This window comes from Chitinophaga filiformis, assembly GCF_023100805.1.
Lineage (GTDB): Bacteria > Bacteroidota > Bacteroidia > Chitinophagales > Chitinophagaceae > Chitinophaga > Chitinophaga filiformis_B.
Window position 1 is genome coordinate 576715 of the sequence record NZ_CP095855.1, and the last position, 115343, is coordinate 692057.

Consider the following 115343-nt stretch of genomic DNA (forward strand, 5'->3'; position numbering starts at 1 on the left):
TCTCCAGTTCCATACCGGTAGCAGCACGGCTTTTACGGCTGAAATAATTCGCGAGGCCTATACCCCAGGAAGGGTGGATCAAAGAGAACAATGCGCGGCATACCGGGTTGCGGAATACTTTCTTTAACATTTTATAACCATGATCGCCTGGTCCGAGACCATCACCATGACCGATGTAGAAGCGTTTGCCGCCTATATTGTAAGTTTTAGGTTCATAGTGCACGGGAATATCCAGTTCGTCCTTAAAATAACCATCCATCCACATATCATGGTTACCGATGAAAACGGAGATATCTATTCCCTTATCCCTCAGTTCAGCCAGTTTCCCCAGCAAGCGTGTATATCCTTTAGGGATCACTTCCTTATATTCAAACCAGAAATCGAAAATATCACCTACCAGGAAGATATGTGCTGCATCCTTTGAGGCAGCATCCAGCCACCTAACAATATGCTTCTCCCTTTCTCTGCTGGCAGTAGGATTGGGCACACCCAAATGAAAATCTGATGCGAAATAAACACGTTTGCCCTCCGGAAGAGGAATGGAATAGTCCACGGTGGACAGTCCATGCTCCATAGATGATTACATTTTTCCGGTCTGTAAAAAGGAGATACAGCCCGTAGATGATTAAGCGATTTGCACTGCGAAGTAATAAATAACTATTTAACTAAACAACTAAAACGGGAAACCTATCAGATGGAGGGCCCCGGATATTGTTGGAAGAACGTTATTCCCAGCCTGGAAGCAATAACGGCATTATTCCCTGACTGGCGCGAAACAAACAGCGTTGCAGCAGCCACTATCCACATGTCTGTCATGAAAACAGACCTGCAGTTTAAGGCTTCCTTATCCCTGACTCAAGATAAGCAGCCTCAATATCGGTCAGATCGGCTTTGACGGGATCGCTATAGCCGTTGTACAGGAAGATCTCCCAGGCATATTTGGGATGGTTGAGATTGATATACAATACCTCACCATTGCCCCTTATGAATTGTAATTGCGTGGCACTGGTACTGACAATCTTTACACCTTTACCCGCCAGGTAAGTGCTGTCTTCCAGGAGTGTATTGTTATTCACAGTCTGCAGGGATGGAAAGCTCTTTTCACCAAAAGCCGCTTTTAAAGATCGCAGTTTATCTCCTGCCGGTCTGAAAATTACCGCAGTTGGTCCTTTTACGATCAATGTATTAATAGTATCAATGGTATTACGGGACTGCTCGGAAGCTTGTCCGCATGAAGCCAGCAAAACGGCGGAAAAAAGAAAGAGAAACAACCTGGTCATAGCGAGCCGGTATAACTTGATCATTTAAAAGAACAGCGCATGATGAGGATCACGCGCTGTTCGAATATGCTTAACAATTAATAATTCATTCATCTACCAGGAACACATACACCTCGCGGGGTCCATGTATGCCTACTACCAGTGTTTTTTCAATGTCTGCGGTACGACTGGGACCGGATGCAAAGTGTATCGACGATGGCAGCTCTCCCTGGTATTTTTCTTTCAGGCGAGCTATCGCATCTTTCAGATCGAACACCAGCTGGTGCGTATAAGCTATCACAATATGTACCGGTGTATATACCGGCAATGCCCTGCCGGACGGCTGCGCTGCACTCAGCACCAGGGTACCTGTGCGTGCTACCAGCAGCTCACAATCTGTGATCGCAGCAGCTGCTGTATGCATATCTCCTTTGTTAATAAAGGGAAACTGTTGCAACTGGAATGCCTTCATCAGAGACGGCGTCTGGCAATGTACATCCTCCCACTCACGGGAAGCCACCAAAGCCAGCAGATTATCCAACAACTCATTCCTGCTGGTGCAGAAGATGAACTTACCCTGTAAACGGGCAAACTCTTCTGCGAATTTCATCTCCAGGCCGTCATGCTCTTTCATAAAAACGGAACTGTTGCCCTCCGAATTCGGGAAGGGCAACTGCACCGATTGACTTAATGCATTTCTTACTCTTTTAAGAATATTTTCCTTGGCAGGAGATATTTTCATATCAACTTACGCATTAGCAGGAGTGGCAGGAGTAGGAGACGGATTGATGATATCTGTCGGATGTACGCCATCTGTGGTCATACCTTCCTTGTTTGCGATATGCTCACGGTGTACATCCCATGGACGTTTACCGATCAGTCTTTCCAGGTCTGCCTGGTATAATACTTCTTTTTTCAGCAGTTCCTGCGCCAGCGCTTTCACATTTTCCAGTTTCTCGGTCAGCAGGTTTTTGGTACGGATATATGCTTTTTCGATCAACAGGCGAACTTCCTCATCGATCATTTTAGCTGTTTCTTCGGAATAAGGTTTGGTAAATGCCTGATCGCTGTTTGGATCGTAGAAGGACACGTTACCTACTTTATCGTTCATACCATACACCGTTACCATTGCATAAGCCATACGGGTGATCACCTGCAGGTCATTCTGCGCACCGGTAGATACCTTACCAAAAACGATGTCTTCCACTGCACGGCCGCCAAGGGTCATACAGATATCATCCAATAGCTGTTCGGTATTATAGAGGTATTGTTCTTTCGGCAGATATTGTGCATAACCTAACGCGGCTACACCACGGGGAACGATTGTAACTTTCACCAGCGGATTAGCATGCTCCAGGTACCAGCCACAGATAGCGTGACCAGCTTCATGGTAAGCGATCACTTCTTTCTCTTCAGGAGAAATGATCTTGTTTTTCTTTTCCAGACCACCAATTACCCTGTCAACCGCATCGTTAAAGTCTTCCATTTCTACTTCCGTTTTGCCTTTACGGGCAGCGATCAGTGCTGCTTCGTTACATACGTTGGCAATATCGGCGCCGGCGAAGCCGGGTGTCATGGAAGCCAGTTTTTTAATATCCAGGTTTGGAGAAGTCTTGATCGGTTTCAGGTGTACGTCAAAGATGGACTCACGACCTGACAGATCCGGTTTGTCGATGGAGATCTGACGGTCGAAACGGCCCGGACGCAGTAACGCGCTATCCAGTACATCCGGACGGTTGGTAGCCGCCAGAATGATAATACCGCTATCAGTACCGAAACCATCCATTTCCACCAGTAACTGGTTCAGGGTGTTTTCACGTTCATCATTGCTCATCATTACATTCTTTCCTCTTGCACGGCCGATCGCGTCTATTTCGTCGATAAAGATGATACAAGGCGCTTTTTCACGGGCCTGCTTGAACAGGTCACGCACACGGCTTGCACCTACACCCACAAACAATTCAACGAAATCAGAACCGGACATGGAGAAGAATGGAACCTGGGCTTCACCTGCCATTGCTTTTGCCAGCAAGGTCTTACCGGTACCCGGAGGGCCTACCAGCAGGGCGCCCTTAGGGATCTTACCACCCAGCGCAGTGTATTTCTTTGGATTTTTGAGGAAATCAACGATTTCCATCACTTCTACTTTCGCCTCATCCAGACCAGCCACATCACTGAAAGTGATATTTACGCGGGTTCCTTTGTCGAAAAGGGTTGCTTTGGATTTACCAATGTTGAAGATGCCTCCCGGACCGCCACTGCCACCGGCAGGACCGCCCATTTTACGCATCAGCAATATCCACAGTCCAATCAGTAACACTAATGGTAACAGTAACTGGATAAATGGTTCGAACCAGCCTTGTCTGTCCTCATAGATCACTTTCACCTGGTCTTCCAGTGGTGTATTTGCCTGGGCCTTGTCCATATCAGCCTTGAAGCTTTCCTCGCTACCTATGCTGAAACGGAAATGAGGTCCCTGATTAGCGGCGCCGAAACGGCCTTTGGATACTTTATCGAATTTATCCTCGTTCAGTCTTTCCTTCTTGATGTAAACCTCTACCGATTTTTTATTCACCACTACCAGCTTGTCTACATCACCTGGTTTCAGATAGTTCACCAGGAATTCCTGGAAACTTAGCTCTTTAGGCTGGGCACCGAAGTTAAAAAAGTTCATTGCCAGCAAGGCTACCCCGATAAAGGCATAAACCCAGTATATATTGAACTTTGGTCCTTTCTTTGGCGATTTGTCTCCCTTGTTGAAGTTGTTGCCTCTTTCCATAATCTTACGATCCTTTTTTAAGGATGTCGGTAATAGTTAAAAGTTATTAGTTTGTATCATTATGCTCCATTCGTTCTGCATCACTCCACATGTCCTCCAGACCATAGAACTGTCTGGTTTCAGGTTGGAATACATGCACCACTACATTCACATAATCTACCAGTATCCATTGTTGTGCGGTAAATCCCTCGTGCTTGTAAGGTTGCTCGCCGATATGCTGCGACACTTGGTCTTCCACGAAGTCGGCTATAGCCCTCACCTGTGTATTGGAGTTAGCCTCACATATAACAAAGAAATCAGCCACAGCTTCAGGAATCTGGCGCAGATCCAGGGAAACAATATTCTCTCCCTTTTTCTCCTGGATGGCCTTGATGATGGTGGAAAAAATCTCGCTTTCTCTACTCAAGCGCGTTAACGCTTTCTTTCTCGTACTCAGAACGGTTAAGGGTGCCAATAAAATCTCTTTTGGTTAAAAATAGTCTTTAATTGTCAAAATTACTAAAGAAGGAGCAAATAAACGCCGGAAGATGATATTGTTACAATATGTAATAATCCATGATGTGCAGGACTTTAACGCCTATAAATCATACACTTGTCTAATACCCTCGCTCCGCTGCCGGCGCCTGTCCGAATGTTAAGAAAAAGATAAAATGATTTACTTTGCTGCGTCAAAACAAATCAGAAAAGAATTTTCCCGTGATCGGACAGCCATTATACATTTTAGACACAGTAGACAGCACCAATAACTATGCCATGGAGCAGGTAAATACAGGGCAGGTGACACCCGGTACAGCCTGGTTCGCTTTGGAGCAAACTGCAGGAAAAGGACAACGCGGCAAGCAGTGGTTCTCCCCTCCGGGAGAAAACATTATACTGACTATTGCCCTGCAACCCGGCATGCTGCCACTTTCCAGGCAGTTCATGCTAAGCGCGGCAGTAGCACTCGGTGTTTACGACTGGTTCAGCAAATACGCCGGTGATGAAACCGCTATCAAATGGAGCAATGATATTTACTGGCGTGACAGAAAGGCAGGAGGTATCCTGATAGAAAACGTATTACGTGGCAACACATGGCAATATGCCATTACAGGCATGGGCATCAACCTTAACCAGACCGCTTTCCCCTCACATCTGCCCAACCCGGTATCCCTGAAGCAGATCACCGGCAAAACCTGGGACGCAATTGAGCTGACACGCGATCTCTGCGCCTGCCTGGAAGAAAGGCTGAAGCTGCTTCATCCTGCTCATTACGACAGCCTGCTGGAGGCCTACAAAAGTAAACTCTTCCGCTTCGGACAATCCGGCACCTATCGTATGAATGGCGAATACTTTGAGGGCATCATCCGTGACGTGCTCCCCGATGGTAAATTATGCCTGGAGAAAGACGGGGAAGTCCTGCAGCTGGGCTTTGGCGAGCTTGAGTTCATCATTGTGAAATGACCTGTGGCCAGGCTCTGAATGCAGCCTGCTCTTCCAGCTGCCACTGCCTTAATTTTTTCGGAAAAACAGGCGAAATTCCTTTTACTAGGTAAATCCCGGTGCCATATTCCCGTGCCAGCGGGTGACTGATCTGTCCGGTTTTAACATAGCCGGACGCATATTTACGGACATACTCCCCCGGCTCGTCTCCAACTATGATCAGGTAATGCAGTGTATCCGTATTGGGAAACCAGAATATATAGTCAGCGTTAAAAGTAACGGCACAACTGACTTTTCCGCCCGCGTAGTAATTGATAGCTCCTGCCTGACCATAATTGTCGCAAAGGATCAGCGTGTTCTTCCGTTCACTTACGGGCACTGTTTCGTAAGCCTGTACAGTTAATCCAGCCAGCTCCCGCCAACCAAGCATATCTGCAAAGTCCTGCGGCATGGAATGCAGCTTTCCATCCTCCCATTTTGTGAGTACCTCCCGTTGCCCCGGCGTCATAGACCGTTCCAATTGATGAGGTTCCATCACCGGAAATATCATCCTGAAAAATATCAGTGTTGGCGTCATGATCAATGGCAGGCATAACCACTTCAGCCAGCCATACAGCGTCGAGGGCCTGGAAAAAAGCCGTTCCCAATAAACACTTCCAAGGGCAATCAACACAGGATAGAGTCCCAGCGCATAGTAAGCCTTCGCCTTCAGGTAGACAAATAACACCATTACGAACAGGAATGTCCATCCAATAAAACGGTAAGGCTTAAAAGGTGCATACCTCGCAAATCCAACCAGGGCGGCTCCCCACACCAGCGTTCCCAACAGGAAAAACAACAGTTGCTCTACTACGAAACCCAACCGGTCTACATTCACCAGCTGTGTGCTGGCCAGCTCTTTCATATGATGGATAACAGGCAGGCCATTCATGATCTGCCAGATCACATTGGGCAATGCCATTAGCAAGGCTATCAGCAAGCCGCCATACAGATATCTGTTCAGCAGGATCTTTCGTTGGGATGAAAGCAGTAAGGCTGGTAATAAACCCGCTGCCAGGAACAGGATATTGTATTTATTCAGGAATGCAATTCCAAAGGTAGCGCCCAGCCACAATAATATGGGCGATGCACCAGTCCTTATATAAAGCACTAACAGGTAAAAGACCACTGTCCAGCTCAATATATCGAAGCTGTTAGGCTGATACAACATATTGACCCTCGACATGGAAGAGCAGATAAATACCACTGCCGCAAGCAGCTGGGCATACCATCCGCCATTCAGTAATTCCACCAGTTTCCAGACGATCAGCATCGTCAGGGCACCAAACAGCGCGGGAAAGAACCTCACCCAGAATACGCCGCCCCCCAGCCATTTAATAAGCAGGGAAAGGAATGCTGTAAATGGAGGAACTGACAGGTAACCCGCCGCCAGGTGATTGGCCTGATCAAGATGCAGGAACTCATCCCTGTGAAGGTCATAAGCCGGGTGAATGATAAGAAAATGGAATACCAGTTTGAACAACAGAACCAGTAATAGCAACAGGTAAAAGCGTCTGGGCATTGAAAGCACTGAGATATCAGATTAAAAAAAGAAGGATTACATGTTATCATCGCTACAGCTCATAGGTAAGGGTATGATAACATGTAATCCGTTATAATATCATCTTGTACTGCAAATAGATAGTTGGTTAAATAGGCAGTTCATCAAAAAGACCAGTTGATGAGAACAAGATTTTGGTTGATAAAGGTTAGCTCCAAGTTGTGAAATATTTGTTAATTTATCAAATCAAAAAATGCAACTTTGATACAAACCGTCTCTGTCAGCTGCCCTTAAAACCATCTAACCTGCCATATCTCCGCACATCATGCCATCTCCCACATGTGCTTACATTAGCATATGGTTAGCATTCCTCTTTTTGTAACTTTACTACATGCCCTCCGTAAACAGCAAGAATAACAGTTCTGTTCATCGTAAGAAGCTGAAAATCAGCGATGACATGTCACAGGTAAGTGTTGGCCAGGAGAACCCGCCCAAGGTACCGACAAAGAGTGCCTTTTCCATTCATTCCCGTTCAACCAACCCTTGCCGGGAATATATCTCCGCCAGCAGAAGGGATTACTATAAAATTTCCCTTATCACCAAAGGTGGAGGTATACTGACACTGGGAGACCGTACCTATGTGATTAAGGCGCCTGCTATGGTGTTCATCAATCCACTGGAGCCAAAAACCTGGCAGCCGGAAGGCGAGCAGGATGGCTACTACTGCATGTTTACGGAACATCTTTTTGAAACAGAGCGACGCTATCGCGATGAATTGCTGCATTATCCGCTGTTCCAGACCGGCGCCAATTGTGTACTCAATTTGACAGAACAACAGGGAGAAGACCTGCTGGACCTGTTTAAACGGCTATGCAAAGAGAATAAGGAAGGAGATGCCTACCGGCTGGAGGCGATCACTATTTACCTGCAGTTACTGTTACTGGAGTCAAAAAGAATAGGGGTGGGTGAATTTGTGCCTCAGCGAACGCTCACTACAGCACAGTTATTGGCAGAACGCTTTATAGATACCCTGGAAAAGCAATTTCCCATTACTTCAGAACAGGAGCAGGTACATTTGAAAACAGCCAGCGATTTCGCGCTGAAACTCAATGTTCATCCCAATCACCTGAATGCAACAATAAAAAGGGTTACAGGACGTACCACCAGCGAGCATATCCGCCAGCGCATCCTGCTGGAAGCAAGATTACTGCTGCTGCATACCGAGTGGCCTATTGCTATCATTGCGCATTGCCTGGGATTTGAGGAACCTGCGAGTTTTTCTCACTTCTTCAAAAGCCAGACAGGACATACGCCGCATACGTTCAGAACACTGTAAAAGAACATTGTACCCTATTTACTAAACGACACTTCACTATACAAAAACAGCTCCTCACGGAGCTGTTTTAAATTTAAGATATCATACGCCGGCCAGGTCTGTCTTTGTCCTGCGCCTTCTTTATTTCGCTTTATATCCCCAGTCCTGCAGCCATTTCACCACTTTCTCTTTATAGTCTCCCTGTATCAGGATCTGACCGTCTTTTGCACTACCACCCGTACCACACTTTGTTTTCAGTTCCTTTCCCAGTTTTTCCAGGTCTTCTGTCTTACCGATAAATCCATCTACCAAAGTCACCACCTTACCTGCGCGTTGTTTGGTGTCCAGTTTCACCCTTAGTTGCTGTTGGGCAGGAGGCAGGGTATCTGTTTCTTCCGGTTCATTGCTTTCCTGCCTGAAATCAGGATCAGTGGAGTAGACGATACCGCCGGTGTTCGTTTTCTTCTTTGACATAACAGTAATTTTAGGTTCGGTTAACGATTACCTGCAAAGCGGCAGGATGGATCCGGAAGGCGACTTTGCCATCTTCCTTGAGTGGCACTGCGTCTCCATCCACCTGCAGATGTTGCAGTTCTTTGCTTTTTACAACAATTGTTTCCCCTGTATAATGTTGCATATAACGGGTCTTATCAATATTGCCCAGCAATGAGTATAGTCCGATCGGGATAAGTCCAAGGAATTTGATTGGAGGTACCACACAAAGGTCCAGCTTACCATCAAATACGTTTGCCGTAGGAGCCAGCTTGAATTCGTAGCCAAACTGGTTGCCATTTGCCACCGTCAGCAGGAAAGCCCTTTCCTGCAGGCTTTTGCCATCAACGTCTATTTCATACGAAGGTCCTTTGTAACTATTAAAGCTCTTAATGACCAGCTTTGCATATCCCCACAGACCACGTTTGGTCTTATGACGGAACTGATCGGCAACGAGCGCGTCAAACCCCACACCGGCATTACTCAGGAACAGGTATTCATTGGCATATCCTACGTCAATTGCCTGGCGCCTGCCATCGGCAATCACTTCCAGTGCACGGGATACTTTCAACGGTATCTTCAGGGCTCTTGCCAGGCCATTACCGCTTCCCAGGGGGATAATTGCCAGGGCGGTATCGCTTCCCACCAGTCCCTGCGCTATTTCATTTATAGAGCCATCGCCCCCCACAGCTACTACAGTGTCCGTTCCGTTGGCCACAGCGGCTTTCGCCAGGTCGGTGCCATGCCCCAGGTATTCCAGGTGCGTTATCTCCACAGAAAAAGCTTTCGGAGTTAAATACCTCCTGATAATACCCTCCAGGCGTTTCTCTCTGTCTGTGCCTGCCTTCCGGTTTATGATGAATAGAATCTTTCTCAACGTTAGGGATATTGTATTTGATTAGATTGCTTTTAAACTTAGATCAAGACTTACTGCATGGTGGATCACCGCTCCTGCAGAAACATAGTCAACACCTGTTTTGGCATATTCCTCCAGGGTAGTCAGATTGATACCACCGGACGCTTCTGTTTCATAACGCCCATCTATCAGGGCCAATGCCTCCCTGATCTGCGCAGGTGAGAAATTATCCAGCATGATACGATGCACCTGTCCCACAGCCAGCACCTCTTTTACATCGTCCAGATTACGGGTCTCCACTTCTATCTGTAAAGGCAGTTGTTTGCGATGCAGGTAAGCCACCGTTTTAGTGACAGCGGCCGTAATGCCGCCAGCGAAATCAATATGATTGTCTTTCAGCATCACCATGTCATACAGTCCCATACGATGATTTACACCTCCACCGATGCGTACCGCTTCTTTTTCCAGCAGGCGGAAGTTAGGAGTTGTTTTGCGTGTATCGAGCAGGCGGGTATGATATCCTTTCAGTATATCGACGTACTGACGCGTCAGCGTAGCAATGCCACTCATTCGCTGCATGCAGTTCAGCACAAGGCGTTCTCCCATCAGCAGGGTGTGCACGGAGGCCTCCACCTCAAATGCCGCTTCTCCTGCCTTCATACTATCACCATCCTTTTTGAATGGCTTAAACACGGACGATGCATCGAGCCGGTGGAAGATAGCTTCTGCCACTTCCATTCCCGCCAGTATCCCGTCTTCTTTGATCTTCAGTCTGGCGCCGCCCCTTGCTTCTGCGGGAATGCATGCTAAAGTGGAATGATCGCCATTTCCTATGTCTTCGGCCAATGCGCTGCGAATAAGATCTGTAAATGCTGGTTCCTGTAACATACTATCGGTTTGAAAGAACGAAAGTAAGTGAATTTCAGAAAGGACGCCGGAACAGACTTTCTGTAATATAAAAAAGTCCGGGCCAGGCCGGACTTTCGCTTATAATATTAACAATAGTTTATTTATTTGTTCTCGAAGCGTAATTCATTCAGCACCATCGAGCCACCTTTCTTCTGGAGAAAGAAAGAGGTACGGTAAGCACCTCCGGTAGTGCCCACATTTGCGATACCTACTCTTGAACCGCCTGCGCTTTCTACCTGGTGAATCAGTTCAAATGATTTCACCTGATTTTTTGAAAAGAAATCTTTCAGGATAATTTCTGCCTGTGCCTTGCTGTAAGAGTTGGATTTACCTGCCATGCTGATTTCTACAGTGTTATCGAGGTAGCGGGATAGTGCGCTCGCATCGCCTTGTTTAATAGCACTCACTACATCTTCAAAGGGGCCTGCTGCAGTAGGTTTTAAGGTAGCGGCTGACAGTGTAAGTGCAGTGATAATGACGCCAAACAACACAACTCCAAGCACATACATTAACTTTTTCATCGTCAGTATTTTATTAAGTAGTAAAGTTTTCATCATTGTAGTGAAATGGGCTAAAACTATGCCAATTTGCAGGAGAGCTTTTAAAATACAATTATCGTTGTATTGTACAGTGATTAATTAATGCGAATATATTAATATATATTTTTAGAATAAAACCTAACTGCAATAAAGTTCTTTCACTGCTGTATGATTTTTGGCGCCATTTCAATAAGTTTGATGCGTATTCATGGATGCTTCATAACTTTAGCCTCCTTTACAGAACAAGAAAATTACAACCGGAAATATGGAAAAGAAAAGAGCCATTCTCGTTATCATGGATGGATGGGGGCAAGGACAGGTTCCTGCCGCTGACGCTATAGCACATGCTAAGACTCCTTTTGTAAGCAGTCTGTATTCTAAATACCCGCACAGCACCCTCGTTACCTGCGGCGAAGAAGTAGGTTTACCGGAAGGCCAGATGGGTAACTCCGAAGTAGGTCACCTGAACCTCGGCGCAGGACGTATTGTATACCAGGAACTGCAACGTATCAATGTGGCCATCCGCAGTGGCGAACTGGCTGCCAACAGCGTATTGCAGGAAACTTTCAACTATGCCAGGGAAAATGACAAGGCCCTGCACCTTATGGGGCTTGTCAGTGATGGTGGTGTACACTCTCACATCAATCACCTGAAAGCACTGACACAGATAGCAAAAGATAAAGGACTGACCAAAGTGTTCATTCACGCCTTTACTGACGGCCGTGATACAGATCCCAAGGGTGGCCTGGGTTACATGGAAGACCTGGTAGCGCACCTGAAACAAACCACCGGTCAGGTGGCCAGCATCACCGGCCGTTATTATGCTATGGACCGCGACAAGCGCTGGGAACGTGTAAAACTGGCTTACGATGCACTGGTACACGGTACCGGCACCCCTACACAGGACGTAATTACCGCCATCAAAACTTCCTACGCAGAAGGCGTTACTGATGAATTCATCAAGCCTATCGTAGTAACAGATGCACAGCAGAAACCTATCACCACCATTCAGCCAGGCGATGCAGTGCTCTGCTTCAACTTCCGTACAGACCGTTGCCGCGAGATCACCCAGGTGCTTACCCAGCAGTCTTTCCCTGACTTCGGTATGGAACCGCTCCCGCTGCACTACACTACTATGACCGAATATGACAAGACCTACAAAGGTGTTCATGTGATATTCGAAAATGATAACCTGGCGAATACACTGGGAGAAGTACTGGAAGCAAACAACCGCAGCCAGATCCGTATAGCAGAAACAGAGAAATATCCGCACGTATCTTTCTTCTTCTCCGGCGGACGTGAAAAAGAATTTAAAGGTGAACGCCGTCTTATCGTTGCCTCTCCAAAAGTGGCTACCTACGACCTGCAACCTGAAATGAGCGCTTACGAGGTGACCAACACCATCGTTCCGGAAATAGAAAGCAAATCAGCCGACTTTATCTGCCTCAACTTCGCTAACGCCGACATGGTAGGTCATACCGGTATCTGGGAAGCTGCCATCAAAGCAGTAGAAACAGTAGATGCCTGTGTGAACAAAGTGGTAACTGCTGCCCTGGCAAATGATTATACCGTATTCCTTACGGCTGACCACGGTAATGCTGATTTTATGATCAACAATGACGGTACGCCAAATACAGCTCATACCACTAACCTGGTGCCTTATTTTATTATCAGCAATGATTTTAAAGGAGCAGTAAAACCTGGTAAACTGGGAGACGTGGCGCCTACCATCCTCACACTGATGGGCCTTCCTATTCCAAAGGAAATGACAGGTAGCGTACTGATCTAAGTGTATATATAACTGCTTTTGAAAGCTGTCTGCCGCAGGTGGACAGCTTTCTTATTTTATATTATTTCTATCCTGTAACTATTCCCCGAGATAATACGTTTTACGTTTTTTAGTGCTCTCGACAGATTTGCTCATGCATCAGATGCGCCGTTTTTACGGCGCATTAACTTTTTATGTGAATCCCCTTACTTTCAGTATAGGGCACATCGATCAGCTCTATACCGCTTCCCAGCCTCCCAATCCACTGCAGCCGGCCGGCATGGTCTATCAGCCTTTTGTCTACTTTTAGTACGTTGCCTTCACGTATCATATACACGCAGCTTTGAACGTTCTTCCCTAAATTTGCAGGATGGATCATCGTTTTTCATGGACATTGGTGGCTGTTGTTGCCTTCACCGTTTCCTGCACAGGAGACAGGGCCGGCCAGGGTAAAGGGCATACGTACAGGGATCTTAAAGGTTATTTTCAGGAAGAACTGAATAATATAAATACACATAAGCCCGCCTTACAGAAGACCATCGTCATGAACGGCCAGCGCGACAGCCTGACCATTACCAAACCCGATTCAGCACAATTACAACACCTACTGGCGCCCTTCCTGGAAGTGGACCTGAACAAGCCATCCCTGCAGGGGGCGTACGACACTATTCTGCTGGCAGACCAGTTCACCGGTACACATTCCCTCATGTACAAGGCCAGAAATGCGGCCACCGTACCGCAGGAAGTGATCATGGATATTGACAACCAGCAACATATTACGAACGTGCAGATGAATAAACACGTTCAGAACCTGGTATACGAATACCAGCAAAACCTGGTGTACCAGCACGACAAGCATATCCGTATTGTGACCTGGCAGAAGATCGCGTTTCTGCCCGCCAGGGAACTGGATGTGAAGGTTCTGCTCAGGCACCCCTAACAGATCTTCTTTAGAACATGACAGCAGCGGAGTTTCAACAGATATCACATACCATACCCCTTCAACCTGGTATTTATAAATATTACAGCGAAGCAGGTGAACTGCTTTACGTGGGAAAAGCCAAAAGCCTGCGTAAAAGGGTTAGCTCGTATTTTGTTAAGAATCACGATAACTATAAAACACGCCGGCTGGTAGAAACAATCCATCACATTGAATTTACCATTGTCGGATCCGAACAGGATGCCTTCCTCCTGGAGAATTCACTGATCAAACAGTTCCAGCCCAGGTTTAATATTAACCTGAAGGATGACAAGACCTATCCTTACATCGTTATAAAACATGAATCATATCCCCGCGTATTCCTGACCCGTAATGTTATCAAAGACGGTTCCGAATACCTGGGGCCATTCACCTCTGTCGGTCGCGTACGCGAACTGCTGGAAGTGATCCGTTACAACATCCCCCTGCGTACCTGCAACCTGAACCTCTCCCCGCAAAACGTCAACAAAGGGAAATACAAAGTATGCCTTGAATACCATCTTGGCAACTGTAAAGGCCCCTGTGAAGGATTGCAGACAGAAGAAGACTACCGGGAGGGACTACAACAGGTAAAGAACATTCTCAAGGGCAATCTCAGTCCTGTTTTACAGCTGTTTCGCAACCAGATGCAGGAGCATGCCATGAACATGGAATTTGAAAAAGCAGAGATCGTAAGGAAGAAGATAGAAAGCCTGCAGGCATACCAGGCAAAATCAACCATCGTAAATACCCGTATAGGCAATGTGGATGTCTTTTCTATTATCAGCGAAGGCAACTACGCCTACGTGAATTACCTCCGCGTATTGAACGGTACTATCGCAGATACCAAAACGGTAACACTGGAGAAAAAACTGGAAGAGGATGATGTGGAAGTGCTGACCTATGCGGTCAGCTACCTGCGCGATGCTTTTCAGAGCCTCAGCAGGGAGATCATTGTGCCTATTGAAATAGAATACCCCGAAGAACATATCACCGTATCAGTACCGAAAGGAGGGGACAAAAAGAAGCTGCTGGAACTCTCTGAAAAGAACGTGAACTATTTCAGGGAAGAACTGTACCGCAAAAAGATCCTGCACCTGGAAGGCAAGAGCGATATGGAAAGAAAGAAGGTGTTGTACCAGTTACAGGCCGACCTCGAGCTACAGGAACTGCCCGTACACATTGAGTGTTTCGATAACTCCAATTTCCAGGGAAGCTACCCGGTGTCTGCCTGCGTGGTATTCAAAGACGGCGTAGCTTCAAAGAAAGATTATCGCCATTTCAATATTAAAACGGTACAGGGCATTAACGACTTTGCTTCCATGAAAGAGGTGGTATACCGCCGTTACAGCCGTCTGCTGGCAGAGCAGCAGCCATTGCCCCAGCTGGTTATCATAGACGGTGGTAAGGGGCAGCTTGGATCGGCCATGGAAAGTATACGCGAGCTGGACCTCATTGGCAGTATGACGGTAGTAGGCCTGGCGAAGAATGAGGAGGAGATCTTTTTTCCCGGCGATAAAGAAAGTATCAAATTACCCTATGATAGCGAAAGCCTGAAGCTCATCCGCCGGGTGCGTGACGAGGTACACCGTTTTGGCATCACGTTCCACCGCCAGAAGCGCAGCAAAGGCACCTTTAAGAACGAATTGGAAGGTATCAAAGGCATCGGAGAGAATACTGCCACCCAGCTCCTGAAAACCTTCCGTTCCGTTGCAAAAATAAAGCTCCTTTCGGAGGAGGACCTGGTAAAGGAAATAGGAGCAGCCAAGGCAAGGCTGGTCTATGCCCATTTCCATCCTGCTACCGGCGAAACAGATGCGCCACCGGTACCATAAGAATATTATTTCTGGTTTGTGCCTCTTTTAAAGCCTCCGAAGGACACGATATCTATAGGTATGCTGTGTCTTACACAGTGGATTCCTTCAGCCTGTCAGCACAGCTTATTGCGCCTTCGCCCTGAGCGCCTGGGCCATGTGACGGCGTTCGTGCGCTATAACAAAGCGGAACGTATCTCCCAGTGAAAACTTCAGCCAGTTACCCAGGGTAGTTGGGATTTTCAGCTTTTGGAGGTTGACAGATTGCGCCTGGTCAAGCAGCGCCTTTGTTTTCTGTTGCCATGCTATGAACTCCGACACTACCTTGTCCGCATCCAGGTTGGACATGGGGCGATAGGCTTTCGGAGCCTGCATACGCATACCCGGTTGGCCATCTGTTTTAGGCTCCATCATCTTCGTAAAATAATTTCCCAGCCATCCACTTTTGAAAGTAGCAGCCGGTGCGGGTGGAAGGCTACCGGTCAAGGCAGATTGAATTGCTTTTTCCATAGCAGGTACATAAAAACGGGAATAGGCATTCAGATGATCCAGGCATTGGGCTACGCTCCATTTTTCCGGAGCTGGCTGCCGCAACAGCACTTCTTTCGGTGCCGGCACAAATTGTTCGTTGGCGGTTTTCAACAGATCGTCTAGTTGCAGGTGAAGTTCTTTCAATAGAACAGGGGTCTCAAATTTCGCAGACATATACAGATGATTAATTGGCCACAAAAGTAACAGGGAAAAGGGAAAAACAAAAAGGGAGCCTGTTCAACAGACTCCCTTTCAGTTTCTTTATACTGCGAGCAGATTAATACTGCCACATATCCTGTTCTTTGTTAAAGATCTTATCCTTGATCGCCTGACCTTCCAGGAGACGCATGGTACCATCTTTAATGTAATCCTTGATCTCGCGGTTGTAAGTGTTGTTTTCCTTGATCACAAAGCTGGAGAAGAAACGCATTTCGAAAAGGTCTTCCCAACTCATGGTAGCAGCGTCATTATTCTGGTTGTACACATCGTATCTGGCCAGTACAGGACGCAGATCAGGATAATATAGCCAGAACAGCGGGATAGCTGCACGGAAGGAACCATCTTCGTTCATACGGGATACCATTGGTGCAATACCGAGGATACGTACTTTCAGCGCAGATGCTTCTTTATCGAACACCCAGATTTCTTTGATCTTGTACTGAACTACAGTACGTGGGTCAAACTCATCGCGGGTAGTTACCATTTTCTCTTCACCGGTTACAGGGTCGATACTACGTACAGTCTTTTCTTCACCGCTCAGTTTAGTCTGAATATCGGCATAAGGAAGTACAGTAGTGAACCTGTCGTCGATAGCACTGAATGCTTCAACTTCCTTGTTCTTAATCGCGTTCAGCAGGATGTTAATGAACAGCTGGTTAGTACCTGATTCATCCTCAACATTGTACTGGAAAGGAAGGTTCATCTTTTCGCGGGTGTCAATCACCTGCCATATCTTCTTTTCCCAGAATTCGTCATCTGAGCGGATATGATCGTAAGCGATAGGCACACGGTCTTTGATGAAGTTCTTTTCAGAAATGCCATCCGTACGCAGGGATTTGCGTGGGGTATCTACCGGGATACCAATACCATCCGGGCGGAGAGAAGCCCCATCTGCTGCGGTTGGAGCTGGCGGTGGCGGTGTAGCAACACTGTTTCCGGTAGCGGGATTTACAACTGAAGCATCCTGTGTTGGTGTAGCTGTTTGTTCAGCTCCCGGAGTACGACGTGTAGTTCCTCCGCCGCGACGGCGTTGTGCGTTGGCCTCTGTTGCCAGTACTACTACCAACAGGAGGGAACACCAACCAATTCTGTTAAGGATGACTGCTCGCATAGAAAATAATATTAGTTAATCTTGAAATTGACGTTAGGCATATCTCTTACCCTTCCATCCGGACCTTTAATGCGGATGTTATCGAAGTATACGATATCACCTGCTCTCAGGGAACGGATCACCGGCATTACGCTGCTTGGGAAGTAAGCGGAGTTTGCATCAGCTTCTGCGTAGTCTTTACCTTTTGCGTCGATACCGATACGATAGCTAACAACATCGTATTTAACACCTTCGAAAAGGAAGTCTTCCAGGTCAGCACGCAGACCGCCCTGAACTTTGAACTCAGCAGCTTTCATGAAAGGACCTCTGCTCAAACCCACTTTCATTACCGGGTCAGGAATGTATTTGATACGGAATTCTTTTGAACCCAGTGTTTTTACTTTACCATCGATATCAGCGCTAACACTGATCATCGCAGTACCTGGTTTGCTTACTACGACAGCATACTTACCAGCACCCGTCTTCGTCATGTTACCGTTGTTGATACCTGCAGATACTTTTTCAGCAGGAACACCACCGGCAGAGATGGAGATCGGGTTCGACAAACCAATGTACAGTACGTTCATTTTGTCGGCAGAGATAGAAGTTGTAGAAGCACCTACACTGTAAGCTTCATTGAAGTCATATGATTCAACATCACCATTTGGCTTCTTCAGCGTAATTTTACCAGAGATGTTCTTTTCACCGATACCAGATACTGGCATAGTAAAAGTACCAAGACCTTCTTTAGCCTCGATGCTCTGGCCATTAACTACGATCTCTGGATTAACAGTGCTGCTGTAAGCACCAACTGCGATCTGGGCAGTCAGTGTCTGACCTTCCATGAGATTTTTAGAGTTCAGAGATACGAATGGTCTGATTTTATCGAACTTAAAATCATCTTCACCGATCTTACTGAACAGGTAGTCAACTAATCTTGACTCAGAGTTCTTGATGTCATTCTGGAATTTACTCAGAATGGTTACAGCTGCGATGGTAGGCACCATGTTGAAATGGTAAGAAGTCCAGGTCTTATTTTTAGGACCATGTTCGTTACCATGTGATTTACCGATTTCGACACGCAGTGGTAAACTTTTTTCGAATTCTGCTTTTGCTTTCGGATCTTTTGCATCAACGAAAGACAACAGCTTGCTGCGTAAATCAGTCAGGCGTTTTTCGAGTTCAGGACCTTTCTTCTGGTTTTCCATTACACGTGTAGGGGCGTCCAGGTTGTCCTTACTTTTAATATCACCGTATTCGTTCAAGCCACCGCTTTCTCTGATGATAGTTGCTTTCAGTGTATCGAGGTATACATACATTTCAGCAGAGATAGCTTTCACTTGTTCAGCCTTTTCTTTCAGTGGCCCTACCTTCGCAGGATCGGTAGCCATCTGTTTTCCAAACTGATCGTAAGTGATTGAGTTTTTGCTTGTGATCGAAATATTTGAGTTTTCTATTGAATCGTTAACTATATTAAATGCGTTCAATATCTCAGCAGAGACGTTCAATGCCAGCATGGCCGTCAAGACCAGGTACATGATATTGATCATCTTTTGCCTGGGATCTTTAGGTAGTGCCATAGTTTGTTCTCAGGTTTGAATGATTGTTTCTTGTTAATTCAAATTAAACTATAGTCGTACCTTATCTCGCACTGTGCATAGCGCTGAGCATGTTACCGTAAACGGTGTTCAGGCTAGTCAGGTTATGAGCCAGTTTAGAGATCTGATCCTGTGTTTTGCGCGCATCGTCTACGCTGCTGGTCATTGCCTGGGATACATTCAGCAGATTGCTATAGAAGTTGTTCATAGCTTTCAGGTGATTGTTAGTATCCTGCAGTTCCAGTTCGTAGATAGCATTCAGGGAAGCCAGGTTTTTGGTCATACCCTGCATCTGCTCGTGGAAGCTTCTTGTAGATTCAGAAGCACTGTTGAAAGAAGATACAGCTGAAGCAGCAGTAGTATAAGCGTGAGCTACATTACCGATAGCGCTGGCAGCTTCTCTTGTTTTTTGTGTGTAATCGCCTGTAGCGGCAACTACGTCACTGATATCCCGCATTTTATCTACAGTGGAACCTAATTTCTGGAAGTTTTCGCTCAGACGCTGCAGACTAACCGGAGTGATGTCAGCTTCTTCCAGCATTTTATCCAGACCAGCCAGCGCAGGGCTACCACCGGCTACTACTGCTACCTGAGCAGCACCGTCGTGACCACCACTATCTGGTACGAATGCATAAACGAAGAAGATAAGCGCTTCTGTGCTCAAACCAACGATCAGGGCGATATCCGCGCCTGGCCAGTGTTGCAGTTTGAACAACGCTCCGATAATTACTACTGATGCTGCGACACAAACAAAGAAATTAAGCCATTTCGATGTAGTAGGATTCATAGCCATAGGTCAAAATTTACTGGTTAAAGTGTTAAAGGTTAAATTGTTATGGAATAGTTGTTGCTCAACGATGATTTGCAGTTTCCCAATGTACATCATACGGTTTCTCATATCAACATTTTTAAGTTTGATTATCTCACACATGCCCGTCCCAAAGGCATACAGGAATAATGATCCTGTCTCTTCGATACTGCCTGTTTTCTCGCTCATCTATCCGTAATGGCTGTTACTATAGTTCTTACCTGTGACCAAAATCGTTTTTAGAACGGCTCAGGAATGCGATCGTACATCTGAAACCAATGTAAGATTTAGCACTATCCTGGTATTCGTAGGAACGTGTACCTGTCTGGAGGAAATACCCGATATCTTTCCAGGAACCACCTCTTACAGCTTTACGTTTCATTTTTGGAACCGCGCTATCCGGGATGTCCATACGGAGGTATGGGTTCATATCAGATGTGAAAGAGTACGCGTTCTCATAATAAATGTCCTGTGTCCACTCAGCTACGTTCCCTGACATGTTATATAAACCGTAGTCGTTTGGCCAGTAAGCATCCGCTCTTACAGTGTAGAAACCACCGTCTTCAGGATAGTTACCACGACCTGGTTTAAAGTTAGCCAGCAAGCAACCTTTCTTGTTACGCAGGTAATAACCACCCCATGGGTAAGGAGATTGCTCTCTGCCGCCACGTGCTGCATATTCCCACTGCGCTTCTGAAGGAAGTTGGAATTTATCTTCAGTGAATAATTTCTTAGAGATACGGTAGTCTTCCCAGAACTTACTACGCCATTCTGCGAAGGCGTTAGCCTGGTGCCAGGTCACACCCACTACCGGATAGTTATCGAACGCAGGGTGCCAGAAGTACATCCTCGTCATCGGCTCATTGTAAGCGTAAGAGAAGTCGCGGATCCAGCACAGTGTGTCAGGATAGATAGCAACGTCTTTCTTAACAATGAACTTAGAACGGGACTTGTTTGCGTTCTCACGCAGTTTGGCCTGTTCCCAGTTGAAGGTCTCTGCATGGTAAACCAATTTACGCACGTCGAATTCCTTACGTCCATACAGACGGTCTTCAGGTGCATAGGTCATACCCTCCAGTTTCTCCATGGTGGATTTATCCCTGTAATTGATTTTCTTCTTCCAATCGATATAATCCTCACCACCATCGTTCTTTACGTCACCCAGCATAATGTGGGCAATAGAATCTGTCACCCACTGTACGAACTGCCTGTACTCGTTATTTGTGATCTCCGTAGCATCCATATAGAAACCGGAGATGGAAATAGACTTGTTACGGGCGGTGTACGCGTAGTTCAAATCCTCATCGCTGGGACCCATGTGAAAAGTTCCGGAAGGAACATAAACCATTCCATAGGGCACTGGCGGGAAATACTTAGGTCTGGGACTTACGCCGATCAGCTGTCCTTGCGCGTTTTTGGGGGTTTTACTACCACCGCAGCTGGCGAGCAGGCTAACCAGCAATACTGCTAACAGACCACTTGAAAAATTAAGCTTCATAAGGGTAGCTTTCATTGAAAATCATTTATTTCGTAGGCGACGCAGTTTACATTGGCCACAATGCTACTGAGGGTGTCGCTATGTTCTGAAACATGGCCGAAGGTCCTGCCGGTCTGTCCGGTCTGACCGTTAACCAACGAGCCATTCACACACAATGACTCTAAAGTTGTTAAGGGCAACTTCAGAAATTTAGCGGTTGTTCTACTTGTTGGTTTCACTTTTAAATTCATTCCCTTTGGAAGGTATTTTTCTTCAAAGTCAGCACTCTACCCCTCTGCTCGTCTCTCTCCACTCTTAAGTAAGATAACAAATGTAACGATTAATTTTAATCCGTAGTTAGTTTTCATCCAACTTTTTCATGCCCCCTGAGAGAAGCGTGACGTTTAAATTAAACGTGCTTTTTAACATTTTATTATATCTTCCAAAATCATTTTTCCGTGCGCTTTTTACACAGATATGGTCATGCAAGATACATAAATATTATTTTAAATTAATTATTTCCTCTATATAATTAACTGGCTTAATACAATGATAATGCTCGCAGACATATATAAGCGTCTCTCCTGGCCGTTCCCGCTGCTCTAACAGCGGAATTCCCGGCTTGTCAGTTGTAGCTCCCAATATTACTTTAAACGGAATATAATGCCTGTTAGTATCCTGCATCCGGGATTTATAATCATTTCCTACCACCGCTATCTCTTTTATTCCCTTTACCAGCTCTAATAACAGCCCTGCCCATACGCCAAATGAGGTGGAATACCTTACCGCCATCTGGGATTGCCCTGCCAGCATAGCTATGCCCCGCTCTGACCATTGCTTTTTGTCATAAACGATTGATAGATAGATCAGGTTTGCTGCCATTACAGCATTGCCACTGGGCGTGGCACCATCATAAACTTCCTTTTTACGTACTATAACATCGGTTTGGCCGGCTTCCGTATAATAGAAATAGATGTCCCCTTCATCTGAAAAATTCGCAATGACATACTCCGTCAGTTCCCGGGCTTTTTCCAGCCACTCGGCATCTCCCGTTACTTCCTGCAAAGCGATCAAAGCACGTACCAGCCACGCATAATCATCCAGAAACGCCGGATATTTTGCTACGCCGGCTTTAAATGTATGAAAAAAAGACTGTTTATCAATCTGTTGCAGATTTTTCAGGCAAAAATTCATGGCACTTACCCCCATCTCCCGGTACTTATCTACACCAAGTGCGGCATATGCCCTACAACAGGCGTGTATCATCAGCGCATTCCAACCCAGTATGATCTTGTCATCCAGCCCGGGTCTGATCCGCTTCGACCGCTCTGCCATCAGCTTCTCCCTGCTTATGGCCAGGCTCCTTTCCAGCGCCTCCTCTGTTATCCCGTTCTCTGCTGCAAAGACCGCCGCCGGCCTGGTGATCCATAAAATATTGGTTTCCTCCCAGTTACCTTCTTCCGTTACATCGTAAAATGCGCAGAATAAAGCCGCATCCGGGCCAAGTACCGCTTCGATTTCTGCCCGGCTCCAGGTATAGAACTTTCCTTCCACCCCTTCAGAATCCGCATCAAGCGCACTATAAAATCCGCCGCCGGCATCCGTCATCTCCCTTTCCACAAACCCCAGCGTATCTGCTATCGTCTTTGCATACAACTCATTACCCGTCAACTGGTATGCCTCACTCAACACGTCTACCAGCAATGCATTGTCATACAGCATCTTTTCAAAATGGGGCGCCAGCCATTTGGCATCCGTGCTGTAACGGGCAAATCCGCCCCCCAGCTGGTCGTAAATACCGCCCCGGATCATTTTGTCCAGCGATAACAGTGCCTGCTGCAGCGCCTGTGGCTCGTTAAAACTATGATGATACCTCAGCAGGTACTGAATGATAAAAGTCCCCGGAAACTTGGGCGCATTACCAAAGCCTCCCCATACCTTGTCTCCCTGTTGCATCATATTGCTGAAGATCGTGTTGCACTGTTCTCTCGTAAACAACTCTTCCTTCGGCACCAGTTGCAGATCAAGAGGCTTCTCACCAAACCGCGACGCCTGTGTGAGGTGCTCCCGCATATTCTCCGCCTGGGTTTCCAGGTCTTCCCTCCGTTCTCTGAAAGCCTGCGACAATGCCAGCAACACCTCCTTCCAGGAGGGACGGTTGAATGCCTTCACCGGTGGGAAATAAGTCCCCCCGTAAAAGGGCAGTTTGTCGGGCGTCAGGAACACGTTCAGCGGCCAGCCGCCGGAACCCGTCATTGCCTGTACCGCATCCATATAGATATGGTCCAGATCCGGACGTTCTTCCCTGTCTATCTTGATATTAATGAAAAGCTCGTTCATGATACGGGCAGTTTCTGCATCTTCGAAACTCTCCCGCTCCATAACATGACACCAGTGGCAGGCGGCATATCCGATACTGACTAAAATAGGTTTGTCTTCTGCTTTGGCCTTTTGCAGCGCTTCCTCTCCCCATGGATACCAATCTACCGGGTTGTGCGAATGCTGCAGCAGGTAAGGACTGGTTTCTTTCGCTAGTCTGTTCACAGTTATGGTTATTCTGTTGTTTTTCTACAGTATTCTGGTTTGCCGTATTTTCCCTGATCCCCTCTTATTACCTCAAATATAACAAAGGGACAGCGTTTGCTGTCCCTTTACTCAATTATTTTTCCGGTAATTTTCGTGTTATTTTTTGTTGATCGTGGCCAGGTACTGCTCCAGCGCCGCTACCATGGATGGCGCCTGCGGGGTAGGAGCTTTTACGTCCAGCCTCAGACCGGCCTCCTCAACAGCCGCTGAAGTAGTAGGACCGAAAGAACCGATACGGGTACCATTCTGCTCGAACTTCGGTACGTTCTCGAACAGGGATTTTACGCCGTAAGGACTGAAGAAGACGATCATATCGTATTCAGTACCTTCCAGTAATTCCTTCACGTCGTTGGAAACTGTTTTGTACAAAGTAGCAGTTGCGTATTCACATTTATTGGCTTTCAACCATTCTTCAATGTCCTTACGCTGGCTATCAGAGCTGGGGAACAGGAACTTTTCATTGTCGCGGTGCTTGTTCATCACTTCCAGCAGGCTTTTGGTAGACCCGTCGGCACCATAGAATACTTTACGTTTCCGGTATAGGATGAATTTCTGCAAATACAAGGCAATAGCTTCTGTGATACAGAAGTACTTACAGTCCTGGGACACCTTGATTTTCATTTCCTCACAGATCCTGAAAAAATGGTCTACAGCGTTCCGGCTGGTAAAAATAACAGCCGTAAAATTCTGTATGTCAATCTTTTGTTTCCTGAAGTCTTTTGCGGACAGTCCCTCCACCCTTATAAACGGATAAAAATCCAATTTAACATTGAATTTTTTCGCTAGTTCAAAGTATGGTGATTTTTCTGTTTCAGGCTTAGGTTGGGAAATTAGAATTGACTGAATGTGTTTTGCTTGCAAATCTTTTTTTGGCCCGCCTTTAATCATACGTTTTTTTGCTCTTGTGTTAACAATAGGCAGTTTTAAAATCAGAGACCACCAGTTAACGCGACCAGCAACACCTTAGTTATTATTAAAACCGGCGCTACTTCGAATGCGCAAAGGTAAAGAAAAAAATGCAATCTGCTGAAAGATAAGTATTGTTTTACCACTGAATACGACCTGATATAGCGGTATGCCACCAATAAAACAATAAAGAATATAGAGATATACATAAAGGCTTTTGCCAATTCCGGTGTACAAAAAGCCAGGATCACCAGGAACGGTACCAGCAAAATGCCCAAAACCTTATTGATCAGGTACAAAATGAAGATATAGGCGTCTGCCAGCTCGCTACTGCCGAATAACCAGCCACAGAAACGCAGCATCAGGTATTTTACCCCATATACAACGGCCACCAGTACGATCAGACCAGGTATCGCCATCCAGGCAGTATTGCTGGTAATATATTGCTGGCGGTACATCAACAGGTAAAGATATAATGCCAGGCTGATCACGAAATAGCTGTTCAGCAGGAAATTGGGGAAAGGCGACTGTGATAACTGGTCCTTCAGCTGGCGCTGGCTCAGCGTAGGATTCATAAATGCCCGGAACAGGTCAGAGAAATACTTCAGATAGCTCAGGCGGATGATGCCGAGTAATAACACAACGCCCGTCATCACATACACCAGCCAGTCAAGATCTTCATACACCCTTAGCTTGTTCACATCCAGGCGGGAAGGCTTATTGGCCTTCAAAAACACATTCTTTACCGTCAGATCTTTCAGGAACAGATCATAGGCCGTTTCCTGTTTTGAAGGTACGACAGCCTGCTGCTGTACGCTGTCAGCGGCAACCGCTGCAGTAGCTGGAGTAACCGTAGCCGGAGCTGCGGGCACAGCAGGATTATTGGCCGCCGGTGCTACCGGAGCCGCAGGTCTAACTGCGCTCTCAGGTATAATGGCGCCTGTACTGTCTTTTCTGACCACCGGCACTTTCTTTTTCACCGGCCTGGCAGCCGTATCCCGGGGAGCGTTCTGCACTTTTGCAGGTGCATGCTGCACTGCCGGCTCCTGCCGTACAGTACTATCAGTCTGAGCCGCCAAACGTAAACAGGGTATAATGAACAGGAACAATAACCAGTTTCGCACCAGGAAATATTTTAAATGCCGTGTAAAGTTGTGGGCAAAGATATAAAAATTGTCCATCCTCAATAGCTCGTATGCTATAATAACCATATACTTATTTAAGCATACGCAGCAATTCCCCACGCACTCATCCGGGCATAGACACTTATCTGCTGTTCCTCTGGTCCATCACCTGGCTTCAGCCCATCCCTGCCAGGCATTGCTACAGGAATGGTGGACGAAGCCCTTCGGATATTATTTCTGCTTTATTAACGCCGTATCTCATGATTTTGATATATCCGCCTCACACGGCCGTCATGCCTCAGACACCCGGAAGGATATACCTCACTATTAGCGTACCTTTGCCGCTGCTTTCATGGGAATCCTGGCTACCAGGGAATAATTCCAATTCATCGAACAACAAAGACATGGCAGGTATCTATCTACATATTCCTTTTTGCAAACAAGCTTGTTACTACTGCAATTTTCATTTTTCCACCTCTCTTGCACAGCAACCAGCCCTGATAAAACAAATGCTGCGGGAAGCAGCGCTGCAAAAGGACTACCTGGCCGGTCAGACGGTTACCAGCATCTACTTTGGCGGCGGAACGCCCAGTCTTCTTAAAAAGGAAGACCTGCAGCAATTGCTGGACACACTGTACAATACTTTCGAAATATCCCCTGAAGCCGAGATCACCCTGGAGGCCAATCCTGATGACCTTACTCCTCCAAAGCTGGGAGAGCTCCGTAGTACCGGCATTAACCGGTTGAGTATAGGAGTACAGTCCTTCCACGAGGAAGACCTCCGCTGGATGAACCGGGCGCACGATAGTCAACAGGCCTTACAATGCATCCGGGACGCTCAGACCGCAGGATTCAATAATCTGACCATTGACCTGATCTATGGTGGCCCTACACTGACCGATGAAGGTTGGGCTACTAATGTTCAACAAGCCATTGATCTCGGCGTACAACACCTTTCCTGTTATGCCCTTACAGTAGAACCCGGTACTGCTTTGGACCAGTTCATCCGCAAAAAGAAAGTAGCCGCCGTGGACACCGACAAGGCGGCCCGGCACTTCGAGCTGCTGATGCAGTGGATGGCCAAAGCCGGCTACGAACATTACGAAATTTCCAATTTTGCCCTCCCCGGCTGGCATTCACGGCATAACAGCAGCTACTGGCAGTCCCAGCCTTACCTTGGTTTAGGCCCTTCTGCCCACTCATTCAACGGCCATTCCCGCCAGTGGAACATCGCCAACAATGCCCTTTATATCAAAAGCATGGAGCAGGACATTATTCCCTTCGAGATTGAAGAACTGACCCCATCCATGATGCTGAATGAATACATTATGACCACCCTCCGCACTTCCCAGGGTTGCCTGCTGCCTGTGGTGGCGGAACGCTTTGGGGTTGAGAAACGCGACACCCTGCTGAACATGGCCCGTCCCTTTATAGATAAAGGCTGGATGATATTTAGAGAGGAGGCGCTGGTACTGACCCCGGAAGGCAGATTATTTGCAGATGGAATTGCTTCCGACCTGTTTTTCTAATATCTGATATATTGTTGCTATTCGGTGGAGATTCGGTGGAGGCTATATCCTACAGGCGCTCTACTATAGCATTTTAGGCACTGTTCTATAGCGAACGCTATAGAATAGTAGGTGAAATGTAGGCCTATAGCGCCTATAGGTAGGAAGCGGTAGGATAGTCGAAGTGAATCTCCACTATAGCCGATACGGGGACACCCGCACTCAGGGGGGCACAAAAAAGCCATAGCACCCGCAGGTACTATGGCTCAAATTATCTTGACGAGTTTCTCTTACTTCACACCAAACTTATACACACAAGTAGACTTGTAGGTCTCGCCCGGCTTCAGCACTACTGAAGGGAAGCTTGGCTGGTTAGGAGAATCGGGGTAATGCTGTGTTTCCAGGCAGAAAGCTCCGCGGTGAACGTAGGTTTTACCTTCCTTACCCTTATCGGTACCATCCAGGAAGTTACCGCCATAGAACTGCACACCAGGCTCTGTTGTCCATACCTCCAGGAAACGGCCACTCTGTGGCTCCTGTACGGTAGCGGCCAGCGACAGTTCCTTGCCTTTCTTGTTCAATACATAGTTGTGGTCGTAGCCTTTACCGAATTTCAGCTGTTCGAAGTCAGCATCTACTCTGTCCCCGATCCTGGTAGGAGTGGTAAAGTCCATTGGAGTACCTTTTACCGGCTCCAGCTTCCCGGTAGGGATCAGTGTACTGTCAACCGGGGTGAATTTATCTGCATTGATGTACATCACGTGGTCGTTGATGTCTCCGTTGCCGGCACCATGCAGGTTAAAGAATGAGTGATTGGTCAGGTTTACTACGGTAGGCTTATCGGTAGTAGCGGTATAATCGATCTTCACCTCGTTACTGTCTGTCAGCTGGTAGGTAAGCGTGATATCGAGATTGCCGGGATAACCTTCTTCGCCATCTTTTGACAGGTAATGCAGCTTCAGAGTGTGATCATCAGGCTGCTCAGCATCCCATACTACGTCGTTGAAACCTTTTTTACCGCCGTGCAGGTGGTTTACGCCATTGTTTGTAGCCAGGCTGTATTCTTTGCCATCCACTTTAAACTTGCCTTTGGCAATACGGTTACCGTAACGTCCAACGATACCGCCATAATATCTTTCCTTGGTGTTCACATACTGGTCGATGTTGTCATAGCCCAGTTCCACATCGGCCAGTTGTCCCTGTTTATCAGGAGCCAGCAGGCTAACGATCTTGGCGCCATAGTTTGTGATGGCTACCTGGAGGTTTCCTTTTTTCAGGTGATATAATTTCACCTGTTTGCCATCAACCATTTTGTCGAATGCAGCATCTGATATCTGTCCTGCTGAAACAGTGTCTTGATTCGTACTCATACTATCTACTGAATTATTATTGGTTTTTGCACCAGACTGGCAGGCGCTTATGCTCACCGCGGCTGCCACTGTTAGAAGTGGAATAATGTTTTTCATATTTGGAAGTTATAAGGGTACAATATACGCTTTTCATATTAAAACTGATAGTATTGTACTAATGTAAAACGCTGATCTCCACAAAAAATGCAGCGATCAGCGTTCTATTATAGTATTTTATCTGTTGCCAGATATTCTTACCAGCCCAGCAGGTAAGCAAATATCAATGGCGCTACAATTGTAGCATCAGATTCGACGATGAATTTCGGTGTATTGATGTCCAGTTTACCCCAGGTGATCTTCTCGTTAGGCACCGCTCCGGAATAAGAACCGTAAGAAGTAGTAGAGTCAGAGATCTGGCAGAAATAGCTCCAGAAAGGCACATCATGCCATTCCAGGTCCTGGTACATCATTGGCACCACGCAGATGGGGAAGTCGCCCGCTATACCGCCACCGATCTGGAAGAAGCCTACACCCTTACCAGCGGAATTGTTCCGGTACCAGTCAGCCAGCCATACCATGTATTCGATACCGCTCTTCATGGTAGAGGCTTTCAGTTCGCCCTTGATGATATAGGAAGCGAAGATGTTACCCATGGTGCTATCTTCCCATCCTGGTACTACGATCGGAATATTACGTTCAGCAGCAGCGATCATCCAGCTGTTTTTCGGATCGATCTCGTAGTGTTCTTTCATAGCGCCGCTCAGCAGCAGCTTGTACATGTACTCGTGCGGGAAATAGCGTTCGCCTTTATCATCCGCCTCTTTCCAGATCTTATGAATATGTTCCTGTATACGGCGGAAAGCTTCTTCTTCCGGTATGCAGGTATCTGTTACCCTGTTAAAGCCATCCTGCAGCAGATCCCACTCTTCCTGGGGGCTCAGGTCACGGTAATGAGGAACCCTCTTGTAATGTGTATGTGCTACGAGGTTCATGATATCCTCTTCCAGGTTAGCCCCGGTACAGGAGATAATGTCTACTTTTCCCTGGCGGATCATTTCCGCGAAAGAAATACCCAGCTCGGCGGTACTCATAGCACCAGCAAGGGATACCAGCATTTTACCGCCCTCCAGTAAATGTGTTTCATATCCCTTGGCAGCATCCACCAGTGCAGCCGCGTTAAAGTGGCGGTAGTGGTGCTGGATAAATTGAGAAATAGGCCCTTTATTCATGTCCGTTTATAAGTTTAAAATCCAATAGAGAACGGCAAAGGTAAGGAATTAAAAAAAATAGCCCATAATAGCTGCCGCTACTATGGACTATACTGACTATGGACTTTCAACTGATGAACTGATGTCTAAACTTTCTTCATGTTCTGGTAAACACTCAGGTCGCCGTTAGCTCCTGACTTGATCACTTTCCATGTTTTTTCACCTTCCAGTGTTACATAATAAACGGTTGAGCCTTCACTGTCAAATTCTACTACCCAGCGGATCTTGTCCTTAGGATAACGTTTTGCCAGTTTGTTGGATACAGCCAGCGGCAGGTACTGCTCGTCAATATAACGGCGGGTAGCCAGCAGGTTACCATCCCCGTCAAAGTAAGCAGTTACGCTGCGTGCGTTCAGACTGAACTTAGCCATAAACGTCTTGTTGTCTTCACTGTACCATTTAACATCTGAAGCACCGGCAAACTCTTTGTTAAGCGCCTGTTTCAGTTTGGTAGTGGCTTCCATTTCCTTGGTGCCAGCAAAGGCAAATTGTGTTGAGAAGAAAAGTACTGCAGCAAATACGAGCAGCATTCTTCTGAACCGGTTACCTTGCAACCGGTTGGCATCCACAGATGCATTGATGTTGTTGATTGAATTGATACGAGGTTTCATGGCGGAAACTTTTTTGGTTTGTTTTTGTGATGTAAATGTACATGTAATAGAAGGTGCAGGTCAAATGCTTTGTTATAAGTGGATACGCTAGATTAATTGGCTAAAGCCACTTATATCGCCGGCATACTGAACTTACTTCCTCTTTCCACATACTTCCTTTGCCATGCACATGTTGCGCTGAAAGCCCGATTGTTGCAAAGGTCTCCGTTAAGCTTTTGTTAAACTGGACGGAAATTCAGGATCATTGACGAATGGAATTCATTGCAGTTCTCTTGTCCCTTTACCAATGGTTAACGATCGTTGTTCACTGTTTCACTTCGGGTTGTTATCAACATGACGATACAAATGTCAGCACATTTTTCTTTGCCGGCAATCACCATATATGGTATAAAAACTCACCTAAAGCGGTGATTTAACAAATTGATTGACAGTCTTAACACACACGTAACATACAAGCTGTATAAGCATCGCGGCAGGCAAAATACAGTAGCTGCAAAAGTTGTTCTATCTTCAGTGTATGAACTACCTGGCCCACGCATATCTTTCCTTTCACGATCAGTCCCTTATAGTGGGCAATATGATTGCCGACTATGTAAAAGGCAAGCAATGGCAGGAATATGCCCCGGACATACAGCAGGGCATACAGCTACACAGGGCCATTGATAACTTTACGGATACACATCCCGTTACAATGGCCGCCAGGGAATACTTCCAGCCCTCATGCGGCAGGTATAGCGCCGTGTTCATCGACATTGTATACGATCATTTCCTGGCCACAGATCCTGCTATCTTTACTGATGTAACCTTGTCTGCTTTTTCAAAGGAGATATATGCTGCTTTAGCCGGTCATCATGCAATACTACCGCCTGTATTCCAGCAGGTGTTTCACCATATGCGGCAACATGACTGGTTGTATGGATACAAGTTTATGGACGGTATTTACAGGAGCTTCAGCGGTATTGTACACAGGGCCAAATACCTTGAAGTAACGGCAGATGCTCCTTTTGCTGTACTGCAGGAACATTATGACACACTTGCTGCCCATTACCGTACATTCTTTCCCGAATTGACAGCCTTCGTTAAAACTTACCCGCATTAAATCGTAGGTTTGCACTATTATTCTTAACATCTGAATTGATAGCCAACAATGAAAAATTTAGTACGAGTAATGCTGCTTATCGCCATAGCAGGCCTCACCAGTCTTTCAAGCTATGCGCAGGACAAAAAGATGCCCCCTTTAGATGCCAGCCCTATGGACATGGCATATTATCCTGTAATGTATCCCTACGTAGTGAAAGTAAAAGGAGAACCCGGATCACTGGTAGCACGTGTTATTTACAGCCGTCCACAGAAAAAAGGCAGAAAGATCTTTGGTGAACTGGAATCTTATGGCGAGATCTATCGCCTCGGGGCCAACGAAGCCACAGAGATAGAGTTTTTCCGTCCTGTTGTAATCGGTGGCAAAACCATTCCTAAAGGCCGTTATACGCTTTACGCGCAGCTTTCGGAACAGAAATGGACAATGATCGTTAACCGTGAAACAGACATCTGGGGCGCGTTTAAATACGATCAGCACAAAGATGTAGTGAGAACAGATGTGCCGGTTGCTAAACTGACCACGCCTGTAGAACCGTTCACCATCGTTTTCGAGAAAGCAGATTATGGCGCTAACCTGGTAGTAGCATGGGATACAACCAGCGTGAGCCTGCCTATTAAATTCTCCGAAAAAGCACCTGTAGCCGTTGCAAAGGCTGACAAGAAGAAATAACCAGTTATTATGATCATCAGCTGTGAACGGCAGATCAACATGTGAACGGGAGAATGCCTCACCCCCATTACAATAAAGAAGTTTACACCACAGAAAGAATAAAAGATTAAAAAGCGAAGAGGGAATAGCAAGCTATTCCCTCTTCGCTTTTTAATTAAGTAAGAAAAAGGCGGTAAGATTACCGCCCACGAATTTTAACCATATCCTATGAAAAACCTTTTCAAATGTAGGGCGAATTACTGCGCGGAAACTACGGTTTCGGCTGAGTGAACAAATTTTGTTCGTGAATGTTGCATTTTCTTCCGTGAAGGACCTTTTGAAAGCGATTTCGGACAAAAACCAGTACAGTAGGGCGTATTTATACTTCAGCCTGGTCTTGCGTAAAACTACTTATTTAGCTTTTTCATCATCTGATAAGCTATCTTATTGGCTGTCTTCAAGATAGCATTCACAGCACAGGCCATACGCTGAACTTTTACCCTTTATTCGCCGCAATGCCGGAATTAGTACCTTTGGAACTTTCAGACTAACAGATCATCTCATAACAAATATTTCAGGCATGAAGCTCGGAACTAAACTCATACACGCAGGCGTAAGCCCGGATCCATCAACCGGGGCCATCATGACCCCTATCTTTCAGACATCCACTTATGTACAAAGCGCCCCCGGCCAGCATAAAGGCTATGAATACGCCCGTACACAAAACCCCACCCGCGATGCGTTGCAGGATGCCCTGGCTGCCATCGAGAATGGTAAATACGGCATCTCATTCGGTAGTGGCCTGGCCGCGACCGATGCAGTGCTAAAGCTGCTCAACCCGGGCGATGAGGTTATTGCCTCCAACGACCTGTATGGCGGCACTTACCGAATTTTCACCAAAGTATTTGAGCGCTACGGCATTAAATTCCATTTTATAGGTATGCAGGAGGCAGAGAACATCCGGAAGTATGTCAACGCCAACACAAAGCTGATCTGGATAGAAACGCCTACCAACCCGCTGCTGAACATCATCGACATTGCTGCCAGCGCCAGGATAGCGCAGGAACATAATATCCTGCTTTGCGTAGACAATACCTTTGCTTCTCCTTATCTTCAGAATCCGCTGGACCTGGGTGCACATATTGTTGTACACAGCGCTACCAAATACCTGGGCGGTCACAGCGATGTGGTACACGGCGCCATTGTTGTAAAAGATGAAGCGCTGGCCAAACAGCTCTATTTCATACAGAACAGCTGCGGAGCAGTACCCGGGCCGCAGGACTGCTTCCTGGTATTGCGCGGATTAAAAACGCTGCACGTACGTATGCAGCGGCATTGTGAAAACGGCGCCGCTGTAGCCAATTTCCTTCGTCAGCATCCCAAAGTTGCCAAAGTATACTGGTGTGGCTTTGAGGATCATCCTAATCATCATATTGCCAAACAGCAAATGAGGGGTTTTGGTGGCATGATCTCCTTCACGCTTAAAGATGACAGTCAGGAGGCTGCCTTTAAAGTGCTGAGCGGTACCCATCTGTTCTCGCTGGCCGAATCGCTCGGCGGCGTGGAATCGCTGATAGGACACCCTGCCAGTATGACCCATGCGTCCATACCAAGAGAAGACCGTATTGCCAATGGCCTGGTAGATTCCCTCATCCGCCTCAGCGTAGGTATCGAAGATGCCGAAGATCTAATTGCCGACCTCGGGAAAGCCATCGGATAATCATAGTTACTTTCCGGAATCAGGACAGTAAAGTTTGAGGGTGTATGTATACCCAATGCATCCTCAAACTTACATCCTGCCAAAAGAACCGGTCATCCTGCTCAAGACTACTCACAAATACTCACTATCAGTACTCTATAAAAGATAAACCCTTATCTATATAAATTCCTGTAGTGTGAACATCTTTCCTTATTTTTCGGACTGCCGGCGTACCGCACTCCGGAGTCATCAGCACTAAACCGAGCATACCATTATGAAATTCCAGCAACTGAAGACTTTTTTAGACGCAAAAGCGGAACACTATAATACCCCGGAGTTTATTCCCGGCGATCCTATATGCATCCCGCACAGGTTTACGAAACTTCAGGACATTGAAATTTCCGGTTTGTTTGCCGCCATTCTTGCCTGGGGCAACCGTACCACTATTATTAATAAGTGTACGGAGCTGATGAAACTGATGGATGACGCCCCTTACGACTTCATCGTCAACCATAAACCCAAAGAGCGGATGAAACTACTCCAGTTCTGCCACCGGACATTTAACGGAGTAGACCTGATGTATTTTGTAGAATTTCTCCAGGGATATTATACAGACATCACTTCCCTTGAATTTGCCTTCAGCGGACATATCACCCCGGATGACGAAACTATTGAAAATGCCCTCCGCGGCTTTCACCACATGTTCTTCCTGCCGGAACACCCGGAAAGGACCCGGAAGCATATTTCAACGCCTGCGAGAAATTCCGCCTGTAAAAGATTGAATATGTACCTTCGCTGGATGGTCAGGAAAGATGAAAATGGCGTGGATTTTGGACTATGGCAGCATATTCAGCCATCTCAGCTGGTATGCCCGATGGATGTGCATGTTGGAAGAGTGGCCACCAGGCTGGGATTGATCCCTGCTGCAAAATCAGATTGGAAAACAGCGCTTGAACTTACCAGGCAACTCAGGCAACTGGACCCGCTGGACCCTGCCAAATATGATTTTGCCCTTTTCGGCCTGGGTGTAATTGAAAAGTATGTATAATAAATATAGCGTAATGATGAAGCGATTTTTGGTGTCAATGGCGATGGGAGCAGTACTGGCTCTTCCTGTAAAAGCCCAGTCAGATGAACAAAGAGATTATGTAGACCTTGGCTACAGCTTTCAGAAGGGACAACAGTTTGAACTGAAACAGGAGAGCCGCAGTGAAACATATACTACTGTGGATGATATAATGCAACGCGTAACCCGCGACTTCAACAACACCATTAGTATTGATATTGACGACGTCGTTCCCGGCCATGCCTACCTTACCTTCCGGTATAAAGAGCTCAAATTCAATTTCAACGCACGCAACCAGAACATTCTCGTTGACGCTAATGTGCCGAATGATAAAGAACCTTTCCAGGCTGCCCTGAAAAGTATACTGGACCATCCTTTTACTGTAGATATTTCTTCTACCGGTTTCATTAACAAGATCACAGGACTAGATGAGTTGCTCGATAAAGCTTCCGCTACCTTCACCAAACTGAAAGAGGATGAGCAGGAAGCCTATAAGAAGCTCATGAAAGACCAGTTTGGGACCAATGCCTTCCGCTCATGGCTGGAACAGCTCCTGGTAATATACCCGGTGCGCAGCATTAAAACCGGTACCCGCTGGGAAGAGAATGTACCGATCCGCACAGGCCTGGTTGGTAGTATTGACCTGTACTGGAACCTGCAGACCTGGGATGCCAAAACAGCGAAGATCAACGGTACCGGCAAAGTCTCTACTAATAAAGTGGAAACCTTCACCCTTGAAGATGGTATACAGGCTACTGCCGAGATCAGCGGAGACATCATGAGCAACTATCTCATAGATCGTAGTACCGGCTTACCCAGCATCTGTGCACAGAATACGGAGATGAACGGTACTTACACCTATAAGGCTAATAAGGCTAAACGGATCAAGAAAGACATCAAGGTGCCGGTGAAGATCGTGACCAATGCCTCTTACAAGATCAAACAAATGAAATAACATAGAAAAGGTCCCGTCTGAGACGGGACCTTTTTATTCATCGTCGTGTATGATACAATTACTTCCGGAAACTACCTTACAGCTATCAGCAGATGCCGCCCTGCAAACTGCTCCGGGCATTACTTATGATCAACTAGAGGCATTGCTGGCTGAAAAACTGGAGTTGCTGATCAGCACAGACTTTCAACAATTTGTACTACTCCTGTATAAAGTGGATGTTTCCGAGTTGAAGATCCGCAGGATACTGGAGTCAGACCTTACTCCCGGGGTATATAGAAAGATAGCCGCATTGCTGATAGAAAGACAACAGGAAAAGATCCTTGCCCGTAAAACTTATAGCCAGCCACCACCGGATGATGGTGAAGAAAAGTGGTGAACGGGACTATTGTTTGTTGAACATCAGTTCCCTTACTTTCTCCTTGTCTTCTTTCTCCTTTTCAAGGTCAAAGCTTGTCCCGAAAATATGATCCCATATGCTGGAACTTACTCCAAATCCCTTCTCATCACCTTTATAATGATGCAGATGATGGTTACGCCATAATGGTTTCAGGAATTTAGCCGGTGGGTTCCAGGCATGGATAGCATAGTGCATACTGCCATAGATCAGGTAGCCCAGTATGAAGCCAGGGAAAAACATGAAAGTGTACTCTCTCAGGAAAAGATACTGTGTGCCGAAAATAATGGAAGCCAGGATCAGGCTGGGCACAGGGGGCATAAATAATCTTTGTTTATCACGGGGGTATTCATGGTGGTTACCGTGCATTACGTAGATGATCCTTTTCACCCGGGGACTGTCGCTACTGAAATGGAACAGGTAGCGGTGCATAATGTATTCAAACAAGGTCCAGAAAAACATCGCTCCCAGGAAAACCGTTATTACGCGGGCAATACTAAAATCCAATGTAGTATTGCTGTAGTATAACATGTAACTGATAATAGGCACATACATGGCCCAGATCACAAGGGGATGTGTTTTGGTGAGCATCTCTAAATACCTGCTTTCAAATAATCGCGCCTGTCCCTTGTTCTTAATCTTATCAAACTTCATAACTCCTTTATTTAATGCAAATAAGTGCTTAAACGAATGATGCGTCGTTTCCTAACCTCTGGTCTTTAGCCGAAAAGCTTCCCGCGAATATTATGCCGATCTTATGCGCAACGGGGATATGTCAGTATAAATTATTCAGTATATGGGGCTGGGTTACTGTCAGCTATATCAACAACTTATTGGATTCCAAAAGATGATAAACAATACGGCTGACAAATTCTTCCATCAAATTTATTACACTTACCTCTTATATATGCAGATGCAATAATTGATATTACGATATGTTCATGAAATAGTACTTCAGCATCAGTGTAGTATTTGCTATAAGAACCCTTTGCACTGTAATGATACTTCTATTTGCCGAATTTAAAGAAATTATCTGTCCATCAGTACCGGCAGTATCTGTGAAGGCGAAGGCACAGCCACAGGCGCCTGTAGCCTGTAGGGCCGTAACAATAACAGGATAAGTTGCGCAAATTTGCGCAAGCCGCTTAATGACTGGGCGCATGATTGAACTGGCTTTCCTGCAGCACCATATCATATTGCATTTACTTACAGCGATCTCATTTTACCTATATTTACAGATCATACAACCAGAACCAAGACTTTATGAAACTTGTTACTTACCTCAGGGACGAGGTTGACCAGCTGGCCATACTCATAGGCGATCAACTGTACAACACCCAGGACCTGGATCCTCAATTGCCCGGCAACATGCAGCATTTCCTCCTCATGTGGGAAGAAGTTATAGGCATTGCCCGTGAAGCAGAAGCACAGCTAAAAGCAGGTAAAACTGTTGGTAAGGCCAGCCCGGTACCGTACCAGTCGGTAGACATACTTGCCCCGGTACCCTTCCCAACGTCCTGCCGTGATGGTTATGCTTTCCGTCAACACGTAGCGGCTGCACGCCGGAACCGCCGTGTAGAAATGATCCCGGAATTCGATCAGTACCCCATCTTTTATTTTACCAATCACAATGCCATACAGGGCCCCGGCGACATTTACTGTATGCCGGACCATTTCGATAAACTGGACTTTGAACTGGAGGCTGCCATCGTGATCTGTAAACCTGGCCGTAATGTACCGGCTGCCGAAGCAGACAATTACATTGCCGGCTTCATGATCATGAACGACATGAGCGCACGTACGCTTCAGATGGAGGAAATGAAACTCAATCTTGGTCCCGCTAAAGGAAAAGACTTCAGTACCGTAATAGGGCCTATGCTGGTCACCCCCGATGAACTGGAACACCTGCTCATTCCACCCCGGCCAGGCCATACCGGCAAAAATTACAACCTGAAAATGACCTGCCGTGTCAATGGAGTGCAGGTAAGTGAAGGCAACATGGGCGACATGGACTGGACCTTCGCTGAGATCATCGAACGTTGCGCATACGGCGCCAATATCCTTCCGGGCGATGTAATAGGCAGTGGCACCGTAGGAACCGGCTGTTTCCTGGAATTGAACGGCACCGGCAAACTCAATGATCCAAACTATAAGGAACAATGGCTGAAGCCCGGTGATGTAGTGGAAATGACGATAGACGGCCTGGGCACACTTAAAAATACCATTGTGGAAGAAGATTCTACTTTCTCCATTCTGCGACTAAAAAAATAAACACCATTACATGCAGATCATTCCAGGGCAGATCAAAACGGCACAACTGCATAACTATCTACAGGGCGCTATCGCTCCCAGGCCTATCTGTTTTGCCAGTACGGTAGATAAGGACGGACGCCCAAACCTTTCTCCCTTCAGCTTTTTTAACCTGTTTGGCAGTAACCCTGCCACACTTATATTTTCCCCCTCCCGCAGGGTACGCGACAATACCACCAAACATACCCTGGAAAATGTGCTTGAAACCAGGGAAGTAGTGATCAACGTGGTCACCTACGCAATGGTACAGCAAGCATCCCTTTCCAGCTGCGAATATCCCAAAGGAGTTAACGAATTTGAGAAGGCCGGCTTCACACCGCTGCCTTCCGAAAAAGTGAAACCTTTCCGCGTGAAGGAAAGTCCTGTGCAGTTTGAGTGTATTGTAAGGGAAATATTGCCCCAGGGACAGGAAGGAGGCGCCGGTAACCTGGTGATCTGCGAGCCCGTGCTGATCCACATCAACGAGGCCGTCCTAAATGAAAATGGGGCCATTGACCCGCACAAGATAGACCTGGTTGCCAGGATGGGAGGGGATTATTACTGCAGGGCATCAGGCGCAGCCGTATTCGAAGTGGCCAAACCATTGACAGAACTGGGCATAGGAATAGACGCCCTGCCACCAGCCATCCGGCAAAGCAACATCCTGACGGGCAATAACCTGGGCCAGCTGGCTAATGTGCAGCAACAGCCCACTGTAGATCCGGCTTTTGACGACGATCACCTGAAGAATATCATCCAGTATTACAGCATTACGCCCGACGAGATGGAGAAAGAACTGCACCGGCATGCACAACGCCTGCTGGAGCAGGGACGGGTACAGGATGCATGGCAGGTATTACTGGCAGGAACCATATAAAGAATACGCATAAAATAAAAAACGCCTCGTGTCGCAATACACGAGGCGTTTTCTACTATCTACCTCTGGGATGATGTAATAATTATTTGCTGAACACCTTCTTTAACAGGTCGGTTGTTCTTGCAGCAGGATTGGCACGAATATTCGCTTCTTCCTTGGCAATCTGGTCAAACAGTGCATTCACCGCCATACCGGTTACGTAGTCCTGCAGGTCAGGATTTACCTTATTGAAGGTAGTAGGCAGTTTGTTGTATGTAGTCACAATATCTCCATAGTACTTTGTAGCACTGGTGCTGTCCAGGGAGCCTTTCACCACAGGAGAGAATGCCGCTTTCAGCTTGTCAGTGGTCTTGCCTTTAAAATATTCAGTGGCTGCATTGTTACCGCCGGAAACCAGTTTCAGTGCGTCCGTGATACTCATTTCCTTGATAGCATCTACAAAAATGGGAGCAGCATATCCAACTGCTGATTCAGCAGCACGGTTAATGGACAGGATCGCTTTGTCCACCTGGCTGCCCAAACCTACAGAACGGAGGGTATTACCGATCTTCACAGCATCAGGAGGCAATAAGAGCTTATATATTTCACTACCGAAAAAGCCATCTTTTTTGTTCAGGGAAGCAATACCGTTGGCCACGCCTTTTGACAGGGCTTCTTTAATGGCATTACCTGCTTCTGATTGGGTAACATTGCCGGAACCGGTTGTTTTGGATACAGCAGAATTAGCAGCATCTCCCAGTTTTTTCAGCAACTGGGCCTGGGATGCTGGCAGTAAGGCTACACTGGATAATAACAATAGACATAGTTTCTTGTACATAGACTGATGTTGTGGTTTAATATGCAAAATAGTAACAATATTTAAGATCCGTAGATCTAAAGTTAGAACAAAAAGATCCCCTGAGGTTTAACGTAAGGACGAGTGGCAATATGGCCGGTTATTCGTGTATGGCCAGCAAGGGAATATGTGTATGGAATGCCAGCTGAGCAGTACGGCTTCGCTTAAAGATCCCTTCAAACAGCCCATGTTTTCGGGGAATCGTTAAGATCAGGTCTGCTTTCTCCTTGTCTGCAAATTCCATAATACCATGTACTACATTGCTGTCGTCCACAAAATGATACTTCGGATGGTATCCTTCCAGTAAACTATCCAGCAACAGGCTGGCCTGCGGCGTATCCTTACCGAGTCCTTTCCCTTCCTTATCGATATTGAGTACATGCAGTTCTGCTCCAAAAACGTCCAGCAAGCGTTTCAGCGGATAAACCGGGGTATGGGTGCCTATCTTTTTGAAATCGCAGGCAAAAACGACCTTCCTGACGGGCTTGAAAGTGGCCATGGAAGGCACGATCAGTACCGGGCAGCTGGTATGCTTCACCACATCTATTGTATTGGAACCGATCAGGATCTCTTCCAGCTGGCTACCGCCGGTAGTACCCATAACAACCAGGTCTGCATTTTCCTCTTTGCTCAGGCTATCGATGTTGGCCGCCAGTAGTGTATTGTCCGCCCGGTAGTCCAGCACCGTACCTTCCGGCAATTCTGGCAGGAGGTCCTGTTTCATACGTTCCAGGCCTTCCATGCTGGCGGTCTTTAGCTCATTGGGATCCACCATGGGAATAGAGGTAGGAACGTCCGGAATAGGTACGATCAGTTCATATGCATGATAGAGCACGATCCGGGTGGTGCCCATCTGCTGCGCCAGGCCCAGCGCGTAGCGCGCCGCGTTATAGGCAGTGGCGGAAAAATCTGTAGGTACAATGATGGTTTTCATCCTTTTGTTGTTTTAGAAGCTGGTGAATGCCGAAAGGGGGCTTATGTGTAATGAAAATTTGGTGCCAATTCCACGTTTCGTTCATTTCCCCCTTAAATCGATTATTTTTGCACTCCATTATTGTAATCAGTACTACATGACACCATTATCTGAGCAAGAGATCATACGCAGGGAGAAACTGCAGGAACTGGAGAAACTGGGCATCAACCCTTATCCGGCGGAAGAATATCCCGTAAATAATACGGCTGCCAATATCAAGGCCCTGTATACGGAAGAAACCAAAGACCAGTTCCAGGACGTATGCCTGGCCGGCCGTATCATGACAGTGCGCGACATGGGTAAGGCCGCTTTCGTGAAGATCCAGGACCATACCACACAGATTCAGCTGTATATCCGTCGTGATGATATCAGTAACGGTGAGGACAAGACAATGTTCGATACCGTTTTCAAAAAACTGCTCGACCTGGGAGATATCATTGGTGTAAAAGGCTATGCCTTCATCACCAAAACCGGGGAATTATCTATACATGTGACGAAACTGGATATCCTGGCAAAATCCATCCGTCCTTTACCGGTAGTCCGCGAAAAGGAAGGAGAGGTATTCGATGCAGTGACTGACCCTGAGTTCAAATACCGTCAACGTTATGTAGACCTGATCGTGAACCCACAGGTGAAGGATGTGTTCATCAAACGTACCCTGATCCTGAAAACCATCCGCGATTTCTACAACGAAATGGGCTACCTGGAAGTGGAAACACCGATCCTGCAGCCTATTCCCGGTGGTGCAGCGGCCCGTCCGTTCACGACGCACCACAATGCGCTGGATATCCCGTTGTACCTGCGTATTGCCAATGAACTGTATCTCAAACGCCTCATCGTCGGTGGTTTTGAAGGTGTATACGAATTTGCGAAGGACTTCCGCAATGAGGGTATGGACCGTACCCACAATCCGGAATTCACCGTAATGGAAATGTACGCCGCTTATAAAGACTATGAGTGGATGATGCGCACCACAGAAACCCTGCTGGAAAAGATCGCTATTGCCCTCCACGGAACCACAGAAGTACAGGTGGGCGAGAAAACCATCAACTTCAAAGCGCCTTTCCGCAGGATCAGCATGTACGACGCTATCCTTGAACATACCGGCATCGACGTGTCTGCCATGGACGAAGAACAGCTGCGCGCTACCTGCAACCAGCTGGGCATCCATGTAAAACCTAGCATGGGTAAGGGCAAACTGATAGATGAGATCTTCGGTGAGAAATGTGAGGCATACTACGTACAGCCTACCTTCATCATCGACTATCCGGTGGAAATGAGCCCGCTTACCAAGAAACACCGTAGCAAACCAGGACTGGTAGAACGTTTTGAGCTCATGGTGAATGGTAAGGAGCTGGCTAACGCCTATAGTGAGCTGAATGACCCGATCGATCAGCGTGCACGCTTCGAAGAGCAGCTACAGCTGATGGAGCGCGGGGATGATGAAGCGATGTACATCGACTACGATTTCCTCCGCGCCCTGGAATATGGTATGCCGCCTACTTCCGGTATCGGTATCGGAATTGACCGCCTTACCATGATCATGACCAATCAGCCTTCCATCCAGGATGTGCTGTTCTTCCCGCAGATGAAACCGGAGAAGATGGCGTAGTGTTTCTTTTCCCTTCGGAAAGATCTGAGCCGGATTACCCCGCTCCCTATTATATTTAAACGGGTGTATCATGAGTAGTGATACGCCCGTTTTGTTTGTATTTATCCCCGGATTAACATCATTTCGTCCGGATTGCACCATTCATACGGGTTGTATTATTCATTCCCGGGGTTTGCATTATTCATTGGCAGGGTTGCATTATTTCATCCCGGGGTTGCACCCCGGGCTACAAACACACGGCACCTGACGGAGCCGATTGACGTGGATTATTACGTCATGCGTTCGGAATTATATCAATTGTTTCCCGGACTATTCCGTTTCCCATGGGGTTCAGCTATTTCCCGTCCCAGGGTTGTATCATTCATCCCCGGGGTTGCACACCGGGCTACAAACACACGGCACCTGACGGAGCCGATTGGCGCGAATGACTACGTCATGCGTTCGGAATTATATCAATCGTTTCCCGGTCTATTCCGTTTCCCATGGGGTTCAGCTATTTCCCGTCCCCGGGTTGCATCATTCATCCCGGGGTTGCACCTCGGGCTACAAACACACGGCACCTGACGGAGCCGATTGACGTAGATGACCACGTCATGCGTTCGGAATTGTGCCTATTGTTTTGCGGGCCACTTCGTCTTATACGGGATTCAGCATTTACATATTCATAACTATTTCGCCCCTACATTTGTTAAAAAGCCAAAACCGTATGAAAACTATTGTTCCTACCAGGGTTGCCATCATCATCTACGCTGTTGTCATGGGACTTTTTGGTATCATCCATTTTGTACACGCCAATATCATGGCTGGCGCTGTTCCCATCCCGGGTGGCAGGACCTGGATCTATATTACCGGCCTGGCACTCATACTCGCATCGATCTCCTTTATCATCAACGTAGCTGTAAAACTGGCGGGATACCTGCTGGCATTTTTCCTGCTTATCGTTATTGTGCTTGTGCACATTCCTCATGCCACGGAAGACCTGCCATCACTCACAATGATGCTGAAAGATGTGGCCCTGATGGCGGCGGCCATTATGGTAGCCAATACCGGAAAATAGGGTCTTTGATCCGCCTATCGTAATTTCGGGCTGACCATTTCTTTATTTAATTATTTTAGCTCTTTTTACAAGGAAACTTTACAACAAGAGCTAAAAACATGCATACAACACGTTACGGGTCAGCCTGTTTAATAGCGCTGAGCATTCTTAGTCTCAGGCTGCAGGCACAGGACAAAAAAGACCTGTCATTCCGCCAGATCTTCAAAGGAGAGGCAACCGGCCTTTATCAACCACTACCCGCCATCAGAGGATGGGCTGATGACTCACATTACATCGAATACCGCACCGCAGGCGGCGCCTCCAAAGCATGGAAAGTAGATGCAGCTACCGGCAAGGCGGAACCTTATGCTACCCCTCCCGAAGGAGCCACCGTACAGGTGCGTGACCATGACATCATCTACACTTCCCCTGAGGGCACCGAAACACAACTCACCAGCGATACAGCCCAGGAAAGGAATCCCACACTTTCTCCGGATGGAAAATATGTTGCTTTTACCCGCGCCAATGACCTCTATAGCATTGAGATCGCTACCAAAAAGGAGATCCGCTATACCACAGACGGCTCTGATGTGGTATACAATGGCTGGGCGTCCTGGGTCTATTACGAAGAGATCCTTGGCCGCGCCTCCAGGTATCGCGCTTTCTGGTGGAGCCCTGACAGCCGTTACCTGGCCTACATGCATTTTGATGACTCCAAAGTGCCGGTATTCCCTATCTACAGCGAAAAAGGACAACATGGCTACCTGGAAAACACCCGCTATCCTAAAGCCGGCGATACCAACCCTGCCGTGAAGATCGGTACCGTACCCGTGACAGGTGGCAAGACCTTATGGGCCGACTTCAATGAGAAAGATGACCAGTACTTTGGCGCACCTTTCTTTACTCCGGAAGGACGCCTATGGGTACAATGGATGAACCGCGAACAGGACAACCTGAAAATCTATGAGATCAATCCCGATAACGGCCAAAAGAAAGAGATCTATAGTGAAAAGCAATCTACCTGGATTGACTGGTACGACAACATTCCCTTTCTGACAGGCGGCAAAGGTTTTATCCTGAAAAGTGATAAAAGTGGCTGGGCACATCTTTACTGGCACAACATGGATGGTAGTCTGAACAAACAGCTCACTTCCGGCAACTGGACGGTAAAAGACATCTCCGCCATTGATAATAAACAAGGCATCATCTACTTCACTGCACGCAAAGAGGCATCCCCACGTACAGACCTGTACCAGGTGAACCTGAAAACAGCTGCCATCACACGTCTTTCCTTCGGCGATTATTTCCATGCCGTAGATGTGAGCCCTAAAGGCAGCTATTTCGTTACCACTTATTCCAACCTGGCCACTCCGCCAAGGATGGCACTGCTGAACAATAAAGGCAAAGTGCTGCGTGAACTGGGCGATGCCAAGGGCGCCCAATTCGGTGAATACAATCTCGCCCAGACCAAACTGCAATACTATAAGACCCGCGACGGCCTTGAACTGCCAATGACCATTACCATGCCATTACACATGCAGCCAGGTAAAAAATACCCTGTCCTGATCAGCATTTATGGCGGCCCTGATGCGGGTACTGTATACGACAACTGGAAAATGCCACTCAGTACCCAATGGTGGGCAGAGCAGGGCGTCATCCAGGTGGCGATCGATAACCGCAGTTCCGGTCAGTTAGGTAAAATGGGGATGAACTACATTCACCGCCAACTGGGGAAACATGAAATTGAGGACTATATGGATGCCGCTAAATGGTTAAGGGCACAGTCCTGGACAGATACTACCAAGGTCTGCATAACGGGAGGTAGCTTCGGTGGCTACATGACCTGCATGGCGCTGACCTACGGTGCAGATGTCTTCACGCATGGTATGGCTAACTTCGCCGTGACTGACTGGCAATTATATGACAGCCATTATACCGAGCGCTATATGGATACGCCCCAGGAGAATCCTGAAGGCTACCGTATTACTTCTCCAATTACATATGCCGACCGCTATAAAGGCCTTATCCGTATCGTACATGGCACTATGGACGATAATGTGCATATGCAGAACAGTATTCAGCTGGTAGATAAGCTGGAGAATCTCGGGAAGCATTTTGAGTTCATGGTGTATCCGGGGGAAAGGCATGGCTGGCGGAACAGCATCAAGAACAGGCATAGCGACAATGAAATGTATCGTTTCATTTATTCCTATTTGCTGGAGCGTCCTTTTCCGAAGGAATTTGAGCTGTAATCTTTCTTTTGATATTTCAGGCCGGTTAGCTTTCTGCTGACCGGCTTTTTCTTATCTGCAGGCTTGTGCTTAGCTGTAACAAAGCCCGATAGTTGGGCATTTATTATCAGATTAATTTGCTCTTTAGACCGCGTTTTGTCTTGTTTGCTTTCGCTCCGGCTTCAGGCAGAGCCCTCCGCTATTCGGCGTTCCTACTAAATATAGCCGGCGATCTGTTCTGTTGCTTCCAAAAGGACGTTCCACAAGTACACCAAGCAACCATCAGCCAATAACCCACAGCATTCAAATGGATGCCATAAAACGCGGACACACAATAAACCACCACCAGCAGCCAGGAAAGTTTGCAGGTGGAGATCCCTGGCCTAGTTATTTGAAGCATGCTGATGCGACCTCAAAGGGGTTTAATAAGCAAATTATTGCTCAATACGCCCTATACCAGCCAAATAGTAAGGATGCTTCAAAGAACTCAGCCAGGGGTCCCACCTGCGAACCTTTCCGATAAGCAACCAAACAAACAACCGTAGCCCCTGTAAGATGGACGCCAGGCATACAGGCTGAACATTTCAGTCGTCCAGGCAACCATTAGCCAATGCCCGAAGCACAAAAGCCAGGCAAGAAAGCCAATGAGAACATTACATCCGTGAACGTATGGATTTCCCGGTTTATCGTATCAGATAGTATACGTGAAATAAGTCGTTATCTCGGGTGAACGTATCAATTTCCCGGGTAAACGCGAAAGCAAAAGGGGATGTCATGAGCCCGGCAATATTTTGAATGTAAAGTAAGTAAGATGGGATAAACCGCTACTGGTGGAGGATCTGGCGTAAGAGACGGAAACTTCTGGAAAAAGAAACGGGGCTGCAAGACTACAGCCCCGAAAAATTTTAACCATATCTTTATTGAAAAACCTGTACCAAAGGTGCGCGTATTTTGCATACCCTCAAAGGCTATTCTAGTGAATGCTATATTTTACTTGGGGAACGTATCGAAACCGAAGGTGAACGTATAAGGATAAGTAGGGAAAAAAATCCCCATTTTCAGGTAATTTTTATGAGCAGCGAATTGAAGGATTGAACAACCTAAAGGAAAAGGGGGCTAAACCATTGACCTGATACTAAAATAGAAGGGCGGTAAGAATACCGCCCTTGTAATAATTTTAACCATATCCTATGAAAAACCTGAGCCAAAGATATAGCAGGGTTCCATGTGTTTATGCCCTATTTCCGTGAACGTTATAAAATAGTTCGTAAAACAGCATGTTTGGATAGGTCAGCAATCATATACTAAATATTATCATATTAAATTAATAATCAATTGTATAAATTATTTATTCAATAGTGAATATGCTATCAACAAGTTATCTTTTTAGCCAATTTTGAGCCCGTTAGCCACCGTTCTATCAGGCTGAAGCAGAACAATCTCCTTGTCCGTTCCAACAACTCCCAATACCAAGCACTCTGAAAAGAAGTTCGCGATCTGCTTAACCGGGAAATTCACTACCGCCACCACTTGCTTACCTATCAGCTCATCCCGCTGGTATAACTTCGTAATCTGTGCGGAAGATCGTCTGATGCCTAAATCAGGTCCGAAATCAATGGTCAGCTGATATGCAGGATTCTTTGCCCGTGGAAAATCGGCCGCTTCAGTGATTGTACCTACCCTGATCTCTACTTTCTCAAAATCCGCCCAGGTGATTGTGTCCATATTCATCGTCTATAAACTGAAAATAATAAAAAAATAGTAGTAATCAAACTAATACGATAATTTTTTAACCCATACTTCTCCAGTAACCTTTGTAATACATTTCCCTGATAACTATCATTAAACCAATATTTAACAAATTCTGCTGTTTTAAAGCCGCAATATGTCTGCAATAAAGGTCGGGAGTCAAATAATCTTTAACGCTTATATAAAGAAAAAAGCTGCTATCTGAACATACTTAATGGCATGGTTCTTGCGTTTTTATAGAGACAAAATTTTAGGTTAAAAATAGGTTAAAGCGAAACGGCCCGACATTGCACATGCGATGTCGGGCCGTTCTCGTTGTAGCCGGATAAACCGGATATTGTTACTGCGTCATAGTGCTGTCCTGTATAGTGAACGGACCACTTGGATGCAGAATAGTATAGTCACTGAAATCCTGGTTAGACTCCAACCCGGTACCATAAAGCGTGTCTGTAGCCGTACTGATACGTACCGGCTTGTTAGACAGGAACTTCTGCAGTTTTGAATCCCAGTTCAACTCCTGGCAATCCAGTCTTTCTCCCTTTTTATTGATCACCACCACATGATCTCTCAGGAAGATGTTGGCGTCATTTTCAAAATATTTCCCATACCTGGCAGTGAGGGTACTTTCCACGTCGAGGCTGTCGTTGTAGAACAGCACCTTAAGTCCCTTACTAAACTCAACATACACAGGAGGTTTCAGGTGCCTGAGCATCACCGGCGCCGTCAGTTTCGCTTTTACACGTCCCGTCTGGCTATACATGGATTCTATATCTTTTCCCTCTTCAACAGCTGTCGTGCTCTTATCGAGATTCATGATGGCATTCATATCGTTCTCACAGGAAACCATCGCCAGAAGAGAAAAAACAAACGCTATACGCGCTATAACTCTGTTCATATTAATGATTGATAGAGGCCTAACAGGCATTTTTCGGCCCCAAATGTAGATAATCCCCGGCAAACCAGAACCGGAAAGACGGGGAACCCTCAGACATCGCCGGCAGTCAGGTTCCGAAAATGCCCGTTCAGTTTCACCCTGTCTTTCAACCGTTCCATCTCGGCCATTAAAGGGATGACTTTCAGGAGATGACGTTTCAGGTATTCCAGGCGCTGAAGTTCCTGGAAGAGGTGAAGCACCTCATATTCCTCGTGCAGCGACAAACCCGCATGATGCGCAATATCATAGGCAATCAGCTCTTCGTCAGCCTTCTTAAATGTCTTATTGATCTGCAGAATGTGATGCAGTTCCCGCAAGGCCTGCAAAACCTGCGCATGTAGCCGGCCATTACTGTTAAAATGATTCTCAGGGTAGGAAACAATGGCTCCTGTGAACATTTTATCAGGAATACTTCTGATCACTTCGAGGATTCTGAATACCTTAATGCCACGTGTTACCACATCCATCTCTCCGTTATCATATGTCTTCTCTAGCCTTACGATCTCCACCAGTGTACCATACTCCACCATCTTTTTATCGATCACTGCGGGAATACCAAAGGGTTTATTTTCAGCAATACAATCCCTGATCAGCTGTTTATATCTTGGCTCAAAGATATGCAGGTTCAGCTGCTCGTCCGGGTAAACTACAACGCCAAGGGGAAATATTGGAATAAAATTCGTCATATAGCCTAAATTATAGAATTAGTCGTTACCAATGAAATATATAAGGATGTTCTCTATATTTGCCCGATAGGCTGACAGCAACCCGGCAGGACGGTAAGGGGCTCAGCTTCAAATCTAAATGTTATCCATGCGGCAAATATTGTTTGATTGCGAGAAGATGAAATATGCCAATACCGGGCTCTTTGAATATTGCAAACAGTTTGGTAAAGCGCTGCTTCGTAACAAAGCTGAAGATGAAAATGTCGTGTTTTATGTACCGGCCAACCGCAAAGGATTTTTTGGTCAGCAGGAACAGTATATTATCAACAGGAAACTACATCGCTGGCTGATGCCTTCTTTCCCACAGTTGAATATCTGGCATACCTCTTTTCAGTCTTCACATTTTCGCCCTTCCAATAAAAATACCAGGCATGTACTGACCATACACGATCTCAACGTTATTCACCAACAAACGATCTCTCCCGTCAAAAGAGATGCCGTATTGAAGAAGATTCAACGGAATATAGACCGTGCAGATCATATTGTCACCATCTCCCGGTTTGTACTTGAAGATGTAAAACAACACCTTGATCTGCACAACAAACCTGCCAGTGTAATATATAACGGCGGCACGCTGGAGGCCTTTCCTGATTTTGATAGTCCTGTATACCGGCCTCAACGTCCTTTTATTTTTACGATCGGTAGTATAGATGCTAAAAAGAACTTTCATGTGCTCCCGCCCTTGCTACAGGATAACGACTATGAACTGATCATCGCAGGTCCCGTTTTTGACGAAACTTATAAAGAGAAGATAATAGCCGCTGCACAGCAATACGGCGTAGCTGACCGGGTGAAGGTGCTGGGAAGCATCCCGAGCCAGGATAGATACTGGTATTACCACCATTGCACAGCATTTGCATTTCCATCGCTTGCGGAAGGCTTCGGCCTGCCTGTTGTAGATGCTATGAGTGAAGGCAAACCCTGCTTTCTCTCCGATAAGACCAGCCTGCCAGAAGTAGGAGGTCCCCTGTGTTATTATTTTCACGACTTTGCAGCGCCATATATGCAGCAGGTGTTTAAAGACGGAATGCAGCATTTCAATGACACAAATCCTGTTACCGCTATGAAGGAAAGGGCGGACTCCATGACTTTTGATCATGCAGTAAAAAATTACTTACAGGTTTATCGTAGTCTGTACTAACTTATCCTACTTTTATATATGCATCGTATCGGTTTAGACTTCGAGAAATTAAAATATCCGCATAATGGTCTGTACACCTTCTGTATACAGCTTGGCCAGCGCCTGCTGCAACTGAAGGCAGACGACGAACAACTGTGCTATTATCTGCCTGCCGGTTTCAATGAGTTTAAAGGCGATTTTAAAAAGATGCCTTACAAATGGTATCACCGATACGCTTTCAACCCGTCCGAAATGGATATCTGGCATGCAGTACATCAGACAGGTAATGTGTGGCCGCGTAAGCAGGCAAAGAAGACCATTCTTACTATCCATGACCTTAACTTTCTTTTTGAACCTAACAAAAGTAAAGCAGAGAAAAGCAGGTCACTGCAAGCTATACAACGCCAGGCAGATGAAACAGATCGTATCGTAGCCATCTCTCAATTCACGCTGAATACTATACAGGAATATATCAAGGTGCCTAAAAGTAAATGCAGCATCATCTACCAGGGTTCTGAAATAAAAGAATTCACAGGCTTTGATGCACCGCAATACAGGCCCGCTGTTCCATTCTTGTTCTCCATCGGTATGATACTGCCGAAAAAGAATTTTCATGTATTGCCCAGGCTGCTGGAGCATAATGATTACGAATTACTGATAGCAGGAAAGACACAGGGAGATTACTTCAGGAAGATAGAAGAGGAGGCTGCAAAATATGGTGTAAGCTCCCGTGTTAAGTTGCTCGGTAGCATCAGCGATGAGGAGAAATACTGGTACTATAAAAATTGTAAAGCCTTTATGTTCCCCTCTGTAGCAGAAGGATTTGGCGCGCCTGTTGTAGAAGCGATGCATTTCGGCAAGCCTGTTTTCCTCTCAGACAAAACCAGCTTACCAGAAATAGGCGGAGATGCCGCATATTATTTTAAGCAGTTCGACAATGAACATATGCAACAGGTATTAGAGCAGGGATTGACGCATTATGCATCAAACAACCCCGCTGGCGCCATACAGCAACATGCTCAGAAATTCAGTTGGGACACTAACGCAAGAGAGTATATGAAATTATACAGAAGCCTGTATTAAAAATACATCGGCCGGGAATCAGTAAAAGGGAAACATGATTAGCCCCTTTACTGATTCCTGGTTTAGATAATCTTATAATTCCTGTAATCGAATAAACGTTTACCCGTCTTCTTTTCTATCCAATACAGGATACGATCTTTAAAAGAGAATTTCTTCCGGCTGATATCATGTGTGAACTGCCAGTTCTTCTTTCTGATCCGCTCTTTCATCACTTCAGGATGTGTGCCTTTGAAAGGCGCCAGCGAGTCTACTTCACCATAGTCAAATTGTGCTATAGGCACGCGGCTGCTGACCTGTTCTTCATTAGCACCATGGTATAAGTGAAACGAGTTGTTCAGTTTTTTTGCCTGTATTTCCGGGTCTTTCACCCATCCGTAATGATACATACTTGCATTTACACGCTTTACATGCAATTTCTCTCCTTCCTTTCTAAACCCTTGCGCATCGCGGTAAGAGGAGATACGCTTATCGTTGCGGATCACTCTGATCTCATGCTGATACCAGGTACGTGAATCGCCGATATAGTCATAGCTGCCAAAGAAGTGTACATACTTAAACAACAATCCTTCTACACGCTTGTCACCCAGGTATTCCTGCATGGCCGCACGAATAGCAGGATAATCCTGTTCATGCACTACCTCATCTGCCTGTATATAGAACGCCCAGTCAGCATCAGGGCTGACATGTGCAAATGCTTTGTCTGTCTCTACGGCAAGGATGCGACCTCCTTCCTTTAACGAATCGTCCCATACCGAGTGGGTGATCTTAATTTTAGGAGAGCCGATGGATTGGATCAGTTCCAGGGTACCATCATCACAATTACCCACGCTGACAATCACTTCATCGCACAAAGGCAGAATGGAGCTGATTGCTGCGATCACCGGATAATCATACTTTACCGCATTTCGAACAAAAGTGAACCCCGATACTTTCATATGAGAGATATAATGGTTGCGAAGATATATAATCAATAATGAATTACGTAATTTAGATGCATGCATCAGCCCCTCTTATCTTCCTTACTGAACAAAGACCTCAAGGCCCTTGCAAGAAGTATTTCACTTGTTGAAAACGAGGTTACCGGCTATCAACAGTTGCTGGAAGCACTTCCGGCAAGCAGTAATACCCGGGTAATAGGAATTACCGGCCCTCCGGGGGCAGGGAAAAGCACACTCGTGAATGCGCTGATTACATTCCTCCTGGGCCAGGACAAAAGGATCGCGATCATTGCCGTTGATCCCTCTTCACCTTTCAACTACGGCGCTTTACTGGGCGACCGCATCCGCATGGGGCAACATTTTAACAACCAGCAGGTATTCATCCGTTCCATGGCCAGCAGAGGCGCATTGGGAGGCCTCAGCCCGAAGATCATCGAGGTAAGCGACCTGGTAAAGGCTGCCGGGTTCGACTATCTCTTTATTGAGACGGTGGGCGTAGGGCAGAGTGAAGTGGAAATTGCCGGCATTGCCGACACAACGGTGGTAGTAGTAGTGCCTGAAGCTGGAGATGAGATACAAACTATGAAGGCAGGGCTTATGGAAATAGCTGACATCTTCGTGGTGAATAAAGCGGACAGGGATAATGCAGACGAATTTGTGAAAAATCTCAGGTTGCTGGCCCACAGCCGGCATAAAGAAGACTGGGAGATCCCTGTACTTAAAACTATCGCAACAAGAGAAGAAGGATTGGCTTCACTGGTAAATGCGATTACCGGCCACCAGCAACAGGTACAAAGTAACCGTCAGCATCATGCCTTACTACTGGCAGAAAAAGCCTACCAGTTATTACAACACAGGCGAATGAAAGATGTTAACCGCCGTGCGCTGCAGCAGCAGATATTGCAACAGATGACTACCGGTGTATTCAACCTATACCGGTTTGTGAATACTTACTAGCCTTTAAGATTACGTATCTTTGCAGTGTGTTAAGATATCCTACATATCAAATCTCCATCGCTTATGCTGTATTCCACTATGCAGCGGGAAATGACGAATCCTGGATAAAAGGCAGGAGCATGCTGTAACATCATTCAGCGGCACTACACCTGCGGCTGCCCGATGAACATGACAGCAGACATCTCACAACAACACCATTACCATAATAAAACGTAAACGCATATTCCGGATTGCAAGGTTGCTGATAAAGCATTATAGACGGAATGATTATTTCATTGCTATTATGCGGTGGAATGAATCGTAGTACAAAGAAGCGATCTCCGGGAGGCAATCATCCAAACGGGATACATGCAATTTTAAATCATTTAAAACTCATTCATCATGGCCTGGATATTCCTGATTATCGGTGGTTTATTTGAAATCGGCTTTACCATCTCTCTAAAATATTCCGAGAACTTTACACGGCTCTGGCCATCTGTTGGCTTCTTTGCCTGCATCTCTCTCAGCTTTTTATTCCTGAACAAGGCCATTACCAGCGGGCTACCTATCGGCACATCCTATGCTGTCTGGACGGGCATTGGCGCTGCCGGCACCGCTATTGCAGGGATTCTGCTCTTTAAAGAGCCAGCAGCCTTCTGGCGCTTGTTTTTCCTGTTTATGCTGATAGCATCAATTATAGGTTTGAAGGTATTTGCGGACTAATACAGCAAGCCTCAGGAGATTTTTTCGGGTAGCACAGCCGGCTGTGCTACCTTCTTTTTTGCCAGCAGGAATACTACCAGGTAGGCAGCAGTACATCCACAGATAACCGGCAACAGTGCATTCATGATATGGGTAGTTTCTATGGCGAAAAAGACAGCGGCAGGCAAGACCCTGTTTCCTCCGGCAAACATTGCCGTCATTCCCACTAAAGCTGCCAGTGCAAAATTCAGATGTACGGCGGGGAACATGAATTGCAGCAGGAAGGTAACAAACAGGCCCAATGCGCCTCCGGATACCAATAATGGCGCAATCGTTCCTCCGGGAATACCACTTCCCACAGCAATGCTCATCAGCACTAATTTTCCTGCTGCCATCACCACCAGGAACTGAAGAGTTACCTGCCCCAGCAACAAACTGTCGATATGCTCATAACCCGCCCCAAGGACCTCCGGAGCGAAATACCCCAGCAGACCGGTGATAAAGGCGCCTGCCACAGGCCACCACAATTTATCAAATGGCAATTTCTGAAACAGGTTAGCCATTCCGTTGATCATCTTTTTCGCCAGTGCGGCCACCAATCCAACCAGTAAGCCGGTAGCAGTATATCCCAGTAATGCAGGCACACCTGCCTTCGCGACTTCGGGCATCATAAACACCGGATCGCTGCCTGTCAGCCAGTAATGCAGGAGCATTCCTGTGCCCCCACCCAGTACAACGGTCGTAATGCCTATCCAGCTCAATTCCACTATCAATAATTCTATAATGAGGGCGATGGCCGCCAATGGGCTGCCAAAAAGAAAAGCTATACCACCTGACATAGCAGCCGCGGCCAATATCTGTTTCTCCCGGGCACGGCCTTTCCGAACCTGACCTGCCACCCCAAGAGGCAGGTCTGCCACAGCACCTTCCAATCCCAGTGGAATACCTGCATTAACGGAAAGGATACTCTGTACAGGTTTGAATAATTGCCTTGTTTTGTCACCTGCGTAACGCAGGAAAACAGATATGACGAGGAGAGCAATTACAGGTACCAGCAGTACCATCGGGTCATGCTCATCCAGATCGCGGGTCATACCGGGCAATCCACAATAAGTCTGCAGCGCCTGCATTGCCATGATAAGCCCTTTCGTGATCATAGCAGCCGCTGTTGCTACTATCACTGACAAACCAAGCAATATGGCCGCAATTCTTCCAGAGATATGGTTCGCAGTGATTGTTGCTTCCATATTTGCAGGAGCCGTTACCGGGATGCCTCCTCTGATAAATAATTGGAAAATGCCTTTCATGCCGTCGGTTTAAACGCTCAATTTACATATTCCCCCTGAGGAACAACTGCTGTATAATTATTGCACAACTATGTTAATTGGAAGTTAATGTATGGAAGCAGAGGATCAATAGTTTATTTTTAAAATTAATTTATTAATAAGTGGTATAAAAAAGATTAGTATTATTCTTCCGGCAACCGCTTATCCGTTTTAGCACTGGTAAATAAGATGTTAAATATTTCCCCAGTTTTTTACCGTTGCTACTTTTGTATCCTACCTGATCCATTACTTGATTCACTATATTCTATGACCTTAAACTGAATGCACTACTATGGAGGTTGCTATCTTTGACACCTACGTAAAACGTCGCGAGGGCGGTTATATGCACTTCGACATCATCGTATCCGCCGATACCAATTATGAGAATGTGCTCACATTTGGCAATGCATATCTCAAGTCTAAATCAATTGAAAAGCAATCTGTTTCTTCCAGGGACTGCCGGTTCTGCCATGTACAGGAAATGATTCCTATCTGGGAACAGAACATCCGGCAACAGGGCTACCACATTTATGAGATGGAAGGCTGCAGATAACAAACAGTCTCAAACCGTATCCCAATAAGAACATGAAAGGAGGTCTGGCATAAAACCAGACCTCCTTCTTATTTTGATATCTTTATCGGAATCTAAAATGATGCGTTATTCCTCACGGTTACTTCTCCAGTGTCTGAACACCATTATACCGATGATCACCAGTGGTGTAGCAGCCAGCATCAGGATACCATTATTCAGGCCTTTTGCGGGCCCTTCTCCCAGCTGCTGTGCTGTTTTCGTACAAAGCGAGCACTGCGCCATGGCCTGTACACCGAAACACAACATTATCACCAATAACTGAACAATCTTTTTCATACAGTAAATTTAAGCATTCCTGTCATTTCCTGTTATCATCTCTCAATAGTAGGGAGATATCATCACATAAACGATCACACCGGTGATAGCCACATAAAACCAAATCGGCCAGGTGATACGCGCTATCTTCTTATGCTTTACAAAGTCTGACTGGAATCCGCGCAGCAGCGTAAACAGTACCAATGGTACAATAACAATCGCCAGCAGGATATGCGTCAGCAGAATAAAATAGTAAACATACGCGCTACCACCTACCAACGCTTTCTCTGCAGCATCTACCACATGGTCGTGGTTATTATCGCCATACTTTGTACTCTCAGTAAAGAAGTGGTAAGTAACATAAGAAACAAGGAATAATGCCGACAGCGCTACCGCTATCAGGTTGGTTGTCTTATGCGCTTTGATATGCCCTCTGCGGATAAAATACAGGCTGGCCAGCAGCAACACTGCTGTAGCCGAGTTTAATATCGCATGGAACAGGGGAAGTATCTGTACATTGAAGCCGAGTTCAATATTCGGGCGTGGCAGGTAGAATAAAATTGCCACCACCACGGGTATTACTATTGAGACAATAGCAATCGGCAGGTTAAGATTTTTACTCTTGATATCCATAGCTGTGATTGGGGGCGTTGTGGTACCCCACATAAACTATTCTGTTTTTGAAAAAAGCCGTTTCAGTAACCCCGGCCTGTGCTTGTCTTTTTCCAAATGCAGTACTGCAATGTCATTCGCACATCTGCGTACAGCATTAGAATCCAATCCATCGTAATATCCGCGGATATGGTGATCTTTATCCAGCAACACCAGCTTTTCGGTATGAATGAAATCATCCGGTCCACCGTCACCCTGGGTCACACTCACAAATACCTCGTTCCTCGCCCAGTCATAAATGTCTTTCTTCGCACCAGTTACCAGCCACCAGTTATCAGGGTTGATATCATGTTTTACGCCATACATGCGTAACTGCTCAGATGAATCCCTTTCAGGATCTACTGTCAGCGATATCATCTGTAATAAAGTGTCGTTCTTGATGTAAGCCTGTTGTATCTTTTCCAGGTTCGCCATCATTTTCGGGCATATGCTGGGGCAGGAAGTGAAGAAGAAGTTGACCAGTATGACCTTGCCGGGTAGGTCTTTCAGGCCTACCTGCTGGCCCATCTGGTTAGTGAAGCTGAAATCTTTTACCACATGGAATGTGGTATCATATGTGGCAGTGCCGTTCTTTGTTATTGTGTCTACCTTTTCAGGTATGTAGTAGCGGGGGATAGGTACAACATCCTTACTGTAATGATCTACTATCAGGTATCCCGTCAATGGCACCAATACTGCCAGCATCAATCCTATAAGTCCTCTCCTGGTAATGGCCTGAAGTTTTAAATGGTCAGATAAAATTTACGCTTTACAAATACTGCTATATGAATAGAGCAGCACCTGTAAAGCGTAATATATAAAGTTGTTTTAGTGATGTGCCGGCTCGTTGGTAATATGCGTAGCTGGAGCTGCAGGCGTACCCGGAGCCAGGTTCTTGCGCATATTTTTCCATGAATCACCATCTGCCAGGAAGGCAATGATGAACCATACGAACAGTAACAAAGGCATCAGGATGGTCATTACCAGGTTCCTGATCTCATGACGTAAGTGCATGAACTCAGCTACGATAAAGAACGCCTTTACGAGCGTCAACGTCACGAATATACCATTCAGCGCCCATCTTGCCATGAAGTCGTATTCCAGGTAAAGGAATGCCAGACCTACTTCAAATACGGTGATCGCTAATAATATCCAGAACGTCTTCCAGATCGATTTGGTAGAAGAATCATGTGCATGCTCCTCGTGCGCTACTCCTGTATGTGTATGTTCCATTAGTTTTTTCTTTTTAAAATTCCAGATTACAAATACTTACCGGCCTCAGATCAGAGCAGGTAGAAACAGGTGAATACGAATACCCATACCAGATCTACAAAGTGCCAGTATAAACCAACCTTCTCAACCATTTCGTAGTGGCCTCTTTCTTCGTAAGTACCTTTCAGCACATTAGCCAGGATGATAATGTTCAGCACCACACCCGAAGTTACGTGCAAACCGTGGAAACCTGTGATGGTGAAGAAGAAGTTGGTGAAGTTAGTAGAAGCAACAGTTCCGTCAGCATTCAGGAAAGGGTTGCGGCCCCACCATGCACCTGCTTCGTGTAAGTGCGTCCATTCCCATGCCTGACAGGACAGGAAAGCAATACCGCCCAGGATAGTCCATGACATCCATTTCACTACAGCCTTACGGTCTCTCATGTGGCCAGCGTGTACAGCCAATACCATTGTTACAGAGCTCATGATCAGGATGAAGGTCATCAAGCTCACAAATACCAGTGGCAGATCTGTGTGTCCCATTCCAGGGAACGCGTGGAACACCTCATTGGGATCAGGCCAGGAAGTGCTCATGAAGCGGATCGTACCGTATGATATCAGCAATGCTCCAAAAGTAAAAGCATCTGACATCAGGAAGTACCACATCATCAACTTTCCGTAGCTCACATTAAAAGGAGAATGTCCCCCGGACCACCATTTTTTCTTCGCTGTAACTGCTGTATCCATTGTTTGTTTTGTAATTAATTTTTAGAAAGTTTATCTGGCAACACTCAGAAATATCAACAGGTAAATCCATAACCCATCCACGAAATGCCAATATGTGGCTGCTACTTCTATCGGAACCGCACTATAAGTGCGTACCCTGGTACGGAAGGCCCTGCCAAACATGATCAGCAGTGCTACAACACCACCCAGCACGTGTAACAGGTGTACACTTACTATGACATAAATGAAGGATACTGATGCCGGTCCGTTTAGAGGAAGCCCCATATCATTCATTTGTTTGAAACCAACCCACTGACACACGGCAAACGCTACTCCCAGAATTGCGGTTAGCGTGATCAGCTGTTTGTACCGCTGCATATTCCTGTTACGGAACTGCTTTACCGCCATCTGTATGGTTGCACTGCTGGTCAGAATAACAGCAGTGGAGATCCAGAAGATAAACGGTAGCTGGAAGGTGAACCAGTTTGCCTGCGCACGCTTTACTACATAAGCACTCGTAAACCCGATGAACATCATGGTAATGCTACCCATAGCTATCCATAGGGAATATTTATGCGGATGTATTTTTTTTCGTTGTAAGCTCATTGCGTCCATCTCTCCTTGTTTCAAAAATTGACTATCCGATCTTATCAAAGAGTAATGCAAACTCCATGACCATCAGATAAATATATGAACCAAACATCAGCTTTCTGGCAGCCGGTACATCACATTTTCTGTAGAGGTTAAACGCCCGGTACAGGAAGAATAATGTTACCAGTAATACCACGATCGCAGAAACCGGGCCACTGATATGCAGATAATAAGGTAATAAACCTGCAGGTATCAATAACAGTGTGTAAAGCACTGCCTGTAATGCGATCAGCTTGTTAGGTTCTCCGCCGGCAGGTAACAGTTTGAAACCAGCCCTTGTGTAGTCTTTATACCCAATCCAGGCGATGGCCCAGAAATGCGGGAACTGCCACAGGAACTGGATAGCAAATAATGCCCATCCGCCTTCACCTATTGCATTGGCACCTCCGGCCCATCCGATGAGCAGGGGTAATGCACCTGGTACAGCTCCCACCAGCACAGCCAGTGAGTTCCATTTCTTCCAGGGTGTATATACGAATCCGTACAACACCAGGGACAACAGGCTCAGTCCTGCACACAGCAGGTTGAAACCCAGGGCCAGGATCACCAGTCCGGATGCACCTGTCACAATAGCCAATATGATAGCTTCTGTATCAGACATCCGGCCGGCAGGTAAAGGGCGTACGGCTGTACGCGCCATTAGCTTATCCGTTTCTTTCTCCAGCAGCTGGTTAATAGTGTTGGCAGAGCCGGACACCAGTAAGCCACCGGCAAATAAAGTAAGAACTTTTATCAGATTGAACCCGATTCCCGGCACCAGCAGATATCCCACAACACTTGAAAACACAACCATGATGGTGAGATTAAACTTCATTAACTGAGAGTAATCCTTCACCTTACTGGCTACTGCATACGATGTCGACAATTTTATCGAGTTTTCTCTTATCATTTCTTCAGCTCATTCCTACAGACAATCAGCCTGTAGTTTGCCCAAAAATTCAACTAATTAATGACCTTCTTTCTCTTCCTCTGGTGACAATGGTACAGTCTGCGGTACGAAATCCTTACCGTTCTTGCTGTAGTCATATGCCCAACGGTATACTTCAGGAATTTCACCGATCCAGTTACCGTGACCAGGGTTGATTGGCGTAGTCCATTCCAGTGTAGTAGCGCTCCATGGGTTAGTAGAAGTAACTTTTCTACCCTTGAAGATGCTATAGAAGAAGTTGGCTACGAACAGCAGCTGTGCAGCAAATACCAGGATCACTACTATGCTGATGAAGTGGTTCAGATCAGTAAACTGTTTGAATGATTCCCAGCTGGAGTAGTCATAGTACCTTCTTGGCATACCCGCCATACCTTCATAGTGCATAGGCCAGAAGATCAGGTAAGCGCCGATCAGGGTGATCCAGAAGTGAATATAAGCCACTGTGCTGTTCAGGTAACGACCAAACATCTTAGGGAACCAGTGGTATACACCGGCGAATGTACCGAAGAACGCAGATACACCCATTACGATGTGGAAGTGCGCAATTACGAAGTATGTATCGTGCAGGTGAATATCGATAGAGGAGTTACCCAGCCAGATACCGGTCAGACCACCAGAGATGAATGTGCTTACGAAACCGATAGCGAACAGCATACCAGGCGTAAAGCGCAGGTTACCTTTCCAGATAGTGGTCAGCCAGTTGAACACCTTGATGGCAGATGGTACGGCGATCAATAACGTTAACAGTACGAAGAAAGCACCCAGGAACGGATTCAGACCCGTTACGAACATATGGTGCGCCCATACCAGGAACGCCAGGATAACGATCGCGAACATAGAACCCACCATCGCGAGGTAACCGAAGATCGGCTTGCGGGAGTTAACCGCCAGGATCTCAGATACCATACCCATTGCAGGCAGGATAATAATATATACCTCAGGGTGACCGAGGAACCAGAACAAGTGCTGATACAGGATAGCGCTACCACCTTCGTTAGGCAGTGCTTTACCGGCAACGAACAGCTCGCTCAGGTAGAAGCTGGTACCTGCGTGACGGTCAAACAGCAGCAGGATAAAACCAGATAATAATACAGGGAAGGAAAGTACACCCAGTACGGCAGTGAAGAAGAAGCTCCAGATAGTCAGCGGCATCTTCGTCATGGTCATACCTTTAGTACGCATATTCAGGATAGTGGAAATATAGTTCAGACCACCCAGCAGCTGCGAAACAACGAACAGTGCCATACTGATCAGCCATAAGTCCATACCTATTTTAGAACCGATTGAAGCATCTCCCAGTGCACTCAGTGGAGGATAAGCTGTCCAACCACCGGAAGCAGGACCTGTCTGCACAAACAGGGAAGCCATCATCACCACACTGGCGAGGAAGAATGCCCAGTAGCTCATACAGTTCATCAGGGGAGAAGCCATATCGCGGGCGCCTACCTGCAGAGGAATCAGCAGGTTGGAGAAAGTACCGCTCAAGCCGGCTGTTAATACAAAGAATACCAATATGGTACCATGCATGGTTACCAATGCATAGTAAGCTTCAGGAGTAATACGTCCACCTTTAGCCCAGTGACCCAGGATGCTTTCCAGCCAGGGGAAAGTAGCATCCGGGAAACCCAGTTGCAAACGGAACAGTACAGAGAAGAAAGCACCTATGATAGCCCAGATGATACCGGTGATCAGAAACTGCTTGGCAATTGTTTTGTGGTCCAGGCTGAAAACGTACTTCGAAATGAAGTTGCCCTCATGATGATGGTCATGATCATCGTGCCCGTGATCATGCGCATGTGCGCCATGAATTAGCTCCTGACTGTGCAATGTTGCTTCGTTACTCATAATCGGTTCTATTTATATAAAACTGTCATCGGGGAGTACCGCTACCAGTTTATCTTATAATTTTAAAAATACCTGCGTCTATTAATATTAATCCTCTTCGGCTAAACAAAATTAGTGTTTAGCTTCATTTACCGCCACTACTTTTTCCTGGTGTGCAGAATCCGCAGCCGGAGCCGGAGTTGCGGCCGGAGCAGCCGGAGCCGGATGAGCCACTGCAAACTGAGCTACCTGTTTTGCAGCCCATGCATCGTACTCAGCCTGTGTTTCTACCACGATATTTGCCTTCATTGAGTAGTGACCGGCACCACACATCTGATCACAGGAGATCTCATAAACGAAATCAGGATTACCCGTGATGTTCTTCATTTCTGCAGTGGTCTTGGTCGGTGTAAACCACAATGTAGTAGGAATACCCGGAACAGCATCCATCTTCAGACGGAAGTGAGACAGACCAACGTCATGTATCACATCGCGGGAACCAATGATCAGTTTTACAGGCTTGTTAACTACCAGGTGCATTTCTGTAGCCATGTAGTCATCCTTATTCAGCTGATCTTCCCAATCCTGACCTACAGGATTGTTGGCATCATTGATATTCTTAAAGTCTTTACGACCCAACTGACCATCTTTACCTGGGTAACGGATCAGCCAGTTGAACTGCTTACCTGTAATTTCCACCACCATTGCATCTTTTGGCGCGTCGGAAGTGATACGGAACCAGTGTCTTAAACCGAAAGCTACCAGGATAGTGAGCGCAATGGCCGGAATAACCGTCCATATTAACTCCAGTTTATTGTTATGAGGGAAGTAAAACGCCTGACGTCCTTCTTTCTCCTGGTATTTAAATGCGAACCAGAACAATAATATCTGGGTGATCACGAATACGATACCGGTAATGATCAAGGTAGTCTTGATCATATCATCAATACCCTTACCCTGCTCAGAAGCAGCTTCCATAACAATCTTACCTTTCAGGGCATCGTTACAGTAATACACACCTATCAGGCCCAGTACCAGGAAGCCTATCAACAGGGAACCATTTACACGGTTGGCTTGCTGACGCGTTTTCTTTTCTCCCTTCAATATGGACACATACTCGCTGGCCTTCGCAATCTGGAAGATGACTACGAATATGAGCACAACAACTAAGACTGCTAAATATCCTGACATTGCTATTTGAAATAATTAAGTTATCTAATGCTTTTCGTTATTACCTGTCACATCCGGTATTTTACACCGGAATCTCCATTACATGCCCGATGATCAGGTGTGGTGTACAATACTTTCTTTGAGATAAGGATGATTTTTTGGCACCAATGCTGCTTTTGTCAGATTGTTTGTTGCCAGGAATATGATCAGACCAACGAAACCTACGGCCAGACCAGCTTCGTACCAAGGGAACACCAGGTGTCCGTAAGTACCGGGGCCTACCATCTGCCAGAAGTCCAGCCAGTGACCGAAAATGATCACGATAGAGATGAACACCATAGAAGAATAGTTACGTTTGGTATCGCGTTTCATCAGATATAATAACGGTGTGATGAAATTGATAAGCAGGTTCAGGAAGAAGATAGGTCTCCATTCGCCCCATACACGTGGTTTGAAGTATACAGTTTCTTCAGGCATGTTTGCATACCAGATCAGCATATACTGGGAGAACCAGAGGTAAGTCCAGAAGATACTGAAAGCGAAAGCGAATTTACCCAGGTCATGCAGGTGCTCTTCATTCACCATCGGCAGGTAACCATTACGTTTCAGGTAAACCAGGAATAAAATGATCAATGCAATACCAGATACCCAGGTGCTTGCGAAAGTATACCAGCTATACATGGTAGAGTACCAGTGCGCATCAATGCTCATCAGTATCAGCCATGGAGAAGTAGATCCAACGCTCAGTGCATAGATCACGATAAATCCACCGCACCATACTGTATTTCTCCAGATGATACGACGGCCTGTTGCTGCGCTCAGGTCCCATCCATCTTCTTCGATGGACATGTTACGCAGTTTTATTGTAAAGAATATCCAGGCACCGATTGTTACCAGCATAAAACCTGTGAACATTCCTTTATTTAAGAACGCTGATTTCCAGGTTAATATCGCATCATGTTCAACGTGCTCTTTATTTACCCAGTGGTAGATGTGCTCTTTACCACCGAACACGATCAGCATGAGTACAATGAACAGGATACCACCTAATACAGGCAGCGCCATTGAAATAGCTTCCGGAACGCGGCGGAAACCAATCTGCCAGCCGCCATGCGCCAGGGTAGTAGCTCCAATAAAGAAGGTACTTGCCAGGACTATCAGCGCAAAGAATGAACTGTTCTGGAGGAGGCCAGCCCAGAAACGTGTAGAGCCATGCTCACCATGAAATGCAAAAATTCCGATCAACAAAGTCAGCAAGCCAATACCCATTAACACGAAGCTGGTCGTTTTTAATCTTGCCGGTACTACAAATTGGTCCTTCATTACTGTATATTAAAATACTTGATTGAATGCTAGTTTATCTTATTTAGTCGCTGATGAATCCTTCGCTGCTGGTGCTTCTGCCGCCGGTGCAGCAGGGGTAACCTGAGTTGCACTACCAGCCAGTACTTCCGCTTCATGAGCGCCATTGTTCTGGACACTGCGGATGTACGCAGCTACTTTCCAGCGCTGTTCCCTGTCCAGCTGACTGGCGTAACTACCCATAGCATTGAAACCATAAGTCATTACGTGGAACAGACGTCCCTGTGTGTATTCAGCCTTAGGACCACTACCCAGGTTTGCCGGTGCAGCTACATAAGGACCATTACCGCCATTGTAAAGCGGACCATTACCGTCCAGCTTTGAACCGTGGCAGATCGCACAGTAGATATTAAATAAACGTTTTCCTTCCTCCAGATCCGCTTTTGTGAGAATCAGTGGATTTTTTACTGCATTAGCCAGAGCGGTATCTGCCGCTTTCAGATGGTAAGGCAGCAGCTCTCCTCTTTTTACTGTTCCTTCTACCGGCTTCATTGTAGAAAGACGCTCACTATAGAACTCGTAAGCACGGGATTCAAACATATCCGGCATATAATGTGAGCCGGGTTTTCTGTTGTTCTTTCCGCATGCCGATAACAAAGCTCCACTTACCAAAGCAGCCGCGATCAATATGTTGGAAGTCCTTTTCATCTGTATATTATAATTCAAGCTTATGTTCTGTGTGCTCCTCCCGGGGAAATGCTTCTCCGGAAAGTTTTAATTTCTGAGTTTATGCATTAACAGCTTCTACCCGTTTGGTTTCAAACAGGCGGTCTTCACGGTCGAAACGACCATACCACCAACCTGCTTCCGCACGCTGCTCATTGATCTGCTGTCCGCCAATACTTGCGAGGAAGCTTTTCAGCTCTTCAGTATTGGTCTTGGAAGTCACTTCGATCGCCATTACAAACAGATCGTCTGTCTGACGCGGATGGAAGATATGCTTCTTTACAAAAGGAGCCAGCTGACACAGGTAGCAGAATGTGAGCACCATACCTACTGCAGAGAACAATACTGTCAACTCGAAAGTGATAGGAATGAACGCCGGCAGCGGAAAGTGAGGTTTACCACCTATATTCATAGGCCAGTCAGAGTTAAATACCCAGCTCATGCAGGATAATGCCGTAGTAGTACCGGTGATACCGTATATGAAGCCGGCAGTGTGCAGGCTGGTTTCCCGCAGACCCAATGCGTGGTCAAGACCATGCACCGGAAATGGTGTGTACACATCGTGAATCTTGTAACCTGCAGTTCTTACTTTTTTCACTGCCGGAAACAATACCGCCTCATCACTAAAACTTGCTACAACAAAATTTTTAACCGCCATATGTTTAAAAAATTCTTAGTCTAAAAAACGAAATCCAGATCTCTTTACATGCCCGGTATGACCCGGTGATAAGATTAGTTATGTGCATGCGCTACAGCACCGTGTGCATCGTGATGATGATCATCGTGGTGGTGTAAACCTGCTTCAAACTCTTCTGCAGGCTGCTGCTCATATTTCTCCATACCTCTCTTGAAGCTTTCACCAGATGTCTTCAGTACGCTCTTGATCTCAGCTACAGCAATAACCGGGAAGTATTTAGCGAACAGGAAGAAGCAGGTAAAGAACAATCCGAAAGTACCCATGTAGAAACCAACTTCCGGCCAGGATGGACGATAGTAGCTCCAGCTGGATGGCAGGTAATCGCGGTACAATGAAGTACAGATGATCACGAAACGCTCGAACCACATACCGATGTTCACAATGATAGACATTACAAAGGTTACGGCTACGTTCCTTCTCATTTTCCTGAACCAGAATACCTGCGGAGTGATCACGTTACAGGTCATCATGATCCAGTAAGACCAACCCAGCGGACCAGCTGCACGGTATTTATAGAATGTAGCGAATTCATAAGGAACACCTGCATACCATGCCATGAACAACTCAGTCAGATATGCACAACCCACAACAGAACCTGTCAGTACAATTACCTTGTTCATGGCTTCCATGTGGCCCATGGTAATGTAGTCCTCAAGTTTTAATATTTTACGTACGATGATCAGCAGGGTCTGTACCATTGCGAATCCGGAGAAGATCGCACCCGCCACGAAGTAAGGAGGGAAGATGGTAGTATGCCAACCAGGAATTACAGAAGTAGCGAAGTCGAAAGATACGATGGTGTGTACTGAGAGTACCAGTGGTGTTGATAAACCTGCCAGTACCAGCGACAGTGCTTCATGACGTTGCCAGTGTTTGGTAGAACCAGTCCAGCCGAAAGAAGCGATACCATATAATAACTTACGCAGTTTGGTTTTAGCCCTGTCACGCACTGTTGCGAAGTCAGGGATCAGACCGGAATACCAGAACAGGAGAGATACGGTAAAGTAAGTAGAGATCGCAAACACGTCCCACAACAGAGGGGAGTTGAAGTTCACCCACAGCGGACCACGGGTGTTAGGATAAGGCAATACGAAGAAGGCCATCCATACACGACCCATGTGGAAGATCGGGAACTGACCGGCGCACATTACCGCAAAGATGGTCATGGCTTCTGCCGCACGGTTTACCCCAGTACGCCATCCCTGACGGAACAGCAGGAGGATGGCGGAGATCAGCGTACCGGCGTGACCGATACCTACCCACCATACGAAGTTGGTGATATCCCAACCCCAACCAATAGTCTTGTTCAGGTTCCACACACCTGTACCGTAATAAACTTCCCAGCTTACGGAGAAGACACCGAAACCCAGCAACAGCAAGGAAATGAAAAAGCCCACATACCACAATTTCCCAGGCTTGGCTTCAATCGGGCTGATGATATCTTCTGTTACCTGGTGGTAATCTTTCACCCCATCAACTAATGGTTCTCTTAGTGTGGATTCGTACTTTAAATGCATAATTCTTTAAGCTTTTCCCCCTACGCCCGCACCTGGATGCAGAATAAGGAGCTTTTATTGTTCTAAACTTAAAACTTTATCTCTCTGTTAATCTTTCTTTCTAGTCAGCTCAACCTCGCTTACGCTTCATGTTTTGCTGCTGCTTCATGATGAGCTTCTTCACCGTGACCTGCTTTTGCCTTAGGCTCAGCAGCTTTGTTTCTGATCTTAGCCAGATAGTTCACGGAAGGCAGTGTGTGGGTTTCTTCCAGCACATAGTACAGCCTGTCTGTCTGCTCTTCATTACGCAGTTTCGCAATGCGGCTTTCTTTATCGTTGATGTTACCGAATACGATAGCATCAGCAGCACATGCTACCTGACAAGCAGTCTTAGCTTCTCCGTCTTTCAACGGACGGCCAGCTTTCTTAGCGGTCAATTTAGCATCCTGTAAACGCTGTACGCAGAAAGAACATTTTTCCATTACACCACGGCTACGAACCACTACATCCGGGTTCAGCACCATACGTGTCAGGTTATCGTTCATACCTGCTACATCATACAGGTTATTTTCGAAGCTGTCCGCACCGTTCCAGTCTCTCCAGTTGAAGCGACGAACTTTATATGGACAGTTGTTTGCGCAATAACGGGTACCGATACAACGGTTATAAGCCATCTGGTTGATACCTTCAGAGCTGTGGTTCGTAGCTGCTACCGGACAAACGTTCTCACAAGGAGCGTTATCACAGTGCTGACACAGCATAGGCTGGAACACTACTTCAGGGTTGTTTTCATCACCGCTGAAATAACGGTCAATACGCAGCCAGTGCATTTCGTGCGCTTTGATCACCTGCTCTTTACCAACTACTGATACGTTGTTTTCAGCCTGACATGCAATAGTACATGCACCACAACCGAAACAGGTGTTCAGGTCGATAGACATACCCCATTTAACACCCTGGTACTGGTGAACATCCGGATACAGCGTACCATCTTTACGGAAGTCACTACCATATTTTTCCAGTTCCTTACGGTCTTCGTTCACCTCTTTAGGGTTCTTGATGAACTCTTCCAGGGTAGTTTCCTTAACGATAGGACGACCTTCGTAACTGTTGTGTGTTTGAGTAACACCTATCTGAGCCACTTCTGAAGTTTTCTCTACAGTTGCTTCAGGAGCGAAATAATCAAAAGTCTGACCGTTATAGCTTACCAGCGGATAGGCATTTTTACCTACGCCTGCAGCAGCTTTACCGGCATTGTTGTTACGTCCGTAACCTACTGCGATAGCAACTACTTCAGGATGGATACCAGGCAGGATCAGCAAGGGCAGAGAAATTTCCTTGCCATTTGCTTTGATCTTCAGTACAGTCCTGTCGTTATTGATTTCGTAGTCGTCACCGAGCTCGGTGTGGAACGTTTTAGCGAGGGTGTTGGAAATAACCGCATAGTTATCCCATGTAGCACGGGTGATTGGATCCGGCATTTCCTGCAGCCATGGGTTGTTGGCTTCTTTACCGTTACCGATAGCTACTTTCTCATACAGTACCAGTTCCAGCTTACCGCCTTTCTTAGCACTATTGATCTTTGCAGCAGCAGCTGCCACATCTCCTGCGAAGGCAGCACCGCCTAAAGCCGGAGCCTGTGCAGGTTCGATAATACCATCCTGCAGTACTTTGTCCCACGCTTCCTGGCTACCCAGTTTAGTGATCCATTCGTTCTTCAGGAAATCTTCCCAGGAAGTAGCGTTTCCACTCCATGCCAGCAGGGTAGATTCGAACGCACGTGTTTTGAACAGTGGTGCGATGGTAGGTTGTATGAAACTGAAATATCCCGTACGGCCTTCTGCATCTCCCCAGCTTTCCAGGTAGTGATGAGCAGGAGCCGCATATTTGAACAGTTCAGAAGTTTCGTCTTTACGATCGTTGAATGTAACGGTCAGTTTAGCCTGCTTAACGCCGGAAATGAATTTCGCAGCGTCATAGTAGTCATAAGCAGGGTTTACACCGTATACGAATAAAGCGCCGATGCTGCCAGCGTTCAGATCGTTTACCAGCTGTGCCATGTCGCTGTCAATACCCTGACGGTAGCTAACAGTGGAAGCCCAGTCGATAGTAGTGCCGTTAGCGCCGATCTGGTTGTTGATGGCATTTACGATGATTTGTACGTTTACATCATTGGAACCGCTTACAACCAGTGCTTTGCCCTGGCTTTCTTTCAGCGCTTTCGCAGCTTTTTCGATACCATCTGCCAGACGTTTGTCAGCGATAGCTGGTTTGCTTACAGCACCGCCTACAGCGCTCAGCAAGGCCAGTGCTACTGCACCGGTCTCTGATGGTTTATGACTATATCTTTCATCAGCATTGGCACCGGTAACGCTCATCATGCTTTCGAAATGGAAATGTTTGCTCATTTCCGGATTCTTCGCATTGATCTTACGGTTAGTACCATACTGTTTTGAATATTCTACGGGATTCAGCCAGGTACCCAGGAAATCTGCACCAAGACTTACAACAGTCTTTGCATTTTCGAAGTGGTAAACAGGCAGCGCTCTTTTTCCGTAAGAAGCTTCGTTAGCCAGCAGCATACCGGAGTAGGATACTGCATCGTATGTTACATGACGGAAACCAGGATATTTAGCCTGGAAGCCGGCAATTACTTTTTTGGTAGAAGGACTGATGATCGTAGAAGTCAGCAACACGACAGGAGCACTGCCCAGACCTGCCAGCGCAGCAGTTACCTGCTTGTCCAGCTCTGCCCAAGTAGTTTCTGCACCATTGATAGTCGGGTAACGCAGACGTGCTGCATCGTACAGGCTCAGTACAGAACCCTGCACCCTTGCAGAGGATGCGCTGCCGCTGATGGAAGACAGGTCGTTACCATCAACTTTGATAGGACGGCCTTCACGTGTTTTCACCACAACAGGCAGGAACTCTCCGTCTACTGCGTAAGTGGAAGCGTAATAGTTCGGAACACCGGGAGTGATCTCTTCCGGCTTATTTACGTAAGGTATTGCTTTTTTAACAGGCGTTTCGCAACTGGCCGCAATTGTAGCAGCTGCAGTAGTGAACCCCAGGTATTTCAGGAAGTCCCTGCGGGGGGTAGTAGCATTCAACAGGCTTTCACTCTCTTCAAAAGGCAAATCCTCTCTGAATTCGTTATTCACAATCTCCTGATGTTCCTTGGTATTGTGCAACTCCTCCAAGCCTTTCCAATACTTTTTTTGCTCCATGTTATTTATACTAACGAGTTACGGATTATTTTTTAAGACCTATGAAGTTCTGACGTTTGAAGTATGGCATTCCGGCATAACGATTTGACCCTCGCTAACATTCCCCAGCTTCCTTCACCCGATTTGCTTCATTTAGTTTATTAATAGTGACATTTCTGACATTCAGTACCACCTACCATCTCAACGGTTACGCTATCGATCTTGCCTTCTTTCACCTGCTGGTGGAACTGTTCAAAAATGCTGTAGTATTTATTATCTGCGAACTGTACTTTGGTTGTACGGTGACAGTTTACGCACCAACCCATTGACAGCTCTGCAAACTGATGAACTTCATCCATTTCAGTGATCGCACCATGACAGGTCTGACATTGCTGTTTACCAGCTACTACGTGTTGAGAGTGGTTAAAGTAAACGTGGTCAGGCAGGTTGTGGATCTTGGTCCACTCGATTGGTTTACCAGGTTTGGTATATTTCTGGGAAGCTTTATCCCATCCTACGTGGTCGTATAATTTCTGGATCTCTGCTGTACCATTCACTTTCTTACCCTCTGCGGTGAACAGCTCAGGACCACCATACTCGCTGATCGTCTTGTGACAGTTCATACAGATATTTTCAGAAGGGATCATGGCATGCTTGCTCTTCTCAGCACCGGCGTGGCAATACAGACAGTTGATCTGATTAATACCGGCGTGTACCTTGTGAGAGTAGAAGATAGGTTGTTCAGGCATGTAGTCTTTCTGACGTCCCAGACCGATCGCACCATTGATAGTGTAGTAACCACCTACCAGGAACAGTACGAGGATCAGTAAAGCGATGTATGCTTTGTTCTTGTAGAAAGGAACTGGTTCAGGAACAGCAACGCCGTCTTTATCGGCAGCCAGTTTGTTCAGGCTACTGTTGATCTGCATCAGGATCAGTGCTACAACCGCCAGGATCAGGGTAATGATACCGAACAGCAGGCTGTTGTTACCGCCCTCTTCGCCGGCACCGCTACCTGCAGCAGGGGCTGCATCTCCTTTCTTGGTATCAGGTCCTTTAGTACTTTCGTCCGCGATATAAGCCAGGATATCATCGATATCTGCATCGCTGAAAGAAGGGAAACCAGGCATTGCCTGCTTGTTAAAGTCATTAAAGAGCTTAACAGCATAAGGATCTCCGGATGCGATCACAGAACCTGAGTTATGAATCCACTGGTGCAATAATTTCTTATCAGACCAACGTTCTTCCACACCCTTCAGTGCGGGACCAGTAACTTGCTTGTGAACATTATGGCAGCTGGCGCAATTCTGCTGAAACAATGTTTTACCCTTGGCAGGATCTGCAGCCTTTACGGACAAGGATGCGATCATTGCAACGCATAGGACAAGAACACTCACAAAATGCTTGCGCATAAGAATGGAAACACGACGATACACAGCCTATTTAGTTTAGATTTGACCTTAAGTTTCTTTAAAAGTGCTCACAAAAATAAGACACAATGTTGACAATTTATCAACAATTATAAAAAATTCTTACTTGCATCACTCATTCCTTTTCCCTATATATGACGCGGTAAAGCAGGTAATGGTCAATGCGTTTTGCATGAAAAAAAACATGATAAATGTCATGATTTAAGATGGCCTGCTTCCGGTTTCATCGTTTTACATATATATAATATGGAGTGTCCTTTTGAATGGTATTATTTTTGTTCCGGCTGTTGCTTTTTACCTCTCTTCAGCCTTGGCAGGTTTCCATTATAAACGACCCGCGGCCCGGAAAGTTCAAACACGTTCATAAATAAGACCAATTAGTTACTTTTGCGCCGTCTCTAATACACAGATATTTTGAAAAATATAGCCATCTTCGCCTCGGGAGCAGGTAGTAACGCACAAAAAATTATTGATCATTTCCGTCATTCGACCATTGCAAGGGTATCCATGATACTTTGTAACAAACCGGAAGCAGGCGTGCTGAAGATAGCCGAAAAAGAAGGTATCCCATCCATACTGATAGAGAAAGAGCTGTTCTTCCGTACGGACCATTATATAAAGGTGTTGCAACAGGCAGATACTGACCTGATCGTACTGGCCGGTTTCCTTTGGAAAGTACCTGCTAACCTGGTACAGGCATTCCCGGACCGTATTATTAATATACATCCCGCACTCCTGCCCAAATACGGCGGAAAAGGTATGTACGGCCACTTTGTACATGAAGCAGTGATCCTGGCCAAAGAAGCAGAAAGCGGCATTACCATCCACTTCGTTAACGAAAAATATGACGACGGGGCAACCATCCTGCAGGAACGTTGTACCATCACCCCGGACGATACCCCTGAAACCCTCGCAGCCAAAATTCATCTGCTTGAACACCAGTGGTATCCGGTAATTGTGGAACGATTATTGACCTCTTAATCACAGCTTTCAGCTCAGCTGTAGGCCTGCCCTTATGATCCTACAACTCCTGACGAAAGCTGTCGTCAAATGCAGACAACTATATGAAAAAACCACTGCTTGTTATTTGCCTGTTATACTTTAGTGCCATCACTGGTTTTGCACAGGAGAAAAGTCCCTTTCGCCGGTCTACTTATATTAAGGTAAACCCCTCCCGGCTGATCAATGAACTGGAAGTCACCATAGAACAGGAATTATCAGAAAAGATAAGTATCGAACTGGGAATAAGCGGTATCTATACCGACTACCCCGATTATATCCTCGCAAAAAAGATAGATATCGGCCAGAAAAAACCCAATATCAGTACCGAGCAGTTTGTAGACGGCAGAGGCCTGGGCTTCAGCGCCAGTTTGCGCTGGTACCTCGTTTCCAGCCGCGACGACCTTTTCCGTGCACAAGGCACTTATTTCCAGCCGGTGCTGTTATATAAGAAAGTTTTCTACCCTAACGATAAGGTGACCATTAATAATGGCACCTACGAGAATACAGGTGATAAAGACGTATATGCCCTTCAATTCCTCCTCGGGCGCCAGATCAGGAAAGACAGGTTCATCGTAGACCCTTATGTCGGCATCGGCGTCCGGATGAAAGTATACGACTACAATAACTTCAATAACAATAACGGAATGGTTGGCACCAACGACGGAAGGCTCATCAGCGTACTCCCCAGCCTCCATTTAGGGATCAAAATCGGCCTCAAGATGTAAAAAAACAAGTGCCGCACCTAAAGCGGTACAGCACATTGTTTACCCTAATCTATGTATGCGTAAAACCTTGTCAGTGGAATACTCTGAATAAAAGAGGTATTGTTAAAACAAAGTTAGTGTTTTTATGCAACATAGTTGCATAAGTATATTTAGCTAATTGTGTGCTACCTTTGTAGCGTAAAACGACTGGCATTATGTCTAAAAAGAATGTTTTCTATATTATATTCTTCGCACTGCTTTCCATTGCGTTCCTCGGATATTCAGGATATGTGCTCAAAGGCGAGAGAGGTAGCTTCTTCGCAGAAGATAAATTACCCATATTAGGTACCAATGGTCATATAGTTGGTGGATTCTCATTTACCAACCAGGAAGGGAAGACCATTACCAGCAAGGACGTAGAAGGAAAGATATATGTCGCGGAATACTTTTTCACCACCTGTACCGGCATCTGTCCGAAGATGAATGCCAACATGACAAAAGTATATGCTACCTATAAAGACGAGCCCCGCTTCCGCATACTGTCCCACACCGTAGACCCCGAAACGGACAGCGTTCCTGTACTGAAGCAATATGCAGAAGAGCATGGCGCTGATCCTAAAAACTGGTGGTTCCTGACCGGCAGCAAAAAGGAATTGTATAAATTAGCAAGAGCCGGCTATATGGTAGATGATGGCACCTACACCGGTGATGAAGATTTTGTGCATACACAATGGTTTGCCCTGGTAGATGGAGAAGGACGCGTAAGAGGACTGTATGAAGGGACTAAAAAGCCAGATGTGGACAAGATGATCACTGACATATCCAGGTTGTTAAAGGAAGAAAAATAACTCATTCTTATTTTATCATGAGCAACAAGAACAAAGCAAGTATCACGGAATTGCTCCGGGCCAGTAAGCTCAGCATAACTGATACCCGTGTGAAGATATTGGAGCTGTTCATGAACAGCAATGGCGCACTTGAACACAGCAGCTTTGAAAAGCTGGCAGGTAAGACCTTTGACCGTGTAACAGTCTATCGCACTTTACAGACGTTTCTAGACAAAGGGATCATTCATAGCATCCCAACCACTGATACTTCGATCCGCTACGCACTCTGCAAATCAGACTGCTCGGAACACGACCATCACGACCATCACGTTCATTTCAAATGCGAGGAATGCGGCAACACCACCTGCCTTGAAGATACGGACGTACCTGAAATCCACCTGCCGAAAGGCTACGCCATACATAATGTGGATGTAGTGGTAAGTGGTGTGTGCAATCATTGCAAATAACATTGACCAGGAATAACAACAAAAAATGCAGCGAAGACTTCGCTGCATTTTTTGTTGTTATTCCTGACATTTATATCAGCTGATCTTGTCGATCTCTTTCTGAACAAATGCGGCCAGTTCTTTCACGTACGCAGGAGAGAAGTCAAAACGGATACCTGCCGCCTTGTACAATTCCGGCAGGGTACGGGTGCTTCCCAGGCTAAGCGCTCTGACATAATTGTCAAGCGCCTGCTGCTTATTCTCTTTATACTGTTTCCACATAGCGATTGCCCCCAGCTGAGCAATACCATATTCTATATAATAGAACGGTACTTCAAACAGGTGCAGTTGCCGCTGCCAGCCAATAGATCTGTACGATTCCCATCCGCTCCAGTCAACCACACCGGTGGAGAACTCATCCTGGATCCTGTTCCAGTTGGCAGTACGTTCCTCTACAGTATGCTGCGGGTTTTCATACACCCAATGCTGGAATTTATCAATTGTAGCAATCCAGGGGAAGATCACAATAGCCCGCTCCAACTGTTGCAATTTAGCGCGGCGCAACTCTTCCTCATCTTTGAAAAAGATATTCCAGGAATCCATTGTGAACAGTTCCATGCTCATACTGGCCACTTCCGCTATCTCCATAGGATACTCCTTGAAGGCACTGAGTGACAGGTCATGGCTCAGGAAGGAATGAACCGCATGGCCCCCTTCATGCACCATGGTGGTCAGGTCTTTCATCTGGCCGGCGGCATTCATAAAGATGAAAGGCACCCCGGTTTCTGCCAGCGGACAATTATAGCCACCTGGCGCCTTGCCCTTACGGCTTTCCAGATCAAGGCGGCCCATTTTCTGCATCACCCGCAGGCAATTCCCAAAGAATGGCCCCAGTTCATCAAAACATTGAATTGCCTTATTCACAAGTTCCTCTCCGGTTTTGAAAGGCTCCAGCGGCTTCACACCTGCTGGTTCTGCCTCTGAATCCCAGGGTTTCAGCACGTCCAGGCCGAGTTTCTTACGTTGTTTTTCCTGCAGGCTTTTTACCAGGGGTAATATGTGCTCTCTGATAGCGGCATGGAACTGGAAACAATCGTCTTTGCTGTAGTCGAAGCGACCCAGGTCTTCAAACTTATAATCCCGGTAATTTTCAAATCCGGCATTCTTTGCCACCTGGTCCCTTTTCTGCACCAATGAAGTATAGAGCTGGTCAAAGGTATCCTTGTCTTCCAGGCGGCGGTTGGCCGTTTTAGCAAACACTTCCTCTCTCAGGGCGCGGTCGCTGTTTTCGAGGAAACGGGCAGCCTGTTGTAAGGTGTATTCCTGTCCGTTTACCGTAATGGTCATTTTACCGGCTATAGCGCCATACTGTTGCGACTGTACACTCAGCTCTGCCAGTATGGGCACATTTTCCTCCCGGAACAGCTTTACCTGTTTCCGGACATTACGCAGGTAGGTAGCATACAACTCCTGGTCCAGGTCTTTCACCCACTCACTGGCCAATAATTTTTTATTCAGCGCATCCGCATATGGTTGCAGTTTAGGCTGTATTTCCATGCAGAAATAGGCAAATGCTTCCTCCAGCGACTTATCCGTCGTATCGCAGGTCATGCGTATCTGGCGCCAGCAGGCATCTTCACTGATAACGGCCTCCAGTTCACTGATATCCTTCAGCCACTGTTCCAGGGCTGCCACACTTTCTAACGGCCGTTGCTGCAGCTCTTCAAAATAAGGCTGCAATGCGTCCCACGTTGTTACCGTAAAGTTCTCCGGCAACAGCTTACGTGGCTGTTTCTCAATATTTGCGTCTAAAGTCTTCATTCTACTAAAATAAGAAATTATAAGGCAAAGTACTCAGTCCTCAGGTACGGTAATCCCTGAAAATGAGCACCCCGCCACCGTTGATCCGGCCTACCCTTTTTCTCTTTCGATGTAATCCCTATTATATCCCATAGACAAACCATCTGTTTCCCATATATAACCCATATATAACCCATATCTTTTAAATATGGGTTATATATGGGTTATATATGGGTTATATATGGCTTATATATGGGTTATATATGGGTTATCTCTGGTAACACGCTATGGCAGCAGCTTTGCCATGATTGCATAAAAGGAATACTATATAACTGGGTAGTTATAAACTAAATGTACATGTGTTGAATTGTCAACTGAGGCCTTAAACGGGTGAGGAGGGCGCAAGGGGCGTAACTGGCCTATCCGTATAAAAAAAACGCTGCATGTTTGCACACGCAGCGTCTCGTACTATCGGGTAAGAATATCTACTATTCTTCTGTCTTCTTCTTTTTAGGTGCAGCCTTCTTCTTAGGAGCTTCTTCTCCTTCAGCAGCAGGTGCTTCTTCCTTTTTCGCCTTGGCTTTCTTCGGTGCTTTTTCGGCAGGAGCTTCTTCGGTTGCTACCTCTTCAGCGGCATCCTTAGCGGCGGCTTTTTTAGGCTTAGCAGCTTTTTTAGCTGGCTTTTCTGCTACTTCGGCTTCAGGTGCAGGGCTGGCGTCTGCGGCAAGCGCTGCTCCTTCCTGACCTTCTTCAGCTGCTTCTTCAAACCTCAGCAGATCATTGCTCTTGAGGATGGCATACCATTTTACCATCTTCTTCATATCGCTGACGTAAACCCTTTCCTCGTCAAAAGTAGGGAACACGCTTTTAAAGTAAGACTTGATAGCATTATTGTCAGCTTTGGCGTCAACCGGGGCTGTCTTGGCTTCCTGTTCCTGCATGGCCTTAAATACCTCGGCCAGGTTCACGTTGTCTCCGGTAGTAAATACCTCAATACTTTCCAGCGGAGTAAAATTATGGACACGGGAGCTCACGAATTTAGTGCTCTTGTCTTCCAGAGATCTTACGATAGCGCCATCCTGTTTGCTGGCAATCAATTGAAACAAACCACCCAAACCGGTTACTGCAACTATTTCTCTATACTGCATGTTCAAATTTTTAAGAAGCGCAAATATAAAAAATCGTTTCTATCCGACAAATTGGAATAAGGCTGCTGACCCAATTATTATTAATAATTGCCCTGATCAAGCATTTTTTTTGACATAATCAACTAACCTATCTTTTTCCCAGTACTACAGGCAATTTCCAATGTCTGACCTTTCCTTCGGCATTAAACGCCTCCGCAAAGATGATGTATATTCCTGACACCAGCTCGCGGTTCGATTCTCCCCGGCCATCCCAGGTCATATATCCGGCGGCCGGCAACAAGGTATTCCTTTCCAGGAATCTTACCGGCCTGCCCTCTGCATCAAAAATCGTGACATTTATAATATTACCCGGCCCCGGAAAGTGATATCTGACTATCGCAAGATCTTCCAGGCCATCGTTGTCCGGAGAAAAAACAGCTGGCTGTACCGTCAGGTCTCCCTGCACTTCCGTAACCGGTAGCTGCTGCGAATTACGATAACCAGGGGTGGCGTATTTTACAACAGCCGCGGCGGAATGCCAGTTATACTTATCCTGTGTGCGGGCGTCCGCCCTTAATCGCTCCAGTGATACACCACGGGTATTGCCTGCAGTTGCGATATGCATCTTGTCAGAATAATGCAATTCATCCAATACCTGCCCGTCTTTATTTAAGAGCACAATTGTTCCTTCTCCATTTATCAGTGCAGGCAGGTTTATTTTATAAATAGTTGCCGCCTGCAGGCAATCGTAATATGTGCATAAGGCCTGGGGCGCTGTGGTAAAGGCAGCATAGCCTCCGGATAATAACAACCCCGGCTGTCCACCCAGGGCAACAGGATCATCCAGTTGTCCGTCATCTTTCCTTCTTGCCAGGTACAGGCTCGACAGGTCTACCGCCTTCCTGCTCCGGTTATAGATCTCCACAAATTCAGGCACACCTGGTGCAGGATCATATAAGATTTCATTGATCACAATATCGAAGCTGTCCGGCGTACCAATACGGGCAAAGGCCATATCACCGGTGGTAGTCACTTCCTGACCGGTACAATCCTTTATTCCGGATACAAGCACGGTATATACAGTGTCTTGTAACAAAGGTTTGCCGAGGCGGACAGATATATTATTATATAAGGGAGGATCAGCAATGATACCACTGACATCAAGGGAAGGCGTGAACTGGTAATGTTCCGGCGTTGCCACCTGAAGGCTGTCCATGATACCATTGAACGACAGGTGTATCGTCACAGTATCAGGCGGGAACGCCTTCACTAATGATACAGGTGGGGGCATTGTCCCTGTTCCCGCTACAGTATTGGGCCTGCCGGGTGTTCCTCCTTCCGCCGCTACAGATGGTTTCCAGTTACTGCTGCCGGCGCAGGGCCAGTTGATATCTGTCATTTCCAGGCTCCATCCGCCCCGTTCCTTGACCGGGTTGGCATACCAGCTGCGGTCATAAGCGACAGCATGTACAAGTATCCCCTTGTCATTGCGCAGCGTGATGATGTCACTATCGCCTGGCGCGGGAAAACTGCTGATGCCCAGGATGGGAATACCGGCGGGGAAAAGAGTTGTATTCCCTTTATCACAAAGCACCAACAAACCACCGGCCGGCAGCAGGTATTGCGGCAGGGGCGCCTCACGGCTACTATTCCCGATCCGCCAGCCTTTCAATTGCAGGGCATAGGGGCTATTGTTCCTCAGCTCTACAAACCGGGCAGGCAACAAACCGGCGGAAGGCAAAGCCCTTGGCAGGAATTCATGAATAAGCACGTCATAACCGCGGCTGGTATAATATAGAAAGGCCACTGTAGCCGGCTCCATGACATTCCCCGAAGGGTCGCTTATGCCATCTAACAACAGATAACAGCTATCGCCGTTGGGGAAAACATCCCGGAACTGTACATGCAGACAGGATGGCTGACTGCTATCCTGCCAAATGCTGTCCGGAGTATTGCCGGGAACAGATAAGCGGAAATGTTCCGGCCTGGAAAGGATGGAACTATCCGGCGCTTCACTGAAACACAGTGTAAGGGTCCGGCTGTCGCGCAGCTGGTAAGCGCTTAAGACAGGCGCCGTCGTATCTGATACAACAGGTGTGACCAGTACGTCATCAAAATAATGGCGGCCAAAGAAGGACGCTGTAGACTGGCGCACTGCAAATCCCATGAAATGAGAAGTATTATACATGTGATCCGTTGCTGTGCCCTCGCGGACATAAGCTGTACCATTGGCATTTTCATCTGTCCACAGTTCCCATTGATCATCCGTCCGTGTCACTCTGATCTTCAGCTTTGTGGAGGTATGATTGGTGATACCATCCCGCCCGTCTATCAACAGAACCGGAGATGAGGTACCATCTTTTCTGTACAGGCATACTTCATCTTTTGTGTTGCCAATGCGTACAAAATATCCCCTGATGCCCGTTCCCTGAAGGTTTGCACTGTCTGCTGTGAGAAAGACATCAACATAATTAAGAGAAGAAGTGTTGAAATCCAGCTGCAGCCACCATTCCCATATTGCATTGCGGGCCAGTGAAGAGGGCGTAGCGATATGGAAACTACTGCTTGCTTGTTGCAAATGGCTTTTCAGGCGGCCCTTCTCTATCCGCCAGGCAGTATCAGTTCCTTTCCATGAAATCGCATCATTAATGTTTTGATAATCAAATCGTTCGCTCACTTGTGCGAATGAGAAAGAAGCCTGCAGGAGCAGGCATGCACAAACAATGGAAATACGCATGTCTAAAAAAGTAGGTTGGTTTAGGCAGAAATTTAGTGAATTTCTATGATTCTGACCAAAACATTGAAAACCGCATAGGTTGTGTTAAATTTGCATTTCGAAAAATTTTAAATGTAAAAACAATGAAAGTTGCCGTAGTAGGAGCTACCGGGCTGGTAGGCTCAAAAATGTTACAAGTATTGACCGAGAGAAATTTTCCGGTTACAGAACTGATTCCCGTGGCTTCTGAGAAGTCTGTTGGTAAGGAAGTAACATTTAAGGGCAAGCCTTATAAGGTGGTGAATGCAGATACGGCAATTTCAATGAAGCCGGATGTTGCGCTGTTTTCCGCCGGTGGCAGTACTTCCCTGGAATGGGCCCCAAAATTTGCAGCAGCAGGAATTACTGTCATCGACAACTCTTCTGCATGGAGAATGGACCCTACCAAAAAACTGGTGGTGCCTGAGATCAACGGTAAGACACTGACGCCGGAAGATAAGATCATCGCCAATCCAAACTGCTCTACCATCCAGATGGTACTTGTGCTGAATCCTTTACATGAGAAGTACAAGATCAATCGTGTGGTGGTATCTACTTACCAGTCAGTAACAGGTACCGGTGTAAAAGCGGTAGATCAGCTAATGAACGAGCGTAAAGGTGTGGAAGGAGAAAAAGCTTATGCACATCGTATTGACCTGAATGTGATCCCGCAGATAGATGTATTTCTCGATAACGGTTACACGAAAGAGGAAATGAAGATGGTGAAAGAAACCATCAAGATCATGGGAGATGACAACATCCGTGTAACGGCTACAACTGTACGTATACCTGTAATAGGTGGCCACAGTGAATCAGTGAACGTTGCCTTCGATAAGGAATATGAACTGGCTGATGTACGTGCGATACTGGAAAAGACACCTGGTGTGATTGTAGTAGACGATCCTTCCAAACAACTGTATCCAATGCCGAAAGATGCGCATGAGAAGGATGAAGTGTTTGTAGGCCGTCTCCGTCGCGATGAAACACAGGACAAGACCCTGAATATGTGGATCGTGGCAGATAACCTGCGTAAAGGGGCTGCTACCAATGCGGTTCAGATAGCAGAGTACCTGCACGCGCAAAAATGGATCTGAGTGACAACATCTAAGTAGCGGAATGACTTCAAAAGGATGTTTTCGCGAACGAATAAACGTTTTTCTTTCAATAAAAGAGAGCAAGTGTAGTAACACTTGCTCTTTTAGTATCAATTTGAGGAGAAATAAGTATCACTTTGACAAAAATTACACAGAAGTAGTATTGCTTTCTGCTAGATAAAATCCAATTTTGGTATCAATAATCCTATGCCAACTTACTTATTCCAGAAAAGTCATTTTTTAAGAAAGTAAGAAGCCGAAGAACTAAAATTCACAAATCTGTAAACACCCTTAAGTCCTATGAAAACCAACGCCAATCGCGAGCTGCTACTGATGCACAAATTTACTGAAGAGTGGAGTTCTAATTTTTCTTCACAGGTGTCCCGCATCATGAACATTGTGGATCAACATGATACACTGGACGGCATAATCCCGATTATTGAGGTTGCCAACGTGTATAATCAACGTTTTGCGCATACTAAAACAGATAAAGAAAATCTGTTAAAGAACCGCAAGGCAAGACCATTCGAATTCCTGATCCACAAAAACTAACCCATTGAAACTTATTGAGCTGTAATCATCTGCCGGCTATAAATATGTGTACCGGCGTATGCATATCCGGCAGATGACAGCGTAATTTCCGGGTGCATTGTGACTTACCCATCTGTGATAGCGGACAGTGATTTAATTGATATTATTTTCACCCCGAAGACATTACCTGACTATTCCGAATAAAGCGCTCTGTCAAGGAACTTGACAAAGGGTTGCATTACAGCAAATATTTTCAGAATTTCTCTTACCAATGCAGGCTGTATGACAGCTTCGTCGGAAATGTGATGCCATACTGTGAAGCTTTTCAGTTTCAGGTACGCAATGGCAGGATTGTCCGGCTGGTAGCCCTGTGGCGCGGTCTTCAGCGATTCTCCCTCTATTTTACCGAAATAGCGGATGAATTCTTTATTGGAGATGATCTGCTGGAATTCTTCAAAATTGTAATCTATTTCCTGCCTGACCTTTTTCAGCGCATCAGCTTCCGGCATCCACAGCCCGCCTCCTGCAAAACTATTGCCTCCCGGTTCCAGGTGGAAGTAGTAACCCGGACGGGGCGTTTTACGGCCACCGGGTGCAAAGGCCGCACCCATGTTGGTCTTGTAAGGTGTTTTATCTTTCGAGAAACGGACATCTTTATATATACGGAAAGTGCAATCTTTCACCTGTAAACCTGCAATAGCAGGATCCTGTTTATATAAACCATCCAGGATCTGTTGTACCACACTTTCATAATCGGCTTTTGCCTTCTGGTAATCGGATTTATGCTCGTCAAACCAGACCTTATTATTATTCTTGCTCAATAATTTTAAAAACTTCAACGTGGGGGGTTGCAGCATGTAATCAGTTTTGCTCACAAAATAAAAAAATTATTTTCCTTACCCAGTAATAAGAATAGTCTATGCCCTTCCCTCCGGACCCCGCGGTCCGGAAAGAAGAGCATAACGCAGTAAAAAGTTCTGCTTAAAAATGATATGTAGCGGCTAGTAATACACTGGGAGATGTACCCACCGGCGTTCCGGATTTTTTGTGGAAGATATCTACAGAAGCATTATCTACTCTGAATTCAGGGATAATAGTCAGATTACCTGCCTTGTAATTTAAAGAAAGCGTGCCCGCCAATACATGACCACCCTCTGTACCACTAAAGGTCTTCAGGGCATCTTTATCATCAAAATACTCACCCCGCACGCTTAGCCCAACCTTTTCGTTGAAATCCACGTTGACATATAAGGCAGATCCCCACCATTGCTTCGAGCTCTCAAGCCCTTCCTTGTCGCGGGTATTTTTATATGTGCTGACAGTTCCATTATATCCCAGGCTCAGTACATCGTTTACCAGGTAGGTGGCGACAAAGTCGATCTGGTGGTTCTGGATACCGCTGGTATCCTTGCCTTCCAGGTAGTTCAGGTATAATTTAAGCGGCACCTGGGTGGAGCAATAGCCCAACTGCGCACCGATATATTTATTATTGGTCCAGGAAGCAGATTTGAAATCAGTCGGGTTGAATACCCCTACCATAGCCGTCCATGCGGAACTGATAGTGAGATCGGCCTTGACACCGGTGCTGAAGAAAGGCCCATTGCTGAACATGTAACTCATGCTGTAGTTCCTGTTCAGGTATGCATCCAGCAGTTCGTATCCCACATGTGTACCGAAACTACCCATGCTGATCTTTAGTTTGTCCAATACCTGGTAGCCTACATATAATTGTTTGATAACCACCTCTGCGGTGTTAGTCTTTTCAGGAGTCTCGTTGTATGAGAATTCCGCTGCCCTTTTACCAAAGCCAACATCTGCCACTATACTTCCTTTTTTAAATTCATGCTCGGCTTTGAGCGAGATCATTCCCAGTTCAAAACTATTATGGGAGTTTGTGAAGCTAGTTTTATTATCTGTGTTATTGCCATTGAAATTGTAGCGGTAGTAGACGTCTGCAGAGCCGGAAAGCTTGAGCAATGGGGCTTTAGTTGTATCAGCAGCAGTCTGGGAATGGGCAATAAGCGCCTGACAGGCAGCATATGCTACCAATAGAACTTTTTTCATGCAAGGAAATTTGGTTGATAAAAATGGTGTGCGCGAATCTGTTTCGTTAATTCTATGCTCGCCGTTCTATAACTGGAATAAAGGGAAGAAAGAGAATAGAATAGCTAATAATCAACCAGGAAGGAATCTACATGGAATACTAGAGATATTGGTTGATAAAGTAATTCTGGTTGATAAAATAAAATACTGTTTACGTTTTTATTTCCCAGTTCGATTATTAGCTATTCTAACATTTGGGTGTCAAGTCAAACTATGTGAATATTTTTAAGCGCCTAGTGAACCAGCTGCTCTTCTTTCAGTGTACCATTGTCGGCTACACTCATCAGAGCTGGATGGTATTGTTCGTTGTGCTGTGTAGCATCCAGACCCAATGCTTCTTCTTCATCGCTTACACGCAGCGGGTGGATCAGGTTGATCAGCTTGAAGATACCATAGGAAACCACGAAGCTGTATACGACTACGATCACTAATCCGATCACCTGGTTCTTGAAGAGTTCAAAGCCACCGTAGAACAGGCCATCGCTGATGGCGCCATTTACATTCTTGCTGGCGAAGATACCGGTGAGCAGCATACCGACCATACCACCTACGCCATGGCAGGGGAATACATCCAGTGTATCGTCGATAGCGGTTTTGGATTTATAGTGAGCTACGAGGTTAGAAACGATAGCAGAAGCAAAACCTATCATTATACTCTGTGGGATACCTACATAACCTGCAGCAGGGGTGATAGCTACCAGGCCAACTACGGCGCCGATACAGAAACCCAGTGCAGAAGGTTTACGGCCGCGGATCACATCGAAGAAGATCCAGGATAAGCCGGCAGCAGCTGCTGCTGTATTGGTAGTAGCGAAAGCGGAAGCAGCCAGTCCATTAGCACCCAGGGCAGAGCCGGCATTGAAACCGAACCATCCGAACCAGAGCAGGCCTGTACCCAACAGTACAAAAGGAATATTGGCAGGTTGCAATTCTTTCTTTTCTATATGGTCTTTACGGCGTTTCAGTACCAGTACACCTGCAAGCGCCGCGCAACCTGCAGAGATATGTACTACAGTACCACCTGCGAAGTCGAGCACACCCAATTTGAACAGGAACCCATCAGGATGCCAGGTCCAGTGTGCGATAGGTGCATAAACCAACAGGCTGAATAACACCATAAATAATACATACGATGTAAAACGGATCCTTTCTGCTACGGCGCCTACTACCAGCGCAGGAGTGATCACTGCAAATTTCATCTGGAAAAGGGCGAATACCAGCAAAGGAATGCTGGTGGCCAAAGACCAGGGCTCGCTGGACGGTACCCCCCTGAAAAACAGGAAAGTTGAAGGATCACCGATCACACCATTTAAAGATTTACCAAAGGCAAGGCTGAATCCTACAGCTACCCATACGATACTAACCACACCGGCAGCGATAAAGCTTTGTACCAGTGTTGAGATCACGTTTTTGCGGTTAACCATACCTCCGTAAAAAAATGACAGCCCGGGGGTCATCAGAAATACGAGGCAGGATGCCACCAGTATCCACGCAATGTCACCTGTATTGTATTGACCCTTGGGATCTGCAAAAGGAAGCTCCCCCGGGACAAACAATGCAATTATCGCGACAACTGCCAGCAAAAGGAAGGGCAAATAGTCTTGAAATGATGTTTTCTTCATAGCTGTACATTTTAAATTTCTTCAATAAAAGTATGAAGGATATTCAATTCATCAAATAGAAAAGGCAAAAAATAGAAATGATTGAAGAAAAATAGAGGATATGGGGTCAAATATCAGGTATATTATAATTTATAATAATATAAGTATTACTTTTTGTAGTTAATGGTCGCCTTAAAACGCCTCATTTTATTCCATAATAATTTAAATATCAGTTAATTATAAATTTTCAGCGACAGCATTTAACAATTTTCTAACATTGGGAAGGCGGTTGTTACTGCAATTAGGGAACATAGCCTGTAATAAACTAAAAATCAGTCTAATAAATATTAGACTGATTTTGTTGGATGGTGGAACGTCGTTGAATATTATCAATATATTAAAAATATATTAATGTAACTTTTATGATCCAGGACATAAAAATCGACCTCACTGCGATATTATTGCTTCATACTTTCTAATTCACGTTGCATTGCGAACATCTGGTCACGTAACCTGGCAGCTTCCATAAAGTCGAGATCTTTTGCCGCCTTCTCCATATCCTTTTTAATCTTCGAAATTGCTTTCTCCATCTGAGGAATAGTTTTGGCTACGGTGGCTTCCTGTTTGGCATAACCTACGGCATCTTCCGCCACCAGTGTCACCTCATCGTGTACTGCATACGGGGAATTTTCATCGAACTGTTTGATTTCCAATACAGCGGTCTGTCCGAGGATTTGCTCCTTGCTTTTCAGCACCGTTCTCGGTGTAATATTATGTTCTGTATTATAAGCCACCTGTTTCTGCCTGCGGCGGTCCGTCTCGTCAATGGTACGCTGCATACTGTCGGTTATCTTGTCAGCATAAAAGATAACAAGTCCGTCCACGTTACGTGCTGCCCGGCCAGCGGTCTGTGTCAGTGAGCGCTCGTCCCGGAGGAAACCTTCCTTGTCGGCGTCCAATATGGCAACCAGTGTTACCTCCGGCAGGTCAAGGCCCTCACGCAGGAGGTTCACCCCAACAAGGACGTTGATATTGCCCAGGCGGAGGTCCCTTAATATTTCTATACGTTCCAGGGTGTCTACCTCTGAGTGAATGTAACGCGACTTAATATTGATACGATGCAGGTATTTGTCCATTTCCTCTGCCATCCGTTTGGTCAGCGTGGTCACGAGCACACGGCCTCCTTTGGCTACACGTTTGTCAATTTCTTCCAGCAGGTCGTCCACCTGGTTTACGCTTGGTCTCACTTCAATAGGCGGCTCCAGCAGTCCTGTAGGACGTACCACCTGTTCTACTACCACACCTTCCGTCTTTCTCAGTTCATATTCACCGGGAGTGGCGCTGACAAAGATGGCCTGGTTCACCAGGTTTTCAAATTCGTAGAAGTTGAGGGGCCGGTTGTCCATTGCAGAAGGCAGGCGGAAGCCGTAGTCGACCAGGGTCAGCTTACGGGACCTGTCCCCACCGTACATACCACCTATCTGGGGAATGGTTACGTGGCTTTCATCTATTACCAGCAGGTAATCCTTAGGAAAATAATCCAGCAGGCAGAATGGACGGGTACCGGGCGCACGGCGGTCCAGGAAGCGGGAATAGTTCTCAATACCGCTGCAATAACCCAATTCCCTGATCATCTCCAGGTCATAGTTCACTCTCTCGGAAAGGCGCTGTGCCTCCAGGTGCTTCCCGATAGAACGGAAATACTCCACCTGCGCCAGCAGCTCATCCTGGATCTCAAAAATGATCTGGGCCATCATGTCCTTAGGCGCCAGGTAGAGATTGGCCGGGAAGATGGCCGCATTCTCCATGGTGCCTATACGTTTGCCGGTTTGTACATCGAAGCTTTCTATCTCTTCTATTTCGTCGCCAAAGAAAGTAATACGGTAACCGAAGTCCACATAAGGGAGGTTGATGTCTACGGTATCGCCCTGCACTCGGAAGTTACCCCTGTTGAAGTCGCCCGTAGTACGTGTATACAAGGAATTGACAAGTCCGTGTAATACGGTGTTACGTCCAATGGTCTGTCCTCTGTGCAGACGGATAATACCATTTTCATAATCCGTCGGGTTACCCATACCATAGATACACGATACACTGGCCACCACTATAATATCCCGCCGCCCTGACAGGAGACTGGTGGTAGCTCTCAACCTGAGCTTATCCAGCTCTTCATTGATAGACAGGTCCTTTTCTATATAGGTGTCGCTTACCGGCATATAAGCCTCCGGCTGATAGTAGTCGTAGTAGGAAACAAAATATTCCACAGCATTGTCCGGAAAGAACTGGCGGAACTCGCCGTACAGCTGAGCCACCAGTGTTTTATTGTGGGTCAGCACCAGGGTAGGGCGCTGTACCTGTTGAATCACATTAGCGACGGTGAAGGTTTTTCCCGATCCTGTTACCCCCAGTAATGTCTGGGCAGGCGCTCCATCCTGTAATCCTTCTACTAACTGTCGGATGGCTTCCGGTTGATCGCCTGCCGGGGCATATGGTGCATTTATCTTAAAGGGCATATTCTAAATTATAGCGTTATCAAATGTACAAATTAATAGACAGTGCTTTTTCATTTGAAAAATCTGGCTCACCTTTACGCACTTATTGAGACATATTAACCACCTCATGTATTATGCTTAAAAAACTCTACCATGTTATAATGGGTATGCTATTGCTGGTACCTATGTCAGGCTTTGCCTGGGGCGTTACCGGTCACCGTGTGGTAGCCGAGATCGCCAGCCGTCACTTAAGCCCTCAGGCCCGTAAGGCTATCTACGCTTTACTGGGACCTCAGAGCATGGCGATGGTGGCCAACTGGCCTGATTTTATCAAGTCGGATACTACACACAAGTATGATCATACTTCTCCCTGGCACTACCTCGATTTTCCTGCCAACTGTACACGCCAGCAATTTGATGAGGTAATAAAAGCACACAGCACCGGAGACAACCTATATGCACAAACTGAGGCCCTGATCAAAAAGCTGAAGGATCCGGCCACATCTAAAGAAGACAAAGTATTTGCGCTAACCTTCCTGATCCATATGATAGGAGATATGCATCAGCCCTTACATGCCGGCAGGGATGAGGACCAGGGCGGTAACAAGATCCAGGTAATGTGGTTTGATAAGCAGACAAACCTCCACCGGGTATGGGATGAGCACCTGATTGAATTCCAGCAGCTCAGCTATACTGAATATACCAGGGCCCTGGATACTGCCACTGCTGTAACTACAAAGAAAATTCAAGCCGGTACCATCGCCGACTGGATCTTTGAATCTAACCAGCTGTCGGGCAAAGTATATGCATTGACGCATGCCAATGATAAACTGAGCTACCGTTATAATTTCTGGTTTGTCAACGACCTGAATAGTCAGCTGCTGAAAGGAGGGCTAAGGCTCGCAGCTGTTTTGAATCAGATCTACAAATAACAATGGGTATAGTATAAAAGAAAAAGCATCAGCCTCCGGGACTGATGCTTTTCTTTTATACCTTTTCCTGACTAGATCAGGTCAATATCAAAATTTACCAGTTGTACGAACTGCTCCAGGCGGTTACTGATATCTTCACTGCTGATCTCGCGCAGGCGGCCTACTCCAAAGCGTTCCACACAGAAGGAAGCCATAGCGGAACCAACGATAATGGCCGTCTTCATGTTTTCAAAGGAAATATCCTTTGTTTTCGCCAGATGCCCGATAAAACCACCTGCAAAAGTATCGCCGGCACCGGTTGGGTCGAATACATCTTCCAGTGGTAATGCAGGTGCAAAGAATACATGGTTCTCATGGAACAGCAGTGCACCGTGCTCTCCTTTCTTGATGATCAGGTATTTTGGCCCCATGGTGGTCAATATCTTGCGGGCAGCTTTTACCAGAGACACTTCTCCGGTCAGCTGACGGGCTTCGGCGTCATTTACCAGGAGCACGTCTACTTCCTTCAGCACTATTTTCAGATCGTCCATGGCTACTTCCATCCAGAAGTTCATGGTGTCCATTACGATCAGTTTAGGCCTGGTCTTCATCTGTTTTATTACAGACAGCTGCACCTGTGGTGTCAGATTACCTAATATCAGGAACTCGCTTCCCTGGTAACTGTCGGGTATTACGGGCTGAAATTCCCCCAGTACGTTCAGCTCTGTAGCCAGTGTATCACGGGTATTCATGTCCATATGATATCTTCCGGCCCAGTAGAAAGATTTCTCATCTTTCTTTACCTGTACTCCATCGAAAGCAACACCTTTGGCCCCCAGTGCGTCCAGTTCTTCCTGAGGGAAGTCACCGCCAATTACGGATACCTGGTTAATGGGCTTCACGAAATTGGAAGCAGCCCATGCTATGAATGTGGCTGAACCACCAACGATCCGGCCTGATTTACCAAAGGGCGTTTCTATATCATCGAACGCCATAGAACCTACAACAGTTAGCGACATGCGTATTCTTTTTTATTGAGTTTTAGTTAGTTTGCAAACAGCGCAAATGTAACTAAACTTTCACCCGCTTCCACCATCCTTTCCGGAATATAAAGATAGCCGCTACCGCGATGCAGGATTCTGCTATGGCTATAGCCCAGAAAACACCTGCCGGGCCCATATTATAGGTTACGGCCAGTATCCAGGCCAAGGGGATCTGGAACATCCAGAAGCCTACCAGGTTAATCAGGGTAGGGGTGCGCGTGTCTCCCGCCCCGTTAAAAGACTGTGAGAGCACCATGCCATAGGCATAAAAGATGTACCCTGCACTTAACAGTTGCAGGCACTCTGCGGCCTTTAACACAATAGCAGTCTCGCTGGTAAATAGCATTACTACCGGCCGGGCGGCCAGGAAGAAAAAGATCGATATTGATCCCAGGAACAACATATTAAAGAACGCAGCCCTCCATACGGATGTTTCCGCCCGGTCGGGCTGACCGGCGCCCAGGTTCTGCCCTACAAGGGACGCTGCAGCATTGGCCATACCAAAAGCAGGCAGCAGCGCGAAAATAACGATCCTTATAGCGATGGTATATCCGGCCACCGCATCTTCCCCAAAACGGGCTATCAGGCGTACCAGGAATATCCAGCTGACTGTATTGATGAGCAACTGTGCAGTACCTCCGGCGGCTATCTTCACTATTTTCCAGATCACACTTATATCGGGGCGTATATGCTGCCTGCTGATGCGGATCAGGCCCTTGCCGCCGAAGAGGCGGTACAGCTGGTAACATACACCTATACCACGGCCTATCGTAGTAGCCAGCGCAGCACCCTTCAGCCCCAGGGCGGGAATTGGTCCCAGACCATTAATCAGCAAAGGACACAAGAGGATGTTCAGAATATTGGCTATCCATAACGATCTCATTGCGATAGCAGCATCTCCTGCGCCACGGAAAATACCGTTGATGAGGAAAAGCAGTATTACAATGAGGTTACTGCCCAGCATAATACGCGTATATATGTGCCCGTTATCAACCACTTCCGCGGAGGCGCCCATCAGCGTGAGCAGATCGGGAGCGAATATGATACCAGTTACAGCAATAGCAATAGCCAGCACCAATGCTACGTACAGCGACTGCACAGCAGTATGTGCGGCAGCATCGCCATCTTTCTCACCTGTACGTCGCGCTACCACTGCCGTAGCCGCCATGCTCAGTCCAAATGCCGCTGTATAAACCAGCGTCATCATAGATTCTGTCAATCCAACAGCAGAGATGGCGTGCTTACCCAGCTTACTCACAAAGAAAATATCCACGACTGCAAAAAGTGATTCCATCACCATCTCCAGGATCATGGGTACTGATAATAAAAAAATAGCGCGGTTGATATTACCACTGGTGAACTCTTTTTCCGTGCCTGATACTGCCATAACAAACAACCGGAATACCTTGCCCAGGCGGGAATTGGCCTGTGTATCTCGCATATAGATAAATTAAAAAATTAAAAATGGAATTGCCGGTACTGATCTGTACCGTTAACATCTAAAAGGGGCGGTGGGCATATCCGGAAATACCGGATATTAAATTACATTTTCATGGCGCATCATTTGTAGAGCACAAAGGTAAAATGTTTTTTTTAACTCCTCATTTTTTTAGCCGGTGTGACAACATATATCTCTTTTTCAGGAGATTTTTTATTAAGCTCAAACACAGTGCAGATAAGCAATTCATTGATTGCCAAAAACACATTAAATAATTTTTTTACTGCCGCTGTAACTTTTCAAGACCGTCTCCGTTTAACAATTGCATCAGCGCTGAGAAACCAATTTATTGTACTAAATACGGAAACCTATTTTCTATTAATTCAAATTAAACGGAAACCATGCTTACGATTAAAAAACATGCTCTTAAAGTAGGAGCATTAGCCCTTGCTATGGGTATTACTTTTGCAGCTTGCAGCGATGATGACGATCCAGCAACGCCAAACACACGTTCAAAAGAATACAAGCTGACTAAAAGCGCTACAGATGCAACTCAGGTAGGTACTGTAAAACTGACTGAAAATGCTGACAGCAGTGTAAACCTGTCTATCACACTGAAAGCTTCCACCAAAGACACCAAACATCCGTTCTTCCTGATCGGAGGTTCTGTTGCATCACCTACCATTGATACCCTGTTAAAGGATACTATTCCAGGTAATGGTGCTGAAGCAACTAAAGTAATCTGGAATAAGGTTAAGACCGTTGTTGTAAATGGACAGACCCGCAAGTTCAACTATGACAGTGCAGTGAAAATAAGCGCATTCTCTAAAGTTTACTTCAAAGCTGGTAAGGATAGCGTTATTGCTATCGGTAACATCCTGAAAAGCAGCGCTCAGTAATTTCTGATGGCAATTGTCTGATATAAAATATCAGGAGACTACAGGATAAAAAGAGTAATAATGGCCGGAAATTTCCGGCCATTATTATGATGGTCTTCGCTAGTCATTAGGATATGGCTCCAACCCGTAGGCCAGAAAACCGACTTTATAAAACGTTACTATTCCCCTAGTCTAACTGGGTTACGCGCAACACTTTAAATTCTGTTCTTCTGTTCAACTGCCTGCCATCCGGGTTATCCTTCCCGTTCGGCATCTCATTGGGTGCTATCGGCCTTGTCTCTCCATATCCTTTAGCGATCATACGGTCGCTGGAGATACCTCTGCTTATCAGGTAATCCACACAGGATTGCGCCCTTCGCTGAGACAGTTTCATATTATATGCATCCTGACCCTTACTATCCGTATGCGCACTCATCTCAATGATGATATTAGGGTTATCCTGCATGATAGCGACCACTGTGTCGAGTACTATCAGTGACTGCGGACGTAAGGTTGCCTTATCGAAGTCATAGTAAATATCCTTCAGGATAATGGGCTTTCCTATTTCATAACGTTTAAGACAGGTATTTGGATTTAATAAAGAGTCAATTTTTGTTAAACCGTCCGTATTTGCATAAATCGCCTTGGAGAAATAGTTCTCTTTTTCTGCCATGATCTTATAGTGCTTCAGCGGTTCCACTTCAAACTGGTAGCGCCCGGTCTCATCCAGTACAACCTGCTGCAATACACGCTGTAATATGGTATCCAGCAATGTAATCTTTGCGCCTGTAAGCGGCATATTATTCTCACAATCCAGCACTAATCCATTGATAATTTTAGAGATCTTCTTTATAGCGAACACTTCCAGACAGCATACTGACTCCCTGTCGGAACTGATGTATCCGGCAGCCAGTGGATGCTCATTATCAACAGGGGAATAATAGACATCATCTTTAGGGGAATTTAACGGAATGCCCAGGTTCCTAGGCGCTCCCCAACTGTTGAAGTCGCCCTCAACAACGAAGAAGTCCAATCCTCCGAGTCCGACCCTTCCATCAGTGCTGAATATCAAGGCTTTCTTCTCACCGTCATAGAAGGGCGCCTGTTCCTCATCGCGGGTATTGATATTTGTACCCATGTTCTTGGCAGGCCCGGCAACGCCTTTGTCGAGCGGGCAGTACCACAGATCGTTTTTTCCCATACCACCCGGCCTGTTGGAGGAAAACAACAGAAATTTACCATCAGCAGTCACAAATGGCTGCATCGCACTATATCCCTCTACGTTGACATTCGGGCCTAGTGGTTTGGGCTCATCCCATTTTCCGGCATTCCTGCTGCTGGTGTAAATAGCCGCCGCTTTTATTCCGTTTTTGGTTGTCCAACGTGTCAGGTACAGTGTATTTCCATCCGGGCTCACCGTAGCTACCCCCTGATCAAGCCCATTAGCGTCAGGAATATTGACCGGCACACTATTGTGAAAGTCAGCCCCCTTTCCATGGGCGATGAACAGGTTGTTGATGTATGGATTGGCTTTTTTAGATTTCTTCTCTTTTTCCAGTTCACTGCTATCTGGACGGGACGAGGTATATAACAGCATGTCTTTCCCTAATACCGCAGGTGCATAGTTTGCACCTCCTGCATTTACATCCCCTCCTAACTTACTGATCGTATAGGCAGGCAGACGATTTTCCTCAGCAATCGCAAACTCACAGCAGGCGATCTCCAGGTTGGCACGTGTGCTGAACTCGTCTATTTTATTATACTCCTGCCTGAATTTTGTGAACTGCTCCAATGCAGTACTATACTTCCCGTTTGCACGCAGGCTTACGCCATACCAGAAACGGGCAAGCGGAAAAAGCGTGTTATTATTGAACCCGACTACCTGCTCATAATATTTTTCGGCATTACCATAGTCGTAATAATTCCGGTAAGATTCCGCCAGGCGGTAGATCACCACTTCATAATCTTTGAGCTTGCCCGACTCCTTGCCCCGTAACTCAACAGTATAAGGCAGGACCCTGCCTGGTTTTATTTTAAAAGTACCAAGGGCTTTGTTGTAGTACTGCGCAGCAGAGTAGTAATCCTTTGCCTCGAAGTAAATATCACCGGTCCTCTTATAGTCGTATACATACTGGGCCTTTGAGGTGCTTACGATGCACAGTAATAATGCGATAGCCAGCCAATAGCGTACATGTTGTTTCATCCGTGTATGTTTTGTTTTTACAGGCGCGGGCAAAAGAAATTCTCTTCGGAGTAAACTCTCTTCTTCCGGCTTATGAAGGATAAGGATAGTTCAAAACTGTTACTACCATTGACCAATCGCCTGAGATTGGAAGTGTTCACATCATAACTAAGCCCGAGTACAAAGCTTTTGAAGTGAAAACCGGCAAATGGGATGGCGGAATCGTTGATGCGGTAATTGGCTCCCAGCAGGAAGTCAAATTCTTCATTCAGATACGCCTGTCCATACACGCCCACTACCGTTTCATGTGCATTTCCCTGGCGCATGTACAGGCCGTGAGGTGTAATACTGAAGATATCATTCAATTTAACACGTGTACCGCCATGTGTCATGTATCTTACCGGCAGGCGCCTGTCTTCACCCGTCAGAAACGGATCCGTTGGCCGTGTAAGATGGCCGGCGGAAAAACCGGCGAAGGGATTGAACTGATGATTGGGATTGCTATCGAAGAACATGACACCTGCAGCTGCATCAAATACATTGGAAGAAGTGGTGCTGATATTCTCGCCACTGGGCTTTGACGGATCGAAACCCATTACCGGATCGTATTGACTGCCCAGCTGCCATTTGGCCGGATCTATTTTGCGGTTGATCATCCCTGCCTGGATACCGAATACCAGCTGGCTGGTACCTGTTTCTCCGAAGCGTACGCCACGGTAAGAAAAACTGGCCATTGCATTGAGGTAATTATAGCCCGCATCTCCAGCCGACATGTTGATTATATTGGCACCAACACCGATATTATTCGGTCCTGCTGCATCAAAAGATACACCTGTAGTAGAAAACGGTTTACCAATGTTAACCCATTGGTTCCGATAGTTGGCGCTGACACGATAGTCGCCATCTACGATTCCTGTCAATGCAGGGTTCAACCACATAGGATAAGCGTAGTACTGTGAAAAGTGAGGGTCTACCTGTGCTTTTGCCCATGCAGGCAGCAAAGTGACCAATACTGTCCAGACAACAAAGAGTATGTTCTTCATAAGAAGATTTTTAACTTTTTTGTAATGGCCGGGATGAGGTCTCATCCCGGCCCTGTGTATACATTTTCTAACCCGATTAGCGGACGATGGTAACGGTTCCTTTCTTATTCACTACGGAACCATCCTGAAGAGTAGCGCGGAGCACATAGATGTAGACACCCACAGGCTGCTGACGCCCACCCATAGTACCATCCCATCCGTTGCGCTGATCTTTGGTCTCGAATATCTGCTGACCAAACTGGTTGTAGTATCTCATTACTATGTTAACAATGGTGTTTCCATATACATAATGCACATCATTGAATCCGTCTCCGTTTGGCGTGAATACGTTTGGTACAAAGATGTTGTTACCCTGAGGGTTCTCTGTTGTACCCGTCACCGCCGTGGAAAGTGCACTTGTTTCACAATCTGCGATACCCACCGCTCTTACACGTATGGTTACCGTCTGCGCAGGCGATAAGCCGGAAATAATATGTGAGAGTCCTTCCGGGCCGGAACTTGGAACGACATATGTAACGCCGTTATCCAATGTTACCTGGTAGGCAGTTGCCCCCGGCACTGCAGTCCACTCAAAGGTTACCTGTGTCGGTGTTGTCTGACTCACTGTTACAACCGGCGAAGCCAGTGGCGCAAGTATATTCACCTGTACTGCCGTCCTGGAAGTACTGCTGCAACCACCCGGGCTTACCGCTTCTACGTAGTAGGTGGTGTTCTGGTTGAGGGCAGGGGTGATGAATGTAGCTCCTGTAGCTATAGGAGCGCCTCCTGTAGCAGCCGTATACCAGCGGAAGCCTGCATTTGCGGTTGCTGATGTAGCTGTGAGCGTTGCCATACCACCAGGGCAGAGGTCCGCATTGCCACCCACGGCCGCATTGCTGGCTGAAGCACCCAGTATGATGTTTACAGGGGTGCGGTCTATGCTTGCACAACCGGAAGTATTCAGCGCCTCTACATAGTAAGTAATATTCGCCGTGATGGCAGGAGTCATAATAGAATTACCCGTTGCTACCGGCGTACCACCTGTTGGGCTATCATACCAGCGGTAGGTCAATGCTGCATTCGCCTGCTGTACACTCAGGGTTGCAATCTCGCCAGGGCATACCGTTACTGTTGCATCGGTAACTACCGGGGATGTTGGTGTAGTATTGACCGTAACCGGAACAATAGTACGGCTCTGGCTTATACAACCGCCGGTTGCAGCCTCTACATAGTAAGTTGTATTTACATTCAGTTGCGCTGTGGTAAAGGCCGCACCTGTGAAGACAGGAGTACCGCCGGTTGCAGCTGTATACCATTTGTAACTGATACCTGGCAGCGGATCTTTCACATTAAGTACCGCAGCATTACCTGCACAAATGGTTGCTCCGTCTGCCAGCGGTGCATCAATGGTATTTACGACTGTTGCGGTTACACCCTTCCTTGCCTGGCTGCTACATCCTGAACCATTCAGCGCTTCCACATAGAAAGTAGTATTCTTGTTTAATGCCGCCGTTGTATATTCGGGTCCGGAAGCGAGCAGTATTCCATTCGCAGGAGCATTGTACCAGCGATAGGTTAGTGCTGCATCCGGATTCAGGACATTGAATGTTGCAGTACCACCTACACAGGTAATCATATTGGCCGCTACAACATCCGGTGTCGGCGCTGCTGCATCTACTGTTATACTTGCTGCAGCACGGCTTGCGCTTACACAGGTAGATCCTGAGGCCGCCTGTACGTAGTAGCTGACATTTGCATTTACGGCTGTTACCATAAAGTTGCTGCCGGTAAAGACAAGTGTACCACCTGTAACTGCATCAAACCACTGATAAGACACTCCAGCCTGTGGATGCTGTACAGACAATGTTACATCCTGGCCTGCACATACCCTCACACTCGCGGCAGTCAGTACAGGTACATCCGGAGACACACCAACTGTTACTGTAACCGCCACTCTTGAACTGGTGCCTGTACACTGGCTGTTAGTACTTACAGCTTCAACATAATATACCGTACTGTTATTCAGCGCCGGGGTGACAAACGCAGGACCGCTAAAGACCTTAGTGCCACCAGTAGCGGCTGTATACCAGTTATAGGTCACACCATTTGTATTGGAGATTACGCGCAGGGTAGCGGTACCACCAGTACAGGTGCTCACATTGTCAGATTCAAGCACGGGAACCGGAGGAGCCGTAGATACACTCACTGCCACCCGCGCTCTTGCAGGGCTGCTGCAATTACCATTACCTGCTTCCACATAATAATTGGTAGCGCTATTGATAGCAGGTGTTGTAAAGCTGCTGCCTGAATCTACCGGTGTACCACCCGTTGCCGTAGTATACCAGCGATAAGCGAACGATGCGTTCGGATTTTGTACAGAGAGCGTTACGGTTGATCCGGGGCATACGGCAACTGCAGGTGCAGTTACCACAGGCGTTGCCGGAGCAGGCAATACCCTGATAGCAACTGGCACACGGTCGCCTGCATTGACACAGCCATTATTATTTACGGCTTGTACATAGAAAGTAACATTACCTGTAATTCCGGTCACTACAAATACAGGCCCGGTAGATACCAGTGTACCGCCGGTTGGCGCTGTATAGAACTGGTAGCTTACATTATTCTGCGGATTCTGTATAAACAGCACGGCATTCTGACCGGCACATATTTCCACATCATCGCTTACCAGTACCGGAACAGCAGGTCTTGCAGCTACAGTAGCAGTAGCTGCTACTCTTGCACTGGCCTGGCTACATGCAGAGCTATTGCTGCTTGCTTCTACATAGTAAACTGTGGTAGCAGAGAGTAGCGGCGTAGTAAACGTTGCACCTGTATCTACAGGTGTACCGCCGGTCAAAGCCGTATACCATTTGTAGGTAATACCTGCTGTAGCCGACGTTACTTTAAAGGTGGCTACACTACCGGCGCAGATGTTTACGTTCTGCGCTTCCAGTACAGGAGCAGGAGCACTGCCACCTACCGTTACAGTTGCCTTCACCCTTGATGACAAGGTACAGGCGCCATTGCCCGTCTCTACGTAGAACGCCGTATCTGTACTCAGCGCATTGGTAACATATGTGGTGCCTGTAAACAACAGCGTACCTCCGGTCGGTGCACTATACCAGCGGGTCTGTATGTTCGAACCGGTTACATTGGCCGTCAACGTAGCCTGCTGGCCAGCACAGATTGCAGCGCTATTGACTGTTGGCGCTACCAGGCCCGGCACCACGCTTACCGTTACAGACACTCTGTTTGGATTAGCGCAATCATTGCTGGTACGCACGCTTTGTACATAATATGTTTTTGTAGCTGTCAGCGCCGGCGTAATGAAGGAGGCTCCTTCGAACACTTTTTGTCCGCCGACAGGCGCATCGTACCATTCCAGTTTAGCCACCGGACTGGCTGTTGCAGTCAGCGTAGCTGTATTACCGCTACAGATAGTGATGTTACGCGCAGCTACCACCGGAGCTGACACTTGTCTTGTTGCATAATAGATATGCAGTTTCACCAAAGCTGCTACAACACCACCTCTCAGACGAACCTGCACACGGTCATAAGCCGCGCCCGGAGCAAAGGCTACGGTGAATTTGTCGCTACCGCTCACCAGGCGGATGCTCACGTTAGCACTGTTCAGTAACAGCGCATCGTTATTTGCTGTTGCTCCATTGAAGCTGGAGACTTCCAGTGAACTCAGTAAACTTGCATCTACCAACTGGGCGGGCAGTTCCATCACGATCCGCACACTATCGCCGGCAGCTGCCACTCCCGGGAAGATGAGACTTTGCTGTACACTACCACCACCGGCGGCCAATGGCACAGAAAGAATAGAATAGTTATTGACATCTGCATCTGTTGTATTCTGTGCATCTACTACCGAGCAAAGCGCACAAATAGCTGTAGTGCTGTTTGATTGTGCATTTGCAAAATCACAGGTAGTATTTGGCACTACAGTTACCGTTAACGGTACGGCAGTACGTGCACCCGGACAAGCGCCGGCAACAGCTTCAACATAGTAAGTGATGCCGCTGGTCAGGGCCGGCGTTGTAAATATGGGCCCGGTAAATACGGGGCTACCACCTGTTGCCACGGTATACCAGTTATATACCGCACCAGGGGTTGCAGAACTTGCAGTCAGTATTGCCGACTGGCCAGAGACCACTTCACCGTTCACGGGTACTGTTGTAACAGTTGGAGTGGCAGGTACCGGGTTGACGGTAACAGCCACCGTTGTTCTTGCTGCACTTGTGCAAGCCCCTGCAGCCGCTTCTACATAATAAGTGGCAGAAGCTGTCAGCACAGGCGTCTGGAAGGAAGCGCCTTCAAATACCGGAGTGCCACCGGCCGCCGTTGTATACCAGCGGAACACTGCACCTGGGGTAGCAGAAGTAGCCGCCAGCTGCGCACTGCTGTTTGCACAGATAGTCACATTTCCGGAGCTCACTGCCGGAGCACCCGGCCTGCCAACGATAGTGGCCGTCACCATTTTACGGTTTGTATTGATACAGCCTGTAGTATTGGAGGCCTCGATATAATAAGCCGTAGTGGCAGTCAGATTAGGCGTTCTATAAGAAGTACCGGTGAACAGCAATGTACCACCTGCAGGAGCAGTGTACCAGCGATAGATCACACCGGCTACAGGTTTCACATTAAAGGTTGCTGTGCTGCCGCTGCAGATAGACAACGCGGTTGTATCCAGCACAGGTATCGCCGGTACAGGATCCACTATTGCCGTTACGGCAACACGCTGCGGGTTAGGACAGTTGAGACTTGCTTTCACAGCCTCTACATAGTAAGTAGTATTCGCTGTCAATGCCGGCGTCTGATAACTTGTACCTGTGGAAACAGCGGCGCCGCCTGTTGCTGTAGTATACCAGCGGAAAGATACATTCGCCGGACCACTTGCAGTCAGTGTAGCATGATGACCGGTACATACTGTATCACCTTTCACCACTGGCAGTCCTACCACACGGCTTGCGAAATGTACGTTCACAGCACTCAGTGCGGAAGCCGCACCTGATCTGAGACGTATCACAAGCCTGTCAAACAATGCTTTCGGCTTAAAGCCTGCCAGCGCCTGCTTGTTACCGCCCAGTAGAGTCAGTTTTATAATTGGATTATTCAGCGCAATGAAGTCATTATTGGAAACGGCACCATTGTAAGACCCAATCTCGATAGCAGACAACAGGCCAACATCCGCCAATGTATTATCGAAGGAAAGTGATACGACCGCACTGTCACCGGGCTCGCTGATCTGCGGGAAGATCAGCGACTGCTGCACATATCCGTTCAACAGTCCAAGTACTACATGCAGGGTAGATTTTGAGAGTGTACTGTTATCAACCGCCAGGCCCGGGTTTTCAACATAACAACCAACACAGATGCCGTTGGCAGCGTTCTCCTGGCTGGTAGCGGCATCGCAGGGGATGTCGTTACTGCCTGGCACAACTGTGGCTGTTACTGACACCCTCGGTCCACTCTTACAACCACCCGCATTTACTGCCTCTACAGAGAAGGTGCTGGTAGCCGTCAGCGGACCGGTATTGAACACGGCACCGGTATAGATAGAATCCCCGGACATGTTATACCACTTATAGATCACGTTTGTGCCCGTAGCATTAGCAGTGAAGATGGCTCCCTGGCCACTGATCACAGATGTTGCCGGAGGGGTCACCGTGAGGTTAGCCGGACCAGCGCTTACAGTTACAGGCACTCTTGTCCTGGTTGCACTCTTACAACCATTATTATCGGCTTCCACATAAAAAGCAGTATCTGCATTCAGGACATTGGTTGTATAGTTTGCCGTGGATGCCAGCAAGGTGCCCCCTGTAGCGGCAGAATACCAGCGGAATGTAGCTCCCGCCGGCGCTGTTGCCAGCAGTGCTGCCGGGTTACCGGCACAGATACTTCTTCCCGCAGCAGTAGGCGCAGCAGGCGTTGTACCGACATTTACCCTTACCGGTATCCTGACAGGGTTAGCACAACCAAATCGGCTGGCTTCTACATAATAAGTAGCGGAAGCTGTCAGGGCAGGAGTTACATAAGTACCATTCCCTGGCAAAGGCGTACCTCCAACGGCGGCGGTATACCAGGCCAGATCAGCGCCATTGGGAGATGTCGCAACTAATGTGGCAACGCTCCCACTGCACACATTTACCGTCGGCGTAGCTACCTGCGGCCTGGATGTTACCACAGCAGCAAAGTATACCTTCACACGGGTCAGTGCCGCTATTACACCATTGATGCTTACCAATACGCCATTGAAGGCTTTGGCAACCGGCAATGTTACGCGGAATTTATTACCTGTGTTGAGCAGGGTCAAATGCACTATTGAATTATTCAGGAATATAGCGTCGCCATTAGGCGTATTTCCATTATAAGTTTCCAGCCTCACACCTCCCAGCAACGCCGCATCTGCCAACTGGCCCGGAATTTCCAGGTCGAGTGTAACACTGTCGCCCGCAGGATAGGTATTGTTAAACCTTAACAGCTGGCCTACATAGCCTACCGCACTCAGGGTAGAAGTGATCGTCGATGCGGAATTTGCATTCTGGTCTACCGCCAGCGCCGGGTCAGCTACTGAACATAACAGACAGATGCCTGCAATAACAGGGCTTACCTGTTGTGTAGCATAACTACATGGCGTCGGCTCGTCAGGCATATTAATATCTACACGCACCGCAGTACGGGTAGGACTGGTGCAGTTATTCACCGGATCTCTTACTTCTACATAATAAACTGCGGCAGCAGACAATGCCGGCGTTGTGTAGCTGGTGGAATTGGCCTTAAGCAGGGTGCCGCCAGCCGGTGCATTGTACCAGTTATATTGATATGCAGGATTGGGACCATTGACTGTGAAAGTAACTGTCTGACCTGCATCGATCGTGCTCACAGATGGTGTTACCAATGGCTGTGGTAAGCCAACGATCACGTATACGGCCTTCCTTGCCGGATTCACACAACCTGAAGATGAAAGCGCTTCTACATAATAGATAGCATTGGTCACATCACTTACCTGGTATGTGGCACCTGAAGCCAGCACCGTGCCTCCGACAGGCTGATTATACCAACGGAAGGAAGTACCAGGTCCTGTAGCCCGCAATGTGGCTGTACCACCCTGACAGATGTAAACGGTGTCTTTTTCCACTGTAGGCGTACCTGCAAAGATCTGCGCGGAATAGACTTTCAATGTAGTAAGTGCTGTAGCCAGACCACTCAATTTAACATTAACCCTGTCGAACGCAGCACCGGGGGCGAAAGTGTAAATAAGGTCCCTGTTGCCATTCAACAACCGCAGATTCAACAGGCCGGGGCTCAGGGTTACGCCATCGTTATTGACAGTGGCATTGTTAGAAGAAGAGATCTGGATACCGCTCAATAATCCCAGATCTGCTAACGCCGTAACAAAGCCCAGCTTAATACGTACGCTGTCGCCTTTTACACCTGCAGCAGGGAAGATGAGCGATTGCTGTATGCTTGCGCCTACCCCCAGCACCGTATGCATAACAGATGCAGTTTGGGTACTGTTATCAACCGCTGAATCCTGTTTTTCTACAAAACAACCTATACAGATGCCGCTTGCTGCGGTTTGCTGACCGGTTGCACCACCACAGTCGATATCACCAGGGGTAGCCGGCCCACCATCACCATTAAGCGTAACAGCCACCGGCGTGCGCAGGCTTTTGCAGCTGGCATTTCCCTTCAATACAGCTTCTGCATAATAGGTCGCATTGGCCGTTACGGGAGGTGTGGTGAACTGTGTTCCAACAAACACGGGAGTACCACCGGCTGGCACATTGTACCAGTTATAAATGTACTCCGGATCAGGGGCAACAACATTAAATGTAGGCGTAGTACCTTCCGCTACAGCGGCAGAAGATGGCGTCACCACCACTCCTGGCAGACCTGTTTTCACCTGTACCGGCATACGTCTTTCACTGCCACAGCTATCAGCACCGGCAGCTTCTACGAAATAGGTGGTATCTTTTGTAATGGCAGGCGTGGTAAATGACGCACCATAACCAACCGGAGCCCCACCAGTATAAGAAGTGTACCAACGCAGGGTATAACCGGCTGGTCCGGTAGCGCTTAGTACCACAGGGCTTCCGCTGCAGGTAAATACGTTTCCCGCAGCCACCTGCGCAACAGGGGTAACCACCTGAGCATAATACAGGTTCAGTTCAGTAATAGCCCCTACCAAAGCGCTCAGACGGATTTCTACCCTGTCGAAATTTTTATTTGCAACGAAAGTGTAAGCGCTTTGTTGTACTCCATTCAACAGACGTACTGTCAGCAGATCACTTTGCAAGGCACCCATTTCAGCGTTTGCCGGTCTTGTTCCATTCCCCAGCCCCACGCTGATACCTCCCAGCACCGCCAGGTCAAGTAAGCCTGTAGAGGTGCCAAGGCCCAAACGTACCGTATCTCCGGCTTTACCAGCAACAGGGAATACCAGGTCCTGATAAACATTTCCCAGTGCCCCTAAGGTCAGACGTATCTTAGATGCCGTTGCGGGATCATTATCTACCGCCAGCCCTGGATTATCTACTGTACATAACAAACAAACGCCTCCTGTGCCATTGCTCTGTGTCTGCGAACCGCTGCAACTTAACTGACCATTACCACTGGCATTATTCACATTTACATCTACAGCTGTTCTCCTGATGCTGATCAGACCATCGGCAGGAGAAATGGCTTCGACATAATAGGTTTTATGCTGAAACAACGGCGGTGTTTTAAAACTGCTGCCTGTATATATTGGCGAACTTCCCTCCGGCGTTTCATACCAGTTGAAGATAGCACCGGGTATACCGGGTAATGTAGCATTGAGTGTAGCGGTTTGTCCTGTGTTGACAGCGGCAGGACTTGGTGCAACCGTCACCGGCGTCATTGCTATGGCCTCATAGATATACAATGAATTATTTGCGCCAAGCAGGCTACCGATATCTATCTGTGCGCCATCAAAGGTGTGTGATACAGGTATGGCTACCCGGAACCTTTTGATACCATTTATTCCCTGGAGGAGATCAATATCCAACAGGGCACCATTCAATAACTGCTTGTCATTGTTGTTTACATTGTTCAGGGAAGTGCTTACGCCAATACTTCCCAGGAGAGCGGCATCTGCCAGGATATCAGCTTCAGCGCCAAGGATCAGAATAATGCTGTCTCCACTATGATATGTACCCGGAAAGGAGATCTTTTGCCCTAATGTGGCTGCAACACCCAAAGGCAGTGATAAATGGGAAGCAGTGGTAGTATCTCCATCTGACGCAAATGCCGGGTTCTGTACGTTACACAGGGCACAGGCCACGCCGCTTGTAACGGGAGCCTGCTGCCCCGTGCCAAATGTCCATAGCGGACCGGTACCGCCACCAATGGTCACAGGTACCGCAGTCCTTACCAGGCTTGTCGTACCGGCAGGATCTTCTGCCTCTACATAGTAGGTAGTATTACGGATAAGAGAAGGGGTCGTAAAAGGACCGGAACCGGTAAACACAGGAGCTCCTCCCTGCGGAGCAGTATACCAATGGAACACCGGATTGGAGAGGCGGATGGTAGGCGTTAAAGTGATCGGGGTATTATAAGCTGTCTTAGCCGGCTGCGGTAATACAGTTACCGGGATCATTGCCGCTACCTCATACAACTTCAGTGAACCGGATACGCCCACCAGGCCGCCAAAATCAACCTGTACACCGTCAAATGTTTTTGTGGCAGGAACAGCTACGCGGAACTTACGGGCATTGTTCAAGCCTATTCCCAGCAGCTGTAGCTTTACTACCGATGCATCGAGCGTCAGGCCGTCATTATTGGATACCGCCGGGCCAGCAATGCTGTTGTTAAAAGTTGTCACCTTCACTCCTGGCAGCACCACACCTGCAAGGTCTTCAGCAGGAGCTTCCAGGAACAGTATGATACTGTCTCCCGCCTGATAAACACCTGGCAGTTTTACTAGTTGCCCTACGGTACCGGCAACACCCAGCGGAACTGTGAGTATAGCAGAAGTAGTTGTATCGCCATCTACCGCCAGACCGGGAGTAGTTACGGAACATGCTGCGCAGGCTATGCCTCCTGTAATCGGACTTTGCTGTTCCTGACCGTAACTCCAGATAGTGCCGGGGCCTCCAGCCACTTTTACCGTAACAGGCGTGCGCACATAGCTGCTGAGGTTAGCTGCAGGGCTATATGCTTCCGCATAGTAAGTAGTGGTACGACTCAGCAGAGGAGTAGGGAAGTCGCTGCCAATGGCTACAGGTGTTCCACCTGTAGGTGTTGTATACCATCTGTAAACAGGTGCTGATATACGCGCGCCTGTAGCGGCAGTTAATGTTACATTGGTTCCCGCTGTGATTGTTGGCGCAGCAGGAGTAACCGTAACAGGGATAATAGCTGCAGCTTCATATACATTTAGTACGCCGAAGGCGGCAAATGCCGTAGACAGGCTTATCTGGGCAGCATCAAAATCTTTGGCGACAGGAACCGTTACACGGAACTTGGTTTTACCGCTTATGCCCAGCCCGAGGGCGTCCACGCGAATAATGCCGGCACCCAGGTTTGTAATGTCATTATTAGCAATATCGTTGTTGAATGTCTGTATCTGAATGGCTGCCAATGCAGCAGCAGACACCAACTGACCTGGTATTTCCAGATCCATCACAATGCGGTCGCCCGCTTTATAGTCGCCCGGAAACCGAAGCAGTTGCCCTACTGAAGTCAAGGCCCCCACTGGTAATGAAAGCGTTGAAGCAGTAGTGGTATCTCCGTCAACTGCTTTGTCGGGATTATTGACATAACATAGTGCACATGCGATACCCGCTGTCAGCGGACTTTCCTCCTGGTCAGCAAATGTCCATATGGGCCCGGCGCCGCCACTCACCCTGACAGTAACAGGGGAACGAACGGAACTTACGAGTCCATCTGCCGGATTGGTAGCTGTCACATAGTAAGTGGTGGTACGATTTAAAGGCGGCGTTGTAAAGCCGGCGCTGTTAAATATGGAAGTCCCACCTTCGGGAGCAGTATACCAGTTGAAGGTAGCCCCGGGGATCCTGATGGAAGGTGAGAAAGTAACGATTCCGCCGGAATTGACAATGGGAGCCGCCGGATTAACAGTTACAGGGATGAATGCTGTCGCTTCATACACCCGTAAAGATCCGAACCCGGCGATCAAAGCGGAAAGGCTGACCTGTACTTCATCGAAATCGTGTGTAACAGGAACGATCACCCGGAACTTTGGAGTACTTCCCAGTCCGGCGCCCAATACACTTATTCTGACCAGTTCACTATTCAGCGATATCGCGTCATTATTGGATACACCTCCTCTAAAAGTATTTACGGAGACTGCCGAAAGAAGTTGGTTTGAATAGAACTGATCAGGGATCTCGAGATCAAGTGCCACCTGATCTCCAGCCTGGTAGGTCCCGGAGAATTGAAGTTTGAGCCCTACACCACCCACCGCGCCGACAGGCAGCACGAGTGTTGCCGCCGTATTCCGGTTCGCATCAATAGCATTAGCGCCATCATCCACCCGGCATAGCGCACAGGCCACACCGAAAGTAACGGACGACTGACTACCGGCATAACTCCACAAAGGACCATCGGCAAAATAACGGCCCTCAGTGCGCCAGGCGCTGCTCAATAATGGGGAATGAGGATGATGAGAAAGATAGTTATTCAGCCAGATTGCTGAATTGGTTGCATTCGTTAGGGGGAGGTCCTTTGCGGATGTTTCACCCAACGGTAACCCAACCAGCCAGACGAGATAAATGAAAACAAGCATAAAAGCTCTCATGGGGCTTTTCAGGGTAGCTTTAAAATACATAGTCTTAGTATTCAATTAGTTCGGGTTATAAAGCGCGTATTTTTTAAGACGCAAAAAGCATATGCCACGGTTTTCTATAACTCTTAGGGGCAGGGGCTATGAGGCTCAGGGAATAAGGATAGGAAGTCGCCAGGTTGAAATACCTGAATACGCCCGGGAGGTCCTTATGTTGAGTAACAGTTAAAAAGAACGGGGCGAAAATAGGCTGATAGAATGGTTTAAAAGAAGGTCTTTTTATTCAGTATAGAAGAGGCTGTTCATTTCGTTCATTACACGTAAATTGAGTGTTCATTTCATTCACACCTTATGAAGTCTGGGAAATATCGTTATAGTAGGATTATTTCTTTTTGGGGGAAAATGGAGGTTTTATTTTAAACGGCTTCTTCCTGAAAAAATTATAGAACATTCGCTTTTTTAGTTCGGAGTACTAACCATTAACTTTACTAAATATTGGTCAGCAGCGCTGGTTAAATTAAACAGTTTTATAATCTGATAATTTCTTTCAAAAGAATCAAAGAGGCTGAATAACCACTGATAACCATACATTTGTGGTAGTAATCAAGCTCTAGTATATATCATTCATTCTAATTTATTTTATTCATTTCAACCATTTTTATATGAATAAATCTGAATTAAAAATGGATACGTAAGTTTACTTCAGAATAACCAAAAATCCATTTACTCAAAATCCATTACCTTGTCCCCGTATGATAGATCTCTCCTATGACTTTATCATAACATTACAGAATGAAGTATCCCGTAAGTTTGGCGCAGATACCATCACCCCCAGTGATTGCAAGCGTCTTTCTGATCACATAAGGGATGAAACCACAAAGGCAGTCAGTGAAACTACCCTCAAAAGGGTTTTTGGTTTTGCCACGACCAAGCACAGTTTTTCGCGGTATACACTCAATACGCTGGCCCAATATTGTAATTACAGGGATTGGGATGATTTTCAGGCCCAACATTATGTTCAGACAGATGGTAATGAACTGAACGACAGCAAATGGCTGGAATTAAAGAACAAGGCCGTCACTATTTCTCATTATACGATACTCACCTTAAAGAACAGGTCAGGCATTCCCTTTAACCTGACAGTTCCCCGTCCATCCTGCTTTGCGCATATTGAACGTTTCCTGGAAAGCGACTATGCCGCAACTGCGCTGATAGCGCCTTCCGGCTGGGGTAAATCAGTTACCCTGGTGCACATGGCAGAACACTTCTGGTTCAGCAAAGACGCCAAATTTAAAAAGGACATCTGCTGGTTTATTCATGCACATGCTGCCGGTAGCCTGTTGCTGCGTGGATTTTCACTGGCCACCTGGCTGGATAATCAGTTAAACCTGGGTGCAGGAGAGAATTTCAGGGAATATTTCGCTTCCCATTTTGATAAGATACGTGGAAGGCTCATCTTAATAATAGACGGGTTTGATGAAATCACTATCGCCGGAGATAAACTGAAGCTGCTATATACCAAACTGGAAGAATTCGTATACTCGAACGATCTGTTCCCCTGGGTAAAAGTGATCCTTTCTATACGCAGCAGCACCTGGTCTGATATTTTCCAGCACTCACTCCAGTATCCGGCCTTCAGAAGATACTGGTATCTGGGACCGGAAATGGACGAGGAAACCAGTATTAACCTGCCCTCTCTAACAGAACAGGAAGTAAAATCAGTATTATACAATCACCGTATCGATCCGGCCACTGTACGTACCTTCAGCGAAGGTTTCCTGCAAAAACTACGCTACCCTTACTACCTGCAGCTATTCTGTCAACTGAATACGGGTCCGGGGCAACATTTCGTCAGCGAACACCTCAGCCTCTTTGAGATGATCTCAAAGTTTGTGCAGATCAAAGTTTTCAATTCGCCCACTAATACTTTCAAGGTCAGGATCATTGAAAAAATGCTTTGGCTGCTGGATCTTGGCAAGGCAGGACAATACACAGACAAAAACCTGCTGCTGAATAAAAATGCCGACCTTTTCCCGGCATATAAGGAACTGCTGGCGGATAATATCCTGGTAGAAGAGAACCTCAGCCAGGAAGTAATGTTCCTTGTTAAAGTGCGCTTTGCTCATCAGTTCCTGCTGGAGTATTTTTCGGCCATGCATTATATCAAACAGGCCAACGACCGGATTGATGAACATATGCTGCAAAAGATCGCCAAACAATTGCCTTCTTCTTCATACCGGGTAGGTATATTTAAATGGTTGTTGCGTTATGCCATCAATAACGAACAACCGGAAGCGATCCATAAGATCTTTTCGCTGACCCTGAGTACCATGGAAAAATCCTACCTGCTGGAATATCTCGCTATCCATTATCAACCTGAAAGCGAAAAGCCTGCCTTACTGAGCAGCATATTTCCCCAGGGATATTTCCGCAAAAACCCGTTGAGCCGCTTCATTAATGACAATTTCCTGCATTTCGGTAAAAAGCGGGTGCTCAATGCCCTTCTTGACCTTTCAGAAATGCCTGACGATAAACTGAAGATACGGGGTATCCTTTTCTCCTTATCATTATTGCAGCTGGATGCGGAACAATGCGAACTGGAACTGAGCAATATTAAAAAACTCATTTCCCGTGAAACCGTTGACGATGAAGTATGGGTATCTCCTTACGATCTCTATCTTTTTGTATATGAGTACCTGAAATTCGGGATCATCAATGAGAGCATAAAAGATAAGATCTATAATTACCCACGTTATTTAACGGGTAGTACCAGGCATGCGCCCACCGTTGCACAGGAAATGGTATTCAGGATGACTGGTATGGCCTTCGCCCTCCTGAATGATAACACACATATGCTCAATTATACAAAGCGAATATTTGAATGCTTTCCCGCGCTTGTATATCAACGAACCAATTCATTGCGGCTGGTACTATTATGCTGGCAGGCACTCGCCTGTCTGGGACTTGACAACCTGGCTCCGGCAAACAAAATATGCCAGCACGCAGACAAGCTGCTAAAGGCTTATCCATTTGATTTTACCAGTGGGCGCCATATTGAAGTGCTGCAAAAGATGATCCTGGCAGAAATCTATTTCAAGGAAAAGGAATTGAACCGGGCCATCCGTATAGCGGAAGCAGCTGTTGAAATTTCACAGAAGATGGACCTTAAATTATTACTACTGACAGGCTTTAAACAACTTAGCAAAATGTATTCGCAGGTTCGCTTTGATAAACAATATAATCAGGCCCAGCAGCAAATGTCGCTCATCAATAAAAGTACTTCATTTAAACATTTTGAAAGGGTACTTGTCACTGTCTCAAAAACCAATCAGCTATAAATCAGTAATTTATAAAGAAATTCAGCCATAAAAAGTTCTCCTTTTAAAGCGAAAACACATTTTTTTGCAATGCATCTGGCATAATTTTGCGTTATTGCATATCATAATGGCCATTGATGAAAGTAAATACACTACATTCCAACAATTTCTGCTCAACCTGCTGAGCCTGTTGACCATTATACCATTGGCGCCTTACCTTAACCGGTATATACCTCCATTAGTTGTACAAGGCTGGCATATGGATATGTTTGTGGCAGTGCTGATCGCCTTCCTGTTCACGCGTTTGCTATTATGGATCTTTAAACCGTTGATCATCCCGGCCTTTGTGCTTGTTTGCAGTGTATTGTTTATCAATTATTTTACAGACAACTATTCCTTTACCAATGTTCTGAACGATTATAAGGGTATGGTACAGGGTAACTGGGGCGCCAAGAACAATAAACAGTTCGACATTCTCAGCCTTTACCCCAGACGTGTGGAAACTTATCGTGATAAAACAGTAAGGGGCATACGGGACAAGGTTAACTATAAAGACTCACTGGTTCGCAATTTTTCTGTTGCCCATTCTGTGAAAGATTTTGATGAATATTTTCCAAAATACGGGAAGGTATCCCGCTATCTCGCATTGTTCCATTATATCAACAGGCATTTCAAATATGTGCCTGACACCCATCGTGATGAATATTTCGCTACTCCCATGGAAACCATCCAGAATGGCTTGGGGGGTGACTGCGATGACCACTCTATACTGATGGCTTCCTGCCTGCAATCTATTGGTGCCCGCTGCCGTATTGTACTTATACAGGGACACGCCTATCCGGAACTTTATTGCGGCAGTAAAGAGGACTTTGAAGTTATAAAACAGGCCATTGTTACTTTGTTTCCGCAACCTCCTGTGAAGGAGATCCACTACCACGAGATGAAAGGCGAATACTGGATAAACCTTGACTATACTGCCCGTCACCCGGGAGGCAAGTATATGAACGACAAGGTTTATGCATTGATTGAATTATGATACAAAGAAAGCATTAGTAATGAGCCAATTCAAGACGATAAAGAAATATCACTCTTTCTTCAGGTTTAAGCGCGATTTTGAGCGGTATAGTTTGAGAAAGGTCAGAAGCTATGAGATCATTATCCACTGGCTGCATAAGGTATTGAGCAGAAGCCAGTTCCTGATATTATCAGGTATCCTTGTTGGCCTTGGAGCCGGAATGGCGGGAGTGGTGCTGAAAGTGCTTGTACATTATATACATTATTTCATCACTCATAAGGTACATTTCAGCACACAGATCATTTTTTATATTCTCTTTCCATTCCTGGGTATTGTGCTCACAACAGTGTTGGTTGTCTGGGGGTTCAAAGGGCAGTCCAGAAAGGGTATTGGTCTTATTCTCTATGAAATTGCACAGAATTCCAGTCTTATTCCGCCGGTAAAAATGTATTCGCAGATCATGCAAAGCGCTATTACGGTAGGACTGGGAGGTTCTGCCGGATTGGAAAGTCCTATTGCAGTGACGGGCGCCGCTATTGGCAGTAATTATGCTCGCAACTATAACCTGGGATATAAGGAAAGAACGCTCTTATTGGCAGCCGGCGCCACTGCCGGTATTGCTGCTGCCTTCAACGCGCCAATTGCAGGCGTGATGTTTGCCTTTGAGATACTGTTGACAGGCGTTGTTTTCTCCGATTTCATCCCGCTGATATTAGCCGCCGTTTGCGGTAGCTTATTATCAAAGATCATTCTCCAGGAAGAAGTACTATTTCATTTTGAAACCAGGCAGCCATTCAATTATTATAATGTTCCCTACTATATTGGATTGGGATTGCTATCTGCATTTTATGCGCGTTACTTTATTGTCATATCTCAGCGCGTTGAACATTTCATTAAAGGTCTGAAATGGTCTGCCCTGCAGAAGGCTATTTTGGGAGGCCTGATAGTATCCGTTTTATGCGTGTTGATGCCGCCTTTATTCGGGGAAGGATATACCAGCGTAAAATTACTGGCAGGAGGCTATTCCGACGAGATCATTCAAAATAGTTTTTTCAGGTATATTCCTGCACAAAGCTGGATATTGTTGTTGTTCACCGGATGCATCTGCCTGCTGAAAGTATTTGCGACTGCCTTTACCATTCATAGTGGTGGTAATGGCGGTAATTTCGCTCCTTCTCTTTTCGCAGGTGGATTTCTTGGATACTTCTTCGCGTTGCTGTGCACTCACCTGGGATTTAATAATGTTCCCTTTACCAATCTGGTGATAGTGGGAATGGCAGGTGTTATGAGCGGCGTAATGTATGCACCGCTGACGGCTATTTTCCTCATTGCCGAAGCCAGCTCCGGATATGACCTTTTCATCCCGCTGATGATCGTATCTACTACATCATTCCTGCTGGCGAAATGGTTTTCTCCAATCTCTCCTGAGCTAAAACATCTGGCGGATAAAGGAAAGATCTTTACGAGAGCGCATGACAAGAATATTTTGTCCCTGCTGAAACTGGAGGAATTAGTGGAAAAAGACTTTCAGCGCATATCTTCCGATGAAACACTCAGGCAGCTGATCGAACTCGTAAAACAGGGTCATCGCAACGTAATTGGCGTGTCTGGCTCCGACGAACAGCTGGAAGGTATCATTTCCCTCGATGATATACGACAGATCATGTTCAACCCTTCCCTGTATGATACAATAACCATCAGACAATTAATGAAGCCGCCGCTTGCGGTCATTGATATCCATGATAACGTAGCAGACGTGATCAATAAATTTGATGAGGTACATACCTGGAATCTTCCGGTCACTCATGAAGGCAAGCTGGTTGGCTTTGTCTCCAAATCAGGCATACTTAATCAATATAGATTATTATTGCAGGAGTATTCATGATCTTCATCCGTCAGATCATGCTTGAAATTTAATCCGGTTTATGGCCAAAATTCTGATCTTATTCGCGCATCCTGCATTTGAAAAATCCAGGGTGCATTCACAGTTACTAACTGCCATACGCGGCATGCCGGGAGTGACCCTGCATGACCTTTACGAGGTATATCCCGATTTGAATATTGACGTAAGGCATGAGCAATCGCTGCTCCTCCAGCACGACATTATATTGTTCCAGCACCCTTTTTACTGGTACAGCGCTCCTGCAATGATCAAACAGTGGCAGGACCTCGTTCTTGAACACGGTTGGGCCTATGGACGTACAGGCACTGCATTGCGGGGAAAAATGGCCGGTAATGTCATTTCTGCCGGCGCACAGGAATCAACATATAGCAAAGAGGGTTGGCATCATTATACCATCCATGATTTCCTTTTGCCATTCAGGCAAACGGCAGTGCTTTGCAATATGCAGTACCTGGACCCTTTTGTTATTTACGGTACGCACCGGCTTTCCTACACGGGAATCCTGGAGCAGGCGGTTGCTTATAAAAAAATGCTGGAAGGGCTACGGGACGGACAATTAAAAATT

91 protein-coding genes (2 of these 91 only partly in view) are annotated in these 115343 nt (G+C 46.6%); 34 read left to right on the forward strand and 57 right to left on the reverse strand.

All coding sequences use genetic code 11. The features are described 5' to 3' along the window. From MYF79_RS02390 to rsfS, 5 genes are all read right to left on the reverse strand, one after another. Window positions 1-574, reverse strand: the 5' portion of a protein-coding gene (locus MYF79_RS02390; RefSeq protein WP_247812388.1) for a UDP-2,3-diacylglucosamine diphosphatase. Its footprint begins 215 nt before the window's first position; 574 of the gene's 789 nt are visible here — the first part of the coding sequence; its start codon is at window positions 572-574; its stop codon lies beyond the left edge, outside the window. A gap of 259 nt (window positions 575-833) precedes the next feature. Further along, on the reverse strand, window positions 834-1280 hold the full coding sequence (locus tag MYF79_RS02395; RefSeq protein ID WP_247812389.1) for a hypothetical protein: 447 nt from the start codon (window positions 1278-1280) through the stop codon (window positions 834-836). Between the two features lie 85 nt (window positions 1281-1365). After that, entirely contained in the window at window positions 1366-2001 is a 636-nt protein-coding gene (locus MYF79_RS02400) for a lactate utilization protein C (protein WP_247812390.1), read from the reverse strand. Between the two features lie 6 nt (window positions 2002-2007). Continuing rightward, window positions 2008-4038, reverse strand: coding sequence for an ATP-dependent zinc metalloprotease FtsH (gene ftsH / locus MYF79_RS02405; RefSeq protein WP_247812391.1), 2031 nt, complete (start codon window positions 4036-4038; stop codon window positions 2008-2010). A 46-nt stretch (window positions 4039-4084) separates the two neighbouring features. Next, complete coding sequence (gene rsfS, locus MYF79_RS02410) at window positions 4085-4444, reverse strand: ribosome silencing factor (RefSeq protein WP_245705352.1); 360 nt, start codon at window positions 4442-4444, stop codon at window positions 4085-4087. A gap of 254 nt (window positions 4445-4698) precedes the next feature. On the opposite strand from rsfS, the gene MYF79_RS02415 reads away from it, so the two are divergent. Continuing rightward, complete coding sequence (locus tag MYF79_RS02415) at window positions 4699-5478, forward strand: biotin--[acetyl-CoA-carboxylase] ligase (RefSeq protein ID WP_247812392.1); 780 nt, start codon at window positions 4699-4701, stop codon at window positions 5476-5478. Here the strand turns inward: MYF79_RS02415 and MYF79_RS02420 are convergent. Further along, window positions 5465-7018, reverse strand: a complete 1554-nt coding sequence (locus MYF79_RS02420; RefSeq protein ID WP_247812393.1) for a glycosyltransferase family 39 protein — start codon at window positions 7016-7018, stop codon at window positions 5465-5467. The two genes, MYF79_RS02415 and MYF79_RS02420, sit on opposite strands and share 14 nt — an antisense overlap. Window positions 7019-7388: 370 nt before the next feature. Here MYF79_RS02420 and MYF79_RS02425 point away from each other — a divergent pair, with 370 nt between their 5' ends. Next, on the forward strand, window positions 7389-8333 hold the full coding sequence (locus MYF79_RS02425) for an AraC family transcriptional regulator (protein ID WP_247812394.1): 945 nt from the start codon (window positions 7389-7391) through the stop codon (window positions 8331-8333). Window positions 8334-8453: 120 nt separating this feature from the next. Here the strand turns inward: MYF79_RS02425 and MYF79_RS02430 are convergent, their stop codons facing one another. The 4 genes from MYF79_RS02430 to MYF79_RS02445 form a co-directional block, all read right to left on the reverse strand. Continuing rightward, a complete protein-coding gene (locus MYF79_RS02430) occupies window positions 8454-8786 on the reverse strand; it encodes a translation initiation factor (protein ID WP_247812395.1) in 333 nt (110 codons plus the stop codon). A 10-nt stretch (window positions 8787-8796) separates the two neighbouring features. Further along, the gene (locus tag MYF79_RS02435) at window positions 8797-9681 is read right to left on the reverse strand and encodes a diacylglycerol/lipid kinase family protein (protein ID WP_247812396.1); all 885 of its coding nucleotides are present in this window, start codon (window positions 9679-9681) and stop codon (window positions 8797-8799) included. A gap of 21 nt (window positions 9682-9702) precedes the next feature. Then, the gene (nadC, locus tag MYF79_RS02440) at window positions 9703-10548 is read right to left on the reverse strand and encodes a carboxylating nicotinate-nucleotide diphosphorylase (protein ID WP_247812397.1); all 846 of its coding nucleotides are present in this window, start codon (window positions 10546-10548) and stop codon (window positions 9703-9705) included. A gap of 122 nt (window positions 10549-10670) precedes the next feature. Then, the gene (locus MYF79_RS02445) at window positions 10671-11090 is read right to left on the reverse strand and encodes a DUF4783 domain-containing protein (RefSeq protein WP_199654068.1); all 420 of its coding nucleotides are present in this window, start codon (window positions 11088-11090) and stop codon (window positions 10671-10673) included. A gap of 283 nt (window positions 11091-11373) precedes the next feature. Between MYF79_RS02445 and gpmI the strand changes: the two genes are divergently transcribed. Beyond that, window positions 11374-12897: a 2,3-bisphosphoglycerate-independent phosphoglycerate mutase gene (gene gpmI, locus MYF79_RS02450; protein ID WP_247812398.1), complete on the forward strand. Its 1524-nt coding sequence runs from the start codon at window positions 11374-11376 to the stop codon at window positions 12895-12897. Between the two features lie 163 nt (window positions 12898-13060). On the opposite strand, the gene MYF79_RS02455 is transcribed toward gpmI, so the two are convergent. Then, window positions 13061-13207 (reverse strand): hypothetical protein, encoded by a 147-nt coding sequence (locus MYF79_RS02455; RefSeq protein ID WP_247812399.1) that lies wholly within the window; start codon window positions 13205-13207, stop codon window positions 13061-13063. 39 nt (window positions 13208-13246) lie between these two features. Here MYF79_RS02455 and MYF79_RS02460 point away from each other — a divergent pair, with 39 nt between their 5' ends. Further along, window positions 13247-13816: a hypothetical protein gene (locus MYF79_RS02460; protein ID WP_247812400.1), complete on the forward strand. Its 570-nt coding sequence runs from the start codon at window positions 13247-13249 to the stop codon at window positions 13814-13816. Window positions 13817-13833: 17 nt separating this feature from the next. After that, on the forward strand, window positions 13834-15669 hold the full coding sequence (uvrC, locus tag MYF79_RS02465) for an excinuclease ABC subunit UvrC (protein WP_247812401.1): 1836 nt from the start codon (window positions 13834-13836) through the stop codon (window positions 15667-15669). Between the two features lie 105 nt (window positions 15670-15774). Here the strand turns inward: uvrC and MYF79_RS02470 are convergent, their stop codons facing one another. The 8 genes from MYF79_RS02470 to MYF79_RS02505 all read right to left on the reverse strand — a co-directional run bounded on the left by MYF79_RS02470 (window position 15775) and on the right by MYF79_RS02505 (window position 26074). Next, window positions 15775-16353, reverse strand: a complete 579-nt coding sequence (locus MYF79_RS02470) for a DinB family protein (protein WP_247812402.1) — start codon at window positions 16351-16353, stop codon at window positions 15775-15777. A 103-nt stretch (window positions 16354-16456) separates the two neighbouring features. Continuing rightward, window positions 16457-17509, reverse strand: coding sequence for a gliding motility protein GldN (gene gldN, locus MYF79_RS02475; RefSeq protein ID WP_247812403.1), 1053 nt, complete (start codon window positions 17507-17509; stop codon window positions 16457-16459). 11 nt (window positions 17510-17520) lie between these two features. Next, entirely contained in the window at window positions 17521-19068 is a 1548-nt protein-coding gene (gene gldM, locus MYF79_RS02480; RefSeq protein WP_247812404.1) for a gliding motility protein GldM, read from the reverse strand. A gap of 61 nt (window positions 19069-19129) precedes the next feature. Continuing rightward, window positions 19130-19879 (reverse strand): gliding motility protein GldL, encoded by a 750-nt coding sequence (gldL, locus tag MYF79_RS02485; protein WP_199654075.1) that lies wholly within the window; start codon window positions 19877-19879, stop codon window positions 19130-19132. A 232-nt stretch (window positions 19880-20111) separates the two neighbouring features. Continuing rightward, the gene (locus MYF79_RS02490) at window positions 20112-21407 is read right to left on the reverse strand and encodes an SUMF1/EgtB/PvdO family nonheme iron enzyme (RefSeq protein WP_247812405.1); all 1296 of its coding nucleotides are present in this window, start codon (window positions 21405-21407) and stop codon (window positions 20112-20114) included. A 465-nt stretch (window positions 21408-21872) separates the two neighbouring features. Next, on the reverse strand, window positions 21873-23915 hold the full coding sequence (locus MYF79_RS02495; protein ID WP_247812406.1) for a thioredoxin domain-containing protein: 2043 nt from the start codon (window positions 23913-23915) through the stop codon (window positions 21873-21875). Window positions 23916-24053: 138 nt separating this feature from the next. Next, window positions 24054-24719: a uroporphyrinogen-III synthase gene (locus MYF79_RS02500; protein WP_247812407.1), complete on the reverse strand. Its 666-nt coding sequence runs from the start codon at window positions 24717-24719 to the stop codon at window positions 24054-24056. Between the two features lie 167 nt (window positions 24720-24886). Then, entirely contained in the window at window positions 24887-26074 is a 1188-nt protein-coding gene (locus MYF79_RS02505) for a DUF4271 domain-containing protein (RefSeq protein WP_247812408.1), read from the reverse strand. A 206-nt stretch (window positions 26075-26280) separates the two neighbouring features. Here MYF79_RS02505 and hemW point away from each other — a divergent pair, with 206 nt between their 5' ends. Beyond that, window positions 26281-27516, forward strand: coding sequence for a radical SAM family heme chaperone HemW (hemW, locus tag MYF79_RS02510; protein ID WP_247812409.1), 1236 nt, complete (start codon window positions 26281-26283; stop codon window positions 27514-27516). A gap of 269 nt (window positions 27517-27785) precedes the next feature. Here hemW and MYF79_RS02515 read toward each other — a convergent pair whose 3' ends face one another. The 3 genes from MYF79_RS02515 to MYF79_RS02525 all read right to left on the reverse strand — a co-directional run bounded on the left by MYF79_RS02515 (window position 27786) and on the right by MYF79_RS02525 (window position 30723). Beyond that, complete coding sequence (locus tag MYF79_RS02515) at window positions 27786-28865, reverse strand: aldose epimerase family protein (protein ID WP_247812410.1); 1080 nt, start codon at window positions 28863-28865, stop codon at window positions 27786-27788. Between the two features lie 233 nt (window positions 28866-29098). Then, the gene (locus MYF79_RS02520; protein WP_199654080.1) at window positions 29099-30073 is read right to left on the reverse strand and encodes a deoxyhypusine synthase family protein; all 975 of its coding nucleotides are present in this window, start codon (window positions 30071-30073) and stop codon (window positions 29099-29101) included. Window positions 30074-30198: 125 nt separating this feature from the next. Beyond that, window positions 30199-30723, reverse strand: a complete 525-nt coding sequence (locus tag MYF79_RS02525) for a hypothetical protein (RefSeq protein WP_247812411.1) — start codon at window positions 30721-30723, stop codon at window positions 30199-30201. 517 nt (window positions 30724-31240) lie between these two features. Here MYF79_RS02525 and MYF79_RS02530 point away from each other — a divergent pair. The 6 genes from MYF79_RS02530 to MYF79_RS02555 all read left to right on the forward strand — a co-directional run bounded on the left by MYF79_RS02530 (window position 31241) and on the right by MYF79_RS02555 (window position 36566). After that, entirely contained in the window at window positions 31241-31822 is a 582-nt protein-coding gene (locus tag MYF79_RS02530; RefSeq protein WP_247812412.1) for an ACP phosphodiesterase, read from the forward strand. Window positions 31823-31870: 48 nt separating this feature from the next. Continuing rightward, window positions 31871-32491: a DUF2911 domain-containing protein gene (locus MYF79_RS02535; protein ID WP_247812413.1), complete on the forward strand. Its 621-nt coding sequence runs from the start codon at window positions 31871-31873 to the stop codon at window positions 32489-32491. A 559-nt stretch (window positions 32492-33050) separates the two neighbouring features. Beyond that, window positions 33051-34190 (forward strand): cystathionine gamma-synthase, encoded by a 1140-nt coding sequence (locus MYF79_RS02540; protein WP_247812414.1) that lies wholly within the window; start codon window positions 33051-33053, stop codon window positions 34188-34190. A gap of 253 nt (window positions 34191-34443) precedes the next feature. Beyond that, window positions 34444-35217 carry a TIGR02757 family protein gene (locus MYF79_RS02545; RefSeq protein ID WP_247812415.1) on the forward strand — a complete coding sequence of 258 codons (774 nt, stop codon included), beginning with the start codon at window positions 34444-34446 and terminating at the stop codon, window positions 35215-35217. 13 nt (window positions 35218-35230) lie between these two features. Next, window positions 35231-36190 (forward strand): DUF6263 family protein, encoded by a 960-nt coding sequence (locus MYF79_RS02550; protein ID WP_247812416.1) that lies wholly within the window; start codon window positions 35231-35233, stop codon window positions 36188-36190. A 49-nt stretch (window positions 36191-36239) separates the two neighbouring features. Further along, window positions 36240-36566, forward strand: coding sequence for a hypothetical protein (locus tag MYF79_RS02555; protein WP_247812417.1), 327 nt, complete (start codon window positions 36240-36242; stop codon window positions 36564-36566). 6 nt (window positions 36567-36572) lie between these two features. On the opposite strand, the gene MYF79_RS02560 is transcribed toward MYF79_RS02555, so the two are convergent. After that, window positions 36573-37238 carry a sterol desaturase family protein gene (locus MYF79_RS02560; RefSeq protein WP_199654087.1) on the reverse strand — a complete coding sequence of 222 codons (666 nt, stop codon included), beginning with the start codon at window positions 37236-37238 and terminating at the stop codon, window positions 36573-36575. Between the two features lie 609 nt (window positions 37239-37847). Here MYF79_RS02560 and MYF79_RS02565 point away from each other — a divergent pair. Then, entirely contained in the window at window positions 37848-38855 is a 1008-nt protein-coding gene (locus tag MYF79_RS02565) for a fumarylacetoacetate hydrolase family protein (RefSeq protein WP_247812418.1), read from the forward strand. 10 nt (window positions 38856-38865) lie between these two features. After that, window positions 38866-39750 carry a flavin reductase family protein gene (locus MYF79_RS02570; RefSeq protein WP_247812419.1) on the forward strand — a complete coding sequence of 295 codons (885 nt, stop codon included), beginning with the start codon at window positions 38866-38868 and terminating at the stop codon, window positions 39748-39750. Between the two features lie 82 nt (window positions 39751-39832). On the opposite strand, the gene MYF79_RS02575 is transcribed toward MYF79_RS02570, so the two are convergent. Continuing rightward, the gene (locus MYF79_RS02575; RefSeq protein WP_247812420.1) at window positions 39833-40567 is read right to left on the reverse strand and encodes a DUF4197 domain-containing protein; all 735 of its coding nucleotides are present in this window, start codon (window positions 40565-40567) and stop codon (window positions 39833-39835) included. A 118-nt stretch (window positions 40568-40685) separates the two neighbouring features. Beyond that, on the reverse strand, window positions 40686-41519 hold the full coding sequence (locus tag MYF79_RS02580; RefSeq protein WP_247812421.1) for a universal stress protein: 834 nt from the start codon (window positions 41517-41519) through the stop codon (window positions 40686-40688). 136 nt (window positions 41520-41655) lie between these two features. Here MYF79_RS02580 and lysS point away from each other — a divergent pair, with 136 nt between their 5' ends. The 3 genes from lysS to MYF79_RS02595 all read left to right on the forward strand — a co-directional run bounded on the left by lysS (window position 41656) and on the right by MYF79_RS02595 (window position 46458). Beyond that, window positions 41656-43170: a lysine--tRNA ligase gene (lysS, locus tag MYF79_RS02585; protein WP_247812422.1), complete on the forward strand. Its 1515-nt coding sequence runs from the start codon at window positions 41656-41658 to the stop codon at window positions 43168-43170. A 706-nt stretch (window positions 43171-43876) separates the two neighbouring features. Beyond that, window positions 43877-44227 carry a hypothetical protein gene (locus MYF79_RS02590; RefSeq protein WP_247812423.1) on the forward strand — a complete coding sequence of 117 codons (351 nt, stop codon included), beginning with the start codon at window positions 43877-43879 and terminating at the stop codon, window positions 44225-44227. Between the two features lie 98 nt (window positions 44228-44325). Continuing rightward, window positions 44326-46458 carry a S9 family peptidase gene (locus MYF79_RS02595; RefSeq protein WP_247812424.1) on the forward strand — a complete coding sequence of 711 codons (2133 nt, stop codon included), beginning with the start codon at window positions 44326-44328 and terminating at the stop codon, window positions 46456-46458. Between the two features lie 1365 nt (window positions 46459-47823). Here the strand turns inward: MYF79_RS02595 and MYF79_RS02600 are convergent. The 3 genes from MYF79_RS02600 to MYF79_RS02610 form a co-directional block, all read right to left on the reverse strand. Beyond that, window positions 47824-48162 carry a tRNA-binding protein gene (locus tag MYF79_RS02600; RefSeq protein ID WP_247812425.1) on the reverse strand — a complete coding sequence of 113 codons (339 nt, stop codon included), beginning with the start codon at window positions 48160-48162 and terminating at the stop codon, window positions 47824-47826. 364 nt (window positions 48163-48526) lie between these two features. Further along, window positions 48527-49081 carry an LPS export ABC transporter periplasmic protein LptC gene (lptC, locus tag MYF79_RS02605; protein ID WP_247812426.1) on the reverse strand — a complete coding sequence of 185 codons (555 nt, stop codon included), beginning with the start codon at window positions 49079-49081 and terminating at the stop codon, window positions 48527-48529. Window positions 49082-49170: 89 nt separating this feature from the next. Next, window positions 49171-49806, reverse strand: a complete 636-nt coding sequence (locus MYF79_RS02610; protein WP_247812427.1) for an LON peptidase substrate-binding domain-containing protein — start codon at window positions 49804-49806, stop codon at window positions 49171-49173. A 127-nt stretch (window positions 49807-49933) separates the two neighbouring features. Between MYF79_RS02610 and MYF79_RS02615 the strand changes: the two genes are divergently transcribed. Both MYF79_RS02615 and MYF79_RS02620 read left to right on the forward strand, forming a co-directional pair. Continuing rightward, window positions 49934-50986 carry a glycosyltransferase family 4 protein gene (locus MYF79_RS02615; protein WP_247812428.1) on the forward strand — a complete coding sequence of 351 codons (1053 nt, stop codon included), beginning with the start codon at window positions 49934-49936 and terminating at the stop codon, window positions 50984-50986. 18 nt (window positions 50987-51004) lie between these two features. Next, complete coding sequence (locus MYF79_RS02620; protein ID WP_247812429.1) at window positions 51005-52048, forward strand: glycosyltransferase family 4 protein; 1044 nt, start codon at window positions 51005-51007, stop codon at window positions 52046-52048. Between the two features lie 62 nt (window positions 52049-52110). On the opposite strand, the gene MYF79_RS02625 is transcribed toward MYF79_RS02620, so the two are convergent. Further along, a complete protein-coding gene (locus MYF79_RS02625; protein WP_247812430.1) occupies window positions 52111-52983 on the reverse strand; it encodes a glycosyltransferase family 2 protein in 873 nt (290 codons plus the stop codon). A gap of 60 nt (window positions 52984-53043) precedes the next feature. Here MYF79_RS02625 and meaB point away from each other — a divergent pair, with 60 nt between their 5' ends. Further along, window positions 53044-53943: a methylmalonyl Co-A mutase-associated GTPase MeaB gene (gene meaB / locus MYF79_RS02630; RefSeq protein ID WP_247812431.1), complete on the forward strand. Its 900-nt coding sequence runs from the start codon at window positions 53044-53046 to the stop codon at window positions 53941-53943. Window positions 53944-54324: 381 nt separating this feature from the next. After that, window positions 54325-54645 carry a DMT family transporter gene (locus MYF79_RS02635; RefSeq protein ID WP_199654101.1) on the forward strand — a complete coding sequence of 107 codons (321 nt, stop codon included), beginning with the start codon at window positions 54325-54327 and terminating at the stop codon, window positions 54643-54645. Window positions 54646-54656: 11 nt separating this feature from the next. Here the strand turns inward: MYF79_RS02635 and MYF79_RS02640 are convergent, their stop codons facing one another. After that, the gene (locus tag MYF79_RS02640; RefSeq protein ID WP_247812432.1) at window positions 54657-55931 is read right to left on the reverse strand and encodes a chloride channel protein; all 1275 of its coding nucleotides are present in this window, start codon (window positions 55929-55931) and stop codon (window positions 54657-54659) included. A gap of 310 nt (window positions 55932-56241) precedes the next feature. On the opposite strand from MYF79_RS02640, the gene MYF79_RS02645 reads away from it, so the two are divergent. Continuing rightward, the gene (locus MYF79_RS02645) at window positions 56242-56502 is read left to right on the forward strand and encodes a DUF2024 family protein (RefSeq protein ID WP_247812433.1); all 261 of its coding nucleotides are present in this window, start codon (window positions 56242-56244) and stop codon (window positions 56500-56502) included. Window positions 56503-56607: 105 nt separating this feature from the next. On the opposite strand, the gene MYF79_RS02650 is transcribed toward MYF79_RS02645, so the two are convergent. The 15 genes from MYF79_RS02650 to MYF79_RS02720 all read right to left on the reverse strand — a co-directional run bounded on the left by MYF79_RS02650 (window position 56608) and on the right by MYF79_RS02720 (window position 72754). Beyond that, window positions 56608-56817: a hypothetical protein gene (locus tag MYF79_RS02650; protein ID WP_247812434.1), complete on the reverse strand. Its 210-nt coding sequence runs from the start codon at window positions 56815-56817 to the stop codon at window positions 56608-56610. 42 nt (window positions 56818-56859) lie between these two features. Further along, window positions 56860-57429 (reverse strand): DUF420 domain-containing protein, encoded by a 570-nt coding sequence (locus MYF79_RS02655; protein ID WP_247812435.1) that lies wholly within the window; start codon window positions 57427-57429, stop codon window positions 56860-56862. 36 nt (window positions 57430-57465) lie between these two features. After that, window positions 57466-58152, reverse strand: coding sequence for an SCO family protein (locus MYF79_RS02660; protein WP_247812436.1), 687 nt, complete (start codon window positions 58150-58152; stop codon window positions 57466-57468). Between the two features lie 123 nt (window positions 58153-58275). Then, on the reverse strand, window positions 58276-58680 hold the full coding sequence (locus MYF79_RS02665; protein ID WP_247812437.1) for a cytochrome C oxidase subunit IV family protein: 405 nt from the start codon (window positions 58678-58680) through the stop codon (window positions 58276-58278). A 50-nt stretch (window positions 58681-58730) separates the two neighbouring features. Continuing rightward, window positions 58731-59405, reverse strand: a complete 675-nt coding sequence (locus MYF79_RS02670) for a cytochrome c oxidase subunit 3 (RefSeq protein WP_247812438.1) — start codon at window positions 59403-59405, stop codon at window positions 58731-58733. Between the two features lie 30 nt (window positions 59406-59435). Further along, complete coding sequence (locus tag MYF79_RS02675; RefSeq protein WP_247812439.1) at window positions 59436-59999, reverse strand: heme-copper oxidase subunit III; 564 nt, start codon at window positions 59997-59999, stop codon at window positions 59436-59438. A gap of 22 nt (window positions 60000-60021) precedes the next feature. Beyond that, window positions 60022-60900: a heme o synthase gene (gene cyoE, locus MYF79_RS02680; protein ID WP_247812440.1), complete on the reverse strand. Its 879-nt coding sequence runs from the start codon at window positions 60898-60900 to the stop codon at window positions 60022-60024. A gap of 81 nt (window positions 60901-60981) precedes the next feature. Next, a complete protein-coding gene (locus tag MYF79_RS02685) occupies window positions 60982-62808 on the reverse strand; it encodes a cbb3-type cytochrome c oxidase subunit I (RefSeq protein ID WP_199654111.1) in 1827 nt (608 codons plus the stop codon). 111 nt (window positions 62809-62919) lie between these two features. Next, a complete protein-coding gene (locus tag MYF79_RS02690; protein WP_247812441.1) occupies window positions 62920-63978 on the reverse strand; it encodes a cytochrome c oxidase subunit II in 1059 nt (352 codons plus the stop codon). 93 nt (window positions 63979-64071) lie between these two features. Further along, window positions 64072-65280, reverse strand: coding sequence for a quinol:cytochrome C oxidoreductase (locus tag MYF79_RS02695; RefSeq protein ID WP_247812442.1), 1209 nt, complete (start codon window positions 65278-65280; stop codon window positions 64072-64074). Window positions 65281-65319: 39 nt separating this feature from the next. Beyond that, window positions 65320-65967 carry a c-type cytochrome gene (locus MYF79_RS02700; protein WP_247812443.1) on the reverse strand — a complete coding sequence of 216 codons (648 nt, stop codon included), beginning with the start codon at window positions 65965-65967 and terminating at the stop codon, window positions 65320-65322. Between the two features lie 79 nt (window positions 65968-66046). After that, entirely contained in the window at window positions 66047-66643 is a 597-nt protein-coding gene (locus MYF79_RS02705) for a DUF3341 domain-containing protein (protein ID WP_247812444.1), read from the reverse strand. 74 nt (window positions 66644-66717) lie between these two features. Then, on the reverse strand, window positions 66718-68199 hold the full coding sequence (gene nrfD / locus MYF79_RS02710) for an NrfD/PsrC family molybdoenzyme membrane anchor subunit (RefSeq protein ID WP_247812445.1): 1482 nt from the start codon (window positions 68197-68199) through the stop codon (window positions 66718-66720). A gap of 119 nt (window positions 68200-68318) precedes the next feature. After that, a complete protein-coding gene (locus tag MYF79_RS02715; protein WP_247812446.1) occupies window positions 68319-71405 on the reverse strand; it encodes a TAT-variant-translocated molybdopterin oxidoreductase in 3087 nt (1028 codons plus the stop codon). Between the two features lie 140 nt (window positions 71406-71545). After that, entirely contained in the window at window positions 71546-72754 is a 1209-nt protein-coding gene (locus MYF79_RS02720) for a c-type cytochrome (protein ID WP_247812447.1), read from the reverse strand. Between the two features lie 474 nt (window positions 72755-73228). On the opposite strand from MYF79_RS02720, the gene purN reads away from it, so the two are divergent. From purN to MYF79_RS02740, 4 genes are all read left to right on the forward strand, one after another. Next, a complete protein-coding gene (gene purN, locus MYF79_RS02725) occupies window positions 73229-73795 on the forward strand; it encodes a phosphoribosylglycinamide formyltransferase (protein ID WP_199654119.1) in 567 nt (188 codons plus the stop codon). 83 nt (window positions 73796-73878) lie between these two features. After that, entirely contained in the window at window positions 73879-74541 is a 663-nt protein-coding gene (locus MYF79_RS02730; protein WP_247812448.1) for a hypothetical protein, read from the forward strand. A gap of 194 nt (window positions 74542-74735) precedes the next feature. Further along, complete coding sequence (locus MYF79_RS02735) at window positions 74736-75368, forward strand: SCO family protein (RefSeq protein WP_247812449.1); 633 nt, start codon at window positions 74736-74738, stop codon at window positions 75366-75368. Window positions 75369-75385: 17 nt separating this feature from the next. Next, complete coding sequence (locus MYF79_RS02740; RefSeq protein WP_247812450.1) at window positions 75386-75814, forward strand: Fur family transcriptional regulator; 429 nt, start codon at window positions 75386-75388, stop codon at window positions 75812-75814. Between the two features lie 75 nt (window positions 75815-75889). On the opposite strand, the gene MYF79_RS02745 is transcribed toward MYF79_RS02740, so the two are convergent. The 3 genes from MYF79_RS02745 to MYF79_RS02755 all read right to left on the reverse strand — a co-directional run bounded on the left by MYF79_RS02745 (window position 75890) and on the right by MYF79_RS02755 (window position 81457). Further along, window positions 75890-77614: a M3 family oligoendopeptidase gene (locus MYF79_RS02745; RefSeq protein WP_247812451.1), complete on the reverse strand. Its 1725-nt coding sequence runs from the start codon at window positions 77612-77614 to the stop codon at window positions 75890-75892. Window positions 77615-78081: 467 nt separating this feature from the next. Continuing rightward, the gene (locus tag MYF79_RS02750; RefSeq protein ID WP_247812452.1) at window positions 78082-78741 is read right to left on the reverse strand and encodes a DUF5606 domain-containing protein; all 660 of its coding nucleotides are present in this window, start codon (window positions 78739-78741) and stop codon (window positions 78082-78084) included. 127 nt (window positions 78742-78868) lie between these two features. Then, entirely contained in the window at window positions 78869-81457 is a 2589-nt protein-coding gene (locus tag MYF79_RS02755; protein WP_247812453.1) for a lamin tail domain-containing protein, read from the reverse strand. 122 nt (window positions 81458-81579) lie between these two features. Here MYF79_RS02755 and MYF79_RS02760 point away from each other — a divergent pair, with 122 nt between their 5' ends. Further along, window positions 81580-82569 carry an aspartate-semialdehyde dehydrogenase gene (locus MYF79_RS02760; RefSeq protein WP_247812454.1) on the forward strand — a complete coding sequence of 330 codons (990 nt, stop codon included), beginning with the start codon at window positions 81580-81582 and terminating at the stop codon, window positions 82567-82569. A gap of 300 nt (window positions 82570-82869) precedes the next feature. Continuing rightward, entirely contained in the window at window positions 82870-83121 is a 252-nt protein-coding gene (locus MYF79_RS02765; RefSeq protein WP_089829114.1) for a hypothetical protein, read from the forward strand. A gap of 170 nt (window positions 83122-83291) precedes the next feature. On the opposite strand, the gene MYF79_RS02770 is transcribed toward MYF79_RS02765, so the two are convergent. The 4 genes from MYF79_RS02770 to uvrB form a co-directional block, all read right to left on the reverse strand. After that, a complete protein-coding gene (locus tag MYF79_RS02770) occupies window positions 83292-83957 on the reverse strand; it encodes a DUF2461 domain-containing protein (RefSeq protein WP_247812455.1) in 666 nt (221 codons plus the stop codon). A 124-nt stretch (window positions 83958-84081) separates the two neighbouring features. Next, window positions 84082-85164: a porin gene (locus MYF79_RS02775; protein WP_247812456.1), complete on the reverse strand. Its 1083-nt coding sequence runs from the start codon at window positions 85162-85164 to the stop codon at window positions 84082-84084. Between the two features lie 272 nt (window positions 85165-85436). Beyond that, window positions 85437-86825, reverse strand: a complete 1389-nt coding sequence (locus MYF79_RS02780) for an ammonium transporter (RefSeq protein ID WP_199654129.1) — start codon at window positions 86823-86825, stop codon at window positions 85437-85439. 437 nt (window positions 86826-87262) lie between these two features. After that, on the reverse strand, window positions 87263-89317 hold the full coding sequence (gene uvrB / locus MYF79_RS02785) for an excinuclease ABC subunit UvrB (protein ID WP_247812457.1): 2055 nt from the start codon (window positions 89315-89317) through the stop codon (window positions 87263-87265). Window positions 89318-89430: 113 nt separating this feature from the next. Between uvrB and MYF79_RS02790 the strand changes: the two genes are divergently transcribed. Next, window positions 89431-90228: a S1/P1 nuclease gene (locus MYF79_RS02790; protein WP_247812458.1), complete on the forward strand. Its 798-nt coding sequence runs from the start codon at window positions 89431-89433 to the stop codon at window positions 90226-90228. A 71-nt stretch (window positions 90229-90299) separates the two neighbouring features. On the opposite strand, the gene MYF79_RS02795 is transcribed toward MYF79_RS02790, so the two are convergent. Further along, window positions 90300-91226, reverse strand: coding sequence for a PfkB family carbohydrate kinase (locus MYF79_RS02795; protein WP_247812459.1), 927 nt, complete (start codon window positions 91224-91226; stop codon window positions 90300-90302). A 52-nt stretch (window positions 91227-91278) separates the two neighbouring features. Beyond that, window positions 91279-92691, reverse strand: coding sequence for an MATE family efflux transporter (locus tag MYF79_RS02800; protein ID WP_247812460.1), 1413 nt, complete (start codon window positions 92689-92691; stop codon window positions 91279-91281). A 398-nt stretch (window positions 92692-93089) separates the two neighbouring features. Between MYF79_RS02800 and MYF79_RS02805 the strand changes: the two genes are divergently transcribed. Next, window positions 93090-93587 carry a hypothetical protein gene (locus MYF79_RS02805; protein ID WP_247812461.1) on the forward strand — a complete coding sequence of 166 codons (498 nt, stop codon included), beginning with the start codon at window positions 93090-93092 and terminating at the stop codon, window positions 93585-93587. 166 nt (window positions 93588-93753) lie between these two features. On the opposite strand, the gene MYF79_RS02810 is transcribed toward MYF79_RS02805, so the two are convergent. The 3 genes from MYF79_RS02810 to MYF79_RS02820 form a co-directional block, all read right to left on the reverse strand. After that, entirely contained in the window at window positions 93754-95769 is a 2016-nt protein-coding gene (locus MYF79_RS02810; RefSeq protein ID WP_247812462.1) for an OmpA family protein, read from the reverse strand. 17 nt (window positions 95770-95786) lie between these two features. Further along, window positions 95787-96791 carry a PorP/SprF family type IX secretion system membrane protein gene (locus MYF79_RS02815; protein ID WP_247812463.1) on the reverse strand — a complete coding sequence of 335 codons (1005 nt, stop codon included), beginning with the start codon at window positions 96789-96791 and terminating at the stop codon, window positions 95787-95789. A 76-nt stretch (window positions 96792-96867) separates the two neighbouring features. After that, entirely contained in the window at window positions 96868-108588 is an 11721-nt protein-coding gene (locus tag MYF79_RS02820) for a gliding motility-associated C-terminal domain-containing protein (protein WP_247812464.1), read from the reverse strand. Window positions 108589-109295: 707 nt separating this feature from the next. Here MYF79_RS02820 and MYF79_RS02825 point away from each other — a divergent pair. The 4 genes from MYF79_RS02825 to MYF79_RS02840 form a co-directional block, all read left to right on the forward strand. After that, window positions 109296-111881, forward strand: coding sequence for a hypothetical protein (locus tag MYF79_RS02825; RefSeq protein WP_247812465.1), 2586 nt, complete (start codon window positions 109296-109298; stop codon window positions 111879-111881). 106 nt (window positions 111882-111987) lie between these two features. After that, window positions 111988-112896, forward strand: coding sequence for a transglutaminase-like domain-containing protein (locus MYF79_RS02830; RefSeq protein WP_199655044.1), 909 nt, complete (start codon window positions 111988-111990; stop codon window positions 112894-112896). A gap of 19 nt (window positions 112897-112915) precedes the next feature. Beyond that, window positions 112916-114760, forward strand: coding sequence for a chloride channel protein (locus MYF79_RS02835; RefSeq protein ID WP_247812466.1), 1845 nt, complete (start codon window positions 112916-112918; stop codon window positions 114758-114760). A 40-nt stretch (window positions 114761-114800) separates the two neighbouring features. After that, window positions 114801-115343, forward strand: the 5' portion of a protein-coding gene (locus MYF79_RS02840; protein WP_247812467.1) for an NAD(P)H-dependent oxidoreductase. Its footprint extends 6 nt past the window's final position; 543 of the gene's 549 nt are visible here — the first part of the coding sequence; its start codon is at window positions 114801-114803; its stop codon lies beyond the right edge, outside the window.

What these genes read in the sequence shown, in the direction of transcription:
- MYF79_RS02395 (WP_247812389.1), bottom strand. Translation starts at nt 1,280, where the DNA reads ATGACCAGGTTGTTTCTCTTTCTTTTTTCCGCCGTTTTGCTGGCTTCA.
- MYF79_RS02400 (WP_247812390.1), bottom strand. Translation starts at nt 2,001, where the DNA reads ATGAAAATATCTCCTGCCAAGGAAAATATTCTTAAAAGAGTAAGAAAT.
- ftsH (WP_247812391.1), bottom strand. Translation starts at nt 4,038, where the DNA reads ATGGAAAGAGGCAACAACTTCAACAAGGGAGACAAATCGCCAAAGAAA.
- MYF79_RS02420 (WP_247812393.1), bottom strand. Translation starts at nt 7,018, where the DNA reads ATGCCCAGACGCTTTTACCTGTTGCTATTACTGGTTCTGTTGTTCAAA.
- MYF79_RS02425 (WP_247812394.1), top strand. Translation starts at nt 7,389, where the DNA reads ATGCCCTCCGTAAACAGCAAGAATAACAGTTCTGTTCATCGTAAGAAG.
- MYF79_RS02430 (WP_247812395.1), bottom strand. Translation starts at nt 8,786, where the DNA reads ATGTCAAAGAAGAAAACGAACACCGGCGGTATCGTCTACTCCACTGAT.
- nadC (WP_247812397.1), bottom strand. Translation starts at nt 10,548, where the DNA reads ATGTTACAGGAACCAGCATTTACAGATCTTATTCGCAGCGCATTGGCC.
- MYF79_RS02445 (WP_199654068.1), bottom strand. Translation starts at nt 11,090, where the DNA reads ATGAAAAAGTTAATGTATGTGCTTGGAGTTGTGTTGTTTGGCGTCATT.
- gpmI (WP_247812398.1), top strand. Translation starts at nt 11,374, where the DNA reads ATGGAAAAGAAAAGAGCCATTCTCGTTATCATGGATGGATGGGGGCAA.
- MYF79_RS02455 (WP_247812399.1), bottom strand. Translation starts at nt 13,207, where the DNA reads ATGATACGTGAAGGCAACGTACTAAAAGTAGACAAAAGGCTGATAGAC.
- MYF79_RS02460 (WP_247812400.1), top strand. Translation starts at nt 13,247, where the DNA reads ATGGATCATCGTTTTTCATGGACATTGGTGGCTGTTGTTGCCTTCACC.
- uvrC (WP_247812401.1), top strand. Translation starts at nt 13,834, where the DNA reads ATGACAGCAGCGGAGTTTCAACAGATATCACATACCATACCCCTTCAA.
- MYF79_RS02470 (WP_247812402.1), bottom strand. Translation starts at nt 16,353, where the DNA reads ATGTCTGCGAAATTTGAGACCCCTGTTCTATTGAAAGAACTTCACCTG.
- gldN (WP_247812403.1), bottom strand. Translation starts at nt 17,509, where the DNA reads ATGCGAGCAGTCATCCTTAACAGAATTGGTTGGTGTTCCCTCCTGTTG.
- gldM (WP_247812404.1), bottom strand. Translation starts at nt 19,068, where the DNA reads ATGGCACTACCTAAAGATCCCAGGCAAAAGATGATCAATATCATGTAC.
- gldL (WP_199654075.1), bottom strand. Translation starts at nt 19,879, where the DNA reads ATGGCTATGAATCCTACTACATCGAAATGGCTTAATTTCTTTGTTTGT.
- MYF79_RS02490 (WP_247812405.1), bottom strand. Translation starts at nt 21,407, where the DNA reads ATGAAAGCTACCCTTATGAAGCTTAATTTTTCAAGTGGTCTGTTAGCA.
- MYF79_RS02505 (WP_247812408.1), bottom strand. Translation starts at nt 26,074, where the DNA reads ATGGTTATTATAGCATACGAGCTATTGAGGATGGACAATTTTTATATC.
- hemW (WP_247812409.1), top strand. Translation starts at nt 26,281, where the DNA reads ATGCCTCAGACACCCGGAAGGATATACCTCACTATTAGCGTACCTTTG.
- MYF79_RS02515 (WP_247812410.1), bottom strand. Translation starts at nt 28,865, where the DNA reads ATGAGTACGAATCAAGACACTGTTTCAGCAGGACAGATATCAGATGCT.
- MYF79_RS02520 (WP_199654080.1), bottom strand. Translation starts at nt 30,073, where the DNA reads ATGAATAAAGGGCCTATTTCTCAATTTATCCAGCACCACTACCGCCAC.
- MYF79_RS02525 (WP_247812411.1), bottom strand. Translation starts at nt 30,723, where the DNA reads ATGAAACCTCGTATCAATTCAATCAACAACATCAATGCATCTGTGGAT.
- MYF79_RS02530 (WP_247812412.1), top strand. Translation starts at nt 31,241, where the DNA reads ATGAACTACCTGGCCCACGCATATCTTTCCTTTCACGATCAGTCCCTT.
- MYF79_RS02535 (WP_247812413.1), top strand. Translation starts at nt 31,871, where the DNA reads ATGAAAAATTTAGTACGAGTAATGCTGCTTATCGCCATAGCAGGCCTC.
- MYF79_RS02540 (WP_247812414.1), top strand. Translation starts at nt 33,051, where the DNA reads ATGAAGCTCGGAACTAAACTCATACACGCAGGCGTAAGCCCGGATCCA.
- MYF79_RS02545 (WP_247812415.1), top strand. Translation starts at nt 34,444, where the DNA reads ATGAAATTCCAGCAACTGAAGACTTTTTTAGACGCAAAAGCGGAACAC.
- MYF79_RS02550 (WP_247812416.1), top strand. Translation starts at nt 35,231, where the DNA reads ATGATGAAGCGATTTTTGGTGTCAATGGCGATGGGAGCAGTACTGGCT.
- MYF79_RS02555 (WP_247812417.1), top strand. Translation starts at nt 36,240, where the DNA reads ATGATACAATTACTTCCGGAAACTACCTTACAGCTATCAGCAGATGCC.
- MYF79_RS02560 (WP_199654087.1), bottom strand. Translation starts at nt 37,238, where the DNA reads ATGAAGTTTGATAAGATTAAGAACAAGGGACAGGCGCGATTATTTGAA.
- MYF79_RS02565 (WP_247812418.1), top strand. Translation starts at nt 37,848, where the DNA reads ATGAAACTTGTTACTTACCTCAGGGACGAGGTTGACCAGCTGGCCATA.
- MYF79_RS02570 (WP_247812419.1), top strand. Translation starts at nt 38,866, where the DNA reads ATGCAGATCATTCCAGGGCAGATCAAAACGGCACAACTGCATAACTAT.
- MYF79_RS02575 (WP_247812420.1), bottom strand. Translation starts at nt 40,567, where the DNA reads ATGTACAAGAAACTATGTCTATTGTTATTATCCAGTGTAGCCTTACTG.
- MYF79_RS02580 (WP_247812421.1), bottom strand. Translation starts at nt 41,519, where the DNA reads ATGAAAACCATCATTGTACCTACAGATTTTTCCGCCACTGCCTATAAC.
- lysS (WP_247812422.1), top strand. Translation starts at nt 41,656, where the DNA reads ATGACACCATTATCTGAGCAAGAGATCATACGCAGGGAGAAACTGCAG.
- MYF79_RS02590 (WP_247812423.1), top strand. Translation starts at nt 43,877, where the DNA reads ATGAAAACTATTGTTCCTACCAGGGTTGCCATCATCATCTACGCTGTT.
- MYF79_RS02595 (WP_247812424.1), top strand. Translation starts at nt 44,326, where the DNA reads ATGCATACAACACGTTACGGGTCAGCCTGTTTAATAGCGCTGAGCATT.
- MYF79_RS02600 (WP_247812425.1), bottom strand. Translation starts at nt 48,162, where the DNA reads ATGGACACAATCACCTGGGCGGATTTTGAGAAAGTAGAGATCAGGGTA.
- lptC (WP_247812426.1), bottom strand. Translation starts at nt 49,081, where the DNA reads ATGAACAGAGTTATAGCGCGTATAGCGTTTGTTTTTTCTCTTCTGGCG.
- MYF79_RS02610 (WP_247812427.1), bottom strand. Translation starts at nt 49,806, where the DNA reads ATGACGAATTTTATTCCAATATTTCCCCTTGGCGTTGTAGTTTACCCG.
- MYF79_RS02615 (WP_247812428.1), top strand. Translation starts at nt 49,934, where the DNA reads ATGCGGCAAATATTGTTTGATTGCGAGAAGATGAAATATGCCAATACC.
- MYF79_RS02620 (WP_247812429.1), top strand. Translation starts at nt 51,005, where the DNA reads ATGCATCGTATCGGTTTAGACTTCGAGAAATTAAAATATCCGCATAAT.
- MYF79_RS02625 (WP_247812430.1), bottom strand. Translation starts at nt 52,983, where the DNA reads ATGAAAGTATCGGGGTTCACTTTTGTTCGAAATGCGGTAAAGTATGAT.
- meaB (WP_247812431.1), top strand. Translation starts at nt 53,044, where the DNA reads ATGCATCAGCCCCTCTTATCTTCCTTACTGAACAAAGACCTCAAGGCC.
- MYF79_RS02635 (WP_199654101.1), top strand. Translation starts at nt 54,325, where the DNA reads ATGGCCTGGATATTCCTGATTATCGGTGGTTTATTTGAAATCGGCTTT.
- MYF79_RS02640 (WP_247812432.1), bottom strand. Translation starts at nt 55,931, where the DNA reads ATGAAAGGCATTTTCCAATTATTTATCAGAGGAGGCATCCCGGTAACG.
- MYF79_RS02645 (WP_247812433.1), top strand. Translation starts at nt 56,242, where the DNA reads ATGGAGGTTGCTATCTTTGACACCTACGTAAAACGTCGCGAGGGCGGT.
- MYF79_RS02650 (WP_247812434.1), bottom strand. Translation starts at nt 56,817, where the DNA reads ATGAAAAAGATTGTTCAGTTATTGGTGATAATGTTGTGTTTCGGTGTA.
- MYF79_RS02655 (WP_247812435.1), bottom strand. Translation starts at nt 57,429, where the DNA reads ATGGATATCAAGAGTAAAAATCTTAACCTGCCGATTGCTATTGTCTCA.
- MYF79_RS02660 (WP_247812436.1), bottom strand. Translation starts at nt 58,152, where the DNA reads ATGCTGGCAGTATTGGTGCCATTGACGGGATACCTGATAGTAGATCAT.
- MYF79_RS02665 (WP_247812437.1), bottom strand. Translation starts at nt 58,680, where the DNA reads ATGGAACATACACATACAGGAGTAGCGCACGAGGAGCATGCACATGAT.
- MYF79_RS02670 (WP_247812438.1), bottom strand. Translation starts at nt 59,405, where the DNA reads ATGGATACAGCAGTTACAGCGAAGAAAAAATGGTGGTCCGGGGGACAT.
- MYF79_RS02675 (WP_247812439.1), bottom strand. Translation starts at nt 59,999, where the DNA reads ATGGACGCAATGAGCTTACAACGAAAAAAAATACATCCGCATAAATAT.
- MYF79_RS02685 (WP_199654111.1), bottom strand. Translation starts at nt 62,808, where the DNA reads ATGAGTAACGAAGCAACATTGCACAGTCAGGAGCTAATTCATGGCGCA.
- MYF79_RS02690 (WP_247812441.1), bottom strand. Translation starts at nt 63,978, where the DNA reads ATGTCAGGATATTTAGCAGTCTTAGTTGTTGTGCTCATATTCGTAGTC.
- MYF79_RS02695 (WP_247812442.1), bottom strand. Translation starts at nt 65,280, where the DNA reads ATGAAGGACCAATTTGTAGTACCGGCAAGATTAAAAACGACCAGCTTC.
- MYF79_RS02700 (WP_247812443.1), bottom strand. Translation starts at nt 65,967, where the DNA reads ATGAAAAGGACTTCCAACATATTGATCGCGGCTGCTTTGGTAAGTGGA.
- MYF79_RS02705 (WP_247812444.1), bottom strand. Translation starts at nt 66,643, where the DNA reads ATGGCGGTTAAAAATTTTGTTGTAGCAAGTTTTAGTGATGAGGCGGTA.
- nrfD (WP_247812445.1), bottom strand. Translation starts at nt 68,199, where the DNA reads ATGCATTTAAAGTACGAATCCACACTAAGAGAACCATTAGTTGATGGG.
- MYF79_RS02715 (WP_247812446.1), bottom strand. Translation starts at nt 71,405, where the DNA reads ATGGAGCAAAAAAAGTATTGGAAAGGCTTGGAGGAGTTGCACAATACC.
- MYF79_RS02720 (WP_247812447.1), bottom strand. Translation starts at nt 72,754, where the DNA reads ATGATCGCATCCTTGTCCGTAAAGGCTGCAGATCCTGCCAAGGGTAAA.
- MYF79_RS02730 (WP_247812448.1), top strand. Translation starts at nt 73,879, where the DNA reads ATGAAAAAACCACTGCTTGTTATTTGCCTGTTATACTTTAGTGCCATC.
- MYF79_RS02735 (WP_247812449.1), top strand. Translation starts at nt 74,736, where the DNA reads ATGTCTAAAAAGAATGTTTTCTATATTATATTCTTCGCACTGCTTTCC.
- MYF79_RS02740 (WP_247812450.1), top strand. Translation starts at nt 75,386, where the DNA reads ATGAGCAACAAGAACAAAGCAAGTATCACGGAATTGCTCCGGGCCAGT.
- MYF79_RS02745 (WP_247812451.1), bottom strand. Translation starts at nt 77,614, where the DNA reads ATGAAGACTTTAGACGCAAATATTGAGAAACAGCCACGTAAGCTGTTG.
- MYF79_RS02750 (WP_247812452.1), bottom strand. Translation starts at nt 78,741, where the DNA reads ATGCAGTATAGAGAAATAGTTGCAGTAACCGGTTTGGGTGGTTTGTTT.
- MYF79_RS02755 (WP_247812453.1), bottom strand. Translation starts at nt 81,457, where the DNA reads ATGCGTATTTCCATTGTTTGTGCATGCCTGCTCCTGCAGGCTTCTTTC.
- MYF79_RS02760 (WP_247812454.1), top strand. Translation starts at nt 81,580, where the DNA reads ATGAAAGTTGCCGTAGTAGGAGCTACCGGGCTGGTAGGCTCAAAAATG.
- MYF79_RS02765 (WP_089829114.1), top strand. Translation starts at nt 82,870, where the DNA reads ATGAAAACCAACGCCAATCGCGAGCTGCTACTGATGCACAAATTTACT.
- MYF79_RS02770 (WP_247812455.1), bottom strand. Translation starts at nt 83,957, where the DNA reads ATGCTGCAACCCCCCACGTTGAAGTTTTTAAAATTATTGAGCAAGAAT.
- MYF79_RS02775 (WP_247812456.1), bottom strand. Translation starts at nt 85,164, where the DNA reads ATGAAAAAAGTTCTATTGGTAGCATATGCTGCCTGTCAGGCGCTTATT.
- MYF79_RS02780 (WP_199654129.1), bottom strand. Translation starts at nt 86,825, where the DNA reads ATGAAGAAAACATCATTTCAAGACTATTTGCCCTTCCTTTTGCTGGCA.
- uvrB (WP_247812457.1), bottom strand. Translation starts at nt 89,317, where the DNA reads ATGCCCTTTAAGATAAATGCACCATATGCCCCGGCAGGCGATCAACCG.
- MYF79_RS02790 (WP_247812458.1), top strand. Translation starts at nt 89,431, where the DNA reads ATGCTTAAAAAACTCTACCATGTTATAATGGGTATGCTATTGCTGGTA.
- MYF79_RS02795 (WP_247812459.1), bottom strand. Translation starts at nt 91,226, where the DNA reads ATGTCGCTAACTGTTGTAGGTTCTATGGCGTTCGATGATATAGAAACG.
- MYF79_RS02800 (WP_247812460.1), bottom strand. Translation starts at nt 92,691, where the DNA reads ATGCGAGATACACAGGCCAATTCCCGCCTGGGCAAGGTATTCCGGTTG.
- MYF79_RS02805 (WP_247812461.1), top strand. Translation starts at nt 93,090, where the DNA reads ATGCTTACGATTAAAAAACATGCTCTTAAAGTAGGAGCATTAGCCCTT.
- MYF79_RS02810 (WP_247812462.1), bottom strand. Translation starts at nt 95,769, where the DNA reads ATGAAACAACATGTACGCTATTGGCTGGCTATCGCATTATTACTGTGC.
- MYF79_RS02815 (WP_247812463.1), bottom strand. Translation starts at nt 96,791, where the DNA reads ATGAAGAACATACTCTTTGTTGTCTGGACAGTATTGGTCACTTTGCTG.
- MYF79_RS02820 (WP_247812464.1), bottom strand. Translation starts at nt 108,588, where the DNA reads ATGTATTTTAAAGCTACCCTGAAAAGCCCCATGAGAGCTTTTATGCTT.
- MYF79_RS02825 (WP_247812465.1), top strand. Translation starts at nt 109,296, where the DNA reads ATGATAGATCTCTCCTATGACTTTATCATAACATTACAGAATGAAGTA.
- MYF79_RS02830 (WP_199655044.1), top strand. Translation starts at nt 111,988, where the DNA reads ATGGCCATTGATGAAAGTAAATACACTACATTCCAACAATTTCTGCTC.
- MYF79_RS02835 (WP_247812466.1), top strand. Translation starts at nt 112,916, where the DNA reads ATGAGCCAATTCAAGACGATAAAGAAATATCACTCTTTCTTCAGGTTT.